Annotated in this window: 94 protein-coding genes, 1 tRNA gene and 2 pseudogenes (2 of these 97 only partly in view); 81 read left to right on the top strand and 16 right to left on the bottom strand. The window is 39.8% G+C overall.

The annotated features are described in order from the left end of the window. The 10 genes and pseudogenes from BVC89_RS18255 to BVC89_RS18220 form a co-directional block, all read left to right on the top strand. Nucleotides 1-699: the end of a sulfatase-like hydrolase/transferase gene (locus tag BVC89_RS18255; protein WP_086934667.1), read on the top strand. The gene continues 774 nt to the left of window position 1, outside the view; the window shows 699 of its 1,473 coding nt (coding positions 775-1,473); its start codon lies beyond the left edge, outside the window; its stop codon occupies nt 697-699. A gap of 28 nt (nt 700-727) precedes the next feature. Next, nucleotides 728-2,179: a sulfatase-like hydrolase/transferase gene (locus BVC89_RS18250; protein WP_086934666.1), complete on the top strand. Its 1,452-nt coding sequence runs from the start codon at nt 728-730 to the stop codon at nt 2,177-2,179. Nucleotides 2,180-2,720: 541 nt separating this feature from the next. Further along, on the top strand, nt 2,721-3,017 hold the full coding sequence (locus tag BVC89_RS18245; RefSeq protein ID WP_086932572.1) for a hypothetical protein: 297 nt from the start codon (nt 2,721-2,723) through the stop codon (nt 3,015-3,017). Between the two features lie 12 nt (nt 3,018-3,029). Further along, nucleotides 3,030-3,266, top strand: a pseudogene (locus tag BVC89_RS30750) (hypothetical protein); the annotation flags it as partial. A gap of 10 nt (nt 3,267-3,276) precedes the next feature. Next, the gene (locus BVC89_RS18235; RefSeq protein WP_086932571.1) at nt 3,277-3,480 is read left to right on the top strand and encodes a helix-turn-helix domain-containing protein; all 204 of its coding nucleotides are present in this window, start codon (nt 3,277-3,279) and stop codon (nt 3,478-3,480) included. A gap of 544 nt (nt 3,481-4,024) precedes the next feature. Then, complete coding sequence (locus BVC89_RS18230) at nt 4,025-4,303, top strand: hypothetical protein (protein WP_086932570.1); 279 nt, start codon at nt 4,025-4,027, stop codon at nt 4,301-4,303. Nucleotides 4,304-4,472: 169 nt separating this feature from the next. Continuing rightward, complete coding sequence (locus BVC89_RS30595; RefSeq protein WP_281260963.1) at nt 4,473-4,598, top strand: hypothetical protein; 126 nt, start codon at nt 4,473-4,475, stop codon at nt 4,596-4,598. 6 nt (nt 4,599-4,604) lie between these two features. Beyond that, nucleotides 4,605-4,724, top strand: a pseudogene (locus BVC89_RS30745) (S8 family serine peptidase); the annotation flags it as partial. A gap of 26 nt (nt 4,725-4,750) precedes the next feature. Further along, the gene (locus BVC89_RS30375) at nt 4,751-5,374 is read left to right on the top strand and encodes a S8/S53 family peptidase (RefSeq protein WP_086932569.1); all 624 of its coding nucleotides are present in this window, start codon (nt 4,751-4,753) and stop codon (nt 5,372-5,374) included. Continuing rightward, complete coding sequence (locus BVC89_RS18220) at nt 5,358-6,185, top strand: proprotein convertase P-domain-containing protein (RefSeq protein ID WP_086932568.1); 828 nt, start codon at nt 5,358-5,360, stop codon at nt 6,183-6,185. The genes BVC89_RS30375 and BVC89_RS18220 overlap by 17 nt, the downstream gene beginning before the upstream one ends. A 178-nt stretch (nt 6,186-6,363) precedes the next feature. Here BVC89_RS18220 and BVC89_RS18215 read toward each other — a convergent pair whose 3' ends face one another. From BVC89_RS18215 to BVC89_RS18185, 7 genes are all read right to left on the bottom strand, one after another. Continuing rightward, a complete protein-coding gene (locus tag BVC89_RS18215; RefSeq protein ID WP_086932567.1) occupies nt 6,364-7,293 on the bottom strand; it encodes an ABC transporter ATP-binding protein in 930 nt (309 codons plus the stop codon). Nucleotides 7,294-7,315: 22 nt separating this feature from the next. Then, a complete protein-coding gene (locus BVC89_RS18210) occupies nt 7,316-8,263 on the bottom strand; it encodes a hypothetical protein (RefSeq protein ID WP_086932566.1) in 948 nt (315 codons plus the stop codon). Then, nucleotides 8,260-9,360: a DUF4340 domain-containing protein gene (locus tag BVC89_RS18205; protein ID WP_086932565.1), complete on the bottom strand. Its 1,101-nt coding sequence runs from the start codon at nt 9,358-9,360 to the stop codon at nt 8,260-8,262. The genes BVC89_RS18210 and BVC89_RS18205 overlap by 4 nt, the downstream gene beginning before the upstream one ends. Then, nucleotides 9,353-11,872, bottom strand: a complete 2,520-nt coding sequence (locus BVC89_RS18200) for a Gldg family protein (protein WP_086932564.1) — start codon at nt 11,870-11,872, stop codon at nt 9,353-9,355. The genes BVC89_RS18205 and BVC89_RS18200 overlap by 8 nt, the downstream gene beginning before the upstream one ends. Before the next feature lie 105 nt (nt 11,873-11,977). Further along, nucleotides 11,978-12,682, bottom strand: a complete 705-nt coding sequence (locus tag BVC89_RS18195; RefSeq protein ID WP_086932563.1) for a hypothetical protein — start codon at nt 12,680-12,682, stop codon at nt 11,978-11,980. Between the two features lie 233 nt (nt 12,683-12,915). Then, the gene (locus BVC89_RS18190) at nt 12,916-14,295 is read right to left on the bottom strand and encodes a glycoside hydrolase family protein (protein WP_086932562.1); all 1,380 of its coding nucleotides are present in this window, start codon (nt 14,293-14,295) and stop codon (nt 12,916-12,918) included. Nucleotides 14,296-14,822: 527 nt separating this feature from the next. Further along, nucleotides 14,823-17,348, bottom strand: a complete 2,526-nt coding sequence (locus BVC89_RS18185; protein WP_086932561.1) for a TonB-dependent receptor — start codon at nt 17,346-17,348, stop codon at nt 14,823-14,825. A gap of 506 nt (nt 17,349-17,854) precedes the next feature. Here BVC89_RS18185 and BVC89_RS18180 point away from each other — a divergent pair. The 8 genes from BVC89_RS18180 to BVC89_RS18145 all read left to right on the top strand — a co-directional run bounded on the left by BVC89_RS18180 (nt 17,855) and on the right by BVC89_RS18145 (nt 29,173). Then, nucleotides 17,855-19,285 (top strand): NAD-dependent succinate-semialdehyde dehydrogenase, encoded by a 1,431-nt coding sequence (locus BVC89_RS18180; protein WP_086932560.1) that lies wholly within the window; start codon nt 17,855-17,857, stop codon nt 19,283-19,285. 14 nt (nt 19,286-19,299) lie between these two features. Then, complete coding sequence (locus BVC89_RS18175) at nt 19,300-20,457, top strand: mandelate racemase/muconate lactonizing enzyme family protein (protein WP_086932559.1); 1,158 nt, start codon at nt 19,300-19,302, stop codon at nt 20,455-20,457. 47 nt (nt 20,458-20,504) lie between these two features. Continuing rightward, nucleotides 20,505-21,494, top strand: coding sequence for a 2-dehydro-3-deoxygalactonokinase (locus BVC89_RS18170; RefSeq protein ID WP_158658015.1), 990 nt, complete (start codon nt 20,505-20,507; stop codon nt 21,492-21,494). Between the two features lie 8 nt (nt 21,495-21,502). Beyond that, nucleotides 21,503-22,147: a 2-dehydro-3-deoxy-6-phosphogalactonate aldolase gene (locus BVC89_RS18165; RefSeq protein WP_086932557.1), complete on the top strand. Its 645-nt coding sequence runs from the start codon at nt 21,503-21,505 to the stop codon at nt 22,145-22,147. Nucleotides 22,148-22,203: 56 nt separating this feature from the next. Next, nucleotides 22,204-23,760 (top strand): MFS transporter, encoded by a 1,557-nt coding sequence (locus BVC89_RS18160; RefSeq protein WP_086932556.1) that lies wholly within the window; start codon nt 22,204-22,206, stop codon nt 23,758-23,760. A 432-nt stretch (nt 23,761-24,192) separates the two neighbouring features. Then, the gene (locus BVC89_RS18155; protein WP_086932555.1) at nt 24,193-24,921 is read left to right on the top strand and encodes a FadR/GntR family transcriptional regulator; all 729 of its coding nucleotides are present in this window, start codon (nt 24,193-24,195) and stop codon (nt 24,919-24,921) included. A gap of 341 nt (nt 24,922-25,262) precedes the next feature. After that, nucleotides 25,263-27,242 carry a glycoside hydrolase family 127 protein gene (locus tag BVC89_RS18150; protein ID WP_086932554.1) on the top strand — a complete coding sequence of 660 codons (1,980 nt, stop codon included), beginning with the start codon at nt 25,263-25,265 and terminating at the stop codon, nt 27,240-27,242. Nucleotides 27,243-27,328: 86 nt separating this feature from the next. Beyond that, nucleotides 27,329-29,173, top strand: coding sequence for a CRTAC1 family protein (locus BVC89_RS18145; protein WP_158658014.1), 1,845 nt, complete (start codon nt 27,329-27,331; stop codon nt 29,171-29,173). A 226-nt stretch (nt 29,174-29,399) separates the two neighbouring features. On the opposite strand, the gene BVC89_RS18140 is transcribed toward BVC89_RS18145, so the two are convergent. After that, on the bottom strand, nt 29,400-30,341 hold the full coding sequence (locus BVC89_RS18140; RefSeq protein ID WP_086932552.1) for a 2OG-Fe(II) oxygenase family protein: 942 nt from the start codon (nt 30,339-30,341) through the stop codon (nt 29,400-29,402). Nucleotides 30,342-31,107: 766 nt separating this feature from the next. Between BVC89_RS18140 and BVC89_RS18135 the strand changes: the two genes are divergently transcribed. The 4 genes from BVC89_RS18135 to BVC89_RS18115 all read left to right on the top strand — a co-directional run bounded on the left by BVC89_RS18135 (nt 31,108) and on the right by BVC89_RS18115 (nt 38,476). Further along, entirely contained in the window at nt 31,108-32,085 is a 978-nt protein-coding gene (locus BVC89_RS18135; protein WP_086932551.1) for a DUF1852 domain-containing protein, read from the top strand. 26 nt (nt 32,086-32,111) lie between these two features. Beyond that, nucleotides 32,112-33,140 carry a methionine synthase gene (locus BVC89_RS18130; RefSeq protein ID WP_086932550.1) on the top strand — a complete coding sequence of 343 codons (1,029 nt, stop codon included), beginning with the start codon at nt 32,112-32,114 and terminating at the stop codon, nt 33,138-33,140. A 1,553-nt stretch (nt 33,141-34,693) separates the two neighbouring features. Then, nucleotides 34,694-35,359: a hypothetical protein gene (locus tag BVC89_RS18125; RefSeq protein WP_086932549.1), complete on the top strand. Its 666-nt coding sequence runs from the start codon at nt 34,694-34,696 to the stop codon at nt 35,357-35,359. Between the two features lie 645 nt (nt 35,360-36,004). Then, nucleotides 36,005-38,476 carry a DUF5050 domain-containing protein gene (locus BVC89_RS18115; protein WP_086932547.1) on the top strand — a complete coding sequence of 824 codons (2,472 nt, stop codon included), beginning with the start codon at nt 36,005-36,007 and terminating at the stop codon, nt 38,474-38,476. A 793-nt stretch (nt 38,477-39,269) separates the two neighbouring features. On the opposite strand, the gene BVC89_RS18110 is transcribed toward BVC89_RS18115, so the two are convergent. Next, nucleotides 39,270-39,345, bottom strand: a tRNA-Arg gene (locus tag BVC89_RS18110). Nucleotides 39,346-39,499: 154 nt separating this feature from the next. Here BVC89_RS18110 and BVC89_RS18105 point away from each other — a divergent pair. Next, nucleotides 39,500-40,177 carry a TIGR04283 family arsenosugar biosynthesis glycosyltransferase gene (locus BVC89_RS18105; protein WP_086932546.1) on the top strand — a complete coding sequence of 226 codons (678 nt, stop codon included), beginning with the start codon at nt 39,500-39,502 and terminating at the stop codon, nt 40,175-40,177. Beyond that, entirely contained in the window at nt 40,165-40,821 is a 657-nt protein-coding gene (locus BVC89_RS18100; RefSeq protein WP_086932545.1) for a TIGR04282 family arsenosugar biosynthesis glycosyltransferase, read from the top strand. The genes BVC89_RS18105 and BVC89_RS18100 overlap by 13 nt, the downstream gene beginning before the upstream one ends. A 15-nt stretch (nt 40,822-40,836) precedes the next feature. On the opposite strand, the gene BVC89_RS18095 is transcribed toward BVC89_RS18100, so the two are convergent. The 3 genes from BVC89_RS18095 to flgA all read right to left on the bottom strand — a co-directional run bounded on the left by BVC89_RS18095 (nt 40,837) and on the right by flgA (nt 42,856). Then, the gene (locus tag BVC89_RS18095) at nt 40,837-41,316 is read right to left on the bottom strand and encodes a flagella synthesis protein FlgN (protein WP_086932544.1); all 480 of its coding nucleotides are present in this window, start codon (nt 41,314-41,316) and stop codon (nt 40,837-40,839) included. 326 nt (nt 41,317-41,642) lie between these two features. After that, nucleotides 41,643-41,960, bottom strand: coding sequence for a flagellar biosynthesis anti-sigma factor FlgM (gene flgM, locus BVC89_RS18090; RefSeq protein ID WP_158658013.1), 318 nt, complete (start codon nt 41,958-41,960; stop codon nt 41,643-41,645). 182 nt (nt 41,961-42,142) lie between these two features. Beyond that, on the bottom strand, nt 42,143-42,856 hold the full coding sequence (flgA, locus tag BVC89_RS18085) for a flagellar basal body P-ring formation chaperone FlgA (RefSeq protein WP_086932542.1): 714 nt from the start codon (nt 42,854-42,856) through the stop codon (nt 42,143-42,145). Between the two features lie 157 nt (nt 42,857-43,013). Between flgA and BVC89_RS18080 the strand changes: the two genes are divergently transcribed. The 31 genes from BVC89_RS18080 to BVC89_RS17930 all read left to right on the top strand — a co-directional run bounded on the left by BVC89_RS18080 (nt 43,014) and on the right by BVC89_RS17930 (nt 81,144). Beyond that, entirely contained in the window at nt 43,014-43,949 is a 936-nt protein-coding gene (locus BVC89_RS18080) for a chemotaxis protein CheV (protein WP_086932541.1), read from the top strand. 55 nt (nt 43,950-44,004) lie between these two features. Further along, nucleotides 44,005-44,850, top strand: coding sequence for a CheR family methyltransferase (locus BVC89_RS18075; protein WP_086932540.1), 846 nt, complete (start codon nt 44,005-44,007; stop codon nt 44,848-44,850). 339 nt (nt 44,851-45,189) lie between these two features. Then, entirely contained in the window at nt 45,190-45,591 is a 402-nt protein-coding gene (gene flgB, locus BVC89_RS18070) for a flagellar basal body rod protein FlgB (RefSeq protein ID WP_086932539.1), read from the top strand. A gap of 2 nt (nt 45,592-45,593) precedes the next feature. Continuing rightward, nucleotides 45,594-46,031, top strand: coding sequence for a flagellar basal body rod protein FlgC (gene flgC, locus BVC89_RS18065; RefSeq protein ID WP_086932538.1), 438 nt, complete (start codon nt 45,594-45,596; stop codon nt 46,029-46,031). A gap of 27 nt (nt 46,032-46,058) precedes the next feature. Then, a complete protein-coding gene (locus BVC89_RS18060; protein WP_086932537.1) occupies nt 46,059-46,775 on the top strand; it encodes a flagellar hook assembly protein FlgD in 717 nt (238 codons plus the stop codon). Nucleotides 46,776-46,836: 61 nt separating this feature from the next. Beyond that, on the top strand, nt 46,837-49,260 hold the full coding sequence (locus BVC89_RS18055; protein WP_086932536.1) for a flagellar hook-basal body complex protein: 2,424 nt from the start codon (nt 46,837-46,839) through the stop codon (nt 49,258-49,260). Between the two features lie 244 nt (nt 49,261-49,504). Further along, on the top strand, nt 49,505-50,254 hold the full coding sequence (locus BVC89_RS18050) for a flagellar basal body rod protein FlgF (protein WP_086932535.1): 750 nt from the start codon (nt 49,505-49,507) through the stop codon (nt 50,252-50,254). 74 nt (nt 50,255-50,328) lie between these two features. Further along, the gene (flgG, locus tag BVC89_RS18045) at nt 50,329-51,114 is read left to right on the top strand and encodes a flagellar basal-body rod protein FlgG (protein ID WP_086932534.1); all 786 of its coding nucleotides are present in this window, start codon (nt 50,329-50,331) and stop codon (nt 51,112-51,114) included. 12 nt (nt 51,115-51,126) lie between these two features. Beyond that, nucleotides 51,127-51,843, top strand: coding sequence for a flagellar basal body L-ring protein FlgH (gene flgH / locus BVC89_RS18040; RefSeq protein ID WP_245929137.1), 717 nt, complete (start codon nt 51,127-51,129; stop codon nt 51,841-51,843). Nucleotides 51,844-51,854: 11 nt separating this feature from the next. Next, nucleotides 51,855-52,958, top strand: coding sequence for a flagellar basal body P-ring protein FlgI (locus BVC89_RS18035; RefSeq protein ID WP_245929136.1), 1,104 nt, complete (start codon nt 51,855-51,857; stop codon nt 52,956-52,958). Then, nucleotides 52,959-53,972 (top strand): flagellar assembly peptidoglycan hydrolase FlgJ, encoded by a 1,014-nt coding sequence (gene flgJ / locus BVC89_RS18030; RefSeq protein WP_086932532.1) that lies wholly within the window; start codon nt 52,959-52,961, stop codon nt 53,970-53,972. After that, a complete protein-coding gene (gene flgK / locus BVC89_RS18025) occupies nt 53,969-56,740 on the top strand; it encodes a flagellar hook-associated protein FlgK (protein ID WP_086932531.1) in 2,772 nt (923 codons plus the stop codon). Before flgJ ends, flgK begins: the two co-directional genes overlap by 4 nt. Nucleotides 56,741-56,769: 29 nt before the next feature. Beyond that, nucleotides 56,770-58,029 carry a flagellar hook-associated protein FlgL gene (gene flgL / locus BVC89_RS18020; protein ID WP_086932530.1) on the top strand — a complete coding sequence of 420 codons (1,260 nt, stop codon included), beginning with the start codon at nt 56,770-56,772 and terminating at the stop codon, nt 58,027-58,029. Between the two features lie 353 nt (nt 58,030-58,382). Further along, complete coding sequence (locus BVC89_RS18015) at nt 58,383-60,164, top strand: carbohydrate-binding protein (RefSeq protein ID WP_086932529.1); 1,782 nt, start codon at nt 58,383-58,385, stop codon at nt 60,162-60,164. Between the two features lie 256 nt (nt 60,165-60,420). Then, nucleotides 60,421-62,187 (top strand): flagellin N-terminal helical domain-containing protein, encoded by a 1,767-nt coding sequence (locus tag BVC89_RS18010; RefSeq protein ID WP_086932528.1) that lies wholly within the window; start codon nt 60,421-60,423, stop codon nt 62,185-62,187. Between the two features lie 495 nt (nt 62,188-62,682). Then, a complete protein-coding gene (locus BVC89_RS18005; protein ID WP_086932527.1) occupies nt 62,683-64,443 on the top strand; it encodes a flagellin N-terminal helical domain-containing protein in 1,761 nt (586 codons plus the stop codon). 77 nt (nt 64,444-64,520) lie between these two features. Beyond that, nucleotides 64,521-64,907 carry a flagellar protein FlaG gene (locus BVC89_RS18000; protein ID WP_086932526.1) on the top strand — a complete coding sequence of 129 codons (387 nt, stop codon included), beginning with the start codon at nt 64,521-64,523 and terminating at the stop codon, nt 64,905-64,907. A 439-nt stretch (nt 64,908-65,346) separates the two neighbouring features. Next, nucleotides 65,347-67,431: a flagellar filament capping protein FliD gene (gene fliD, locus BVC89_RS17995; protein WP_086932525.1), complete on the top strand. Its 2,085-nt coding sequence runs from the start codon at nt 65,347-65,349 to the stop codon at nt 67,429-67,431. Between the two features lie 99 nt (nt 67,432-67,530). Continuing rightward, nucleotides 67,531-67,908 carry a flagellar export chaperone FliS gene (gene fliS / locus BVC89_RS17990; protein ID WP_245929134.1) on the top strand — a complete coding sequence of 126 codons (378 nt, stop codon included), beginning with the start codon at nt 67,531-67,533 and terminating at the stop codon, nt 67,906-67,908. 335 nt (nt 67,909-68,243) lie between these two features. Beyond that, a complete protein-coding gene (locus BVC89_RS17985; RefSeq protein ID WP_086932524.1) occupies nt 68,244-69,443 on the top strand; it encodes a polysaccharide biosynthesis protein in 1,200 nt (399 codons plus the stop codon). A 36-nt stretch (nt 69,444-69,479) separates the two neighbouring features. Continuing rightward, entirely contained in the window at nt 69,480-70,628 is a 1,149-nt protein-coding gene (locus tag BVC89_RS17980) for a LegC family aminotransferase (protein ID WP_086932523.1), read from the top strand. A gap of 10 nt (nt 70,629-70,638) precedes the next feature. Further along, nucleotides 70,639-71,703, top strand: a complete 1,065-nt coding sequence (locus tag BVC89_RS17975) for a nucleotidyltransferase family protein (protein ID WP_158658012.1) — start codon at nt 70,639-70,641, stop codon at nt 71,701-71,703. Beyond that, nucleotides 71,700-73,052, top strand: a complete 1,353-nt coding sequence (locus BVC89_RS17970; RefSeq protein ID WP_086932521.1) for an NAD(P)-binding protein — start codon at nt 71,700-71,702, stop codon at nt 73,050-73,052. The genes BVC89_RS17975 and BVC89_RS17970 overlap by 4 nt, the downstream gene beginning before the upstream one ends. Then, nucleotides 73,033-74,154: a GNAT family N-acetyltransferase gene (locus tag BVC89_RS17965; protein WP_086932520.1), complete on the top strand. Its 1,122-nt coding sequence runs from the start codon at nt 73,033-73,035 to the stop codon at nt 74,152-74,154. Before BVC89_RS17970 ends, BVC89_RS17965 begins: the two co-directional genes overlap by 20 nt. A gap of 36 nt (nt 74,155-74,190) precedes the next feature. Next, nucleotides 74,191-75,246 (top strand): N-acetylneuraminate synthase, encoded by a 1,056-nt coding sequence (gene neuB / locus BVC89_RS17960; RefSeq protein WP_086932519.1) that lies wholly within the window; start codon nt 74,191-74,193, stop codon nt 75,244-75,246. Further along, a complete protein-coding gene (locus BVC89_RS17955; RefSeq protein ID WP_086932518.1) occupies nt 75,239-75,973 on the top strand; it encodes a methyltransferase in 735 nt (244 codons plus the stop codon). The genes neuB and BVC89_RS17955 overlap by 8 nt, the downstream gene beginning before the upstream one ends. A gap of 26 nt (nt 75,974-75,999) precedes the next feature. Further along, entirely contained in the window at nt 76,000-77,190 is a 1,191-nt protein-coding gene (gene neuC / locus BVC89_RS17950; protein WP_086932517.1) for a UDP-N-acetylglucosamine 2-epimerase, read from the top strand. Then, on the top strand, nt 77,183-77,857 hold the full coding sequence (locus BVC89_RS17945) for a class I SAM-dependent methyltransferase (RefSeq protein WP_158658011.1): 675 nt from the start codon (nt 77,183-77,185) through the stop codon (nt 77,855-77,857). The genes neuC and BVC89_RS17945 overlap by 8 nt, the downstream gene beginning before the upstream one ends. Next, nucleotides 77,854-78,183, top strand: a complete 330-nt coding sequence (locus tag BVC89_RS17940) for a hypothetical protein (protein WP_158658010.1) — start codon at nt 77,854-77,856, stop codon at nt 78,181-78,183. The genes BVC89_RS17945 and BVC89_RS17940 overlap by 4 nt, the downstream gene beginning before the upstream one ends. Then, nucleotides 78,176-78,877, top strand: coding sequence for an acylneuraminate cytidylyltransferase family protein (locus tag BVC89_RS17935; RefSeq protein WP_086932514.1), 702 nt, complete (start codon nt 78,176-78,178; stop codon nt 78,875-78,877). The genes BVC89_RS17940 and BVC89_RS17935 overlap by 8 nt, the downstream gene beginning before the upstream one ends. A gap of 125 nt (nt 78,878-79,002) precedes the next feature. After that, nucleotides 79,003-81,144, top strand: a complete 2,142-nt coding sequence (locus tag BVC89_RS17930) for a GSCFA domain-containing protein (RefSeq protein WP_086932513.1) — start codon at nt 79,003-79,005, stop codon at nt 81,142-81,144. A gap of 90 nt (nt 81,145-81,234) precedes the next feature. Here the strand turns inward: BVC89_RS17930 and BVC89_RS17925 are convergent, their stop codons facing one another. Further along, nucleotides 81,235-81,735, bottom strand: a complete 501-nt coding sequence (locus tag BVC89_RS17925; RefSeq protein ID WP_086932512.1) for a GNAT family N-acetyltransferase — start codon at nt 81,733-81,735, stop codon at nt 81,235-81,237. A 189-nt stretch (nt 81,736-81,924) separates the two neighbouring features. On the opposite strand from BVC89_RS17925, the gene BVC89_RS17920 reads away from it, so the two are divergent. Beyond that, the gene (locus BVC89_RS17920) at nt 81,925-82,953 is read left to right on the top strand and encodes a CAP domain-containing protein (protein WP_103654281.1); all 1,029 of its coding nucleotides are present in this window, start codon (nt 81,925-81,927) and stop codon (nt 82,951-82,953) included. A 56-nt stretch (nt 82,954-83,009) separates the two neighbouring features. On the opposite strand, the gene BVC89_RS17915 is transcribed toward BVC89_RS17920, so the two are convergent. Both BVC89_RS17915 and BVC89_RS17910 read right to left on the bottom strand, forming a co-directional pair. Continuing rightward, a complete protein-coding gene (locus BVC89_RS17915; RefSeq protein WP_086932509.1) occupies nt 83,010-84,470 on the bottom strand; it encodes a hypothetical protein in 1,461 nt (486 codons plus the stop codon). 7 nt (nt 84,471-84,477) lie between these two features. Then, a complete protein-coding gene (locus BVC89_RS17910) occupies nt 84,478-86,550 on the bottom strand; it encodes a motility associated factor glycosyltransferase family protein (protein WP_086932508.1) in 2,073 nt (690 codons plus the stop codon). Nucleotides 86,551-86,762: 212 nt separating this feature from the next. Between BVC89_RS17910 and fliS (BVC89_RS17905) the strand changes: the two genes are divergently transcribed. The 3 genes from fliS (BVC89_RS17905) to BVC89_RS17895 all read left to right on the top strand — a co-directional run bounded on the left by fliS (BVC89_RS17905) (nt 86,763) and on the right by BVC89_RS17895 (nt 89,599). Continuing rightward, a complete protein-coding gene (fliS, locus tag BVC89_RS17905) occupies nt 86,763-87,155 on the top strand; it encodes a flagellar export chaperone FliS (RefSeq protein WP_086932507.1) in 393 nt (130 codons plus the stop codon). Nucleotides 87,156-87,323: 168 nt separating this feature from the next. Continuing rightward, nucleotides 87,324-87,587 (top strand): hypothetical protein, encoded by a 264-nt coding sequence (locus BVC89_RS17900; protein WP_086932506.1) that lies wholly within the window; start codon nt 87,324-87,326, stop codon nt 87,585-87,587. A 560-nt stretch (nt 87,588-88,147) separates the two neighbouring features. Then, on the top strand, nt 88,148-89,599 hold the full coding sequence (locus tag BVC89_RS17895; protein WP_086932505.1) for a sigma-54 dependent transcriptional regulator: 1,452 nt from the start codon (nt 88,148-88,150) through the stop codon (nt 89,597-89,599). Nucleotides 89,600-89,672: 73 nt separating this feature from the next. Here the strand turns inward: BVC89_RS17895 and BVC89_RS17890 are convergent, their stop codons facing one another. Further along, nucleotides 89,673-90,104 carry a hypothetical protein gene (locus tag BVC89_RS17890; RefSeq protein WP_086932504.1) on the bottom strand — a complete coding sequence of 144 codons (432 nt, stop codon included), beginning with the start codon at nt 90,102-90,104 and terminating at the stop codon, nt 89,673-89,675. A 459-nt stretch (nt 90,105-90,563) separates the two neighbouring features. Here BVC89_RS17890 and BVC89_RS17885 point away from each other — a divergent pair, with 459 nt between their 5' ends. From BVC89_RS17885 to BVC89_RS17785, 22 genes are all read left to right on the top strand, one after another. After that, complete coding sequence (locus BVC89_RS17885; protein ID WP_086932503.1) at nt 90,564-91,757, top strand: sensor histidine kinase; 1,194 nt, start codon at nt 90,564-90,566, stop codon at nt 91,755-91,757. A gap of 11 nt (nt 91,758-91,768) precedes the next feature. Beyond that, nucleotides 91,769-93,244, top strand: a complete 1,476-nt coding sequence (locus BVC89_RS17880) for a sigma-54-dependent transcriptional regulator (RefSeq protein WP_086932502.1) — start codon at nt 91,769-91,771, stop codon at nt 93,242-93,244. Between the two features lie 487 nt (nt 93,245-93,731). Beyond that, nucleotides 93,732-93,905, top strand: a complete 174-nt coding sequence (locus BVC89_RS30075) for a PA3496 family putative envelope integrity protein (RefSeq protein ID WP_173780735.1) — start codon at nt 93,732-93,734, stop codon at nt 93,903-93,905. An 806-nt stretch (nt 93,906-94,711) separates the two neighbouring features. Then, nucleotides 94,712-95,059, top strand: coding sequence for a flagellar hook-basal body complex protein FliE (gene fliE, locus BVC89_RS17875; RefSeq protein WP_086932501.1), 348 nt, complete (start codon nt 94,712-94,714; stop codon nt 95,057-95,059). Nucleotides 95,060-95,108: 49 nt separating this feature from the next. Next, nucleotides 95,109-96,785, top strand: coding sequence for a flagellar basal-body MS-ring/collar protein FliF (fliF, locus tag BVC89_RS17870; RefSeq protein WP_086932500.1), 1,677 nt, complete (start codon nt 95,109-95,111; stop codon nt 96,783-96,785). Next, entirely contained in the window at nt 96,782-97,810 is a 1,029-nt protein-coding gene (gene fliG, locus BVC89_RS17865) for a flagellar motor switch protein FliG (RefSeq protein ID WP_086932499.1), read from the top strand. Before fliF ends, fliG begins: the two co-directional genes overlap by 4 nt. A 145-nt stretch (nt 97,811-97,955) precedes the next feature. After that, entirely contained in the window at nt 97,956-98,942 is a 987-nt protein-coding gene (locus BVC89_RS17860) for a flagellar assembly protein FliH (protein ID WP_086932498.1), read from the top strand. Nucleotides 98,943-98,961: 19 nt separating this feature from the next. Continuing rightward, nucleotides 98,962-100,359 (top strand): flagellar protein export ATPase FliI, encoded by a 1,398-nt coding sequence (fliI, locus tag BVC89_RS17855; protein ID WP_086932497.1) that lies wholly within the window; start codon nt 98,962-98,964, stop codon nt 100,357-100,359. Beyond that, a complete protein-coding gene (fliJ, locus tag BVC89_RS17850; RefSeq protein ID WP_086932496.1) occupies nt 100,356-100,790 on the top strand; it encodes a flagellar export protein FliJ in 435 nt (144 codons plus the stop codon). The genes fliI and fliJ overlap by 4 nt, the downstream gene beginning before the upstream one ends. Before the next feature lie 290 nt (nt 100,791-101,080). Beyond that, nucleotides 101,081-101,365, top strand: coding sequence for an STAS domain-containing protein (locus tag BVC89_RS17845; protein ID WP_086932495.1), 285 nt, complete (start codon nt 101,081-101,083; stop codon nt 101,363-101,365). Between the two features lie 43 nt (nt 101,366-101,408). Beyond that, a complete protein-coding gene (locus BVC89_RS17840) occupies nt 101,409-101,771 on the top strand; it encodes a response regulator (protein ID WP_086932494.1) in 363 nt (120 codons plus the stop codon). 33 nt (nt 101,772-101,804) lie between these two features. Further along, nucleotides 101,805-104,279, top strand: a complete 2,475-nt coding sequence (locus BVC89_RS17835) for a chemotaxis protein CheA (RefSeq protein ID WP_086932493.1) — start codon at nt 101,805-101,807, stop codon at nt 104,277-104,279. A 20-nt stretch (nt 104,280-104,299) separates the two neighbouring features. Further along, the gene (locus tag BVC89_RS17830) at nt 104,300-104,869 is read left to right on the top strand and encodes a chemotaxis protein CheW (RefSeq protein WP_086932492.1); all 570 of its coding nucleotides are present in this window, start codon (nt 104,300-104,302) and stop codon (nt 104,867-104,869) included. A gap of 18 nt (nt 104,870-104,887) precedes the next feature. Beyond that, entirely contained in the window at nt 104,888-107,629 is a 2,742-nt protein-coding gene (locus BVC89_RS17825) for a methyl-accepting chemotaxis protein (RefSeq protein ID WP_245929132.1), read from the top strand. 411 nt (nt 107,630-108,040) lie between these two features. Continuing rightward, nucleotides 108,041-108,895, top strand: a complete 855-nt coding sequence (locus tag BVC89_RS17820) for a CheR family methyltransferase (RefSeq protein WP_086932491.1) — start codon at nt 108,041-108,043, stop codon at nt 108,893-108,895. Further along, complete coding sequence (cheD, locus tag BVC89_RS17815) at nt 108,895-109,530, top strand: chemoreceptor glutamine deamidase CheD (protein ID WP_086932490.1); 636 nt, start codon at nt 108,895-108,897, stop codon at nt 109,528-109,530. The genes BVC89_RS17820 and cheD overlap by 1 nt, the downstream gene beginning before the upstream one ends. Before the next feature lie 33 nt (nt 109,531-109,563). Continuing rightward, nucleotides 109,564-110,628: a protein-glutamate methylesterase/protein-glutamine glutaminase gene (locus BVC89_RS17810; RefSeq protein WP_086932489.1), complete on the top strand. Its 1,065-nt coding sequence runs from the start codon at nt 109,564-109,566 to the stop codon at nt 110,626-110,628. 59 nt (nt 110,629-110,687) lie between these two features. Then, a complete protein-coding gene (locus tag BVC89_RS17805) occupies nt 110,688-110,996 on the top strand; it encodes an STAS domain-containing protein (protein WP_086932488.1) in 309 nt (102 codons plus the stop codon). 28 nt (nt 110,997-111,024) lie between these two features. Then, nucleotides 111,025-112,734 carry a SpoIIE family protein phosphatase gene (locus BVC89_RS17800; RefSeq protein WP_086932487.1) on the top strand — a complete coding sequence of 570 codons (1,710 nt, stop codon included), beginning with the start codon at nt 111,025-111,027 and terminating at the stop codon, nt 112,732-112,734. A gap of 151 nt (nt 112,735-112,885) precedes the next feature. Further along, entirely contained in the window at nt 112,886-113,224 is a 339-nt protein-coding gene (locus BVC89_RS17795; RefSeq protein WP_086932486.1) for an Hpt domain-containing protein, read from the top strand. Between the two features lie 163 nt (nt 113,225-113,387). After that, nucleotides 113,388-114,833 carry a flagellar hook-length control protein FliK gene (locus BVC89_RS17790; protein WP_086932485.1) on the top strand — a complete coding sequence of 482 codons (1,446 nt, stop codon included), beginning with the start codon at nt 113,388-113,390 and terminating at the stop codon, nt 114,831-114,833. 441 nt (nt 114,834-115,274) lie between these two features. After that, nucleotides 115,275-115,343, top strand: the beginning of a protein-coding gene (locus tag BVC89_RS17785; protein WP_086932484.1) for a flagellar basal body-associated FliL family protein. Its footprint extends 456 nt past the window's final position; only the first 69 of its 525 coding nucleotides appear in the window; the start codon lies at nt 115,275-115,277; the stop codon falls past the right edge of the window.

The raw sequence follows: 115,343 nt of genomic DNA, 5'->3' as shown, positions 1-115,343 counted from the left end.
GATATTGAAGATACCAAACGCAAAACATATGCGGGTATGGTTTATGCTGTGGATCGCGGTGTTGGCGATATTATCAATACACTCAAAGCAGTTAAAAAGCTCGATAATACACTGATTATTTTTCTCAGTGACAATGGCGGTAAGTTATCTGAGGGAGGTGATAACTCCCCCTTAAAAGAAGGTAAGGGTAGTGTACATGAGGGCGGTTTTCGTACACCGATGTTGATGCACTGGCCTGAGTACCTTGAAAAACCTCAGCGCTTTGAGCATCCGGTGTTAGCATTAGATCTCTATCCTACATTAGTAGGTCTTGCCGGAGCGGAGCTATCAAAAGATAAAAAGTTAGATGGAAAAGATATTTGGTCGGATCTTATAAATGGGGTGAATCCTCATAAAGATGAGTTAATTTATACTTTAAGACACCGTAAAGGTTTAAGCGATGCAGCTGTTCGGCGCAATGAATGGAAAGCCGTTAAGACAGGCACTAAGCCTTGGCAACTGTACAATATTAACGAGGATATCGGTGAAACCATCGACTTAAGTAGAAAACACAAAGTGCGCTTAAAAGACATGATCTTAGAAATGGAAAAATGGACGTGGAACAACGCACAGCCGCTGTGGTTTCACAAATCGGAGGAGGGAGCTGATTGGCGAAAGGATGGCATGCCTCGTTTTGATGAAACATTTCGTATTAAATAATGTTTGTTGCTTAAATAGTGTGAATGCTATGTTTTTATTTAATAAATTTTACGTTAAAAATATAAACACTCTTATTCGTTTTACCACATTTCTATATATAGCACTGGGGAGCTCGTTTAGTGTTGCCGGTAGTTCTCAATTGCCTAATATTGTTGTATTGTTTTCTGATGATGCAGGCTACGCTGATTTCGGCTTCCAAGGTAGTAAGGTTATGCAAACCCCGAACTTAGATAAACTTGCCAGTCAAGGCATTAAGTTTAACCAAGCATATGTTTCTGATCCTACTTGCGGCCCTTCGAGAGCTGGAATGATGACAGGACGTTATCAACAGCGATTTGGTTATGAAGAAAATAATGTCCCTGGTTATATGAGTGAGGTCTCTGCGTTAAGGGGGGCGCAGATGGGCTTGCCTCTTTCCGAATCCACTATGGGGGATTATATGAAAGTGATAGGGTATAAAACGGGATTTATTGGTAAGTGGCACCTAGGAGGCACGGATGAACTGCACCCAATGAATAGAGGCTTTGATCGCTTCTATGGTTTTCGTGGTGGTGATCGAAGCTATTTCGCATATGAAGAGAATGACCCTGAGCGTAGTTTACAAACATTCTTTGATAAAAAATTAGAAGATGGTCTAGGTAATTTTAAGGAACATGATGGATACTTAACTGATGTGTTCGCAGATAAGGCGATCGATTTTATAAAAAATAATAAAAGTACGCCATTCTTTTTATTTGTATCCTTTAATGCTGTGCATACACCTATAGAAGCTAAAGTAGAAGACTTAAAGCGTTTTCCCAGTCTGTCTGGAGTGCGTAAAAATGTCGCTGCCATGACTTTAGCTTTGGATCGGGCAAGCGGTAGAATTATTGATAAGCTTACAGAATTGAACTTAGAAAGTAATACGATTGTCGTATTCACCAATGATAATGGCGGCCCAACCGATAAAAATGCGTCAAATAATTATCCACTGAGTGGAACTAAGTCTAATCATTTGGAGGGTGGCATTCGAGTTCCATTTATAATGAAGTGGCCAGCCAAAATTAAAAGTAATACACAATACAACTATCCTATTAGCACCCTTGACTTATTGCCTACATTTTACGCTGCTGCCAAAGGGAAGGGGAAACTTTCGGGTATCGATGGTGTCGATTTACTGCCATATATCTCTAGCTCTAACTCCGGTAGGCCTCATGAAACATTATTTTGGAAAAAAGAAAACCGTGCAGCCATCCGTGATAAAGACTGGAAACTTATTCGTTTTCCCGATCGACCAGCAGAATTATACAATTTAGCCAAAGATATTGCTGAACAAGAGAATCTTGCTGCTCAATATCCCGATAAAGTGAAAAAACTGTTTAAAAAGTTATTCAAGTGGGAACTAACATTAGAACGGCCTCGTTGGATGCTCAAAAGACAGTTTGAAAAATCGGATTTGGATCGAATGGACAAATATAGAAAACCTCCTTTACAGGATTAACCTGATATGGGAATTGGAAATTTATTAGGGTTTTTATAACCTTGATTAGGTTTGATGTAACATTTACTTACTTGGTTTGTGTTACTTAATTTCAATTCTCAAAACTATAGAACAAAGTGCTATACGCCCACAATCTATTTAAATAAATTAAAGTCATATTATAAAGTAGCTCATGACGCGTTAGTGTGTTCCGATCGATCGTAATATATAGTGAATAAAAGAGCTAGCTTGAGAAAAGCCAATAGATGAATGTCTGCATAGGGTGAAGGTATAATCTACTGTAAACCATATTGGAGTTTAACTACTTCTCCAATATTGACATCAGAACCCCAGTGTTTTCTCCGGTCTAAATGATGAGTTTTTTGAACTCTTGACTATCAAAAACATTAATGTTTTAACGATTATCATGATGTTTGCTTTTGATATACTCTATATGGAGAATGTCTGTTTTCTTTATAAAGTGTAGTGTAAATCATCTGATAAAATTTTAACTCATTTAATTTGTATTTGAGAAATAAAGATGAGCAAAGAAATTATACTTATGTGTAGAATTGTTCGGTGTGTTTGTTGGTGTCTAGCAATATTTATATTAATTACGCCGTTTCTTGAAAGTCTAGAAAAAGATCCTGTTACATTTATTAATCATGGCGCAGAATTTTCTTTCGTTACTCAACCCTCTTTTGATACTGACAATGTCGATGTGGTTGACGTGAAATTCGATATTAATTCCACACAACAATTGTTATTGTTTCTTATATTTTTGTTTTCTCCTGTTTTGTTTTTGTTTATTTTATTTCATGTTGAAAGACTCTTTTCTAACTTACAGGTTGGTGAGTAATTTAGTGTTAAGAATAATTCTCGGCTTAGATTGATAGCGCTGGCGACGGTATCACTCGTTATCATTGAGCCCATATTGACGTGGGTTGAATTCAGTTTATTAAGTGTTAATATGCCGATACCGAAACCACCTTTTGTAAATATAGAAGTTAATTTTCCTATGTTACTACTCGGGCTAGTATTTTACGTGGTGACATTTATGATGGATAAAGCTTTCAAAATTGAACAAGAGAACCAGCTAACAATATAAGTTTTTTCTTATGAGCGAAATTATTGTGGATCTTGATGTAATGATGGCCAAGCGGAAATTAAGGCTCAATGAGCTTTCTGATATAGTTGGTATAAGTATCCAAAACCTCTCAATTTTGAAAAATGGCAAAGCTAAGGCTATTAGGTTTTCAACCCTTATCGCTATTTGTGAAGCTCTTGAATGTCAGCCGGGTGACATTCTAAGACTTGAGTAGTAGGCCGAATTTTTAAAAATTATTGTATCTGTTTTTTATCAAAACACACCCTAATATTTTTTAAATACTTACTTTAATATAGTGAAGTATGTTTCTTTATTGTTTTTTCATTTTGGTTCAACTTCAAAATAAAGCTCTTCATACAAAGCCCAGAGCTTTTAAGTGACAACCCTCTCAATTATCCCGATCCTAGCGTATATAAATATACATCCTATTTCTTAAATAACAAAAGATTTATTCTATTCAATTAGGGGGCATCCTTTTCATCTTTGTGGTTCTATCCATAGTCTTCTAAGTTTTTTTATCAGGAATGTTAAAAAGGGTTGAGTTTGTTTTTTTAATTTTATTTAAAGGGTTAAATTGTGATGAATGATATGTTTTTTGGCAAGATACGCTTTTTAATAAGCGGCGTTTTGCTATGTATTTTGTATGGCTGCGGTGGAGATGACTATAATCCTGCTCCGGATAGTAGTCGTAAAAAAAATCTATTTCCGAGTTTCAAATAAAAGTTCAATCGAGCCGGGGTGTATTAGAAGCTACTTTAGTGTATCTTGATATCAATACTGACTTTAAATGCGATGCTAATGAGCCTTCTGGCCAGTCCAATAGTAAAGGACAAGCGAAAGTTAAAGTTCCAAATGGACAAAAGTTAGATGGGCTTTATATTGTTGTACATGCCAACGCAGATAAAACTAAGGTTATTGCTTCTAATGACAGTAATGATAATACCAATAAGATAATTGAGCGTGCAGCATATACCATGATCGCACCGGTATTTCCCACTAAATCTAAGGTAAATGTAACACCAATCTCAGTCTGGTAATCACGCTGGTGTCGACATAGCAAACATTGACAATGATCCGCTTCATAAATATCAATGGCATATTCATTCGAACATTGAGTGGATCGCTCCAGATTTAATCGAAAAAATTAACGACACTTCAAATATTCATGCAGATGACACGTATATGAGTGGTTATACCGGAGCCTGTATGAAAGTAGCGGTAGTCGATTCGCCAATTTCAATTGAACATCCAGATCTTATTGCTAATGTAATCCCTTTAGGTTCTATCAATACCGAGGCTTTAGCACGTCAAGCGTTGGGAGGTAAGTTCTAGGATGCTGTGCTTTTTGACCCAAGGCCAGAAAAATGGGGAGCAAATAATGTTGCTGGCCATGGGACTTCAGTTGCAGGGATCATTGGTGCTACAGCCAATAATAACAAAGGTTCTCGTGGCGTTGCTCCAGGGGCGTTGCTCCAGGGGCGTTGTTGCGTTCATTTTCTGCTCCATTTCAAGGGGGGGATCTGGAATCAGGTTTACCCACCGGGAATTCTTCTGGATCCAATTCCGATGGGTCTGATAAAGATGCAGATCCTAACGATTCTATTATTGATAAGGCTAAACAAGATACTAAAAATTTAGGTAATATTATTTTCGAACCCAGCTATCGGCAGTTATCAGATGTCGATATATTTAACTATAGTGGTAGCTTATATTCGGAGTTTTCTCGTTACCCTAAAACCATGCCGGTAGTTTATCGTGAAGCCCTTCGCAAGGGTACCAGTCAGCTCAGGGATGGGCTTGGGGCAGTATATGTAGCGTCTTCCGGCAATGGTTATTTGCCTGGTGATGAGTACTGTTCTAAATATTCACTTGCCACGCAAAACGGAAATGAAGTTTTGTTGCCTTGCCAAATTATAGCCCACCTGCAAGGCCAGTTGTCACCTTATACGATTAGTGTTGGAGCCCATAACTCTGAGGGCATTATTACCTATTACTCCACACCAGGAAGCTCAACATGCTTAACGGCGCCATCAAACAACAGACTTGGCAGTCGTGAAAATCCTGTTGAAATGTTTCCTGGTATCCTAGCAAGTGATATTCAAGGGTGAATATTATGAGGCTATACCTGGCTGGGTGACCAATGCTGCTGGTTTTAATTATCAATATAGATATGGATTTGGGGGACTAAATGTTGATGGGGCAATGTTAATTGCAGACGACATCCAATCTGGACGAGATGCTTTCGGTATTGCCTTGAGTCAATCACAATTTCAAGAAACCCAATGGGTGACTGCTACAATTGATTCGAGTTCTGAAAATATTCCGGATAACTCCATCGAAGGTGCTTCTAGTCATCTCACGATATTACAATCCCAAAATCTAATTATCGAAGGGGTACAAGTATCTCTTAATGCGACGGGCACTAGATTATCGGATCTGTCTGTCGAATTATACTCGCCTTCCGGTACCAAAAGTATATTATGGAGTGCACGAAGCCAGGCACCTGCTAATACATTCGATCCTCTCCCCAAATTTGTTACCTCTCCATCAGCTGATTTGACTATCCTTGATAGAGATAAACGTACTATTTTCCTAGGAGACCTCGGCGAGATTGAACGACCTGAGTTTAGCAGCTCCTCCTGGCATTCAATAGATGGTGAGCAATCTTTACCGGGGTTTGTGTTGTTGACTAATCAATTCTATGGTGAGGATAGTGCTGGTACATGGACTCTTCGTATTGTTGATACAGCAACGGGCGAGCAATCTTATGAAACGATAGAATTCGATGATAATTTTATGCCTAAGTTCGACGATAATGGAAATCCAATTGTAAAAACCATTACAGTTTCGAATCCTGAAAATCGTATTTTGCAAGGGTGGGCATTAAAGATTTTTGGACATAAACCTGTAAATGAGTAATGTTCAAAACTAGGTTGATAAATTTAGAATATTCGTAATTATAACCTAAGTTGCAGAATAATTCTTTGTCCTGCAACTTACTAAGTGAAATTTTAGCGAGGCTTCCATTAGTTGAACCCAGGGTTAGCATTGTTTATAAAGTTGCAAAAAAGTATAGCTTTGATAAGTATGGGTAGTATTAATACTCATGAAATATGTTCTCTAATTTTGGTTTTTCTCGGTATAATTCAATAATTCTCAAATTATAAGCTTGTAAGGCTAGAGATATTTCATTTGAAATATCTCTATTAATATCGCTTTTAGAGAGTCTTATTTTTATGTGTGTATCATTTTCGCTGTTATTATGCTCTAACGACACTAGTCCTGGTAGGTCTCTCAAAACTGATTCAAAATACTTGGTCTCACATTTCTCTAGTCGCAAATGAATAAGATCTTCAGCTGTCGTGGTCTTTATAACCTCGTCAGTGCTACCTTGATATACAATTTTTCCTTGACGAATTGCAACAACTCTACTACATAGCATGTCCACTTCTTCCAGTAAATGTGTTGTTAGCAGTATCACTTTTGATTGTGCTAATTTCAAAATCATTTGGCGTGCTGCTATTTTTTGGATAGGGTCTAATCCATCGGTAGGCTCATCGAGTATTATGACAGGTGGATCACCTAAAAGGCACTGTGCCAAAGATACTCGATGACGGTACCCTTTAGACAATGTTCCGATGAGTTGGCTTAGCACTTTTTCCAATGAAAAAGCGTCTATGGCACGTTCTAATTCGCTTTTTTTATCTACCTTCGAAAGGCCACGTATATTTGCAATAAACGATAAGTATTCATGTACCGTGTGCTCTCGATAAGAAGGTGCATTTTCAGGTGCGTATCCCACCATACTTTTAGTTTCAACAGCATTTATGTGCATTTTCTTTCCATTGATAACAACAGAACCCGAATCTGAGTCTTCGAATCCCGCTATTATACGTATGGCAGTAGATTTTCCGGCGCCGTTTTGCCCGACTAAACCGGTGACATGTCCTTTTGGTGCTGTAAAATTTATACCTTTAAGAACATGATGGTTACTGTATCTTTTGTGAATGTCATTTACTTCTATCATAGGGAAAGTTTAATACTCAATGTCAATTACGAATTTTTACGTTTTTGAAGTGGCTTAAAATTTCATGATGAAATTTTTCTTTTGTGAACTTATAATCTTTCAATATTTTGGAAAAATGATGTATGTTCGTGGGTTTTTCTACCGAAAAACTGTATTCCCTAATTGATAGATCTCGTGTTATAGGGTCGCGTATTTTTAAAGCCCAAATTAATGATTTTTCGTAATTATCAAGGTTGCTATAATGATAACCTATCAGCTGTAGCGATTGATCGAAAGCTACATCCGTATTTTTATCCTGATTTGCAATAGTATTTTCAATATGGTTTATCGCTGATATCGAATCATATTTAAGCCAGCTTTCAGTAATTTGAGCTATGAACTTGCCCTTTCGAATATCATCTTTCTGTAAGGAAAAGAATAATTGGAATAAACTAGAATGGTTCTTATTGTCGATAAGAACGCGATGTAAAAATTCTTCGATATAGAGCGTTTCAAAAAATCCAGGTGTTCTTTTAATCCAGTCTGACATTTCCTGAGAGGATTTAAACCACCATTCACTCATAGTGAGAAAACCTACTTGACTCACGCTGGTATTTTTTAAGCCTAAGTTAGCAAGCATGTGAATTCTCTTTTCTCCATCGAATTTATCTAAGTATTTAGCAAATATTGAGGCGTAATCATAACCAGAAAAGTAAAAGTGAAATTGTTGGAAGTTTGGTAAAGATAGAATTGCTGTATCGAAGTCGCGCATCAGCCAAGAGTCTAGATGATTATTGGCACCTGTATAATTTCCAGATTCAAGCATTAGTGCTAAAGATTTAATCTCAGTTCTCCAGTCTTTATCAGGAATGTCTAATATCCATTGTAACTCATTCTCTAAATCTTCTGCGGATTCTTCGCTTTTGGCGGTCGCCGTTACGAGTGTTATAATAAACAGGACGATAATTGCTGAAATAGATATATTTATCATCCCGCTATTCCTTTGTTTATAAATTTTGATAAGCACACATAATTTTCATGGTTTAAATAAATCAAACGATTAGTGATTTTTTTTGAAATCTCTATATTGTATTCTCTAAGTGTTCTCGCAGTAGAGTCTAATTTGGGTTTTTCATTTTTTATCTTTAAATGCATTGTAAATGGAACTTTTTTATTCGCTAAACCATCATGAATAAAGTTGGCTTGCATCGCTTGCCGACTTCTTTCACTATCAGTAGGCAGTATTGGTATACCAAACTGAAATGCGTATTCTAAACCGAGAAAATCGTAGATATATAAGTGATAACGGTGGTGTGTATCTCCAGGTGAAAGTGCCTCGTTGTGCTGCGCTAGCCCCATGAATTGACCACCTTTAAGAAAATCTTCAAAACAGGAAAAAGTATTGGCTGCCAATTTTTCATTTTTATTGTTGTATAATAATGGGCCATACATATAGTCTCTGCTAATATCGTAGATTTCTTTGTCATTATCTTTGATTATTACTCTTTTAAATGAGGGGATACGAATAAAATTGTCGTTCGCCCAAAGAGAAGGTGACGAAGATAGATCAATAAGAGAAATAGGCGCAAGGTAAACGCTGTCTGTTTTGTCGATGATTCGTATGTATCGGCGAGCAATCATCGCGACGCCTGCTATAGTATTTTGATCACTATTTCTAGGGATATCTATTCTTCCGAATACAAGTTTAATACTTTTGTTTTTATCGTAATTGATTTTGACCTTCAGGCCGCTAGAATCATCTACGTTAATGATCTTATAGTCTGCTGCGTTTATGTCTAGTTTTTTTCCTAATTCTGCATCTTTTAAGTTTTGCAGAAACGCTCCAATGACACTGGAATCTGCTGGAAAATTTGTAGGGTCTGATAACCACCATTGGTTTTTTTTTCTTACCAAAAGAGAATGCCCTTCTTTTGCTTTAAGTTCGATTGAATGTATATCTTTACCATGTAATTGTGGAAGTAAATATATCGTTTTTTCTATGGGGCCTTCTTTTAGCTGGTCGCAGCCTATTAAAAAAAACGCAAATATTAAACTGAATATGATAATTTTAAAGGAGCTATTACTCATGGTCTCCACTCCTAGTATCTTTATATCTTATTGCTAAAATTGTCATTGCTATGAAAAATATTATAAGCGGCACTGTAATGATATTTATCCATTTTATTATGGTAAGTTGCTTCCTTATGTCTTGCTCTCGTTCACTTCTTAGTGTTATAAGTTCAATATTAAGTAGGCGAATTTCTCTTCTGTATTTTTCGATTTTTTTTTCAACTTTTGAATTGCGATTTATCTGGTCAGAGTTTGGCTTTCTAGCTTGTATTATTCGTCCTAACTCCTTTTCTAACTTAATAATTTTGCCCGAAATTTTTGCTATTGGCCGTAAGTATAACTTTGAGATTGCCTGTCGCATTTCACCCCATTTATGCAAAGGACGTTGACTTAGACTCATTACTCGTAAATCCTTTAGTGACGGGTCGCCATATAAATAATCTATAATGTTTCGCATTAAGCCAATATTGGCGTTCTGTGAGTTAAGTCTACCATCCTCTTTTTTGATGCCCGCTATTATGTTATAGAGCCAATCGATGTCAGATACAACAACTAGCCGACCACTGTCTTGAGTATCTTCACTTTCCTGCAGCACTATAAGAGGATACCCAGCTTCTATATTAAAAGCTTCGCCCATGGCTTGCTCTACAATAATGCTTTGAGGCTGCAGCGCATAATCTATGTCCAAAGTTTGGGCTTGTTTTGAGCTACTTGCTAGCACTGTAGTTTTTAAGCCTGCAGTTGGCTTTAGTTTAAGCGCACCTGCATATAGTAGTTGAATCAAATCGAAGCCTGCGGTGATGGGGTGCCCTGAATGCAATTGTGAAGCACCTACACTTAGAAAACTAAAATCGGAAGCACTACCTGAATCACTCGCTCTTTTAGTTTTAAGTAGATCATCATAGATAGTTTGGTCTTTTACAAGTTCTATACCTCTTTTTTTTACAAAATCTGGAATTGAAGACGACTGAATCGACTCAGATCCTGCTCCTGCAAATGATGAGACCATATATGAATATGGGTCTGTTAATACAATGATATTGCCGCCAAATAATAAATATTGCTCTAAATACTTGTTAGTGGAAGAATCTAATTCATTATTATGAAAGAGTATTACTATATTTGATGCATTAAAAGGATCATTAATATCAAATTCTCTAAGTTTATAACTTGGGTCTAATCCTGTTAAACCAGACCATTTTGAAAATCCTGCTGCATCTGATCTACTAGTAAGTGGTGACAATATACTAATGTTTTTTTCATGGGGATTATCCAAATCTATTATTGCTTGTATTAAGTCAGATAAAAAATATTTTTCCCTTTGAGGGCTGATTGAATTAAAAACTCTTCTTTTATCCAAACTTTCTACAACGACAGAAAATATAAAGGGTTTGCTATTTTCATCGCTATAACTTTGTACATCATCGATAGCAGCAATGCGCGCAGCCTCTTGGTCCTGGTTTGGGTCTAATATTTCAAAATCAATTTTTCCTTGTGATTTTTTCTTGAGCTGTATAAGTGTTTCTCTTATTCGCTTCTCATAACGAGCAAAATTGAAACCAAACTTAGGATGGTTTTTCGTGGAGAATAGTCTTATTGTTACTGGTCTTCTAAGCTTTTCGATTTTTTTACTAACTTCCCTTGGTAAAGTGAATTTTTTATCTTCCGTAAGATCGATATAACCGGGGATAAAGTTGAAACCTGTGGATAAAAGTATATAACTGATCAATAAGATATATATAGGAACACCATATCTACGGGACTTCTTTATAAATGAATTTTTTTTATTACAGCTACGCTGGACTAAAAGAGCTCTTAGGGTAATACCCATTGATATAATTATAATAATGAAAAAACCAAAGAGGGCTGCTGGCTCAAGGCGGCCTTGAGAGAATGGTAAGTATTTTGTAAGAATAGATAAGCCCGATAACATCTCGGTTACCCAAACAAAATTTGGAAATGTTTTGAGAATGATATTAGCAACATCATCGATGCCACATATTACTAAAATAAGACAGACCGCAATCGAGCAGATGAAAGTCCCAATGGAAACACGCATGTATGCGCATATTGCTTGACTAATAGCAACGAAGGAGCAACCGCAAAGAATACTTCCAATATAGCCGGAAACTATAATGCCGGTGTCTGGACTGCCCAGTATTAATACCGTGATAACTGCTGGGAATGTAAAAACAAGTGATAAAATTATAACTATAAAAGCACTTAATGTCTTTGCAATGACAACATGACTGATTCTAATGGGTTGTGTTCCTAATACTTCAAATATTCCACACTGACTTTCTTCAGACCAACTACGCATTCCGATAACAGGTGCAAGCATGGCAAATATCCATGGATGCCACCCGAAAAAAGAATCGGTTAACTCAGCTTCGTTGCGTTCTAAAAAACCGCTAAGTAAAAACATAGCTGCTAAAGAAAAAAAAGAAAACAGTATGATATATGTATAAAAAACAGAACTATATAGCCAGCTGTGTATTTCTCTTCGTATCAGAGGAACTAAAGGGTGCATTATTATATTACCAACTATTTACCCGCATTTGCCAATATTGATTGACATCAGAGAATTTAAAGAGGGATAACTTTTAGTTATCCCTTATTACTAAGCATAATCAGCTTAGTTTCGCACCCAATCACATTCCAGTGCTGCAACAGGCCCTAAGGAAAGATTTGACTGATTTATTCTCCAAGGTTTATTGTGTAAAACAACTGTATTTCCTACTGTACTACCTCTAAGTTTTGTCCAGTCTTTTCTATCTTTATTATTACGCCAACATGAAAAATTATTTCTGTTCCTGGTAGAACATTTAAAATTAGACCATTCTCGCGCTCCTTCTACAGTCGTCCATCTATGCGTCTCGCTTCCTTCTTCTATAAGTCTAACACGCACACCATTTTTCCATGATAAGAAGTTGATAAAATTACCACCTGGTTTCATTTCAAAAACATCGAGTTCAACGGAGTTTGGTCCTGATACGTCTTGCCAAAATGAAGCTTGAGAACGCCTAATTTGTTCATTGTTTTCACCTTGCATACGACATCTGGCCTCCATCTTATTGGTGTTAAATGTATTCGCTCTCTCAATACCTCCACCTTGCATTAAGCCATTAATTCTATTTCCTGAGCGAATTACTAAGACTCGATCTTTACTGCCATCAATCCTAGTCGAAACATACTCAGGGCTGTTTTCAAATGTGATACCGCCTATTTGGCCAGGGAAATTTCCCGGAACTGTTTTATCCCATACCCAACCACCTTCGAGAGGGCCGTTTTTAAATTCCCATGTTCTAGCTTCGATACCAACGCTGGTTATAAATGCCATACATACTATACATCTTAAAAAATGCCTTAATTTGTATTTTTTCATTGCTTGTTACCTTTTTGGTTATGAAATAAATATTTATATTGCTTTTATAAATCAGGTACCTTTTATCTCGTCGAAATTAATGCAGTAGGGAAAAAATATAATGAAACCTTTCTTCGCTGGTTGGTAATTACATTTTAAATATAAACTTAAAAAAGGCAGGAGGGCTCACAAACCTCCCACCACAAAAACTATCGTTCTATCCACTGCGTAGCTTCGCTGCCATTTAGTCGAATTGCATTTTCTCGATATAGAATTTTTGTATTGCTTTCTAGGTTACCTCGTGTTGTTGGTACTCCATTTATCGTGATGTTGAAACGGCCTTTTTCTCTTGGTCCTGCATCGTTAGCATTTAATGAAGAGGCTAACAACACTGGGGCTATTGGTTTTGTATGCCATCTTCTTCCTGATGGATCTCGCGGAAAGTCTGCGATTCTAGTGCGACCAATGCGCTCACTTGGTACCACAAAGTATTGTGACGAAGCACCGATATCTGCTAGTGCTAAATCATTTGTTTGTGTCAATCTAATAGGAGAAGAGAAGGCTGTCTGTTCAAATGTTCCACGAGTGAAACTATTGGAATCACTGGAATTTGTAAGTATGGCGAAGGCACTATCAGTTGCTGTTATGTTTCTACCGAAAATACCGGTACATATTTTCTCATGAGGTTTTAAGAAGATGGCAGCCATGCCTTCTCGGTTATGAATATTTTCCATGCGGATATCTTCAATATTTCCTACTCTAGGGCCTGCTTGATTGAGGAAATCACTTGGTCGACCACTGCCTGGTTCTAGCCGAATGGTAAGCCCTCCTGTAGCATCCAAATCTCTGAGTAACATTCTTTTACCGCTAAACAATTGAATTAGTGCATAACCTGTTGCTACGTTTGTTGCAGTAATATTTTGTACAACTCCTTTTTCGGGAACTCTTGAGTAGGTTAAATTATTAGGCACTCGTCTATCGTCGCTATCTGCCACCATAAATATAGAGGGAAAAATAGTGTAGTTGTCATCGATATTAAAATTAGATAAAGCGAAATTTCTTACATATCCGACTCTTACGGGAATGGCATTTTGAAATATTTGGCTTTTATTTACATCGATGGTGAAACGCCCTTGGCCTGTCGATGTGATTTCAACGTTGCGAAGTCGAGGATTGCGCGGCCCTAGGCCATTACGACCTAAATTAAATAGAACTCTACTTGCCATTTTTAATGTCGCGCCAGATTGTATTTCTAAACGCACATTTGATTTCATTTCGATTTGGCCAAGTGTTATGTCATCACCTCGTAATATTACGACTCCGCCTCCTTGTTTTTGAGATGCACGATCGATGGCTTGTTGGAGTAATACTGTGGCGTTTCCGGTAGCTCTAACAACTTCGCTAGAACCGCTTATGTTATTGCTAAAAAACCCGCCTTGGTTACCTATGCTATCGGCGTGGGAGATAAAACTGGCACCTAAAAGTGCTAAGCCGGTAATAGCTTTACGTATATATTTAATATTGGGAAAGGAAGATTGGCTTGATATTTTTTTATGAGTATTCACACGAGAAAAAATTTTTATTTTCATTTTTATTTATCCGTTGAGGGTTTAAGTTTTTGCGTAGATTGTTTGGATAAAAGATAAAACGCGTGTTTATTCTACATAAACATATGATGTTTAAAAATATAATATGTTTATAGTGTGATGTTTTTAGCATTTGTCCTGGTCGGGTTCGTGTTAATCCGATACAACCGTTTTTTTTTAAATAATTTGTGTCGTCTCTTTTTTTGTTGCTAAGAAGTAACTTAAATTACGGTATTAAAAAAAATGAATGCTAATGAGTTTGATAGGGTTTATTGTGCCGAATTTATTTAAAATAAAATTTGTAGGAAAAATAAAAATGGTAATTAAATATAAATTAATTTGTTGATTAAATAGCGCTGCTTTCGATATTTTTAAATTTTTATAATCATTAATATCTAACGCGTTTTTTGTATAGGAAAATGAAATTGCTAGGAACTTAAGTATTATTTTGAAAAGAGTTTCTATCCTTGAATACTCTTTTTTGAATATACAAGATGAGATGCTTTTATCTACACCTGATTTTCTTGTATTTAGAAGGAATATTGGACACTGCCGCCGACAAAGCGTGTCCAGTCACGAGGGAAGAAACCTGACCCGAAGCCTAGAGTGTTGGTGTTCCTCCGAGTAGTGTACTCTTTATCGAAAACATTTTTTATAAATAGACTAAAACCCAGGTTATTTTCGTTGATATTAAAATATAAATCCCATATGCTGTTCGATGGATTCGATGCCTGTTGAAAAGCAATTTCATTCACTGTTTGCGTCGCTTCACTATTGTAGCGCCATAGAGCGGTCATATCAGCTTGCCAATTACCGTTAATATCAAAGTGCTGCTTGATACTACCTAAGAATTGTTCCTCCGCGTTATTGGGAAATGGTAAGCCTGTTTGATCTAAACGATTAGCGCCAGCGATAATAGAGCATCGGTCTGCAAGCGTGCCGCCTGATCTATCGTCGCCTAAACGAGGGCAGTTAACCGGTGCATTAGCGAAATCCTCAAATCTCGCATCAAAATTTGTATAGCTTGCAGTTAGGATTGTGTTATTGGTAATTTTCCATAGTAAATCGAGTTCGACACCAGTTGATCTTGCTTCTTCCGCGTTGACAAAGCCAGCAAATACATTGCCGTTATCTTCGTCAAGAATACGCACAGCTCTAACTTGATAGTCTTCTACAGACATATCGAAGTAAGTGAAGTTAAATAAAAATTGATTGTCGAAAAAACCGCTTCGCAAGCCGACTTCAAAGTTGGTCGATTGCTCTGGAGCGGTAGGGAAATTGTCAGCTTCAGCAGGGTCTGTATTTGTTGTAACGAAATAAGATGACCCTTTGTATCCAGTGGAATAATTAATATAACCTCGAATATCATCACTAAAGTCATAACCGAGAACGGCTTTGTAAATAAAGTGCTCGTCGGAATCTGAAAAAACTGTTGGCGCAGTTTGATTAACTATTAACGATGAGTCAGTTTGCGCCAATGCTAATACTTCTTGGAAGCTATCTAGGCCAACACCTGTTGATGGTGTATTAAGAACAGTTCGAGAAAAACTTGCCGAGCCATTTTCTTTTAAAAACCTAAAACCAAAAGTGGCATCAAACTTAGAAGTTAATTGATATTCTAACTGTCCAAAAATAGCGAAATTTTCGAAGTTAGTCGTAAAGTCTCCACCATTCAATAAGCGTCCTGGAACCAGTAGGGAACGGTCGTCAATACCAGTATCTCGCAAGTTTGCCAAAAATGTATCGGTAGACGCGCCGGTGTAGCAGCCTGCCAGCTCGCCATTTTCGATCAAGCCACGTCTTCCTGCTATACAGCCGTCTCGCGTTTCTGAACGCTGTCCATCGGTATCGTGGTAAAATAATCCCACTATCCAATCGAGTTTTTCATTTCCAAAGGAGCTTAGCCTAAGCTCTTGCTGAATAACTTCTACCGTTTCGTTACCACCGAAGGCAGAACGTTCAACAGGAAAGTTAACAGTAAAAAAACCTGAACTGTTAACTAATTCGAAATCACGGTAACTACCGTTGTATGAAAGTGTTAAAGCGTCACTAATTTGATAGTTGGATGCGATAGATGTGCCGAAGTTTTCTGTGGTGCCAAAGTTAGCTTCCGCATTTCGTGCAGTAACCGGACGGCCAGCATCTTCAAAAGATAATTCGGGATTAATACGGTTGTAACTCGTACCTTGTATAGAGCCATCGTCGTTAACAAGAATAATTGGATTTGGACCAAAGTCGGGGTTGATGCCTCCAATACGAGTAAATGCACAACAGTTTGTATCCCTTTCTGAGTACTCTATGCGCATCAATATGTCCAAATCTTCGCTATTATCGAACAGGAGCTGACCTCGAACGCCGAACCGTTCTTCTTCACCAATATCATTATCCTCCTCGCCGGGCATGGTATTGCGAATCCAGCCATCCACTTGACCGTGTTGCAGATTTATCCTTGCCGCCAACTGATCTGTAATGGGCAAGTTCACATGGGCTCTAACATCTCGACCACTATATTCTGTTGCCTCAAAACGTATACGACCAGTTAGCTCCTCCAAGACAGGTTTTTTAGTGACGTAATGAATGAGGCCCGTGGAAGTATTTTGCCCAAATAATGTCCCCTGTGGACCACGTAAAGCTTCGACACGTTCAATATCCGTAACCGTTAAATTGAGCATGGATTGTCGCGGTAATACTTCACCATCTATCACCACTAAATTAGATGATTGCAGACCAATAGAATTAGTAAAAGTCCCAATTCCACGGGTTTTGAGAGTTGTTGTACGTATTTCTGTGCTGTCGTCAATACCAAAGCCTGGAAGGTATTTCACCAAGTCAAAACCGTTTTCTACAGCAAACTGTTCGATAATATCTCCTTTTAATACCTGTACCGAGGCGGGCACTTCTTTAAGGGCCTGATCTCGTTTTTGCGTATTTACAATGATGATTTCTTCGGTTTCTATCGTATTCCTGTCCTCTTGAGCCTTTGATGTGACGGTAATGACTGATAGAAATGATCCGGCTAGAGCCAAGATTTTTTGTCGATTATTATAATTTGGCATGCATTTACCCCGTTAGATCTTTCTCTACTTTTATATTGCGAATTGTTTTGGACGTGAACGCTCCCGTTCATTCTGCGGACTAAACAAGCTATAGGTTATCTAGGCAGTTGGAAAAGCTACGATTGGATACTTCTCATTTATAATTATCGTATTGAGCAGTTCATATTATTTATTTAAACATATGATGTTTTGATGGGCAATAGCATATTAAATCGCTCTCGTAGATTAAAAAATAAGCGCTTGGGGAATATGATCAGCTTTCTATATAACCATATTGTGATAAAAAGCTCTTTCAAGGCGTATTGATCTGGTAAATATTGAGGTTTCGTCGATACTTTTTCCTTCTTATGTCGACATGGTTGCCACTCTTAAGTCGATTATATGTATAGATACTCATGTAAAACATATTGTCTTTTGAAACATCATATGTTTATATTGGTCTTAGTAAAAATAAAAATATCGCTTTATACCTTGTAAAGAATCGAGATAAATAAGAGCAAATAGATATGAATTTTGATAAGCAGCTCTACATTAATGGTGAGTTAGTTCAATGTGAATCAAGTACTGAGATTATCAATCCTGCAACACAAAAAGCCATTGGAACGGTTCAGAGCGGTGGAATCAAAGAAGCAAAAGCTGCTCTTGATGCGGCAAATTCAGCCTTTCCCTTTTGGTCTAATTCTTCTATTGAATATCGTGTAGAGTGGATGCAAAGGCTTCGTAACGCAATTGCGGATAGAGAAGAGCACCTCAGAGATTGTATTCATATGGAGATGGGCAAAAGTTGGGCGAGCACTTTAGATGATTTTTCTATGTTACTTCATTGCTTGGACTTTTATGCAACAGAGATTCAACGCAAGCTGCCTCAGAAAATTGCTGATCCGGATGGGGCCTATAACCATAGTATAAAGTCTGTGCCTATTGGTGTTACGGCCGCTTTTTTAGCCTGGAATTTCCCACTACTTAATCTTGCTTATAAACTTGGGCCAGCTATGGCTGCCGGTTGTCCAATTGTCGTTAAGCCTTCTTTAAAAACACCGTTGTCGGCATGTGCGGTTGGTCAAATATGTTCCGAAATTGATCTACCTCCCGGTGTTGTCAATATTGTTTGTGGTGATGATAAAGTGCTTGGGGATGAGATTTCTAGTTCAACCATTCCTGCGCTAGTGACACTAATCGGATCGACAGCGACGGGGCGTCATGTTATGAAAACTGGTGCAACTTCGATAAAGCGTTATTCAATGGAGCTTGGAGGGAATGCTCCAGTACTGATTTTTGAAGATGCAGATCTGGATCTTGCAGCAGATATTATTTGCAGTCTCAAATTTAGTAATGCAGGTCAGATCTGTGTTGCCCCCAATCGTATTTACGTCGACGCAAAAGTAGAAAATACCCTTATTGATAAAATTGTTGAACGTACCAAATTAATCAAAGTAGGCTTCGATAAAACAGCTGATATAGACATGGGCCCGGTCATTGATGAAGCTGCATGGAATAGAATCGATGAACTTGTTAAAGATGCGATAAGTAATGGTGCTGAAATGCTTCTGGGTGGAGGGCGCCCAGAAAATATGAGTAGCGGATATTTTTATGCTCCTACAATTTTAACCGGCGTTAATGCCGCGATGAAAATTTATCGAGAGGAGGTCTTTGGGCCTGTTGTTAGTATTTCCAGGTTTCGAGATGAGGAAGAAGTTATCGCCAAAGCAAATGCAACTGATGCTGGACTTTCATCTTTTATATTCAGTCATGATCCAGAAAGAATTGAACGCTGCGCAAATCAGTTAAATTTTGGTGAGGTACATGTTAACGGCGTTAAATATGCTGTTGATCTACCCCACTGTGGTTTAAAGCAATCAGGTGTTGGTGTCGACTGCTCTTATCTTGCTCTTGATGATTACTTCGCTGTAAAGCGTATATCTCAGGCACTTATTTAAGGAAATTCCCGGTAATGAAGATAATAGAAATTGTAAGCCACGTTCTGCAATACGATTTAGATGAAGAGCTTGGGTACTCTCAGCAATACTATAGTAAACGCACAGCTCATCTTGTAGAGGTCAGAACAGACGTCGGTATAACAGGGTGGGGTGAATGTTTTGGTGGTGGCAACATTGCTTTTGCGAACAAGACAATTGTCGAAAAAGTTATTAGTCCAATGATAGTGGGAATGGATCCTCTAGATAGAGAAGTTATCTGGCATAAAGTGTATAACTTAGTGCGAGATCATGGTCAAAAGGGGATGCCGATCCAATCAATGTCAGGTATTGATATTGCGTTATGGGATATCGCAGGTAAAGTTTATGATAAACCACTTTATCAATTACTCGGCGGCGCGTTTCGTGACCAAATACAAGTATATGGTTACGGCATGATGCTACAGCGTGTGCCGGATTTAGCTGAGCGTTTTGAACGTGAAAGCCGGTCCATTGTCGAGCAAGGCTTCAAGGCTATGAAAATGAAGATAGGTCTTGGCGTGGACAAGGATATTAAGCTGGTTGAATCTGTGCGCAGTAGTATCGGTAATGACGTAAAATTAATGGTCGATGCTAACCATGCGTATACCACTAGGGAGGCTATTCCTTTGGGACGGGAGTTAGAGCAACTCGGTGTTAGTTGGTTCGAAGAACCCGTGGCGCCAGAAGATTATCAAGGTTATCGAGAACTATGCGAAGCACTTGATATTAATATTGCCGGTGGCGAGGCTGAGTTTACGATATGGGGATTTAGAGACTTTATTAAAAATCGATGCGTTGATGTTTTACAGCCAGAGGTTTGTGGCTTAGGGGGTATTACACAATATCAAAAAGTTCTAGCGATGGCGCAGGCATACTTTATCCCAATTATTAATCACGTTTGGGGGTCTGCTATTGCAGTTGCAACCAATTTACACTTAGTCGCTTCTTTACCTGATTTTCCTGGTGCCGCTCACCCCACCCAGCCGATGTTAGAGTACGATACGACGCCTAACCATTTTCGTGAGGATTTGCTTGCGACACCACTTAATATTTTACCGCAAGTAAAAGCTCAAGATGGATTTGTTGCATTACCCCAAGGTCCCGGACTGGGTATTGAACCTGATATGAAATTCATTGAAAGGTTTTCAGTATGACATATAGCTGATTAAGCAAAATATTTAATAGAGAGATTATTAATCTAGTGAATAGTGAAATAAGTGATTTACCTGCCTTGATTTGTGTTGATTGGGGAGGAAGTAATTTCCGTGCATTTTTGCTTAATAGCGATAGTGAGGTACTAGATACCGTCAGCGCAAATACTGGTGTGTTATCATTGCATCCGAATGAAATGGAAGAAGTTTTGTATCACCACATTAACCCATGGTTAAAATTTAACAAGCTAGCCATTATCATGTGCGGTATGATTGGTAGCCAAAAAGGTTGGTGCGAAACTTCTTATATCGATTGCCCTGTGAAAGCTTCCCAATTAGCTCAGTCCATCGTTAAAGTTGAAAATAAAAAAAATCTGGATATCTACATCACTCCAGGTGTTAAAGGTCGTTCTGTTTTCGGGCAAGTAGACCTCATGAGAGGTGAGGAGATTCAAGCCTTTGGCGGGCTGAATTTAATGCAGAAAAGTGGCGATAGAAGTGGTAATTCAGTTCCTCAACTTATTTGCTTACCCGGCACTCATTCTAAGTGGGTTCAAGTCGATACTTCTAATGGCTCCAATCCATGCATTTTGAACTGTAGCACCTTCATGACAGGGGAGCTATTTGATGTACTTGATCGCCACAGTATTTTGCGTAGTGCCACTTCACTTGACGAACCTCGAGTTATAAACCCTGAAGTATTCAAAAAAGGTCTTATTCAAGCGCGATCTAGTGGTGGAGGCATGCTACATCAATTATTTAGTGTGCGAACAACAATGTTAATAAACGAAATTCAAGAAGCTGATGCCAGTAGTTTTTTATCGGGCTTACTAATTGGTATTGAAGTAATGGAAACACTATATGAATCAGATGCTTTATCGACAGTATGTCTAATAGGAAGTAAACAGCTTAACGACTTGTATCGAGAGGTGATCGAGATGTTATCTGTATCTACTAAAGTTGTCTGTATTGAAGGCTATCAAGCATCATATTTAGGGATGTTTGCGTTAGCTGAACAAGAAGGTTTGATTAAGTATTAGGTATTCATATGAAAGACTTATCATTTTGTGATGCAATCGAAGAATTGCCTTTAATTGCGATTTTAAGGGGGGTAACTCCCGAACGTGTATTAGACGTTGCTACTGTTATAAAAGATGCGGGCTTTACTATTATAGAAGTGCCGTTAAATTCACCCAAACCATATGAAAGCATAAGTTTGTTAAATAAATATATGGGGGAAGAAATATTAATAGGAGCCGGTACGGTTCTGACTTATGAAGAAGTTGATAAAGTGCACTTATCCGGTGGTAAGATCGTTATTTCTCCCAATACTAATGAACAAGTGATTCGTTATACAAAAAAACTATCACTTTATTCTTTGCCGGGCTTTTATACTCCTACAGAAGCTTTCAAGGCTATTTACGCAGGTGCAGATAGCTTAAAGATGTTTCCTGCCGATATTCTGGGGCCCAAAGCTATTAAGGCGGTTAAAGCTATATTACCTCCTACTATGCCTATCTTTCCTGTTGGTGGTGTTGCTCCCGCTCAGATGGGTGAATTTATTGCGGCTGGAGCCAATGGGTTTGGATTGGGTTCAGGATTATTTTCTCCTGAAATGAATCTGGAACAAGTTAAGTTAAATGCAAGTACTTATATTGCTGCTTACCGAGACTTTGTAAGAAACTCTTTGTAAGAAATTATTAGAATATACAATTGTCGCTTGCTAAATATACTCATCGGAAAAATACAATGATAAAAAAACATGCCGATATTAATGTCACTAAGTATTCTTTTATTGCAGCATTTGGTGGCTTTGTGTTCGGCTTAGACGCCGCTAATATCTCAGGCGCGATTCGCTATGTCAGTTCTCAGTTTTCTCTTAGCAGCCTGCAAGTGGGCACAGTCGTTGGTGTTGCAATTTTAGGTGTTATTTTGGCACTGCTCTTTACTGGGGCGCTGTGTGACAGGTACGGGCGTCGAAAAGTGCTAATCGTGATATCTTTAACATATTCACTTTCCACTTTACTATCTGCTACCGCAATAAACTATCCAATGCTTGTTGTCGGCCGTTTCATCGGTGGTGTCGCTTTTGCGTCTATCACCGTTTCTGCAATGTACATTGGTGAGATTGCCCCTTCAGATCGCAGGGGTAAGTTTGTTTCAGTGAGTCAGTTACTAATAACCCTTGGGAGTTTATTAGCATTTCTGGCTAATTATATTCTAGTACTAACCATTGACTCTATGGCGTGGATAAACGAAGAAAATGTATGGCGTTTTATGTTGGGTTTCGAGTTTATTCCTAATATTATTTGGTTTGTATTGCTGTTGAAAATTCCGGAGTCGCCAAGATGGCTTGTAATGAAGGGGCGTTTAGAGGAATCGCACCAGGTATTTAGTAAGGTTGCGCCCAGCGATCATATTGAACAGCTTGTGTCCGCAGTTCGCAAAAGTATTGATGATGATACACGCTATAGCCCGTTAGAGCAGCTGCAAATACTCTTTAGCCGACCAATGAAAATGATGGTGCTTATCGCTTTGGCCTATGCCTTTGTTCAAGGTGCTAGTGGTATGAACGCCGTTTTATTTTATGCTCCCACGGTATTTGAGCAATTGGGTATGAGCGTTCAAGATACTTTTATGCAGACGGTAATACTTGGAGTTGTCTCTGTAATCTTTACCGTGGTGGCAATAAGCTTCGTAGAAAAATGGGGGCGGCGTGTTTTAACCATTATTGGTCTTGCTCTTATTGTAAGTGCGCATTTCTCCACATGGTATGGTTTTAAAAGCGCCTATTACACCATGAATGAAAATGCCGTAGTTAAAATTGCCGAGCAAAATATTGATACTTCAAAATTAAATGAACTTATTGGCAATGTTTACAACAGTGATGTCTCCTTAAAGAAAGATTTAGCTGCGGTTTTCTCCAAAAAAGAGCTACCGTTGGTGAGTGGTCCTATCATCAATGCTACAATTAATATTCAGGCGATTTATGTGTTGTTTGGTATTTTTACTTTCTTAGCTGCATTTAATATGTCGATTGGGCCGGTAATGTGGGTGCTATTCTCAGAGATTTTCCCTAATAAGATTCGCAGTGTAGCCCTACCTTTTGCCGCTTTTGTTCAAAGTGTGTCCAGCTATCTGATACAGCAGTTTTTTCCGTGGCAATTAGAAAATTTGGGCGCAGCAACAACTTTTTTGAGCTATGGCCTTATCGCTTTACTGGGGCTTATCGTGATGATATTTATCCTTCCAGAAACAAAGGGTAAGTCTATTGAGCAAATAGAGCTCAGTTTAAAACTGGCATAAATCATTAAAGTGTAAAATAGTTGTAGGCGCTTGATACTACATAGATGTAAAAATATAGAATGACACATTAAAACTGAAACTGGATAGTCCAGTTTGCCACTATAGTGTCGATGTATATTGTTACTCGATAATATTGCTATACCGTGATATTACCGAGGAAAAACGTGTTCCAAAGTTAATATCGGAATTTATGCAAATAGGGTAGGGATGAGTGAGTATTATTTACTCTTATATTTTGCTATTTTGTGTGCCGAATGCAGGCTAAATAAGATAAGATATACATAATGGGAAGCGGAGCTAAATTTAATAAAAGAGCTTCACTAAAGAAAGCAAAGGTAGGTATGCTAGAGTCGTTACAAGCAAGATATGATTGCTTAAATAAAACTTTCGCTATGCCGTGGCTTTATTCATGTTATACGTAAGAGAAGTTTTATGAGCGAGTTAGTATATTACGATTTAAAAAGATCTGCGGCCATGACGCCGAGCATGCCATTGCAGGTGGCTCGTGAATTAGGGCGGCGTATCGTTTCCGGGTCATACAAGCCGGGTACCTTAATCGATGACGAAAATACACTGGCTGCAAGATATCAAGTAAGCCGTATTGTTGTTCGAGAAGCGGTAAAGATACTTGCTGGTAAACGTTTATTGGATGTGCGCCGTGGTAGTGGCACTCGCGTCAAGCCTCGCAGCGACTGGGCTATGCTGGATGATGATGTCCTTGCTTGGCACTTATCTGCTCCGCCTGATCGTGATTTTTTAAATCAGCTTATGGATATTAGACTGGCCTTTGAGCCTAAAGCTGCCCGTTGGGCTGCGGAACGGGCTACAGATGACGATATTGATAGGATCGAATCAGCTTGTGAAGCGATGGAGTCAGAGGAAGGCACTGTTGAAAACTTTGCTATCGCTGATGCTCTTTTTCATCGTTCAGTATTGCGTGCAGCTCATAATGAATTTCTCGAGGCGATGGAGGGGGTCATATATTCTGCATTGCTGGTGAGTATCCAGCTCACCAATAAAGACCCAAGGGATAATCAGGCATCTATTTCATTTCATCGGGAAGTATTTAAGGCAATTGCGAGCCGTGATGCTGATCTTGCGGAAAAGCTCACGGAAGACTTACTAAGCGATGCTAAAGCTAGGTTGAAAGCTGAAATATAGTCTGACCTTTTTCAAAACCTAAGAGCTCATTTAGGTAACTAATACGCATTACAGCTATAGTTGTTAGGTAATTATATATCTCGCTATACTTATCAGGCTGTCATCGACGCAAAGCCAGTCTAGTATAGCGATGCCACTTTCTTTTTCTCTCCAAATTGCAGGATTCCTCATCTTATTCAAACTGAGAAAAAATACATTGATATGCAAAACATCATATGTTTATATAGATATGATAATAAGCTTGGGTGAGATATCAAGCCTTTGTGTGCAGGCTTTTGCATGCAGGTTTTGTGTTCTGAGGTAAGCCCGATTCCAATAAATGATTTACTGGTTGTAGCCAAATGAAAATACGCCATGCGCATCAAAATGCAGTTAATGCAAATAGTCAAAGTCCTCATGTTACCTTTCGTAGTATTAACATTGGTGACTGCCAATGGACTGAAGGTTTTTGGGCTGAAAAGTTTGAACTTGCGGAAAAAATTATGGTGCCGCATATGGGAGAATTATTAAAGGGTGATATTGGACATGCATATAACAATTTTAAAATTGCAGCAGGACTGATAGAAGGTGAGGCCAAAGGCATGCTATGGCACGATGGAGATTTTTACAAATGGATGGAAGCAGCAACTTATATTTATGCAATTAATCATGATGCAAGTATTCTTAACGAATTAGACGAAATTATTGAAGTAATCAACAAAGCGCAGCAAGACGATGGCTATCTGCATACCCATATTCAAATCCTGGGCCTAGATCGTTGGTCGAGTGTGACTCACCACGAACTTTATAACAGCGGACACTTGATTACCGGCGCCTGCATTTATCACCGTATTACAGGACGCACAAACTGGTTAGATATTGCCAAAAAACATGCGGATTATCTCTACGGCGTATTTGCATCCAAGCCCGAAAGCTTAGCACGATTTGGTTTCAACCCCTCACAAATTATGGCGCTTGTGGAGCTTTATAGGACAACGAGAAATGATAAGTACCTGGAACTTGCCGATATTTTTGTGACAATGCGTGGCTCGGTACCTATGGAGCTGCACTCAAGTGTGCCTTATTGGTTTACGGGTGATCAGTGCCAAATGAAGACCCCATTGAGAGAAGAAACCGAAGCGGTAGGCCATGCTGTTACGGCCATGTACTTATATGCAGGCGCCGCCGATGTTTATTCAGAGACCGGTGATAAAACCTTACTAGATGCTCTTAATCGGTTATGGCAAAGTGCAACGCAAAAGAAGATGTATTTAACAGGTGCTTTAGGGCAGGTTCATCACGGCGCATATGATGACCAGAATATGATTCATGAGGGATTTATTGATGATTATCTTATGCCAAACTCAACAGCCTACAACGAAACTTGTGCAAGTATTGCTAATGCGATGTTTAACTGGAGAATGTTGGGTATTACAGGTGAAGCAAAATATGCCGATATTATCGAACTAGTATTGTACAATGGGGCAATGGTAGGTATTAGCAGCGATGGTAAAAAATATTTTTATGCTAATCCACTGCGCATGAATCATGGCCAGCGCGAGTATAGCGATCATTGTGATTGCACGGAGTCTGCTGATCGAGAATCCTATATTGAATGTTTTTGTTGTCCTCCCAACCTTGTAAGAACCATCGCTCAAGTATCAAGCTGGGCATATAATTTATGTGATAACGGCGTTGTTGTTAATATCTTTGGTAGTAATAAACTCAACACAAAGATGCTTGATGGGTCAAGCTTGTCCTTAACTCAAAAAACTCAGTATCCATGGAATGGTAAGGTCGACGTTTTCATTGATGAATGTAAAGATGAGGCCTTCGAAATTTTACTTAGAATTCCTGAGTGGGCTGATGGGGCCAAGATTTTTGTTAACGGCTCTGAGGTTGCAGTAGAAACAAAGCCCGGCAGCTACGCTAGAATAGAACGCCGCTGGCAAAAAGGGGATTGTATTAGCCTTGATATGCCTATGGAAATTAACTTGGTGGAAGGACATCCTAGAATCGAAGAAGTGCGTAATCAAGTCGCGATTAAACGTGGTCCCCTTGTTTATTGTATTGAATCACCTGACCTTCCTGAAAACACAAAAATACTCGATGTATATCTGTCAGTAAAATCACAGCTAAGCGCTGAGTATCGACCTGAATTTTTAGGCGGTGTGTCAGTAATAACAGGTCGGGTTCTTCTGCGCTCTGATGATCGTGTAGGTATGTATAGAAAATTTGACGGATTTGAGCTGAATACTCACGAGACAATTTTTGTTCCTTACTATGCATGGAGTAATCGAGGTACATCCGAAATGACCGTGTTTATGCCCGCAGTATTATGATAGAGCGGTTCAGTGTGTATCTTTTCTTAAATCTTTTTAAGATCAAGGTTCTTGTTATAAGGTCATGTACTTTAGCCTTGGCTTGTGTGATTTTCTTACAAGGATGTATCTCCTCGGTTGTTAACAAGAAAATAAAGAAGGAACCATTGTTTACCGAGGTTAACGATATAATTCCTTTTGAAAACCGTTCACGTAGAAAGTGGGATAATGCTGTTGTTGCAGATCTAGATAAGGACGGTTTTCAAGATATACTCTTAACAGAGCACGGACATCGTGTTCTTCTTTTTTGGAATAATCAAGGGTTTTTTTCAGGGCCTATTGATATAGCAAAGGGTGATACCCATGGCGTAACAGTGGGTGATTACAATAGAGACGGCCGTATTAATATTATTATTTCACTTGGAGGTGGTGGTGGAAATAAGCCTCGCTCTCCGGTAGCGTTTGAGGTAACTACGAATAGGGAAATTGAAGCGCTGGGAATGTTTGACTATTTCGAGAAGGGGCGAGGACGATCGGCAAAGCTTATTGATGCTGATAATAATGGGTCTTTAGACCTGCTGCTATCTGCTTACCCTCTAGATAGTCAAAAGAAACAAGGAGCGAATCATCTTTATAAAAATGAAGGTGGTGATAGCTTTGATTTTATATCGCATCTTCCTTTTGCTAAATGGTTGGGGTATCGAGTTGTAGTTACAGACTTTGATAGCGATGGAGTGGGCGATCTAATTTTTTATGGCGGTGCCAATATGGTGGCGCTACGCGGAAGTGAGGGTTTATCCTACCAAAATGTAAGCGAAAATATTTTTGGGAATTTAGTTGATACTAGTAACGTAAGTTCAATTACTGAAATCGACTATGACAATGACGGTGATTTCGATTTGTTTTTCACCCGTAAATCGCCACCATTTTATAGAGAATTATTTTTTGACCAAGAAGGCTCTCGTTTTGCATTTTTTGTTAGAAATGAAGAGTTTCAGTTTGAAGATATGGAAATTCATGGAGATTTTCGCTTAGAAAATTTACAAATGGCATATCCACATTACGATGTGTTTATCGGCGCTAATAAAAGAAAATTTAAGCGCGTAGTAGATCGCCATGGAGGTACAAATATCACTCTATCTCAAGAAGATGCATTAGGGTGGCCAAAACAAATGAAAGACAAAGGACTGTATATAGGGTATTTAGGAAATAATTTGTGGCGAGTAGCTGGTGCTACTCAATCTCCTACTGCTGGCGTTATTCACAATGTAGTAACTAAGCTTAAGCCACCAAAGATAGATCATAAACCAGCATTGCTATTTGAAAACCGAGAGGGCGTTTTTGTCGATGTTACCAAGAGTTTAGGCATCAGCGTATCGGAGCAAACTACCAGTGCGGTATCAGCAGATTTTAACAATGATGGATGGTCTGATTTGTTTGTTTTAATGCATGGGAATCCCGCTAAAATGAATGAGCAAATAATCTTGATTAATGACAAAGGCAAATCTTTCAAAAAGTTAGATAATCATGGTGTTATCTCAAAAGAGTTAGGAGCGACAGGTGGCAGTGCGGAGACAGTAGACTATGATAACGATGGTGATGTAGATCTTATTTATTCAAATGAAAGGGGACGTTGGCATCTTTTTAAAAATAATAGCACTACCATAAGCAATAACAACTATATATTATTCGAAATCTTATCTTCTCCATCGGGCAAGGCTACTGCTCTGGGTGCCAGCTTAAATTTTAAAGCATGTAATCAAGTTTATCGGCGCGTAGTCGGTTCGACTTCTGCACCTTATTCTCAAGGCTATAATAATCACCTTCATGTTGGTCTCGGTCAATGTAAACAACTGGACGATATAAGTGTTCGTTGGACAAATGGCGAAACCGTCAATGTTAGTGTCGAAGCTGTTAATAAAAGAGTTGTAGTAGGCAATAAAAAACTGTAAATACTAGCTACATAAAAAATTTTACTGCTTCCACTCATGAATAATCACGTGGAGATCAAAGGATTAATAAAGGCGTAAACTATGTGAGATAATAATTCAGACCATAGTTAACAATCAAATACTAGACTACCGATAAAGCCTATATACAGTTTTGTATATAGGCTTTATGGAATAAATGTCGATTTTTCTTATTTAATTGGGAGTTATCTAATTAGGTTAGGTCAACTTAGAATGGGGCCGCAAGGTCGTACTCATCAGTTGGTACAGTCCAACGTTGATGTGCGTCAATATTCTTATGTTGAGCTTCTTGTAATGGTGTTTGCCCTCCATTTCCATACAACCACAGTACAATATTAGTGCGCTCGCCACTTGTTATTGGCTGCGCAGCATGGGGCACATTACCCCGATGAATCATTGCAACGCCGGGCCTGAAAACTACTCTGTTCACCTTACCTGTAGCCTGATCATAAAAATCGACTTCAGAACCAGTAAACCCTTCGTCAGGTAGGTTTAGATTAATATTGAGTGTTACAGCTGACGCATCAGTGTGCGGGCGAAGAGATGTATCCATACCCGTTTGGTACTGAATTGAGAAGCCAAAAGTCTGTGTATCATAACCCATTGCCTCTGGAAACAAGAGGCGAGCGATAGGCCGCATATATTTATCGAGTAGTTGGCGATAAAACAGTTGAAACCCTGGAGCGGCAAGAAATCCCTCAGAACGTTGATCGAGCATTGCACCACGGCGATTAAGTGCTATTCCGTAAGGTGGGCGCAATGGAATTTGAGCATCTGCTACTTCTTCTAAATAGTTTCGCAAGTGTACAAGTTGTTCAGGATCAAAAAATTGACTCTGAAAAACACCGGTTGATACTTCCTGCCACAAATCTTGTACTTTTTGCTCTTTCGCTGGATCATCCCATGCTTGATTAACCGCTTCTCGTAGGCTCGCGTCAATTAGTGAGTCATTAGGTTTAAAAAGATTGTTTTTTTTACTTTCTTCCCATTCGCTCCACGCATTGCGGAGTAAATCCTTATTGTTATCCCAAAACTGCTGTACTGAGGGCGCGCGATGAAGCATTTCTTCTCGTGAAGGAAACGTTAAGGCGCGTGCGCGCTGCAGCTGACTAGATAGGGTATGATCATTAATAGTGTCAGTATTGTTCATCTCGCTTTCTCCTTATATGTGACTGACTTTAAGGGCGAAACAACTTATTACATCTGTATCTTCAAATAAACAGCGCTTTTTAAAAAACACAATTCAGGATATCCATATAATGAAATAGTAGGGGGTACTACTTTTTTGGAATATTCATTTTATCTTATTGCCTAGAACTCTCTGATAAAAATATTCTAGTCTTTGCGGTTATGTATATATTTGTAATTTAGTAAATCTATAAGAATGCTTCATGCATCGGTAATATCATTCCTACTTTCTTATTAATTCCACTTAGTTAAAATAGGTTGTATAGGATTCCCACTTGCGTGTCACTATTTTAAATAAAGACCTTAAATATATCCGAAGCAAAAGAAGAGAATAAATTTCTACACGTTGATTTTTCTTGTGCATTTATAACTATACGCTCCAGTGTCTAAATGTTAAATATCTAGTATCCAATAGTCACTTTGCTTGTTTGGTGTTCGCTTTGTTTGCAATGTCAGCATTTTTTTCCTAATTATGGTCACGCTTAGTAAAACAATAACTATTACTAGGAGAGAAGGGTAGCGGTATGAGTTGCTCTGCTCGGGATTATTTTACCTTTATAAAGTAAAGGATCAGGTAAAGTTATGAGTAAAATTCATGGTTCCATGAAATAAAATCAATTTTACTCACCTAATAATCCAAGTATAAAGCTAACCTTGTTCTTACTGCCCAGTAGTAATAACAGTGAAAAACACATGTTTTATCTCAAGAAACAAGGTGCCAGATCACAATGAGTAAAGACTTTACATACACTATTAATAGCATTTTTTTCGACGAAAACTATCGCCCTTCAGATGGCACTCGGATTACGACCAACTTTGCCAATTTGGCAAGAGGTGAGAGTCGCCGAGAGAACTTACGCAACGCCTTAAGGATGATTGACAGTCGCTTTAACGCTTTGGCTAATTGGGATAACATCAAAAGAGACCGTTATTCTGTCGAGCTAGAAATTATTTCTGTCGATATAGATATTGAAGGTAATGGGCAACACTTCCCGTCTATTGAAATGCTTAAAACTAATATTATTGATCACAAAGCTCATAAACGTATTGAAGGTATTGTGGGAAATAATTTTTCTTCTTATGTACGAGATTATGATTTTAGCGTGCTATTGCTTGATCACAACAAAGACCTGGGGGCGTTTAGTGTTCCAGATGGTTTTGGTGATTTGCATGGGAAACTTTTTAAAGACTTTATCGCATCAGATAGTTACCAAGAGAAATTTAATAAGTCACCAGTTATATGCCTTAGTGTTTCAGATAATAAAACCTATTATCGTAGTGAAAATTATCATCCTGTACTAGGTGTCGAATACCTACCAAATGAATCGTCTTTAACTGAGCAGTATTTCAAAAAAATGGGCTTTGAAGTGCGCTATTTTATGCCGCCAAACAGTGTTGCCCCTTTGGCTTTCTACTTTTTTGGTGATTTGCTTAGTGATTATACCAATATTGAACTTATTGGCACGATTAGCACAATGGAAACTTTTCAAAAAATTTATCGGCCTGAGATTTATAATGCAAATGCTGTGGCAGGAAATCATTACAGGCCAGACTTAAAGCATCCAGATTATTCGCTAACTCAAATTGTTTACGATCGAGAAGAACGTAGCCAGCTGGCGATTAAGCAAGGAAAATTTGCTGAGGAATACTTCATTAAACCATATCGATCTGTGCTCGAACATTGGTCTGAAAATTCCGCGTTATAATTAACCTAAGTATATAAAAAGATGTTATGAAAATATTATTACCTACCTCAACTGCTGGCAGCTTACCTAAACCTTCCTGGCTTGCTGAACCTGAGAAACTCTGGTCACCTTGGAAATTAAAAGATCAAGAATTAATTGACGGCAAACACGATGCACTACTTGTTTCTTTACAAGAACAAAGACACGCAGGGATTGATATTGTCAGTGACGGCGAGCAAACCCGCCAACACTTTGTTACCACATTTATTGAGCATCTTAGCGGTGTTGACTTTGCAAAACGTGAAACTGTTAAAATTCGTAATCGTTATGATGCCAGCGTACCGACAGTCGTTGATGCTGTGAGTCGATCCATTCCAGTATTTGTTGAAGATGCCAAATTTTTACGACAGCAAACCAACCAACCTATTAAGTGGGCTTTACCTGGCCCTATGACAATGGTGGATACACTCTATGATAACTATTATAAAGACCGTAAGACTCTTGCTTGGGAATTTGCCAAAATTCTTAATCAAGAAGCTAAAGAGTTAGAAGCTGCCGGTGTTGATATTATCCAATTTGATGAGCCTGCATTTAATGTGTTTTTTGATGAAGTCAAGGACTGGGGAATCGCTTGTTTGGAAAAAGCGATTGAAGGGCTAAAATGTGAAACGGTGGTACATATTTGTTATGGCTACGGTATTAAAGCTAATACAGACTGGAAGCTTACACTGGGTTCACAATGGCGTCAGTATGAAGAGGTGTTTCCCCAACTACGACAATCTAACGTAGATATCATTTCATTGGAGTGCCACAACTCGCGTGTGCCGATAGAATTGCTTGAGCTTATTCAAGGTAAAAAAGTGATGGTTGGAGCCATTGATGTGGCAACAGACGAGATTGAAAGCCCTGAAGATGTTGCTACCACTCTGCGGCAAGCGCTTGAGTATGTTGATGCTGATAAGCTTTACCCATGCACCAACTGCGGTATGGCACCGCTGACTCGTGAAGTGGCAAGAGGAAAACTAAATGCTTTACGTGCTGGTGCAGAAATAGTTAGAGAGGAGTTATCGGTCTAGTATTACTATTTGTTAATGCGTTGATGATCATTTTTGGAGTCGGCAGTCTTAATGAGGTCATCAAGCATGTTTACCTTCTTATCTGAATTTTTCTTTTCATTAGAAGATTTTTCAAGCTCTTTATTATTTTCGGAGCTAATATGGGAATTATTACGGGAGTTATTATGAGCCATGAATCTGAACTTTCTTGTTAGTTGTCGTTATATAAATTAGTATAAGCTTTTTTTCTTAAGAGAGCAAAACAAACGGAGTAAACACCTCGCTATTTAAATATTGAAGTAATTTTTTATATGTGACAAAGAAATGGTGTTCTCAGTAGGTGCCAAAAAATATTTAAAATCAATATGTTACAGTGAGGGCTTGTAAGTAGGTATACCTTATGCCTGCGTTTTTTAGATATATGAATGGCTATTGATCTTTTGATGTTAATTCATAGTCAATTTGAATAAAAATAAAGTGTAACAAAAGTGAGGGTCGGACGTTTATATAATACAACGTGGAAAAACTATACCATTTGATATCGATTCAGTGCAGTATCAATACGCTTTAACACAAAGCTTATTCACCTTGGATGAAGTGATAAGAAAAAATGAGGAAAAAATATAGCCTTTTAAAAATGCTCAGGTAGAAAGCTATCAATCTAACCGTGAAGGTGGTTCTTATATGGCACAAGATGATCTCGAATACCCCAAAAGCACATCATTTTAATTCTCAGAATTAAAATTCACCGCCTTTCTATTCTTCGCACTCTAGTTCAAAACATTCCAGCCTTCAATATCTGGGATATCAACACTCCATATCGCCATATTTCACATCACATTCGCGCAGTTATTATTGTGGTTATGGCGTTCACTAGAGAAGAGAGCCCCAGAGTTATTACAATCACTTTTCAGAAAATATAAGCCAATCACTAGAAAATAATCAACAGTGATACAGTTTTTATCAAGGGTATTAAGAGCATGCTGAATAACATCAAAAGCAAAACCCGCAGTAAATTATTCTACCTCACTCTCGGTGGAAGGTATGAAAGCGACACCATCGCCCACGAGACCTAGCATATTGTACAGCAGGCACAAAGACAAGTAACTTCAACAACGCGATTTGCGGGTCAATCGATTAATGATAATGCGCAACTTGAAAGGGAAGCGGATGTGATGGGGCGAGAGCGGAGAGTTTGGTTAGCGGGGTAGGCGGCAGAAAAATTTAATGCGCCGACTAAAACACTGTAATGATAGTTTGCTGTGCTCTATTAGCGGACTGTTGAGATGTTAAAAGGTCAATACTAAAAGCCTGATAGTTAAATGAAAATTTACTCGTTATTGTAGCGTTTTTGTTATAGGTGAAAATTTCACGGGTTGTTCAGGCTTTAATATATGTGTATCGGTATAGTGAGGCAGTAGGTGGTGCTTTAATGTCTAATATGGTCGTTAAAGAGATAGTGGGGAAATAGGTATAGTTAAAATAAAGTTTATTGAATACTTTAAAGTCATGTTATAGGAAAGGAAGACAACCCTATAACAATCAATAAAAGCAATTTTAAAAAGGTTTGAGATATGTATGCACAAGTAGAGAAATCGAAAGAGAGCAAAGGTAGAGCGGTTAGAAATCTAACTATTCAGAATAAAGTCAAGAGTCAATCTACACTTCAATTCCTAGATAACACACCTAATATTGGTATTTCAGTTAAGATGAATAGCGCGAAACCAACAACACAACTTGCGCAGCTAAAATGTAAGGTATGTGAAGAGGAAGAAGAGGTTCAACTTAAAAAACAGGCGAGAGTGATACAAAGAGCTCCATGTACTGTAAGTAATCATTACCCTGGGGATGCAGATCATAAAAGGGTTCAAGATTTCATTATTTCTCGAAATGCAGGATTTGATAAAGAGTATGAAGTTGCAGCAGGAGCGACATGTAATGGAGGTGTTCAGTATGTTGATTTAGTTAATAAAGCCCGTGATCGAGTATATGAAGTGAAGCCCAGAGGTCAAAGTGTTGCAGCAGCAGCAGAGGCAGCCTATTATGCAGGGCAAATGCAGCACTGTGGATGCAATTCTGCAGCAGCACCTGGAGGACTATCACATAATTACACGAGAGATTTAGGTGTTGATGGTAACGGTAATGCTGAAAAGCTATGCATAAAAATGTTAGGTGCCGGTGGGGCTGTAACATATGAAGTGCAACAAGCAGCCGCTTGTAACTTTACGGGGGTATGGTAAATACTTAGTTTATCAGTGGTTCATTCTGAATTGTGTATTCATTATAAGAATTACAATAGAAAACAACGTTGGAAAGTCAAAGTAAGACAGGCAATGTATGAAACAAGCAGCACACACACTCAACTATTGTTTGAAATTAACCACTTAAACCCAATTAAAAAGTGCTGTAGGCGACAATTGTAAGTTGATAAGTGATCCAATTTTATTTATTACTGCCAATACTGAAGAGGCTATATCCTCCACACAAAATAAAAAGGTAATCGCCAAAGTGCCCCAGACCAAGGTCACCAGACGAGAAATCCACATCTCTTACATATCCGCCCAACATTTACGGTGAAAGCGTCGCACAAAATCTTCCATAGTAGAAGCACTGAGAAAGTTGATCACAGAGTCCTGTGACGAATTTGACAAATTATAAAAGCTGTAAAAAATATTTTCTATTTTATAGGCTACAAACAAAAAATACATATTATAAACAAGCAGAAAGGGGTAATTTTTTGATGCTGCCTGACGGTAAGCTGTCGCAATATATAACGAGATAAATTGAACTGTCACCAAATACCGACATTTATTTTTTTTAATAATCTTATTAGTAATACACCCTTTCTTTAATATTATTTGCATGCAACCCAAGAGTGCACAACTATGCCTGACAGTACTAAAAAGCAGACACTGAAAAATAATTTTGAACCTGGAGATATTCCCACATCGCAAAATTTCAATGATTTAATTGACATGGCAACTAACGCATCAGATATTGATGCTGGGATACTCAGCCAAGAACGTATACCCAGCGACTTAGCACTATCTAGTGTAAGTGGTGACGGTAGTGCTTTAACTAATCTTAATGCCGGTGAGATAATGTTAGGTACGATTAGTTCTGAACGCCTACAAAATGCCACTGATGAGGTCACGGGAGCGGTACGTTTTGCTACTGAGGCGGAGTTGGCTGCTGGAAATATTGGTGTGGTGGTAAGCGCAAGCAGTTTGCGAAGGTCGATAGATGATGTGAAGATGCGTACGGATAATCAGTTGGCTTCAGTTGAAAGTTATTTACCTGAGCATTTTGTGCGTACAAGTTTTAGCGGTGATGGTAGCCGGTTGAGTGCGTTAAACGCGGATAATATTGACAGTGGGGAACTCAATGCCATGCGTTTGCCTCCAGCCACCGAGCAAACGGCCGGCGCTATACGTATTGCAACTCAAGAGGAAATACAGGCACAAGCGGCAAATAACCTGGCCATTACACCGGCAGCTTTGGCTCAAACAGTAGATCAAGCAAATTCCCGTCAACAGGAAGATATAAATACGATGCTTGCGCAAAAAGCTGACATCACCTATGTAGATGCCCAGCTAACTCAACTTGAAGCTGGGCTTAAATTTAAAAAAGATGTTGATCTTGTTGCTGATGTCGCTGTTATCACCGGTACAAATGCCAGCCTAATAGAACTTGACGGTGTTATGGTCGGCGATGGCGATAGGGTGCTGTTGACGGCACAGCCTAATGCCCAAGATAATCGTGTGTGGATCGCAAGACGGGATGCTCCATGGGATATTGCTGAAGATTTTAATGAAATTCCCGAAGGCGAAATATTTGTTGGGACTTCTGTGGAGGTACAACAGGGCGATAGTTTTGCAAACAGTATATGGAGTGTAGCGCAAATAAACCCTGTTAACGGTCAGCGCTTAGAATTGAGCTGGCGTAAGCGCAACGATGTTCCCCAATACCAAGCCGGTGAGGGTGTGATTATTGACGGTTTGCAAATTCGTGCTGATAGAACCTGGATTGAAGGAAATTATTCAAGTAGTGAACCGGTAAATTATCAAGCTGGAGCCGGTATTAGCATTGACAATAATAGTATTTCTGTGGATCAAAGTTGGTTGCAAAGTAATACGCTTAATCAGAGCAGCCTTAGCACACAAATAACGCAACTTCGCACAGAGTTGAACTCGCAATTGCGCCGTATCGACACAGGAACCTATGAACAAGTTAGCGCAGGTGTAGAATACTATTCTCCCGATCAACACGGAGGATACTACGGCGTGGTGATCCGAAAATATCTGAATGCATTGCAAAGCCGTAGTGGAACCCTTGCACAAATTCCCGAATCAGAATTAATTGACTATAAATTAATACTAATGCACGATCAAGGTTGGCAAACTGTGATGAATAGTATTAATTTTTCCGAAACAGAAAGTGTCGGTCTTCGCTTAATGCCCTCAGGTGCATTGACTTTGCAGCTATCGCCAGGGTTTGAATTGCGCAGCGCTTGGGTTGATTATGTTAAAAAGGCCTTAAAAATACTTTCGGCTGATAGGCGTTGGCTGAAAAGTTACGACTTTGCACAAAGCGCTAGCACTAATTTAGTTTCCCTTAGTAATAGTTCTATACATGGTATCGAAGTTGATACTCGAGGTAAAAAATTGTATTGGAAAGAGTACAATGAGAGCAGCGGTGTAGGATGGATAAAGCGCGCAAACTTCGATGGGTCACATGTAGAAAATGTATTAGAAGTGGGTATGACACAAGGCTTGGTTATCGATCCGTTGCAACAAAAAATATATTGGTGTGACTGGAGCTTTTGGTTTACCCGAACAGGTAAGGGCATACTATATCGCGCTAATTTAGATGGTACTGATAAGGAAAGCATCTATTCAAATGAAGCCCATCTCGGTAACACCCGCCACCTTAGCCTAGACCTCTCCGCTGGAAAAATCTACTGGTTTGATATGGGGGATAGAAATATTTTGTACCGGGCCAATCTGGATGGAAGTAATTTTGAAAGCATGGGAGAATTTACTACTGGACATTCTCCCAATGGCATTGCGATTGATAGCACCAACAATCACATTTATTGGACTAGCTATTATGGAGAAACAGGGGGAACGGACGATGGTTGTGTCAAACGCGCGAATTTAGATGGCACGGCAGAAGAGACACTTATTGCCGCGCCAAATGCACGTATGCCAAGGCACTTGGAACTTGATATTGCGAATGATCATTTGTATTTCATTGATAATAATAGTTCTGGTTTAAAACGTGCAAATTTAAATGGTTCAAATATTGAGACTATACCCGGAATCTCTGGAAATTACTTTAGTTTGTATCGTGAGTAATCTATGGAATTATGAATGCATAAAATTACTTGGGTACGGGGCAGTGCACTGCGCATGAATCTGCTGTGTGTTCGACGGATTTTCTCTTCACGGCCTTCAAAAGTTTAATTTTGCGAGTCTCCTACATTAATAATGTAGAACCATTTTTTACACTAAAGCCGCTATCCGGAAGGGGTTGCGGCTTTTTTTCGCTTAAAATAAAGCCCGCTTTCGTGAATTTAAGTTCAATATTGGTCAGTAATTTGTTGGTCATGTAGTGCTCAAATCTGGAAAATATTTTTTTGCCAAATCAACACCATTAAAATAGTACTGTTTATTATTTCAAACCTTAAACAGTTATTTGTACTATTAATATAATATTTGGTGGAGTACGTTTAAGCTTCTACTTCTAATGCCATTTTTGGCAGAAATGTACAACTTGATGGCAGTCACGAGATCGTGCCTGGAGAAGTACAAAAGTACATCGCTCTTGAAACCGGTCACCTCAATTGCGCAGGCACCACCGTTGTGAAAAATTACATGTAACTATGTTGGGACGAAGGCTATGTTGGGACGAAGGGCGTTGTTAGGACGAGGAGCGTTTATCGAAGTCGTGGAACAGACACTTCGAATAGCAATGGAATTCCTCACAAACCCCTATAATTTATAGCTTTCTGATGCATTAGAAGATAAAAGAGCGCTGCTAAAACTAGCTTCACAGGCAAACCTAGCTACCGCCAAAATGGAGGCCTTCGAGCACCTGTACCAACTTGCTATTTAAATATTGAAGTAATTTTTGGATGTGATAAAGAAATGGCGCCCTCGGCAGGATTCGAACCTACAATCTTTCCCTTAGGAGGGGACTGCATTATCCGTTATGCTACGAGGGCATTTTAAGTAGAATATTATATAACAAGGTTGGGATAAACGAAATGCATGGAAGCTCATGAAGCAGCTCTTGTTTGAATGCGCTTATTTGTTAGCCAGTGCGCTTTTTTGCCTTTGGGGGTCGTAAACATGTTGCACAGTGTTTAGTATTGGCTGATGTCTGAGATTATTCTGTCAATTATCATCCCTGTGTTGAATGAGGCGCCCATGCTCGCCAATAGGATGCCGCGCTTTAAGGCTTTGAGCGATGATGAGGCTACGGAAGTGATTTTTGTCGATGGGGGAAGCTCTGACGGTACCGTCGAGCTTCTGAGTGATAATGGTTTATATGTTGTACATAGCGCCTGCGGTCGAGCCAGGCAAATGAATTTAGCGGCCAGGGTAGCGAAGGGGGCTCATATGTTATTCTTACATGTAGATACAGCCTTACCTGATAATTTTCATCTGCTAAAGAATATAATTACCCATTATAACTGGGGGTTTTTTCGGCTACGACTTAGTCATACTTCCTGGCGTTATCAATCTATTGCTTTAGGAATCAATTGGCGATCACGTCTATTTAAAGTGGCGACAGGAGATCAGGCGATTTTTGTTAAGTCATCACTTTTTTGGCAGCACGGTGGCTATGGCGATTTAGAGTTAATGGAAGACATTGATTTGACGCGCCGTCTAAAAAAATATTCGCTACCTTACATTTTCGACGATTGTGTGGTGGCGTCATCTCGTCGTTGGGAGTCTCGAGGTATTATTAAAACAGCTATTTTGATGTGGTTTTTACAACTAGCATTTAAAACGGGTATTTCTTCAAAAAGGATTAAAGCGTGGTATCAATAAATCGGTCGATATCGAAATCATCGACTATTCTGCAGTTTGCTAAAACCCCTCAGCCAGGCAAAGTTAAAACACGGTTATTGCCTGTACTCACACCTGATCAAGCGGCGATTTTGCACCAAAACCTATTAACCCATGTGGCCAATGTCGCGGCGCAAGTGGAGGGTGTTTCTCATCAGCTATGGTCTACCGCAGGAGGAGAGTTTATTGAATCTCTGGCTAATCAGAACTCATCAGCACACTATCTTCAAGTGGGCGAGGATTTAGGGAAACGACTTGCCTATGCGGTGGAGCAAACTATAGATCACACAGATGCAGTAATTTTGATCGGTAGTGACTGTCCATATTTGGATACCGCTTATTATCTGCGAGTGACGGAGGCTATTTGTGAAGGCGACAATGACTTGGTAATTGGTCCTGCTCATGATGGAGGTTATGTTTTGTTGGCTTTGGGTAAATATTATCCAGAATTGTTTGAGGGAATAGCTTGGGGGACTGAGAAGGTATTCGAACAAACTATAGCGAAAGCTAAGCAACTTAGCTTAAAGGTTAAGTGCGATACTATCTTGGATGATATTGATCGACCAGAAGACTTGGCGGCCTTACGAAGTAATCTAATGTACCAGCATTTACTGGCGGGCCTTTAATGGCGGATAAAAGCTTTAGGCTTCGTCCACTTTAATTGATGACCTACTTGCTGTCGCCGTACCAGCCGCACTGTATAAATTTGGCGCAGAGGTTTGACCACGTAACAATCCCACCAAACGACCATAAATCTGTTGTTGGCGGCTAAGAATTTTGCCATTTATTTCATTCTTTTGCTGGCATTGTTGTGTGAGTCGCTTCAACTCTTGCCAGTGTTCTTTGAGTTGCTGCTGATTAAAGCTATTAACAAACTCTTCCCATTTACCTGAAGATTGTTTTTCTTGAGTGATATTTGCCCAGCTCGCTCTGCGCTTGGCACTTTCTTCAAGATGGGAGAGGGCTGGCATTTTGTTTTTAACAACTTGTTCAAGTAAATCTGCATCCCTTGCCTTAAGAGCTTCTTGCTCCTGATCCAGTAGGTCGAGCAATGTGTGACATGCATCGATGTCAGATGCAATTTGTCTTTCTATATCTTGAGCTGCAATATCTGTATTCATGTCGTTCTACTTCACATTGAAAAGTTGTAATACTTATGTGTTGTCATGCATATAATTTTGAGGCAGTAATTAAATTGGCAGTAAAACCATAACTTTGCATATTCTGTGCCTTAACACCGTAGAAGGCTGATCAAAGTATCAACTAATTTGCAATTGCTGAATTTTGCGTCGCTACTTGGCCAAAGGGTAATTAGAACGGGTGATGTTTAATGTTCTATGTCTAGCGCCGAGTGGAAATCGAGTCGGTGTACTGCCGTGTTATTTGCGAGTAAGTTTTTAGTCAGTGCCGCTATTAAAAACTTATCTAGATAGTGATAGGGGATAAATTAACCTAGTTGCTGTTCTTCCTGCAGCAGGGTATTGGCGATTGCGCCGCTATCGATTTGATAGTTACCAGAATCTACCGAAGTCTTGATGCGGTCAACCTTTGCCGTATCTATGTCACTCGTTTCAGCAATTTTACTTTCGATTTTAGCGATGCTTAAGCTGGCTGAGCTCAATGACACGCTGTCTGACTCAGCAGGTTGTTGCTTCGTTGAAGGCGATGCAAGGCCCTGCTCGTCTGACTTTGTCGCATTCTGTTGGCGAGCTTTGCCAGCAGAGGTACCGTGAGAATTAACATTACTTCCAGGATCGATAACCATAATCATTGCCGCTTAAGTTGGTTGGACGATGCTTACATAGTTTCTTTGATTCTCTTATCGGCCACTGAACTAAGAACATTAGTGTTTTTTTTAAATTTTCTAAAAAAAATTGAATCATGATAGATCTGTGCTAAGGCCGAATCCACTATGTACTCACTTTCTTAGCGTGAAAGCCTTTAATGCTAACGGGTCGCGACAATACCTGGCGCAACTATTCGTGCTTGTACAATTTTATTTGACCGTTGGTTTTTAACTCTTATATCTTGGCCTAGTTGGCCACTGATTAAGGCAATGCCTTCTGTTTCCACAGATAAGAAACGCGATTTGGAAGTCACGATAACGGTTTGTCCTTTACGTACAATATTTGGTTTTTTCAGTAATGCTAAATGTACGATATCCCCGGAGCTTATAGGTCTTTTTAGTTCCATACCTATAACGCGCGACATATCCTCAAGATAACCATATCCCGACGATGCAGTGTTAAGCTGCCGATAATCTAGATCATGCTCGGTAAATAAGTGCCCTCGTGATAAAGAGCGTTTTGCTACCAGTACATTAGCGTAGACATCAATTTTAACTGGAACATAGATTGTCCAGCGATGCTTACCAACACAACTTGTTTTAACGGTAATGTTACTTATATTTTGCGGAGGTTGGCTGATCTTGAATGTCAAATTGTCGTCACATCTATTGAGTCTGAGACGCGAGTCGAGATTACCAATCCGAATTTTGACATTATTTTTGAAATTCTCTTCACCAAAAACATTTCTATAATGTGACGTTGTATGAGCTAGAACGTGATTCCTAAGCGCTTCTATATTCTGCTTTTCGGCCGATATAGCGTTATATGAGAGTAATACTAACGATAGTGATGCAAAAAAACTGCGTAGTTCCATGATTCTTGTCCTATGCTGTAAGCGAGAACGACAATTTATATCATTATTTGGGATGTATAAAAACGTCCATATAAGTACATGTTAGCAAAGCTTGTGCCTCTTGCTAAGTTTATTTTCAAATATACTAATACTATTAAAACGCAGAAGAGGAAACAATATGGCTGGTGTTCTTGATAGTGTCAATCAGCGCACTCAGTTGGTGGGGCAGAATCGCCTTGAACTATTGCTATTCAATCTTGGCGGCTCACAGTTATATGGAATTAACGTGTTTAAAGTGAAAGAAGTATTACAGTGTCCAGCACTGAGTGAAATCCCCAAGCGTCATCCTGTTATTCGAGGTCTTGCACATATACGTGGCGGCACGATACCTATTATGGATATGAAGTTAGCGACAGGTCATCCGCCTTTAACAGATATTGAGAACTGTTTTGTTATTATCGCCGAATATAATAGGTCGACTCAGGGTTTTCTTGTGAAGGGGGTTGAACGAATAGTTAACATGAATTGGGCGGATATACACCCGCCACCCAAGGGAGCGGGTAAAGACAATTACCTTACCGCTGTATCTGAGGTAGATGGCAAGTTGATTGAAATCATAGACGTGGAAAAAATCTTAGCTGAAGTTTCGCCAATGGCGGAGGATGTCAGTGCCGAGATTATTGAAGCTGCGCAAGAAGACATTCAAGTTCAAAAACATATCCTTATTGTTGATGATTCTTCTATTGCTCGTAAGCAAATACAAAAGGTTGTAGAAAGCCTGGGTGTTAAAACAACCTTGCGTAAAGACGGCAAAGAAGCCCTTGACTATTTGCTTGAGCTCATAGAATCAGGCAAAGATCCTTATAATGAGCTATTGCTTGTGGTGTCCGACATCGAAATGCCAGAAATGGACGGCTATACATTTACTGCGGAGATAAGGGCCAATCCTCAATTAAAAGATATGCATATTGTGCTCCATACCTCGTTAAGTGGTGTCTTTAATGAAGCTATGGTGAAAAAAGTTGGCGCTAATGATTTTCTTGCTAAGTTTCATCCCGATGAGTTGGCGAAACGTGTAAATTCTCGCATTGCTGAGTTAATAGGTGACGAGTAAGCTCTCTGCGATTATTCGTTTTCCGGACTAACAGGCAAATAATAATGGCTTGCGAATGGTAAATAATACGATTGCTCAGCTTTCGATCTCTGAGTTTCACGAGTTTCGGGAGTATTTAAGACAAATTGCTGGTATTGATTTAGGTGATAATAAAAAGTACTTAGTAGAAACACGCTTAAAGAAGATATTGTCTGAACATAAGTGTAGTTCTACTGCACAATTAGTTAGCCTCATAAAGCAACCAACTAATGGCAAAGTGCGTCAGCAAGTGATTGATGTCATGACGACCAATGAAACTTTTTGGTTCCGGGATGTTTATCCCTATGATTATCTGAAACACACACTTCTTCCTCAACTCAGTCAAGATCAGCCTGGTGGCCGCTTTCGTATTTGGTCTGCTGCTTGCTCTTCAGGCCAGGAACCATATTCTATGAGTATGATTATTGAGGAGTGCTTGAAGGAAAATAACTCGGTTCGAAACCTCAATGTTGAAATTATCGCTACTGATTTATCCAGTGAAATTTTGCAGCAAGCTAAACAAGGTATCTATGATAGGTTATCTATTAATCGTGGTTTGTCTAACGACCGTTTGAATAGTTTTTTTGAGCCACAAGGTGATGAGCAGTGGCAAATGAAAAGAAACTTACGTCAACGTATTAACTTTCGCCCGTTAAACTTACAGGAAAGTTATGCATCACTAGGTAGGTTTGATATTGTTTTTTGTCGTAATGTTCTCATTTATTTCTCTGCAGAATTGAAAAAGGATATTTTGACTCGAATTCATGGTACTTTAAAACCAGGTGGCTACCTATTTTTAGGTGCATCCGAAACGCTTGCAGCCGCCTCCGATCTGTTTGATATGGTGCACTGTAATCCTGGGGTTGTTTACAAAGCAAAGTAGATAACACGTTATATTATTTTCTTATACCCTTATTTCTTTCTGCTATTTGGTAGGCACTATGCTAATGGTGCTTGCCAGGGCTTTCTCTAGGCTTTGGCTGTTGCCTTTTCCACAGTATGAAGATTACCGCATTGGCGGATAAGTTTTGCCGCTTTCTTCCTGGTTTTAATTTTTAGTTTTCTCTCATTTAAAAAAACCTTATAAATCATTGTGTTACATCCTCTCTATTGTTGGCATATCAGTTGCTTTTAGAATTCCATAAGTAAGTACACGGCAATCTCGTAGTTTGAGAGTAACAATGTGATTGCAAAATAGAATGACCCTGGAAAACTCAAAGCGATGACGACAATTTCTTTCCAAAAAGCCGTAGGCCTCGCAGAAAACGCTCTGCGTTTGCGTGCCGAACGCGCCGGTGTTATTTCGAGCAACCTCGCAAACGTAGATACTCCGAACTATAAAGCCCGCGATTTTGATTTTCACAAAGCGCTTAAAAGTCAAATGGGAAACAGCGATAGTCGTATGGATAAAACTCATGAAGGACACATGGAGGTCTCGCGTGGCGCTAGGGGAGATGATGACTACAGCTATCGTATACCGCAACAACCTTCAGTTGATGGTAATACAGTGGAAGAAAATATTGAACACGCTGAGTTCACTCGTAACAATCTTGAGTTTCAAGCTGCGTTCACTTTCTTGAATGGCAATTTTAAAGGTCTGCAAAAAGCTATCCGTGGAGAATAACTATGGCAATTACAAATATTTTTGATATTGCTGGCTCAGGCATGAATGCTCAGAGTATTCGTTTGAATACTACTGCAAGTAATATTGCTAATGCAGAAACAGCAAGTTCCAGTAGCGATCAAGTGTATCGCGGGAGGCATCCTTTATTCTCTGCAGTTTATCAGGATATGTCAGGAAACAATTTTGGTGATAGTTTTGGTAACTCCGATAACGCAAGAGTTCGAGTCGATGGTATTGTTGAAAGTGATGCTCCATTGCAACCACGCTATGAACCTGGACATCCAAAAGCTAATGAAGATGGTTATGTTTATTATCCGAATGTCAATATTGTAGAAGAGATGACGAATATGATTTCAGCATCCCGTTCGTTTCAGGTGAATGTGGAGATGATGAGTTCAGCCAAACAGATGATGCAACGAGTGTTAAGTCTCGGACAATAGAGTGTTTATCGGATAAGAGGGTAGATTATGTCGGAACTTAACGCCACAAATAACAGTGTTTTTAATAATTTATCTATTAGAGATAAAAAAGAAAGCACACCACAAGACAATGAGCTTGGGCAAAGTGCTTTTTTAGAATTAATGATTACTCAACTGGAAAATCAAGATCCTCTTAGTCCACAAGATAATACGGAGTTTGTAGCACAGTTGGCGCAATTTAGTTCTGTAGAAAGTCTCGATAAGCTCAATAATAACTTTGACAGTTTTACTAATAATTTTGTTGCTAATCAAGCGCTACAAGCATCGAGCCTGGTTGGGCGTTCGGTTACGGTGCCCACAGATACAGCCATTTTAGAGTCAGGTAATGTTGTCAGTGCCAGTATAGATGTTCCTTCTAGCACAGGGGATTTATCGGTCAGTATATATAACGAAGCTGGTGAATTGGTTGATCAAATTAGCTTAGGTGAACAACCTGCAGGTGAAATGGTTATGCGTTGGGATGGCTTGAATTTTGAAGTTAATGGTGATCTTACCGATTGGCAAAGCAGCCACGAAAATGGCTTGCCTGCAGGCACTTACAAATTTGAAGTGACATCAAGTATTGATGGTGTCGATACTGTTCTAGAAACAGCGTTAAGCGCTAATGTTAATAGTGTTACCGTTGCTAGTAACGGTTCGCTTATTCTTAACTTAGCTGGAATTGGTGCCGTGAGTTTGGCGGATGTTAAACAATTTAATGAATAGTATTTGATTAACATATTAAATTGATGTTTTTGAGAAGTAATAAATTCAGGAGAAAGTTGTCATGCCTTTTGATACAGCATTGAGCGGAATTCGTGCCGCGTCGACAGAACTTAACGTTACCGGCAATAATATTGCTAATGCCTCGACAACTGGATTTAAATCCTCTCGTGTTGAATTTGGAGATGTTTATGCACAGGGTTCGGGCAGTGTAGCCATTGGTAGCGGTGTACAGATTCAAGATGTTGCACAAAACTTTGAACAGGGAAATGTTGCCTTTACAGAAAAAGATTTAGACCTTGCTATTAATGGTAATGGCTTTTTTGTATTAAACCAACAAGGTGAAACTCGCTACACTCGCGCAGGAGCTTTTGGTTTAGACGATAGAGGATTTGTGGTTAATACTACAGGCGCATTTTTGCAGGGCTTCCCTGCGGATGCCCAAGGCAATATTGGTGGTATAGCCGGGGATATTCAAATTCAAACAAGCAATCTTGCTCCCCGTCGAACAACCCTAGTTGAATCGGTATTAAATTTAGATGCAGCAGAGCCAGTATTACAAAGAGAAGGGCGCTCATTAACCACAGAAGGTGTGGGTATTGGTGTTACTCAGGTCGGCAGGCAAAATGCCACAACTACTGTATTAACAGGTGCGCCTTTTACACTGCCATTAGCCAATGATTTTCTAACAACGCCAATGGATTTTACCGTTGAATTAACTGCACCGGCGACAAATTTTGGAGCGGTAGATGTTAATCTACAAACAACAACGGGTGTGCCGCGTAACGTTACCACGTTTAATGATTTAAATATTTTGGCTAGTGTTATCAACTCACAAATCTTTACTCCAACGCCCCCGCAAACAGCTATCGATGTGGTGGCTCGTGCGCAAGACCTCGGCGGTGGTAACTTTGCAATTGTTATAACAGCAGCTGAAGAAGGTCTAAGTTCTGATATCTCAATTAGTGGTAATACCGCTAACTCTGCATTAATTGGTCTCACGCCAGCGTTGGCAGCAGTTTCTGGAGAAGCACAAGTCACTAATGGTTACCCTGCACAACCTATTCAAGTTACTAACCCCGATGGTGATACAGTTACTTATAATACAGTTGCTGGAGATAGTGCAGCGACAACAGCTTCTGGTCTCAATGCTTTACAAGGTGTGTCAGCAACAGCAAGAACGGAAGCGACAATATCTAATTATACCAGTGCCGCTGGTAACCTTGCTTTAACAGTTAACAGCGTAACATTAACAGGGGATAGCTTAGCTGCACTTGAAACAGAAATTAATGGCCTTAGTAATTCTACCTTACCTGGAATCTCAGCGGTGCATAATGCAGCGGCAGGTACTTTGGTATTAACTTCTGCCGGTGGTGGTGATATTGCAATTAGTATCGATAGCTTAGATGATGGTGATGCTATAACAGTGCTCGGTGATCCAGATGCATTACCGCAGACGTTAGAAGTTGATGCTGCAGCTGATGGTATTGCTGCCGGTAGCAGTGACGCCTCTATTAATTCATTAGTAGTGGGTGGGGTTATTGATATTGTTTTTGATGAAGGTTTTGATTTGGTGACGCCTCCTAACACCTTAATTTTTCAACCCATTAGCCCAACTGAATTCACTAATGTTACACTTAATGAATTTGATCCCACCGATCAAGCGACGTATAACAGCGCTACATCTATGACGGTTTTTGATAGCTTGGGGATTGCTCATGTGATGACACAGTATTTTGTCAAGCAAGAATATGATCCCAATAACCCTACGACAACCCCTAACCATTGGCAAGTACACATACAAATTGATGGCGAGGATATAGGTGACCCTAATACTTTGCTGCCACCGCCACAGAATACCGTAGCAACAGATGCCGTTTATAATATATTTTTTAATGATGACGGTTCTCTAGATACAACTAGAAGTGAGCCCATATTAATTTCCAACTGGGTTCCTTTGGATGAGGAAGGACAGCCTAACTCTGCTGCCGGGCCACAAAACGTACTAGCGGGTGGCTCCATCCCAATTCCAGAGCCACCTACAAGTTCGAATTTTATTATTGACTACACAGGAACGACACAAACAGGATCGGCGTTCTCCGTTAATGATGCGGATCAAAATGGTTTTGCAACCGGGCGCCTCTCTGGCCTCAATATCGATGCTAGTGGTATTGTTTTCGCGCGCTTTACCAATGGGGAATCTCAGATTTTAGGGCAGGTAGCTCTTGCAGACTTTCCCAATGAAGAAGGCTTAGAGCCTTCAAGTAATAGCACATGGGTAGAAAACTTTCGCTCGGGGGAACCGCGCGTCGCCGCTGCTAACACAGGTGCATTGGGCACAGTGCAAGCTGGCGCTTTAGAAGAGTCGAATGTAGATATATCCGCGGAGCTTGTTAATCTTATTATTGCACAACGTAACTTCCAAGCAAGCGCTAAAACTATCGAAACCGCAGACACTGTAACCCAAACAATTATCAATTTAAGATAATTTTTTATTAACCCGGCAGATATTTATGCCGGGTTAATAGAGGCCTTATCAATTGCTATTGCCAAAAATATGACTGTTGCATTGGCGATCTTAATTTCTTCTTTCTATTATTTTCACACTCGTATTGCAGTCTTTATAAAATCTATCCTTCTATCAGTTAGTTCTCTCTTGGCATTTATATTGCTCAACTTCTATTACTCAATAGCATTATGTCTATACATACATTTTTTTGACGGAATTTATTATGGATAAAGCATTGTACATTGCCATGACAGGGGCCAAAAACAATATGATGGCGCAGGTCAGCCACACCAATAACTTGGCCAATGTCAATACCACCGGTTTTCGAGCAGACTTTGCCCAAGCTCGTAGTATGCCCATTTATTATGGAGATGGCTTTCCCACTCGTGCCTATGCGTTAACCGAACGCCCTGCGACAGATTTTTCTCATGGTGCCTTGATAGAAACAGGAAGAGATTTAGATATCGCCATTGAGCAGCAAGGGTTTATTGCTGTGCAAGCAGTTGATGGGCAAGAGGCATATACTCGAGCAGGTTCTCTACATCTCGACAGTGTGGGTATATTACGCACCGGAAATGGTTTGCCGGTTATCGGTAATGGAGGGCCTATCGCTATTCCTCCGTCTGAAAAAATAGAAATTGGTCTAGATGGAACAATTACTATTATTCCTTTAGGTCAAGGGGTAGAAGAAATTGCCCAGATCGAAAGAATAAAATTAGTTAATCCTCCAATTGATAGTTTAGAAAAATCTGAAGATGGACTCATTCGTCCTCGTGATCCCAATCAAGATATACCGGCTGATGGGGCTGTCAGAATAGTTTCGGGTTTTTTAGAGGGTAGCAACGTTAATGCAGTAAATGAATTGACAAGTATTTTAAGTTTATCGCGACAATTCGAAATGCAAATAAAAATAATGCAAGTTGCCCAAGAAAACTCAGAGGCTTCGGCACGGCTGTTGCAGTCTCAAGGTTAGCGATGCGAGGATGTATCGCCGTTGCCAAAAATTAATAGTAATAATTACCGTAAGTATTGAAGTAGAGGTAGAATATGCACGCTGCATTGTATGTAAGTAAAACAGGATTGGCGGCACAAGATACGCAGTTAACAACAATATCCAATAATTTAGCCAACGCCTCCACTGTTGGATTTAAGCGCGATCGCGCGGTATTTGAAGATTTACTCTACCAAATACAGCGTCAGCCCGGTGGCTTAAATACGGAAGAAACACAACTACCTTCAGGTTTACAGCTAGGCACAGGTGTGCGTGTTGTTGGTACCCAAAAAGAGTTTACTTCTGGTAGTTTACAAATCACCGGTCAAATCTTAGATGTGGCGATTGATGGACGTGGATTTTTTCAAATACAACAACCCGATGGCAATATTGCCTATACCCGCAATGGACAGTTCCATTTAAATGGTGAAGGGCAGGTAGTCAACGCCAGTGGGCTTTTACTCGATCCTAATATTACAGTTCCTGACAACGTTGAAAATATTACCATCGGTACCGATGGCTTGGTAAGTGCCTTTATTGCAGGTCAACCCGCCGCCGCTGTACTTGGAAATATCCAGGTAACAGATTTTGTCAATCCTGCGGGTCTTCAGGCAATAGGTGGAAATTTATTTTTAGAGACAGCCGCTAGTGGAGACCCTCTTACCGGCACACCTGGTGAAAATGGTTTGGGGGAAACTAAGCAGGGAATGTTAGAAAACTCCAATGTCGATATCGTTGAAGAAATGGTGAACATGATAACGACTCAACGGGCATATGAAATGAACTCTAAGGTTGTTTCAACGGCTGATCAGATGCTGCAATTTTTATCTCAAAATTTATAGCGTGAAGAAATAATGATAACTTTAAGAGACAAACCTTTTTCCAACGCTAGTAATTTCTTGGTGATGTTGACAATGTGTTGTGTACTAAGCGCTTGTGTCATACAAGCGCCTCCGCGTCCCAACGATCCCTACTATGCGCCTGTTTTAAAAACTATGCCAGAGCGCAATACCCCACACAATGGCTCTTTATTTAGTGATAATTCCGGTCTGATATTATTTAGTGACGGCAAGGCGAAAGATATTGGCGATATTATTACTGTCGTTTTGCAGGAGCAAACCTCCTCTAGTAAGAGTAGTAATGTCGAAATCACTAAGGAGAATGACGTAGAACTCGCACCTACAGGAGAGGGCACAATTTTAGGTGGCCAGCTAAGTATTGGAGAATATAATTTGGGTACAGCACTTAGCGGGACACGGGAATTTACTGGCGAGGCCGGTGCTGATCAAAGTAATCGTTTAACAGGTAATATTAGTGTGACTGTAGTAGATAAATTTCCCAATGGAACTCTAGTTATAAGAGGCGAGAAGTGGATAACACTAAATCGAGGTGATGAATTTATTCGTATCAGTGGTCTTATTCGCCCTGGAGATGTTACGCCTGAGAATACTATACAGTCGAATCGAATAGCAAATGCCAGAATCACATATTCTGGTACGGGTGAATTGGCAGATTCCCAAGAGATGGGGTGGCTAAGTCGTTTTTTTAATAGTGCAATATGGCCCTTTTAAGGCAGAGTATCATGCGACGGTATTTATTATTTATAGCATTGTACGGCTTTTGTTTTTCTCCGTATGTGATTTCAGAAAGGATAAAAGATATTGCATCGGTTGACGGTGTTCGAGTAAACCAATTACTAGGCTATGGATTAGTGGTTGGTTTAGACGGTACTGGAGACAAGACTAATCAAGCCCCTTTCACTGGCCAGTCTTTTGCGGCAATGCTACGGCAGTTTGGTGTTACTATTCCTGATGGCGCGAATTTTCAGGTGAGTAATGTTGCTGCGGTTGTGGTTCATGCCGAGTTACCGCCATTTGCTAAGCCTGGACAAAAAGTGGATGTTACTATTTCTTCTATTGCGAATGCTTCAAGCCTTAGGGGCGGTACCTTATTATTGACACCACTAAAAGGTTTGGACGGAAAAACTTATGCCGTTGCCCAGGGCAGTCTTATTGTCGGCGGTTTTGGTGCCGAAGGTGCTGATGGTTCTCGTGTAACAGTTAACGTACCAAGTGTTGGCCGTATTCCTGATGGTGCTATGGTGGAACGTGCTATCGACACCACTTTTGGTGGCACGGAGCGTATTACATTTAATTTACATACTCCTGATTTTACAACAGCCAAACGTGTAGCCGATAGTATCAATGATCTTATTGGTCCAGATGTGGCAATTCCCGTGGATGCTACATCAATTAGTGTACAGGCCCCGAAAAACCCAGCGCAAAGAGTCGACTATCTGTCTTTATTAGAAAACGTTGAAGTGGTGCCGGGGAAAGCTTCGGCTAAAATAGTCATTAATTCTCGAACTGGAACGATTGTTGTCGGCCAACACGTGCGCGTAGAGCCTGTTGCAGTGACACATGGATCATTGACGGTAACCGTACGCGAGGATGTTGCCGTCAGCCAACCCAATGCCCTTGCTGATGGCACCACTGTTGTGGTGCCCGATAGTGATGTGGAAATAACAGAAGAAAGCGGCCCCATGTTTTTATTATCTCCAGGGCCAACATTGAGCGATATTGTTAAGGCTGTGAATGAGGTTGGGGCTGCGCCAGGCGATTTAATGGCAATTTTAGAAGCACTTAAACAAGCGGGTGCTCTTAAAGCTGAGATCTTGGTGATATAAATGAAATCGCCTGAATTATCACTATCACCTACGTCTTTACTTCAATCGCAAGCTTCTCCTCTGACTTCCTCGGAAGTTTATACAGATTTTCACGGTTTGCAAAAAATTAAAAATGAAGAGAATCAAGAACAAGCTTTAAAAAAAGTAGCGCAACAATTCGAGTCATTATTTATGTCGATGATGATCAAGAGTATGCGTTCGGCGAATGAAGTTTTCGAGAGTGGTAATATCTTTAATAGTAATGAATCGAAGTTTTATCGCGATCTTCTCGATCAGCAAATGTCACTTTCACTTTCCCATGGCAAAGGCCTTGGTATCGCCGATGTTCTATATCGCCAATTAAGTAAAAGTTACGGCGATACTGACAGCCGTATAGGTGAAAGCGACGCTAATAATTTATTGCATAATAAAAGATTGGAGCAACCTCCTTATCAGAGCGACGCTGATGGGGGACTGCATGAGCTAGAGCAAACAGAGAAAATAGACGCGAAGAAAAATAGCAGTTTCAATTCTCCAGAAGAATTTATTCGAGGCATATACCATTATGCTAAAAGTGCTGCACAAAAGCTCGGAGTCGATACGGAAACGCTTATTGCCCAATCAGCCCTGGAAACTGGATGGGGACAACACATCGTTAGTGATAGTGAAGGGGATATTAGCCATAATTTATTTAATATTAAGACTGGCTCACAATGGTCTGGGGGCTCTGTAGGTAAAACTGTGCTGGAATTCAGTGGTGGCACTGCAGTTAAAGAGCAAGCTCAGTTTAGAAAATATGAAAATTTTCAGCAGAGCTTTGATGATTACATCACTTTCATACGAGACAATCCACGTTACCAAGATGCTTTGAATGCTAAAGACGGGGATAGTTATATTCAATCTCTGAAAGATTTTGGCTTTGCTACCGATCCAAATTATGTCGAAAAAGTAAGAAATGTACGAAGCAAAGTAATACAAGTGTTAAGTGATTTTGCTCGCGAATTTTTTGCTCAGCAGGTAAAAGGTGACTTATGACATCTCAGCTTTTAGGCGTAAGTGTTACTGGTCTACGTGTTGCCCAGAGTAATTTAAGTATTACCGGGCATAATATTGCTAGTGCAGATGTCGAAGGATACAGCCGGCAAATTGTTAATTCTGAAACTAACAACGCAACGCCTATCGGGAATAGTTTTATTGGTAACGGTGTTAATGTTGCGTCAATTGAACGTGTGGCTAATCAGTTTATTATTGAACAAATGCGTGTAGATACTAGTTTATTTAAGGACTTAGATATTTACAATGAAAATATTAGTCAATTAGACCGTTTACTCTCAGATCCGGCGACGGGCTTGTCTGGAGGTTTGGAAACATTTTTCGCCGCTTTACAGAATGGCGCTGACGATCCAACTTCAATTCCAGCACGACAACTTATTTTAAGTGAGTCAGAAAATCTTGCCGATCGTTTTAACACTATATACGACCGTTTAGAAGTGATTAATGATAGTGTTGATGACTTTATAAATTCTGCTGTATCTCAAATTAATTCTTTAGTTGATAATATTGTGCAACTTAATCTTCGTATAGCTGACGCGCAAGGGGTCGATGATGCGCAGCCGAATGACCTTCTCGATCAGCGGGACGAAGCCATACGACAATTATCAGAGCTAGTTGCTGTACAAACGTATGATCAAGGTGCGGGTCAGGTGAATGTGGTGCTCAACAGCGGTCAAAACCTTGTTATTGGTACTGAGGCTCGGCATATTAATGTTGTCGCAAGTGCATCTAACAGTCAGCGACTGGATGTGGCTTTTGAAAATGGTGCCAATGACATTATTATTACCGATCTTATTTCAGGTGGAGAGCTAGGTGGCCTGTTGCGCTTTCAAAATACTGTTATGGATCAAGCCTATAATGAGTTAGGGCGCATTGCTATCGTGATGGCTGATACATTTAATGAACTTCATCAACAGGGAATCAACTTAAACAATGAGTTTGGTGGTAATTTTTTCTACGATGTTAATGAAACGACCATTGCTCGTAATAGGGTTATTGGTAACTCTAACAACAATCTACCTAATGACCGTGTTCTTTCATTAAATATTGCTGATAGCAGTCGTATTACTGCAGACGATTATGAAGTTACAATTGAGGCAGGAGGTCTGTTTCGCGTTACTAATCTTGGCACTGGCGAAGAGGTTATTTCTAATGTGTTAACTGGTGCAACACCGCAAACAGTCGAGTTTGATGGCTTCGAATTAGTTTTTGAACGTGGTTCTTTTCAGGTTGGTGACTCTTATACCCTATTGCCATCTAGGTCAGCATCACGAGATTTTAGCGCCAAGTTATTAGATGCAAGTAGTATTGCTTTCGGCAGTCCTTTAGTTACTGATGCCTCTATTGGTAATGTTGGTAACGGTGATATTAACTTTGGCGAAGTGCTTTCCCTAGATGATGTTAATGGCAATTCTTTGCCGCTTTTTGCCACACCAGGCGAAATGAATCCGCCACTTATGGTACGTTTTACCACAGCCAATACGTATGAAATTTTAGATAATAGTAATCCCGGTAATCCCGTTGATTTAAATCCTCCTATTCGCAATCAACGTTATATACCAGGAATATCTAACAACCTTTTTCCAAGCGATCCAGGTGAAACTGCAGTACAAACCAATGGCAGCTCGATAGGTTTGCCTTTGGGGCGACTGCCTGTGGTAGGCGGCGGAGCATTAACCAATGGTTACCCTGCAGAAGCTATTACTATTACACAAGCATCCTCACAGCCGGGAGTTCCAGATACATCGCTTAATGTTTTTACTTCAATTAATGCCAGTGCAAGAGAAACTGCAAGCCTTTTGAATAATGTCGAAGGCGTATCGGCCACAGCATCAAATTATATGGAAATTACTGATGTACAAAACCTCAGTTTAACTTCGCCATTACAAATCAATTTAAATGGTGAGGATTTAATAGAATATGAATTTGATGCAGGTTCAGGTACATTTATTCTCGACCCGGATGTACCGGATCCGACACTCAGCGCGGATCAGTTTAATGATTACTTAGAAGATAGAATCAATAATAATGCTAATTTAAGTGCGCGAGGAATTTATGCTGTCGCTGGTATTGATGCTACTACTGGCGTATCAGAACTACGAATTTATTCCACTGAAGGTGACGACTTTCAAATTTCATTAGAAGCCGATGCTGGTGGACCCGATTCATTAAGTGTTGGTGATGGTAGTAATCCTACCGTGGCGTTGGATGGTAACGGCGCCGGTGTAACTTCAGCTATTGCAATTGGTGGCTCTCTCGATGTGCGTTTATCTGATGGTATATCGCTGGAAACCTTTCCTCCCAATAGTTTGCTTTTTGGTGACACTCAATTGCCTGGCTTTGCCACTTCTACTTACTTAGGTATTCAAGCATCGATTCAAGGAACGCCGCAAGCAGGTGACACTTTTACCTTAGATTTTAATAGTAATGCCGCCTCTGATAATCGCAATGCTTTAGCGTTAGCCGGGTTACAAAATCAAGGAAACTTTGATAACGGTACCGCCAGTTATAGTGATGCATATAGCTCTCTGGTTGAAGCTATTGGCATTGATACTGCATCATCAAGGGTAAACCGTGATGCAAGTGAACAAGTATTACAGGAAACAACGCGTTTGCGTGATTCTGTTTCTGCCGTTAATCTCGATGAGGAAGCGGCTAACTTAATTAAGTATGAACAAATGTTTTCTGCCAATGCCCAAGTAATTTCTGTTGCACGCGAATTGTTTGACCAGTTACTCAACTCGTTATAAGTGGAGCCCTTATAACAGGAGTTTGCACTATGCGTATCTCATCGAATCAAATTTTTAATATTGCCAACGACAGCATTGGATTAGCCAACCAGGCGGTTGTTAAAACACAGCAACAGCTATCCACTGGTCGCCGTGTTCTTAATCCCTCGGATGATCCGGTAGCATCGACCAAGATACTTGCAATTAACAAAGAGCTAGCTGACGTTACGCAATTTGAAAGAAATATCAATACAGCCAAAAATAATATGGTGTTAGAAGAATCCATACTCACGGGTGTTAATAATATTATTGTTCGCATGCAAGAGCTTGCTGTGCAGGCAGCGAACACTGCGACACTATCTGAAAATGAATATATTGCCTTATCTAATGAAGTGGACTCGCGCTTAGAGGAATTAACTAACTTACTCAATTCACAGAATTCAAATGGTGACTATATTTTTGCCGGTTATAAAAGCACTACGGCTCCGTTTGTAGGAGGCGCTAACTCAGGTTTTAATTACTTAGGGGATGAAGGTCAACAGTTTATTAAAATCGCTAATAACACTACCGTTGCAGCCAGTGACTCAGGGAAGGAAATCTTTGTTGATATCGAAAGTGCACGTAATACAATTTTTACCGTGGCCAATTCCTCTAATCGTTCGGAGCCTGCGGCGGAAATATCTATAGGTCAAGTGATTGATCAGGATGTCTATGATGATTTTTACCCTGAAGATATCGTTATTACATTTAACCAAGATAATACCATAGCGCCTCCGGGTAAGAATTTTACCGCGCGGGAACGCTCAACCGATAGAATTATTGTTGCTAATCAGCCTTATGTCCAGGGCAATGAAATTCAAATACAAGGTGTGAGCTTTAGGATTAGTGGCAATCCTGCATCGGCAACACCTACAGAACGAGGCGATCAATTTTTTATCGAATCTACACAAAAACAAGATATTTTGACAACAGTCGCACGTTTTAGTGAAGCAATGAAAATTTATGATGGTACTGATGAAGGACGTGAGACGCTTTCTGACGCTGTGGCAAACACTATCGATAATCTTTCTAATGCACAAACCAGTGTATTAGAGACTGTTGCCGAACTTGGAGCAAGGTTTAATACACTTGATAGCACAGAGCAATTGCATTTAGATTCGAAATTAATATCTCAAGAATTACTGTCATCCTTGCGAGATATTGATTATGCCGAAGCAGCCGCACGCCTTTCTTCACAGACACTTATTCTTGAGGCTGCACAAGCATCTTTTGTTCGTGTTACTCGCTTAACCTTATTTAGTCAACTCTAAAATATAGTCAAATTTAATTTTTAATAAAATTTAACTAATCATCCTATATTATGTAAAATAGGGCTCGCTCACTATGACTTCTAGTTCTAGTTCTAGTTCTAGTTCTAGTTCAATTTAACAATATCCCTATTTTTAATACTTCTTTTTATTTTTTGATTTTCGACTTTATCGATAAATATGTTAAATTTGTATGGAATGCTTATCGCTTTCTTTATTAAGATAATTTGAAAAACAAAAAAATATAGAGCGTCTAGTGTTTTAGCTGAGTATTGTCGCTTTTAATAAGATAAAAAAAATAGTTTTGTAGTAGTATCAGTCAACTCCAAAACTAAAAAAAATAATGAGGTATTGTTATGCAGCAATTATTGCTAAAGATAAGACCTTTATCTACTCTTCTTTCTTCTGTATTTTTTTCTTCTTTAGTATTTGCACAAAATCCTTTGGTTAGCCATTTATATACTGCTGACCCTACGGCAAGGGTATTTGATGGCAGACTCTATATTTATCCATCTCATGACGTTGACACATGTACGGCTAATCAAGGTTCGAATGGATTCTGTATGCCGGACTATCATGTGTTTTCGACAGATGATCTTGTGAATTGGACAGACCATGGTGTTATCATTGATCAAAACGATGTGCCTTGGGGCGAGAAAAACTCTTATGGTATGTGGGCTCCAGATGCTATTGAGCGAGATGGTAAATATTATTTCTATTTCCCTGGTATTCCCAGTGATGGTAGCGCTTTTCGTCGTATTGGTGTTGCGGTGTCAGATAGTCCAACCGGGCCATTTATCTTGGAAAATAACTACATTCAAGGAGTCAGTGGGATTGACCCGGGCGTTTTTATTGATGATGACGGGCAGGCATACTTGTTTCACGGTGGTGGTGAAACTTTAAGAGTCGTTAAATTAAAAAATAACATGAAGGAAACACAAGGTAGTACACAATTTATTAATGATTTGCCCACCGGTTACAAAGAGGGGGCCTTTATGTTTAAGCGCAACGGCATCTATTATTTAACCTTTCCCCGAGTTGGCTCGAATGGCTATGCAATTGAATATGCTACCGCGCAAAGCCCTATGGGGCCCTATAATTATAGGGGTGAAATAATGCCGAATATAGCCAACGGCACCAACCATCATTCTATTGTTCAGTATAAAAATCAGTGGTATATCTTTTATCACTTTTGGTCATTAAGTGGTAACAACCGCCTTCGTTCTATGCGTGCCGACACAATATCATTTAACAGTGATGGTAGCATCCAAAAGAAAGTAGCAACCATTCGTGGTATAGGCACACCTAAAGCGGGAGACATTATTCAAGTAGATCGTCATAACGGTATTAATAATGCGCAAATTCACTTAGTCCAGGGCAACGAACCAAGAGGGTTTCAGGTCGACTATATAAAAAATGGTGGCTGGGTAAGGTTTAATCGTGTGGATTTTGGTAGCGGTAATCTTGATAAATTTACCGCACGAGTCGCCAGTGGTAGTCAGGGAGGAACGTTAGAGTTGCGTATAAATTCTCCTACTGGCCCCTTACTTTCAAGCATTAATATTACCAATACCGGTGATTGGGGTAATTACCAAACTTTGAGTGCAGACTTTATTAATACAACTTCGGGTGTAAAAGATATTTTCGCTGTATTTAAAGGTGCAAATGGTTTTTTATTTAATGTTAACTGGTTAAGTTTTAGTGCTTCCGCCACATCAATTCCCGGTCGAGTACAAGCGGAAGATTACGTTGGTTTTTTCGATAATACCGTAGGTAATAGTGGTACTAGTTATCGTAATGACGATGTGGATATACAAGTGACAACGGATGCTGGCGGTGGTCATAACATTGGTTGGATGGCCACTAACGAATGGTTAGAGTATCCGATAAACGTTACTAGTGGTGGCAATTACAAAGCGAATATTCGTGTTGCTTCACCTAATTCAAGTGCTAAGTTCACACTTGAAATTGATGGTGTGTCTCGTGCAAACATTAATATAAGTAGCACAGGAGGATGGCAAAACTGGACAACTCTGAATCAGCAGATAGGTAATTTGTCTGCAGGTAGGCATACACTGAGGCTGCGAGTGTTAGCTGGTGGCTTTAATGTTAATTGGATTGAATTAACACAAAACTAACTGATAATAATCTTAAAAATAAAGCGGCAAGTTTTTTCTTGTACCCCGACAGACCTTGCCGCTTTTTCTCATTAGCTCTTATGTAAAAACTCTTTTCTTCTATATCTCTTTGAAAAATAAAGCATTTCTAATATTGGCACAGGCGTTGCTCAATAACCTGTAGTGAAACCTAATTGCCGATTTAAGCATTATCTATATAGGCAATATGTTTCAAGCATTTATAACAGTGGCTCAAAGAGGTTACAGGAGAAAAGCTATGCCTTTAGTCATTAACACTAATGTTGCTTCGCTCAATGCTCAACGGCAACTCGTTCAGTCCGGCAATGATATGGCTCAGGCTATGGAACGTTTAGCTTCCGGTAGACGAATCAATACCGCCAGAGATGACGCGGCAGGCTTGGCGATTTCGAATCGACAAACGTCACAAATACGTGGTTTGGATCAGGCTATTCGAAACGCAAATGACGGCGTGTCACTGATTCAGACTGCTGAAGGTGCGTTGGATGAGGTAACGAATATTTTACAACGTATGCGTGAACTTGCCATTCAATCCGCCAACGGAATCTACTCTGATACAGATAGAGCGACATTAGATGCTGAAGCGCAGCAGCTAAAAGCTGAAATAGATCGTATTGCCGATTCCACCTCTTTTAATGGTCAGGCACTACTCGATGGCAGCTTGGGTAATGTAACCTTGCAGGTGGGTTCTGAGTCGAATCAAACTATTGACCTTGAGATCCCAGGCTTTGCTTCTGCCTCACTAGGGTCGAGTTCTGGCGATATTGTTGGCGATGAAGTCGCAAATGGTTTAGCTGATCTTACTGCGTTAACCGGCGGTGATGAGTTGCAAATTAATGATGTGGTTATCAGTGCAATTACTACTGCCAATGCGACCACAATCAACGAAGCCATTGCAATTATCAACTCCGATTTGGACGGTAAAGGTGCTGAAGTTTCAACATTAATTTCTTATGAATCTAATGCGGCTGGAAATGGTGTATTAATTCCGGGCACCTCAAATTTAGTGCTCACTTTGACAGATGGTGATGGTCAAGCTCAAACGTATACTATTACCGGCACCAACAGTATGAATGAGTTAGTGGCAAAAATTAATTCGGATACTATCATCGGGGCTCAAGTCAATGAAATTGGGCGTCTTATATTAAGCGCGCCAGATGGCACCAGTATTCGAGTGCAAGATGGTTCTACAGGGCAAGCCGCTACAGGTGCAGCGAGTAATGATGAAACTGAGAACTTTCGCTTAGTCATTACCGACACCAGTACCGATAATAATGGTGTAAAAATAGAGGCTACCACCGCTATTACTGCAGGGGAGTTGGATAATCTTGGGGTCAACGCCAATGATGACGATGGTAATTTATTAAGTGCCACCGTAACCGCTGGTACGGCAACAACACTGAACAATCTTAATCCCGGTGACTTAATTATTAATGGCATTGAAATAGGCGCTATTCAAGCATCTACTTCGGCAACGGCAGCGGTAGATAATGTTATTGAAGCGATTAATATCTTGTCCACTCAAACAGGGGTGGTTGCGTTTGAAGCTGAAGGTGGTTCGGGCGCTATTATCGGCCTACGTTCAACCAATGAGGATGCTATCTCGATTCGTTACGGTGATGGTGCAACTGCAGCCGATGTGCAAAATATCACGGGTTTTCAAGAACAAAACTCCGCTGCTGGTAGTGGCTCAGTCTCAGGTATCAAAATTGATACGGCCGCAGGAGCGCAAAACGCGATTGATATCATTGATGTCGCACTGGAGCAAATTAATTCAACACGCTCTGATTTGGGTGCTGTTAATAACCGCTTAGATTTTACTGTTTCCAACCTCGCCAACGTATCAGAAAGAACTTCAGCAGCACGTTCGCGAATTGTTGATGCAGACTTTGCAGCAGAAACCTCGATGCTAAGTCGTGCGCAAGTGCTACAGCAAGCATCTCAAGCAATGCTGGCTCAGGCCAATGCACAACCGCAGCAGGTCTTACAGCTATTGCAAGGTTAAGACTTCAGTTATTGAGTAGTTATCGCAATATATGGGTATCTTCATGGCGAGGCACTAATATCGTCATGAAGATAATTTTTGTCAAAATCTTTACCTTACCTTTATTAAAAAGAATAAAAATATATTCTTAATAAGTATTAGTATTAGCTAATAACTTTCCGTCATGTTAATTTTTAATTAAATCAAAAATGATCTATTTAAAAATTCCTTTCTAAAACTTAGTCGTCGCAAAAAATATTATTTTTTCTCATGTCAATTACAAGAATGATTTTGTTAACTTGTTGATTTTAAAGGTATTAACTAGTTTTGAAAAAATCGATGTCAGGTTTTATATACAAAGAAACCTGATAATTAATGAGTGTTAAAGTTCGGCAATTTCTTGCCGAGAACCTTTTACAGGAAGTAAGAGCGGCAAACTTTGTAGCTTTAAATTGTCTTCACGATAAATGGGTCGAAGTTCGCTGGCATTAAATATCAAACATTTAGGAGAGCCTTATGACTCTAGTAGTTAATACAAATGTTTCTTCACTGAATGCCCAACGTCAGTTGCTTCAGTCTGGTGCAGATCTAGACAGAGCAAGCGAACGATTGGCCTCAGGTCGTAGAATCAATTCCGCAGCCGACGACGCTGCGGGTCTAGCCATTTCTAACCGCCAAACATCTCAAATTCGCGGTTTGGATCAAGCTGTACGAAATGCTAATGATGGTATTTCTTTGATTCAAACAGCAGAAGGTGCCTTGGATGAGGTTACCAACATTTTACAGCGTAGCAGGGAGCTGGCGATTCAATCTGCAAACGGTATTTTCTCTGATGCTGACCGAGCGACATTGGATGCAGAGGTGCAACAGCTGAAAGCTGAAATTGACCGTATTGCCGAAACGACAGCATTTAATGGGCAAAATATTCTCGATGGCAGTTTGGGTAATATTGCATTGCAAGTGGGATCAGAATCCAATCAAACTATTGATTTTACAGTTTCTGGTTTTAGTACTTCCTCACTAGGAGGTTCTGGTGGTGACGTTATCGGTGAGGGTACAGCTGCTGGTATTGCTGACCTGCGCGCAGTAAGTGGAACTGCAGGACTCACCATTAATGATGTAGCAATTTCTGCACTTACTACTGCCAATGCCACCAACATTAATGAGGCATTAGCACTTATTAATGCTGACTTAGACGGTAAAGGCGCCGAAGTTGCATCTCTGGTGACACTTGAAGCAGATACTGCAGGTGATGGTGTACTAGTTGCAGCTAATAATGAATCTTTCGATATCACGCTAACTGACGGCGATGGTGAGCAGACAATTTACCGTATCACCGACACTAATAATATCGATGAATTAGTAAATAAAATTAATACTGAAACCACAGTGTCTGCATCCTTGGATGACAATGGAAAACTGATACTAAGTGCGGCAGGAGCGCAGACTCTTTTAGTTGCGGATGACTCTGCATCTGATGGCGCATCTGGTTTTACAACGACCACGACAGCTAACTTCGCTTTAGTATTTAACGATACCAGCATAGAGAACTCCGGCGTTAAAATTGAAGCGGGCACAGGTGCTAGTGCAGCTGAATTAGATGCAGTGGGTATTAATGTTCAGGATGATGATGGCAACCTACAAGGTGCTACTGTTGTCGCAGGCACGGCAGCTACATTGACTGATATCAATGCGGGTGATCTGGTAATTAATGGTGTTGACATCGGTGCGATTTCTGCATCCAGTGCGGCGGCTACTGCGGTAGATAATGTTATTGAAGAGATTAATAAGTTATCTGAACAGACAGGTGTCGTCGCGTTTGAGGCTGCGGGTAATACCGCTAGAGTCGCATTGCGTTCGACTACTGGATCATCCATACAAATTAAATATGGTGATAATGCTACAGCGGCTAACGTGGAGTCATTAACGGGCTTTCAAGAGCAGAATGCAGTGTCTGGCGCGGGCTCAATCGCGGGCATTAATGTCTCTACAGCTGCCAGTGCACAATCGGCGGTAGATGTTATCGATGCGGCGCTGGAGACAGTGAATGCGCAACGTTCGGAGCTTGGTGCGGTCAATAACCGGCTGGATTTTACCGTATCTAACCTGTCGAACATTTCCGAGAAAACCTCTGCTGCGAGATCGCGGATTGTCGATGCGGACTTTGCGTCAGAGACGGCACAATTGAGTCGGGCACAGGTACTACAGCAAGCGTCACAGGCGATATTAGCCCAGGCGAATGCAAGACCACAGCAGGTGCTTTCGCTCCTACAGTAATAGGTTAGAGTCACTCAGTTGATATTAGACTTTAGCCGGTTTTTACTGGCTAAAGTCGTTAGTGAGAGGATAATCCCATGAATGAAGTAAGAAGTTCTCAGATAGCCAGTACTATATTGGTTAATTCTGCTTCATCGAAAGGGGCTAAAGAAACTCCTTCATCCATAAATAGTAATAGCTTACCTGAAGAAGCTGGAAATGCAGAAAAAACAGAAAAGCCACAAGCTGAACCTGTATCTGCACCGGAATTACAAACAGCGATTGTCAATGTCAATGACTACGTACAATCACTGCAACGTGATTTGCAATTTTCAGTAGATAACGACTTGGATCAAACAGTGATTAAAGTCGTTGACAGTGATTCAGGCGAGCTGATTCGCCAAATCCCAGAAGATATCTTTTTGGAGTTGGCGCGCAGGCTTAAAGATGATGGTGAGTTTCGTTTGCTTAATGCGTTAGGATAGTCTACACGCACCTAAAGATAGGCGCTCGAGTAGCTCGGGCGTCTTTTTCCTGTTGTGTGCGATTACCAAAGCATAAAGCCCCATAACTTTCAAACTTTTTATTCCTATAGTTATCATTATTTTTGACGATAATAATTATGTGGAAGTAATTTATATTTTTATTTGAAAAATTCTTGTTAAATAAAAATATAAATTACTATTTTGATGACAGGAGTAGTTCGTTATATATTTCTATTAACTTAGTAGATTATTGCAAGGTCATTGAGAGGTTAATAGGCGCAAAACTTGCTTCTAAAGCCTTACTGTTACTCTATGAGTATTTCATAAGTTCAAGTAAATCTTTATTGCACTATACATCGCGTTATTTTCACATTGAGTTATGCTCACCCGCGAGACAAACGCGGTGATAAAGGCGATATAGTAGGACGGAGCGATAACTATGATAGACAACAATATTATTCAAAGCATTGGTGCAGGCTCCGGGATAGATACTAATTCTCTGGTGAAGCAACTTACTGCAATTGAAAAAGCGGCACCTCAAGAACGTATCGATAGTAAACGGGAGCTCACACAGACTCAAATCTCAGATTTTGGGCTACTTAGCAGTGCTTTATCTACTTTAAAAGATGCTGCCAAAGCCCTTACCGATCCAGAAGCGCTGTTTAGCAAAAGTGCGTCTTTTACACAAAGTGATGCTATCGTCCCAACCAGCCTAGATACGGATGTGCAAACGGGTACCTATGCTTTTACCGCCACACAAACCGCGCAATCACAGTCGTTTGCCTTTACCGGTTTTGCCAACGTCACTGATGCTGTGGGAGAGGGCACTTTAACATTTAATTTCGGTGCTTGGGCTAGAGACGGCGCAGGTGCGATAAATGGTGCTTTTACTCAAGATAGCACTCATGATTCTGCTACTGTCACCATAGACAGTTCCAATAACTCCTTAGAAGGACTGCGGGATGCCATCAATGCTGGTAATTTTGGGGTAAGCGCCTCTATTGTTTTTGATGGTACCGATCACCACTTAACACTATTAGCTGAATCTGGCGAGCAAAACCAATTAGAAATTGTCGCATCGGAGGCAGGTGCTTCCCCTACCAATACAGATGGTAGTGGATTATCTGTGTTTGCGTTTAATACTGGAGTTACAGGCTTTGAAGCACTAGAAACGCAGCGTGGTCAAGATGCTCAACTAACCGTAAATGGTCTGTCAGTAAGTCGTTCATCCAATACGATTAGCGACGTGGTCGATGGTTTAACATTAGATTTATTGAAAGTGACCAGTGTCGGTGAAACGGTAAGTGTGACCGTCAGTGATGATAAAAACTTTGCAGAGGAAAACATCAGAAACTTTGTTACCGCCTACAATACTTTTCTAGATGCGGTAGATTCAATTTTTGGTGTTAACGAAGTGACGAATGATGAGGGGGTTACCAGCACAGTAGTTGGATCATTGGCCAATGATGGACTAGCTAAGTCTGCTTTATCTCGCGTTAGAGCACTGATTGCAGGTGCGATTCCGGGTTTGTCCGATTCGAATCTAACTTCACTGACTAATATTGGTATTCGTACCGAACTGGACGGTAAGCTGACTATCGAAGAAGAAGAATTCAGTAAAGCATTTAACGATAGTTTTCTCGATATCCAAAAACTGTTTGCACCTTTTACTTCTTCTTCTGCCGATGGCATTACCATTAATAGTTTTAACGACAATACCACCGCTGGACAGTATGATGTTGTTATAACCCAAACACCTGCACGCGGCTTGTATGATGGAGGTGCCATTGCCGGTGGTATCTCCTTTCCCTTAGATACAACAGGTAAGACCTATACTTTCAGCCTCGATGTTAATGGCACCACTTCAGGCACCATCACAATACCTACGGCTACTTATAATAACGAAACCGAACTTGCCGGTGCGATTCAAAGTGCGATCAATGCCGACACTGTTCTAAGTGCTGCTAATGCAGCGGTCACCGTTGGTTTTAATAGTACTAGTGGCGGTTTTGACATCAGTTCCACTCAGTACGGAAGTTCGTCTGTTGTTTCTGTTTTAAGTGCCAGTACTGATAGTTCGAGTGATTTAGGATTGACTGTGAAAACGGGTAGCAACGGCCGTGCAGTGGCCGGTACTGTGGACGGAGTCACCGCCTTTGGCTCGGCCAACGTGTTATTGCCTGCTTTAGGGCAGCCTGGTGAGGGATTGGCCATGCTTATTGGTGAGAATGCCACATCGGCTACCGTTAATTTTTCACGAGGATTCGCCGGCGAACTGGAAAGGTTAATTGATGATTTCCTCTCTAATTCAGGCCCCATTGTTCAGCGTGAAACTACTTTACAAAATCGATTAGAGAGTCTCGATAGTGAACAAGAACAACTTGATAGACGGATCGAAGCCTTTGAAGAACGATTAATTCAGCAATATATTGCCATGGAACGTATTATTTCATCATTAAATTCTTCTGGATCATTTTTAGATAATTTAGTGGATACGCTACCTTTCACATCAGGTAATAATTAAAAGGCACTCGCAAAACAAAATGCTGATATTTCTAAAGTTCACCATGATAAGGTCGATAAGGAAAATATGGTTAAAATGTAATGGTCTGCGAGGTTATGTGTGAACTATCAAAGTGCTGCTGCTTCATATAACGTAGTTAGAAATCATTCAGGTGTAGAAAATGCTACACCTCATCAGTTGATTGAAATGTTGTTCGAAGGCCTGCTAGAAAGAATCTCGCAAGCTAAAGGCGCAATGCAATACAAAAATATTGAGCTAAAAGGGCGTAAGATTAATAGTGCAATAGGTATTGTTAATGGCCTGAGAGAAAACCTAAACAAGGAAGATGGTGGTGAAATATCGGAAAACCTAGATGCGCTATACGTGTATATTTTAGGTATTTTAGCTAAAGCTCATACTCATAATGATCAAGCGTTACTCGATGAAGCATCTGTGCTTATTGGCAATATTCATTCAGCGTGGAAACAAATAGGGTAAGTGAGGTAAGAATAGTTATTTATACTATTTTTGTATTAGAGATTCTAAGTATAGACTATTCTCGTGAGGTATTCACAGGGGTAAATCGAGCCTAAGAAGAATCTCTACCACATTATTGAAAAAATTACCCTGTTAATAATCTACCTTCTGGTGGCGCTATTTATTACCTGCCAACTCGGAGTTAGTTCAAACCATTCCTTTCGGTCTATTTCTTGCAATTTTAAAAATCACAACTAGATTATTTTTAATAGTGTCAAATATTTGGCAATTACCTCGATTTTATACCAAAAAGTTGTTTTGTTGTCAGATTGTGAGATAGAGAGCATGAAAATATCATGACAGATTTTTGCCGCACCATTGAGCGAAGTCCCTTACTTTTCCATCAGGATTTATCCTGTTGCAACTCGGATTTAACTGAGATCATTCAGGGCTCTCGATTTTTGATTGTCGGTGGCGCTGGATCAATTGGGCAAGCAGTGGTCAAACAGCTACTACAACGCAAGCCTTTAGCTCTGCATGTGATAGATCTAAGCGAAAACAACTTAGCAGAACTTGTCAGGGATATTCGCTCTTCTAATGTTAAAACTGTACATGAATCTAAAGAATTTCGTACTTTTGCGCTTGATGTTAATTCAGATGAATTTGATTATTTCATCGAAGTACACAACAACTATGACTACATCTTTAACTTGGCAGCCCTAAAGCATGTTAGAAGTGAGAAAGACCCATATACACTCATGCGAATGTTACAAGTAAATGTGTTATTGGCGGGTAAGCTTGCGAAGATTGCCGCTGCAATGGGGGTGAGAAAATATTTTTCAGTTTCTAGTGATAAAGCTTCTAACCCCGTAAACATTATGGGAGCCAGTAAACGTATTATGGAAATGATGCTCTATAAGCAAAAGGATAGGGTATCGGTTGTTAGTGCTCGTTTTGCTAATGTTGCGTTTTCAGACGGTTCACTGCTTCATAGCTTCAAAATGCGTATAGAGAAGTGCCAACCTATTGTTGCTCCTACGGATATAAAACGTTATTTCATCTCCGATGAAGAAGCCGGGCAATTATGTGTGATCGCTGCGCTCCTGGGCGAAAATGGTGATATCTTTTTTCCTAAATTAGATAGTTCTACTAAGCTTGTGGCATTGTCAAAGATTGCTTGCAACTACGTGCAAAGTCAAGGTTATATCCCGATGATGTGTGATTCTGAAGAAGAAGCACGGAGTCGAGTAAAAGAACTATCAGACGTAGGCAAATGGCCTTGCTTTTTCTCCAAAACCGATACCACCGGTGAGAAACCCTTTGAAGAGTTCTACGATATTGAAGAACAGATTGACCAGGAGCGGTTTTCAGCCATTGGTATTGTCAAAAATTTTCCTAATTTCGACGCGTCTAGAATAGATAAGTTTGAATCTAGCATATTAGAACTTATTAATCACAGAACCTGGACAAAAGAGCAATTAGTAAATCTCGTATCCGCCACAGTTCCACAATTTAGACATATGGAACTGGGCAAGTCTTTAGATGAGAAAATGTAAGCGATGTGTGGAGTATAAGTATATTGTAGGTAAAATATGGACAGACAAATAGTTGAGTTTATTCAGGATTTATTTTCTACAAATGGCGATATTAATTTGCATCAGCCCTGTATCGGTCGCCTGGAGAAAGACTATCTTAACCAAGCGATAGATAGTACATTCATCTCCAGTGTTGGCGCTTTTGTCGATGGTTTTGCTACTTCTTTAGAAAACTTTTGTGGTGTTGAAAAATCTGTACCACTGGTTAATGGTACCTCAGCATTACACGCCGCGCTTTTTCTAAAAGGTGTTCAGGCAGATGATATTGTTATCACACAATCTTTTACTTTCGTCGCTACATGTAATGCTATTTCTTATCTAGGTGCTGAGCCTACATTTGTTGATATATCTACAAGAACTCTGGGCCTATGTCCCATATCTTTGGCCAATTACTTACAAGAAAATGCGGTATTAGACGATCATGGCAACTGTATAAATAAAACAAGTCGTAAAAGAATAAGTGCTTGTGTTGCAGTGCATACCTTCGGTCATGCACCTCAACTGCAGGAGATAAGGAGTATATGCCGTGATTGGCATATTGCTCTTATCGAAGATGCATCCCAAGCCTTAGGTTCGACTTATATGGGAGAGGGGGTGGGTGCTAACAGTGACTGCGCCACTTTAAGCTTTAATGGCAATAAAATTATATCTACTGGTGGCGGTGGGGCGTTACTAACTAAGGATAAAGAATTCGGTGAGCGTAGCCGACATATCACTAGTACTAGTCGTATAAAAGGAAAAGAAATTGATCACGATGGTATCGGTTTTAACTATCGAATGCCAAATATTAACGCGGCCTTAGGTTGTGCACAGATGAGTCGTTTACCCAGTTTGTTGCGAGCGAAACGTGAGCTTGCAATAAAGTATCAGGATTTCTTTCGAGGTAGTGAATATCAGTGTGTACAGGAGCCTGAAAGCTGTCAGTCAAATTATTGGTTAAATACAGTGGTATGCCAAGACCGTAATCAACGAGATCACCTTTTATCCGTTCTGCAGAAAAATAAAATACAGGCTAGGCCCGCTTGGAAATTAATGGACGATTTGCCAATGTATAAAACATGTAGCTCCAGCGAAATGCATAATGCGCGATACTTTTATCAGAGAATTGTGTGTTTGCCCAGTTCTCCGCAGTTACTGGAAAAATAGAGGTAGTATTATGAGTAATAACTGGGAAAATTTTTTACTCAATGAAAATAAAACTATAAAAGATGCTCTGAGTATTATAAATAAAGAAACAGTGAGGATGGCTTTCATAGTTAACCGTAAAAGTGAACTAGTAGGCTCTGTTACAGATGGTGATATTAGGAGAGGTTTACTTAAAGGTCTAGATGTTTCTTGTAAAATAAGCGCAATAATGAATAAGTCGCCAAAATTTGTTAGCGATAAAATTTCGAGAAAAACAGTTTCCTCTATTATGCAAAGAGAGCATATCAACTGTATTCCAGTTATTAAAAATAAGCGAATTGTTTCGGTTTTTGTCAAAAATCAGTTCTGTGAAAATAAATTAGATAATCCTGTTTTTTTAATGGCTGGAGGTTTTGGAAAAAGGCTACACCCATTAACATTTGATTGCCCGAAACCTATGCTAAAAATAGGCGATACACCCATTTTGCAAATCATTATAGAGCGTTTTATAGATGATGGATTCAATAAATTCTACATATCTACACACTATATGTCAGAAGTTTTTGAAAAATACTTTGGTAATGGAGAGAAATGGGGAATAGATATACAGTTTATAGAAGAAACAGAACCGCTAGGTACTGCAGGCGCTCTGGGGCTTTTGAAAAAAGATGACGTTAAGTTACCTATTGTTGTCATGAATGGGGATATTCTTACAGGTATAGATTTTCGAAAACTTTTAAACTTTCATTTGCAGGAAAGTGGCAGCGCTACTATGTGTACTAGTGAATATGAGTACGAAATACCTTATGGCGTAGTCAATAGTATGGATATGCATGTTGAGTCGATTATTGAAAAGCCAAAGCACAAGGTTAATATCAATTCTGGTATCTATGTGTTGGATCCTGAGGTTGTTAAAAAAGTCAGGAAAAACACGCCGTTGGATATGCCCACTTTATTGAGAAAAGAATTAGCGTCTGGAAACAGTATAAATACTTTCCCTATATTAGATTACTGGATAGATATTGGACGTAAAGAAGATTACGAAAAAGCGCAAACCAAAAGTAGATCACAAGTGATACCTATGGTGAGAAGATGAATAGTTATCGAGGAAAATCCTGTGTAGTTGTGGGGGGAGGATTCAAGGGAATGATGGCCGCATTTTTACTACGACAAAAAGGTATGTCTGTCTCGCTGGTAGAGAAAGCGCCCTTTTTAGGTGGTATTATGTACTCTTCGGAGTGGGACGGTTTTTATACGGATAATGGTGTACACCTCTTTGATTCAATACCTAAGCATCTTGCGGCAATTGTTGAAGATGTTATGGATGGTGATGTGTTAGCTATAGACTTTAGTTACGCCAGTGTTTATAACGATGTAACGACACCAGGGCTCGCCATTCCTGATTTGGTTAACGTTCCTTCGGAGGTGCAAAATAAAATACTCTTTGAAGTTATTGAGTGTTTAAATCATGAGCCGTCCTTGAAACCTGTGAGCGCTGCCCAAAAAATGACGGAAATGTATGGCATAACCGCAGCCAAGCTTATGAGTGATTCAATGCGTCATATCTATGGTATTTCCGCCCACGATGTTGAAGCAGATGCATTGAGACAGACAGCATATCATCGTTTGAAATTCTTGCCCGATGACATGGCGCTGGAATTAAAAAAACACCCTGTACTAGACCGCCGGCTTGCAGCAAGGAGAGCTAAAGTAGGAAAGGTTGACGATTTTGTATCAATGTATCCTGGTAGGAGAGGAATGAGGGGTTTTTGTGAGGCCATGTATGAAAGATTGTGTGCCATGGGTGTTAAATGTGTGCTAGGACGAGGTGTGAATCACCTACAAATAGAGAATGAACGTCGTACGAAAATAATACTAGATGACGGCTGTCATCTGCAGGCCGATCGTGTTTTTTGGGGTAATGATTACAACTTTTTAGCCAAAGCTTGGAAGGGTGATGGACGATTAGACGATAAAGTTCATGCTACTCCCATGGTCGTTTTTTACTTTAAAGTTAAGGAAAATAAGGTAAATAATTACACTTACTTTCATCAATTCACACCTGATCGTTATGTTTTCCGTAGCGCCGCTGCAGGCCTTTATAGCAATCAGGTAGACAGCGATGGTAATAGTTTTATTAGTGTCGAATGTCCAGCCACGATTGGTAGTGATTTCTGGCAAAACCCAGAAAACTTTCAGCTTTATGTTTGGCAAGAGTGCATGAATATGGGCTTACTTAAAAGCGATGCTAAAATTATTGATACCCCAAAAATTAAAAAAGCACCTGTTACACATAAATACCCCAAAAAAGGTTATTTTTCACTGTGTGAAGAGTTAGAGGAAAGCGTTGCCAAAACCAAAAACATTTTGATTCTACCTCGTAAAGAGGCATTTACTCGACGCGAGGTTATGTGGGCGGTAGAAGATGCAATTGAGAAAATGTGAAGAACCTGAGATATATTTATTGGGTAATAATAAGGTTGACAGAAAAACTTGGCAATCTTTTTTTGATGGTTTGCCTGATATATACAAGGATCTGCATTTCTCTATAGAGTACCTCGACATCTATCGTCAAACCTATAATGCCGAAATTTTTGGTTTATATTATGTAAAATCAGGCATTAAAATATTGCAGCCTGTTGTTATTAAACGGATGCAAAATTTAGAGTTTCTATCTCAAAATATAGCGGCAGATGTCGTAGACATTGAAAGTCCTTATGGCTTTGGTGGTGTTATAGCTAATAAAAAATTATCTGAAAGTGAATTTGATGAGTTTCAATTAATAAAACATAAGTTTTTAATAAGCATAGGAGCTATTACTGAGTTTTGTTCATACCATCCATTCTTTTCACAAATGCAGTTGCGTACAAAAAGTAAATGTTTTGATGTGTATGCACGCAAGCGCTGTGCATATATAGATTTAACAAAATCATATTCTGAGTTATGGCTAAACATTGAAGAAAGGCAGCGAAAAGCTATATTAAGTGCTCGGCGACGAGGCGTTAAAGTTCGGCGGATGTCATTAAACGATGGCGAAATAAGTAATTTTTACTATTCGTATATAGCGACAATGAAAAGAGTTAATGCTAGTGATGAATGGAAATTTCCTAAAAATTATTTTTTGAATTGTAGAGACTGTTTAGGTCGTAAAGCATGTTCATTATTTAATGCATATATAGACGATACTGTTATTGCTTCTTTCTTTCTAATTCATGCTCATGATGCTTGTTACTACCATTTTTCATGTTCCGATCCAGAGTTTACATCATTAAATGCCAATCATTTATTGATGTTTGACACTGCAATTTGGGCAAAGAATCGAGGTTGCAAGCTTTATTTTTTAGGAGGTGGCTACTCTTCTTGTGGCGATGACAATTTGTATCGCTTTAAACAGTCTTTTACTTCCTCCTATAAAGTGCTTTATCAATCAAAAGAAGTTTTTGATAAGGAAAAATATAATGAGTTGACAAAAATGAAAATGGCATTTGAATCGGCAAAAGGAAATTCTGTGCTAAATTCGCAGTTTTTTCCACCTTACAGAAGTTAGTACGTCAGTGAAAATTTTAAACTGAAAAGGTAATATATGAATTTTGAATCGCGTACTATAGACTTTACTACTACTGATCGGCCAATTGTGATAGCTGAAGTAGGCGTTAATCATAATTGCGATATAGTCTTGGCAAAAAGAATGGTCGATCAGGCAAAAGCTTGCGGCGCTGACGTTGTTAAATTTCAAGCCTTCGTCGCTGAAGAAGAAATTAGTCGTTATGCTGACAAAGCAATATACCAGAAAGAAACTACAGGAGAAGGTGGCGGTCAGTTAGAAATGGCAAAGTTACTTGAGCTGAGTCATCAGCAACTTAGAGAAATAAAAGAATATTGCTCAACAGTGGATATGCCATTTCTTTGTACAGCATTTGATGAGCCTAGTCTATATTTCTTGGTTAATGAGTTAAAGGTTAAAGCTGTTAAAGTTGCTTCAAGTGAAATTACCAACCACCCATTTTTAAAGAGTATCGCTCGCACTGGTGTTGGGATTATACTATCAACAGGTGCAAGTAACCTGCATGAGGTTGAAGCCGCACTTAAGGTGATAAAAAATGAGGGGGCTAGGGAATTGGTTCTACTTCATTGTGTATCTAATTACCCAGCAGAAAAAGAACAGCTAAATTTAAATGCAATAATCACCATGCGCGAAAAATTTTCTGTGCCGGTAGGTTATTCTGATCATTCGTCAGGGACACTAGCACCTACTGTCGCGGCGGCTTTAGGTGCAGTTCTTATAGAGAAGCATTTTACTTTAGATCGTAATATGGACGGTCCAGACCATCGCGCCTCAATAGAGCCTGAAGAACTAAAAGAGATTGTTGCTAATGTGGCTAGCACCTGCTTGATGTTGGGGGATGGTGTTAAACGCTGTGTTCCTTGCGAACAAGACAATCAAGCACTTATACGAAAATCCCTTGTAGCATCACGAGCACTTAACAAAGGTCAGATTCTATCCATCGAAGATATTAAGATTAAACGTCCAGCAAGAGGTATTGCACCAAATATGTTAAATGAGTTGGAAGGACGACGTTTAAGTATGGATATAAAACAGGATCAGCCGATTGAGTGGGGTATGCTTTGTCATGAGTGATTGTCACTATGTTGATATTAACTCACAAAAGGCATCTTACGATGCTTTTGCTAACCATTACAGGAAATACAGCATCAATAAAAAAAAATATATTGATGCTATTAATATGGCTATCATTGATGAAGTGAGTTCTGTTGAAGCGATACTAGACTTTGGCGCTGGAGATGGTGTTCGAGGCGCATATTTGAAAAGAGAACTCAGAGCCAAACGACTTGTACAAGCCGATATTAGCCAACAGATGTTGAATCTATGCCGAGGGCATCAGCAGGCGGATCTGGTGATCGATAATAGTAAAGATGGTTGGGAAGAAAATATCGGAAAGTTTGACTTGATCCTATCTTTATGGAATGTCATTGGCCATATTCCCAGTCATCAGGATCGGGTAAGTATAATAAAAAAAATTAAAAATATGCTATCTGCTAATGCTTATTTTATTTTCGATGTGAATAATCGCCACAATGAATGCTACGGAAAACTTGTCTCTCTTTATCGAAGGGTGCTAGATAATATTGTGCCTGACAATTCTCGTGGTGATGCTCATTTTCAATGGCGAATCGATGATAAGTATTATCCTGCTTATGGCCATTTATTTACTTGTAAAGAAGTCATGCAATTATTATCAGATGCAGGTTTTCATTCTTATCGTTGGCTAACTGTGGACTATTCTAATGGCAGTATAAGCCATAGTGTTAACAAAGGTCAGCTGCTATTTATTTGTAGAAGATAGAGACGGGTCTATATAGAAACTATTTTATGAGTATGACATTAGCGCTAGTTACGACAGCTCGTTCTGATTACAGTACTATGTACCCAGTAATGCGGGCTGCTATTGATGATTCTGACATCAATGCTAAAGTTTTTTGTGGTGGTATGCATCTGTTGAGCGAATTTGGCAGTACATATCAGCAATTGCTAGAAGACGATATTGAGATATCAGAGAAAATAGATTTCTTTATTTTGGATCAAGGTCGAGAGTCTTTAGCTAAGTCTTTATCTATTGGTGTTGATAAGTTTTCGCAAGCTATCGTTAAACATAATATTGATATGATTTTAGTATCAGGAGATAGAATTGAAAATCTAGCACTGTATTGTGCTGCAACCTGCCTGAGAATTCCTATTTGCCATCTATGTGGTGGAGACATTACCGAGGGAGCTTTTGACAATCAAGTACGCCATACTATGACAAAATTATCTCATCTACATATGGTATCCATGAGAGAACATTACGACAGAGTCATTCAAATGGGAGAGGAGCCGTGGCGTGTCACAATTACTGGTGATGCTGCTTTGGATACAGTAAATAATATCCAGCTATTAACTCGTGAGCAGTTATTTGAGTGTGAAGGTATTCCTAAAGATAATGATTTGTTACTCTGTACCTTTCACCCGCTGACAATTGGGAGCGAGAATTTCCGCCTTCAGTTTGACAACCTTTTGTATTTTTTATCACAGCAACCTGAAATACCTATTATTACCTATCCTAATATTGATCCCGGTTTTGAAGAGTTAGTATCTAAACTTCATATATTTTCCAATGAACGTCCAGACCTCATTATAAAGAAGAGCTTTACACGTCAGGGTTATTATTCGATGATGCATCATGCTAAATACATGATAGGGAACTCTTCAAGCGGGATATGGGAAGCACCGAGTTTTCACTTACCTTGTATTAATATTGGTGGACGTCAATCTGGTAGAAAGCGAAGCTGCAACGTTGTGGATATTTCGGGAAATAGTATAAATGAATTTCGCTCTGCATTAGAAAAAATCTATGGCTCTTCGTTTCAAAAAAATCTGAAAAATTGCCATAATCCGTATGGCGAGGGTAGAGCGTCAGATAAAATTATTGATGTTATTAAAAATACACAAATAAATGACAAGCTGTTAATTAAGAAGTTTTTCCAAATCGAAAATCCTATAGAACATGGAGTTGTTTATGGATAGTATCTGGGAGAAACATCATTCTCAACGCTCATGGGGAAAATATCCTGAGATTGATCTTGTTAAAACGGTTATGAGAGAGTTTAAGAATAAGGATAGGTCAGCAGTGAGTGTTTTAGAGTTAGGTTGTGGTGCAGGAGCTAACTTAAGCTTTTTTTTGTGCGAAGGGTTTCAGACTTATGGTATCGATGGCTCGCCCAGTGCTATTAATAACGCAGATAAAAATTTATCTTTAATAAAAAGTAGTCAACAAAAAAAAGGTACACCGTTTTATTTTCTATCTGTTGGTGATTTTAAATCTTTACCCTATGAGAGTGAGATGTTCACGATTGTGGTAGATAATTTGTCCATCTATGCAAATAATAGTGAGACAATTGATGATGCTTATAAAGAAGCCTTCCGAGTGCTAAAACCTAATGGTTTTATGTATTCTAGAGTGTGGGGTAACAATACCACCGGCAGTAAAACAGGTGAGATGATCGATATACATACATCAAAGGCACCCTTACTTGGGCCTTGTCAAGGTATGGGAACTTCTCACTTTTTCAGCAGGGATGAATTATTGGAACATTTTTCTCAATTTAGTTCAAAGACTATAAAGAGAATTACTGAAGAAAATACAAGCGATGATATATATACCGAAGAGTGGATTGTATGGGCAAAAAAATGAAAATAGATCGCTTACCTGAAGACAAAAAACACCTCATTGAACAACTTGTTAAAAACTACTACAGACTTCACAAGCAAGAAAATAAGGATGGTTGGGTTGTTACTGAAAATATTACGCCTAAACCTGCATATGATAATCAGCAGGTTTTCAATATTAACCAAGAATTTGAGGAATGTAGAGCAAGAGAGCTTATCGTTATGGTAGATTTTATGGCGGTAGCGAACCCCGATAACATTAATACTTTGTGGTGTAATGATGTGGCGAACATAGCCAGTTATTTACGTAAGCATTTCTATAAAGCTTTTGGAAAATCAGTTTATGCTTGAGTTTACCATGGATAATAACCTAACAATCATACCAGCTAGGGCGGGTTCAAAGCGAGTTCCGGGAAAAAATATCAAACCTTTAGAAGGTAAGCCCTTAATTGCCTGGAGCATTGATGCGGCAAAAAATACCAAACAACTTAAAAATATTTGTGTCGCCACGGAGAATCAGGAAATAGCAGATATTGCGTTGCTTTATGGTGCCGATATACCCGGTCTGCGGACGGTGGAGTCCGCCACTGACGATGCGCCAACAAGAGACGCTATAAGTGAAACGATTGCAATGTATGAACAGCATACAGGAAAGCACATCGCGTGGGTGACATTATTACAACCCACATCTCCATTTCGCAAATCGGCAACGATAAATTTAGCGATTGACTCTTTTATAAAGTCATCAGGAAAAACCTTGGTTTCAGTATGTAAACATGGTATTCCTCTTCATTGGCTAAATACTATCGATTCCAAGGGCTATATACAAAATGCCAATGTTAGTTCTAGAGAGAAGCACTTATATCACTACAACGGTGCTATTTATATTTTTTCTAGAGAAACATTTGATACCTACGGTGATATTTATAGTCCTGATATTATTCCGTTTATCATGGATGATCATATTGAAAGCCTAGATATCGATACTTATGAAGATTGGCAACTGGCGTCACTTATCGCATACAATTTTAGCGCTATGGATTAAAAGAGTCCTGGTGTAAACGGTTCGAGACTTGAAGTTGATTCGAAGTCGACTTGAAGTTGGTTCGTGTTTTGCTTCGGCCTTTATCTAATGATAAGAGGACAAAAGTTTGACGCTAAGAGGCATCCATGATGAATAATATAGAAATGGAACTGCAAGAAAAATATAAGTTAAGGCCAAATGTTTATAAAAACTCAGACGATTTCCACGATAAGCAATGTGCTTACGATACTCTTTTAAACCATTCCCGAGAATCCTGCCATTACCATTTTGAACACAGTAGCGTTTTCAATAACCATTTCGCGATGTTCCCAAGTATTATCAACGCTAGTGATATTGACGAATTCTTCACTCATTACGCGGATGGTTCCGGTGCTAGAACCTCTTTAGAAAAAGCAATAGATCTTATAGAAAAAATTGTTACTCCCGAAATAGATAATGCCATTAAATCTTATTTCGGTAGTGACTATGCCGTATTATGGTATAATTGGTCCGTGGTTGAAGCCGCTGATTCACCGAAGTTTACAGCGAATAAATGGCATTGCGATGCAGGTCCGACAACACACCTCAAAACTATCACTTACTTCGATAGTACTAGTGACCACGGTTCTACTACGCGCCTCGGCGATGTCAAATCGACTCAACGCTTGAAGGAAGTAGGTTACTTGCTTAACGATATTCGCTACAGGCAAGTGGATATATCGGACTTAACGGATTTTTATGATATTAACTTTCAAGTGGAGGAGCCCAACTTAAATGCTGGTGATACGATAATGTTTAATCCGACAAAGCGCATTCACCAAATTAAGCGTCCGAAAGAAGGTTGTAACAGGCATTGCTTTACACTATGTTATATCCCAAGCCCATTACACTGGAAAAAATTAATTCAATATGGCTTCTCACCCTTACAAGGGGGACGCTCTTTTGAATATGCTGCTAGAGAAATATTAGCGGCTTACGATAAGTATAATACAAAAAGCGAACAGAAGGAGTGTGTGGAAACTTCGCCTGAACACAATGCTGTCGATACTGAAAAAATAATAGAGCTCGACATTTATGGAAAAATAAATAGCCATTACTCATTACTACACCATCTGGAGAATATTTTTGAAGATAAGGAATATTGTTTGCGTTTATATACCAATATCGTTGGTAATGGAAATGCTTGTATCAATTTTACTGTAGATGAGTTGCTGGTTAAGCTTAAACAGTCTTTCCGCAATGACCTAAATTGGAATGGTATCTTTAACCCCAAGGATATTAAAAATCTACAAGACCTTATCTCTTTTGAAAAAAATTTTTATCACTCTGCGAATCGTTACCATAAAAAAGAAAAGCCGGATCCTAATGCCATTATGTGGCCTGACCCCAAGCACAAGAAACATCCTCGATCTCGTTTTGATATATTACCTTATGTTAAAAATCATAAGATCATGGATATGTCGACACCAGTTGCCTCTGCTGGTTCTTGCTTTGCTTTCGAAATTGCACGAGCGCTACAGGAGCAAAAATTTAATTATCTAGTTGAAGAGCGTGCAGATGATCCCAGAGATGGCATTATTGTTGATGGCTATCAAGCCGGCGATAAATACGCAAAGTTCAGTGCAAATTATGGTATTTTATTTAATACGCCAAGCCTGTTACAACTAGCACAAAGAGCATTCAATTTGCGACACTTTGAGCAGTATTGTAATAAATTGGAAAATGGTATGTATATGAATCCTTATCGTGAGAACGTGTTCTTTGTTAATAAACAGTCTTATATTAATGATTATCCGAAACATATTGCAGCGGTGAGGCGTGTTCTAACAAAAGTAAAAGTTATGATATTTACCGCTGGCTTGAATGAGTGCTGGCAACTACGAGACGGTACAGTATTATCAAGAAATCCGAAATCCGGATTTTATCATCTCTTAAAGCATAGAGTATTAAGTGTGCAAGAGAATATCGAATGTATGAGTCGTTTTGTCGAAATTGTTCGTCGCTATAATCCTGATTTTAAACTGGTCATATCTTTATCTCCCATACCATTACTCGCTACAGGTCGATCCGAAACTCATCATATTATCGATGCAAACGTTCACTCTAAATCAGTATTGAAGGTAGCAATCGATGAATTGATACAAAACTACGAGAATATATATTACCTTCCTAGCTACGAGCTTATAAAAGAATGCTCGCAAGATCCTTGGGAGGGCGATCATCGACATGTTACCCGAGAAACGGTGAATCGTGTGGTGGCTATGTTTAAGGAAATCTTTGTTGTTTGATTGTAGATAATCCGTAATAGTATTTACTCGTGCACACTTTGTGTGTTGCCATCTGGTTTAAGCTTAATTAAGAGTGTAATAGCCTTTTAGTTAGTGCAGATCTATTGTTAACAGAGGTAGAAATCTGCCACTAATACTCCCTGATTCGCGCTGGCCAATATTGATCGCTCCGGCGTTTTTATAAAAAGTTTCGGCATTCGGGTCGCTTTGAATGTGAATGGATAGGGCACCTTGTTGTAAAGCTGTTTTCTTAGCATCTTCTATCAGCGCGGTACCTACTTTTATTCCCATATGATCTGGGTCGACAAAGAGGGCTTCTAATTCAAAACGGCTAGTATCGATTTTTTGCAAAGCATAAAACCCCAATATCTTTTGGCTGTCTTCGGCGGCCTTAAAAATATATTCTGCACTTTCAATTTGAGCTGCTGAAAATGTCAATTCATCAGTACACTCTTCCATAAATTCCGGTGAATATCCCCAGTAAGCTTTTGAACGCAAAGCTAATTCAGATAGATCACTCGCTTCTGATTTAACAACGTCTCGAATTTTTATTTCCGTGTGAAGTGCGTCACGCTTTTTTTGGTTGGTCATATATTAGCCATAAATTTAGCAATATGAATAACTTTCTTAAAAGAAAATGTATAGATTATGGTAACAGTTATCGGGATCTTATCACATTTATTAAATATGTTATTTTTCAAATCGATATATGGCTAAACCTTACTATTGGTATTTGTTAACCTCCCAAACTGTAAATTAATCTTTACTCCGGTGTTATCTATGTTTAAGAGTGAAAATCGTATCAATGTAATTATGGCAGCCAGTTTGACTGTCCTGTTGAGTGCCTGTGGAGGTAGCTCTGACTCCGATGGGGGGAGTTTAACCGGTGGAGGCAGCACAGGTTCTCCTACGCCAACACCTGCGCCGGCAAGTCCGACCCCGACCCCGACGGCGACGCCAGACCCATCAGCGCCCAATCCAGTGCCAACGCCTTCAGCCACACCAGCCCCTAGCGCGACGCCGACGCCTACTGCTACACCAGCGCCTCAAGGTAGCTTCAATATTGTCAGTAGTTCGCCCGATTCAAATGCGGTAAATCGTTCACTGGTAAGCACTGTAACCCTTACGTTCAATAAGGCTTTAGTCCCGTCAACTGTCGATGAACAAGCTGTCTATGTGCTAGATGAAAACGACCAGCGAACAGCCATGTCGATTAACTATAGTGATGGAGAAACTTCCTTAGATATCAATTTCGATGCTCGCCTCAAGCCAAGCGAGACCTACACTATTGTTGTATCTTCTCGTTTAATGGCTGCTGATGGCGATACCTTTACGGAACAGCGACGCAGCTTTGACACAGTAGCTAACATTGGTGGCACTACCCAAGCGGTAATAGATCAGTGTATGAGCGAAGCTAATATCAATATGTTGGCCGCAGTTAATGAGGCTAGGGCACAGAGCAGAAGTTGCGGCACTGATAATATGCCTGCGGTGCCTGCACTTGCTTGGCACTGTTTATTAAAAGACGCGGCGCAAGCCCATAGTCAAGACATGGTAGACAATGGTTTCTTCTCTCACACCAGTAGCGACGGTTCGCAATTGAGAGATCGTATAACTCGTACTGGATATCTGTGGAATTCAATTGGGGAAAACATTGCAAGGGGGCAGCGCTCTATACCAGAAGTAATGGAAGACTGGATTGATAGTCCTGGTCATTGTCGCAATATTATGGGCAATTCATTTACTGAGTTTGGTTCATCAGAAATTAATTTTACTTGGACTCAAAACTTTGGTCGTTCTCGTAACTAATGAGCATTAATATTTAGTTAGAGCCTGTTAGCAGGTTCTAACTAAACAAGCCCTAACTAAAATGTATGCTCAAATGTCATACTACCTGTATTATTTTCAATAGTCGTAAAGCAGGAAAAGCCTGGGTAACTGCTGGTTAAGTAAATGTAACCAAAATCCCCACCTAAAAAGCTATCGCATTGTGGAAATAAATGGTCTAGGTACAGTCCCTCTCGCAACGCTTGTATATCGTGATAATTGAGTGTTTTTTGTAAAGTATTATGCATATGAGCAGAATGAAGGTGGATGAGAACCGTTTCACTGTTGCCTATTTCACCAAATAGTTCGGTTTGCAACTGAACTATCACTTGGCTGCGACATTTCTCTGACCATGCCACCAAGCCCCAATGACTGTGTTTCGCAGGATAATTATCGTGGTGAATACCTAAGGAGCACTCAAATGGTAGTGTAATGTCTTTTGATTGTTTGCCACTGTAAGCTGTTACTATACGCATTGGAAGTGGCCCGTCATGGCGTTTAAATTTCACTAATGCATTTTTTTCGATGTCTATTTGCAAACGTTTGCTGCCATCAAAATCGTAAACTTTTTCGTCAATCAACATACTATATTGACCCTTGTGGCAATCGGGATAGACAATCACTTGAGTGTCATTAAAATCGGTATTGACGATATTCATATAAGCATAAGTACCGTCTTCTACACAGTCTGTTTGGTGTATGGCATAATTAAAGTTACTATGAGTTACCTGCATTTCATTTGCACTTTCATTGCCCACAAGCAAACGTGTAAACGCATTCGAAAGAATATAGGAGAGGGAAGCATTCCCGGCTTGATTATTTAAAAATGCAATAATTTCGGGATAATGGTCTGCAGGATAGAGTTTGTAGGTTTGAAACGGTGCAAGCTGTGGCAGCACCAGGGTAATTTGCTTTTTTTCTCCTGTGCTATTTGTAAGTTCCATTATTACAGTTTGTTGTTCACATATACTATAGCCATTGTGGAAAACACAAAATGATTTGACCTCTTGTGAGTCTCGAATTGTCCAACAAGACTCGTGTCCAATACTAATCGTGCGCGCTTCTTCCACTTCGTGAGGCGAGTAAGTTCTACTGTAGCTGTGTACCATGCTAATACTATTTGTCATAGTGTATACAGCCATAATGGCAGCATAAGGTATGACCATATTTGTATTGGAAAAAACTTCTATTTCAACAGATCCTTCAAAGTAATCGGTATTTTCTTTATTACGAATTTGCGGCTCATAATTAATAACATTACCCTGATCAAAATTAACCGCTTCGCGTAGCACAAGCTTTCCCTTCATATCTCTTGTTGAAGCAATTATCATTACATTTAGATCGCGTTTAATGTACCAGTAGTTCATAAAACTGATAGTACTTTTAAAATTATGTGAATACTTATAATAAAAAATTGCCGAGCTTCTTATCACCAAGCCATGATTACCTGCAAAGTTTTCTTTTTGACTAATAAATATTGCGTGTTCTTTACTCTTCATAGTATTACTACTCTGCCTGTTGAATATCTTGAGATTCTCGATTAAGCCGATGTATAGTATCATTATGAGTGTCGTCGATACGCAGAGGCTCATTTTTCATGTTGATATAAACTTTTTCCATGAATATATTAAACTTCTTTATGCCTTTTTTTACCTGTGATTTATACTTTTCTTTGTCAAGGCAGTAAGCAGAATTTTCCATAATCAAACCTAGAAAAAGGTTGATGCTGCCGCTTAGTAACATATGTGTAATGGCGTCATTTTTCTTGTTAATTAATTTATAAATACGTTCAGCCTCCTGGTGGAATTCTTGGGCGTTGGATATAGATGTTTTGAGTTGTACTTGTTTTTCTATTGAGAAAAAATAATCTAGGTAACCTGTATCTTTTAGATTTACAGTACTTTTTTTATCCTGATAAAAGAATGTGTTATCCTTTATCTGTTCTATTACATGCCTTTTATTTATGTCGTTAAAGTTTTTTATTTGATCAATGCTAATAGGTGTGGTGCCTTGTATGTAGGCACCATTATTCGAATTAAAACAGCAGAAGTCGGGTATTGCTATTTTTGTGTAATGTAGTAATCGCTCGATAGATATCCGTGCTCTATCGAGAGTAGCGTGAGTTGTTACTTTTCCACCAAAATTACCCTTTGTCTTAAAATTTCTATCATTGTATGTGTAGATAACTTCTTTGATATCTTTAATATGCTTATTAAGTTTATAGTGCGGGCTGTTTTTTGAGTGATGCTGTCCTTTGTCCGCTAATCCGAGGTCCACCCCGATAAGATAAATTTCCTTAAAACCCATTGAAATTGCAAATGATAAAGCAGAGTTAGACACGGTAGGATTAGAAAAGGGGAGTTTGATTATTTTTTTTTGGTCGTAGTGTCTTTGTATAATAACCTCACCGATATCATTAGGTTTTAATGCTAAGCAGACGTCGTCAAATGATGATATCAATTTGGGAGAAACCGGGTTTAGACATAATAGAGTAACATTTTCTCTGTCTTCTTCTGTGGTTCCAAAATCAAGTAGATCTTTCATTGAAATTGTTCTTTCCATTTCCACATGGAAGTCAGGCTTTACTTTTATCTTTGATAAAGAGCCGAAAGACGTCCCACAAGAGAATATGATAGCATTATCACATTTCTCCTTAAGAAAATCTTCATGCATATCCAAAGATGGGCCGTTACCAATAATAAATGCAGGTGGCAGTTGTGCATTTCGACGCTTCGGCCTTGTAAATATTGGATGTTGAAATGCTAAATTATGAATTGTATGTGCAAAGCCTATCTGTTCGTCGTCGTAATATCCAAGGCCACTAGATGCATTATTTATTTCTTTTATATAGTGTTTAAAGAAATCTTGTTCATCTTGTCTTTTAGTGTGTTTATATAAAAAGGTAAATACATGGTTGTGTAAACCTATTCGACTTATAGATTGCTCAATTTCAATAAGAGCTCTATCTGGTTCAAAGCCTAAGCAAAAAGTTATTGAACGATTATTTTCTTTGAAGTGATCGAGAATGGGTTGCCAATCGATAACATGTAGGCAAGCATAAAATATATCCAGTGATCTTTCGTAAAGAAAGAGGTTATAAATGTCTAATTCTTTTATTAAAATAGGAAGATGATAACCAATGCCTATACTAGTCATTACCAGATTAGTAATAATACCGTTACTGGAAAGCGAACATGTTGCTTTATCTGTATCATATTCTTTTACCAGCTCATTAAGATATCGAATATGTAGGTGTCTATCATTATATGATTTTGACTCGCCTATACGTAGTCGGTTTATATAGGGCGATTGTTTGAATAACTCCACCTGTTTTTCGCAGTAAATATGCGCTGGATCAGAGTAGAGAAAGGTATTGCTTGCTCTATTAAGAAGGTTAAGCTGTTGTTGTCCATCAAGCTTTAATTCTATTTTTTCGGGGAGAAAGCTTTTGAATTTGTCATGTATTGCCGGAAACCTTTGCTCAAACAAAGCCATATTTTTAGCAAACTGGTGACTTACCTGTAATTGTAACTTCTTCAATTCAGCTTGCATTAATAGAGATTCAAGAGCTTCGGTCATTTTCTTTCTCGTTTAAATATAAAATTTTTAGGTGTAGTGTCTGCGACGTCAATCGTACGTATCTATATACGCTAAAAAAATACGCAAATTTAATGCCTGATTAGTGTTGAAAATATGGCACTAAACCTGCAAATACTAAGCTATAAACGATGAGTGTCAGAAATCAGACATATTCATATCTCTTTGTATTAAGATTAGTAGAGGAAGTTATAATGGCAATACAAGCGACTACAGCAGCTAAGGCTCTTGAAAATAGTCAAGATGAAATTTCATCCCATCAATTAATATCTCTGTTAATGGATGGTGGCTTAGAACGAATTTCTCAGGCCAAGACATCCATATCTCATGGTAATCAAGAAGATGCTGACGTGCTGCTGCAAAAAATCGTAGGTATTATCAACGGTTTAAGAAGTAGCTTGAATTTTGAAGATGGTGGTGAAATTGCTACTAATTTGGATTCATTGTATGACTATATGTTAGATCGCATTGATAGTGCACCATTAGATGATAAATTGAAAGCAGTCAGTGAAGTAGGAGAGCTATTGACCGAAGTGAAGGTTGGCTGGGATCAAATGGATACGGATAGTGCTTTAATAGAAAAATAACATTTTTTACTATTGCCTTAGACAAAATAGAAGTAAGCACCTTAGCTTTGCATTTAGTGCCCTGCAGTATTAGAGGCTCAAAACCTTAGAAAAGTAAAGGTATTGCTAAAGCTTGACAAGTTATTGCCGTTATCCTGAGTATACCTCAATTGTTCTTGGAGTTTGGCAATGGCTATTATCAGTGCGACACAATTTAAGCTGACACGAGCTCGTCGCTCTCTAGAACGGGCTTATCATAATAAGGACTGGAATGAGTTACGACAGTGGGATACGAAGCTGGCAGAATGCTTAAACCTTGTATTCGAAGACCCAGGCCGAGATACAAAGTCCTTGCTTAATGAACTTGAGTATATTTTGAAAATGTACTCAAGGATACTCGCTGAATTACCGGAAGATAGTAGTTCCCCCCATCAATACAACCCATTTAAGTAAAAATTTCTAAAAAATATTAAGTTATATTTTTAAAGAAGTTTATTCATTAGCTGTATACCGCAGTAATAGGCTTGTCGCTTTTTTCTTCTTTGCGGTGGTTTTATATGCAATATTTTAAGTCGTTGCCTCTTTTTTATTCTTCTTTTGCTAATGACGTGACTCGAACACTTTTTCTTACTTTTACTGTTGGCGATCCTGTTGTGTCGAAAATTTGACTATCGACGTAGTATTGACTATTAATTAGCTATTACCTCGTTTAATGGATTTTTGACGTTTGGCGCCTGCTTTTGTCCGTATTGTTACATGGTTTTACACGAGATTTGAAAGCTGTAATCAATACTAAATGACTCTACTTTTGTTGAAAAAGAGAAAATTCATTTCTGTAATATATCATTAACTCGGTAAATATTTATGCCCAGTTAATGTTCGTAAAAGGATGTAAAGATGCTGTATTTTAAAAGTGATGAGCAAATACCTTAGGAAGATATATTTGTCTGTTGGGTTAATCGGTCAATTGATTAATAGTTGTAATAGTTATAAAGTCGCGGGTTATATACGACATGCTAAACGATACATATATTCTTATCTTGGACGATAATGAGGAAAGTCAAAAGTCTTCTGAAGTTATTCTAAATTTTATCGGTGAGCACTCGATCAGCTATGGTCTGAGTCAATGGCTAAGTGCTGAACAGTCGAGAGACATGGATAAAACCATCGGAATGATTATATTATCCCTCGTCAATACCGATAAGAATCTCGAGAAAGTTCTAAAGAAAATTCACGAAACTTATGGTTTTACTCCTATTTTGTTACTGAGTAACTGTGATTCTGTCGAAATAACTGAAGATTTTGATCCTCATGTCAAACATATGATCGTTGCCAGAATGTGTAATGAATTGAATTATAGTGATTTAAACGATGCCATTCATCGGGCGCAACGCTACAACGAATCCCGAGAACAAATGAATCAGCAGTCCAATCGGCGTCCAGCACATTTATTTCGCAGCCTGGTTGGTACCAGTCGCCTAATAAAAAGCGTACGTACGATGATGTCACAGGTTGCAGATAAGGATGTTACCGTACTTATCGCTGGTGAGTCTGGTACAGGTAAAGAAGTTGTTGCCCGTAATTTACACTATCATTCTGCCCGCAGAGAATATCCTTTTGTGCCGGTAAATTGTGGTGCTATCCCAAGCGAGTTATTAGAAAGCGAGCTGTTTGGTCATGAGAAGGGAGCTTTTACCGGGGCCGTTAATGCTCGTGCTGGGCGTTTTGAGCTGGCGGAGGGAGGAACGTTATTTCTCGACGAAATCGGCGATATGCCTCTACATATGCAAGTCAAAATTCTACGTGTGTTACAAGAGAAATCATACGAGCGTGTGGGCGGCAACAAGTTTTTTAAAACCAATGTGCGAATTATCGCAGCAACTCATAGGAACTTGGAAGAGATGATTGAACAGGGGAAATTTCGCGAAGATCTTTATTACCGTTTAAATGTCTTCCCTATTGAAATGCCTTCTTTAAGAGAGCGCTCGGAAGATATTCCCCTACTTATTAATGAGCTAGTGGCTAAATTAGAACATGAAAAGCGAGGATCTATACGTTTTAACTCAGTAGCTATTCTGTCTCTTTGCCGCCACCCTTGGCATGGAAATGTACGTGAACTGGCTAACCTGGTAGAGCGCATGGCTATCATGCATCCATTCGGCGTAGTAGGAGTGCAAGATTTGCCCGCCAAGTATCGTCATGTGGAAGTTATGGAAGAAGACATAGTGCCAGCTCCGGCTGAAGAAAGCTCGTGCGAGCCGACTGTCGTTTCTGTTAGCGACGTTGCCTTATTGCCAGAAAATGGTATTGATTTAAAAGAATATATTTCTGGTCTTGAACTTAGTTTGATCCAACAAGCCCTTGATAATACCGGCGGCGTAGTGGCAAGAGCAGCTGAGCAACTAATGATCCGTCGTACCACATTAGTAGAAAAAATGAAAAAGTATGGTTTGCAGAGAGGGTAAAATATATAGTGTTACCCGGCTCTGGCTTAACATGATAGATTCATAGTAATTAAAAACTAAATATCAGATTAAGCTAAGACGACTTCAAATCATCTTTGAGATTAACTCTTTTATTAATTATTTCGGCTAACTTTGTCGACATATAGTCCAACTTCGCCTGTTTACTTCTATTTGAAAGTGTACCCTTATTTAGCTTCCAAGCTTGTTTGGCTTGATTAAGCTCATCACTTGATACATTGTGAACATATCTACCTTGTTCGTCCCATTTATCTTCCATAAGATTCGTCAACATAGGGTCTTGAGGTGAGAGGTTATTTGGTGCGTAGCGAAAAGCCTTTGTTTTATTATTGCCAGCATCATCTTTTAAATTACCAATCAAAGATTTACCTGCGGGAAACAAGTTTTCTGTTGAACGACTTGATTTAAATACAAGGTTTTTAATTGCTTTAAAAGCACTTGTAGCTGAAGCAATAACGCCACTCGTAATTTTTCCTATTGTTGCCATTCTCTGTTCCTACGATTCTCTTCACTACTTTAGTGTTGTAAGGTTTGATTATGTTCAAAAATGATCGGCTTGATTAGGCTGTGGTATTATAAAAAGAGTTAAGTCATTCAGAGTTTTTCCATTTTTATGTTTTAAGACTAATTTAATTAAACTTTCTTTATTAAAGTAAGCTTCTTGTTATAATAAGTTGTCTCCATCATTAAAATAACCTTTAGCACCTTTTCAGCTATTCTCTCTGTCAAAAGACTGACATATCCTTTTCTATTTAAGCTTTATTTCTTGTAAGTTATTGAGTTTAAGTAAAAAAATAATCTGGCATCTCCTTTGCAGTGTACTGTGTGACTATCACAACAGTGACGCTTCTACAATTTGTTATGCCGATGCATATATCGTTGCAATAACTTATGTAGACAATTTAATTACTCAGTAATACGGGAGTGGCAGAGTTTGCGTAGGCATATGAATACTCTATTAGCGGATGATATAAACACGCAACAACAGGAAACGTTGACCGCTGCCTTTGAATTTTTCAATGAGACATCTGAGCAGCTCTCAAGCTCATATCGGGTATTGGAAAAGCGTGTTGAGCAGCTAACTCTTGAATTAGATAAAGTTGCACAGGAGAAAGAAAAAGAGCATGAGAAGAAGCAAAAAATTGCGGAACAAATGCGCGCCTTACTCAATTTTTTGCCCGGTGGTGTTATCGTGCTCGATGCTAAGGGTTACATATTAGAAGCAAATCCAGCAGCTAGAGAACTCCTCACAAACGCTTTAGAAGGAAAACTGTGGCGAGAAGTTATTCAACTGTGTTTTGCCCCTAAAAATGATGATGGACTGGAAGTGTCGACACGCAATGGACGTAGAATTAGTATCGCTACCAGCTCGCTTGGCAACGATGGCCAGATTATTTTATTAACGGATCAAACTGATACTCGCAAATTACAAGAAAGTTTGAGCCATCATGAAAAACTTTCGGCGATGGGAAAAATGGTATCGACTTTGGCTCATCAGATTAGAACTCCTCTATCAGCCGCTATGCTCTACGCTGGACATCTATGTAATGACACGATTTGCAATGAAAAACGTGATCAGTTTTCTCATAAGCTCTATGGTCGATTACAACATATGGAAAAACAAGTAAGAGACATGATGTTGTTTGTCAAAAGTGAGCTACCACTGAATGATGTTGTCAGCCTTGCGGATTTAGAACTGGGATTAAGGGAAGCTGCTGAAGTGGCATTATCCACTTCTAATTCAAGATGCCAATGGCATAATCAGTATCCTACTAAGCAAGTAAAGTGTCATCGTGAAGCTTTGATTAGTGCATTAATGAATCTAGTCAATAACAGTATTCAAGCCAGCGGCCAATCGCCGAAAATTCTCATTGAAATGAGCTGTATTAGTAACGGTAAAAATGAAACAGCGGTGATAAAAGTAGTCGATTGGGGGCAGGGGATGGCAGCAGATATTCTTGATAATGCCCAAGAAATTTTTGTTACAACCAAAGCCCAGGGCACAGGCCTAGGGCTTTCTGTGGTGCAATCGGTTATGCGCGCCCACGGCGGAACCTTTCGCTTATTATCCCAAGCCGGGCAAGGCACAGAAGCATTAATAGAAATTCCTGTTTTAACAAATACGCCACTGACAATGTAGAGGATAAAGCTATGGGAAACACTGTAGAAATGCGTAGATTACCTAATATTTTAGTGGTTGAAGATGACTCGGCACTGCGTGAAGCTTTGGTCGATACATTGTCTCTTCATGATATGGAGGTAGCAAGTAAACATTGTGCGGAAGATGCTCTTTTATATCTGAGCAAAAACTCAGATATCGACCTAATTATTTCTGACGTTAATATGGGGCAAATGAGTGGCTATGATTTACTTGTAAAAGTGAAACGAGACTATTCCCATATTCCTGTATTATTAATTACCGCTTACGCCAGTATTAGCGAGTCTGTCAGAGCAATGAAAGAAGGTGCGATAGACTATTTAGTGAAGCCTTTTGAATCTGAGTTATTGGTTGATACAGTGAAAAAGGTTATTGGACAGTCCGTAACGATTTCGGATGAGCCTATTGCTCAGGCGGATAGCAGCCGACAGTTATTGCAGTTGGCAGCTCGAGTCGCTCAGTCCGAATCCACCGTACTTTTGTTAGGGGAATCTGGCACAGGTAAAGAGGTATTAGCGAAATACGTACATGATAAGTCTCCCCGTGCTTGTAAACCTTTTGTCGCAATAAATTGTGCAGCAATACCTGAGAACATGCTTGAAGCGATGTTATTCGGGCATGAAAAAGGAGCTTATACTGGTGCACATGCAGCAGCCCCAGGAAAGTTTGAGCAAGCCAACGGTGGCACGCTTCTGCTCGATGAAATTAGTGAAATGGATCTTGGCTTACAAGCTAAATTATTGCGTGTGTTGCAGGAACGAGAAGTAGAGCGTCTGGGAGGACGTAAGAGTATAAAATTAGATGTGCGCGTCATTGCGACTTCAAATAGGGATATGAGACAGGAGGTGGCTGCCGGGAAGTTTCGCGAAGACCTTTACTTTAGGTTGAGCGTTTTACCACTGCAATGGGCACCTTTGCGTGATCGCAAAGAAGATATCGTTCCTTTGGCGCGAGCATTACTAACTAAACATGCAATCAAGCAAAAGCGCAGCAATGTGCAATTGTGTGAGCAAGCTATAACAACACTATGGAGCTACCCCTGGCCTGGCAATGTTCGGGAGTTAGATAACGTTATGCAGCGTGCCCTTATATTGCAACCTGGAGATATTATTTCCAGCGATGATTTAGGGCTACAGATTGCTGATAACTATAGTGAAAAGCCTTCACTTATCGATGCCGTTGTATCGGAAACTGCGAATATCAGCAAACAAAATATTCACACACTTGCCGCGCAAACAATGCAATCCTCGGATAACCCGATCACTGATGTTCAACTCGGTGCAGATGCTCAACTTGGTGCAGATATGAAACGCCACGAGTTCGAGATTATTGTGAAAACCCTACGGCAAGAAAACGGCAGCAAAAAGAATACGGCAGAGCGTTTAGGGATTAGTCCACGAACATTGCGTTATAAGTTGGCACGTTTACGTGAGCAGGGATATACCCTTGAATCAGCGATTCACTATTAGAAAGCTCTAGACTATCAATGGATGAGTTAATAGGTGAGTGCTTTTGGGGCAATTTTGCCTTGATTTAAAGTGTGATGAATCACTTAAATTCAAAGCAAGGAGTCAAAGTAAAGACTCAACGTAAGAATGTGAAATAGTTATAACCCATGATTACTTACGTATTTTTAAGTATGTGTTTTCTTTAAGTATGTGTGTCCACAGCTAACCCATCAAATGAGATAACTGCGCTATAAGGCTTTTGTTGAGGTCAAAAAGTGCTCACATTAGACATTCCTTGTTATTAGAGTTCAAAAATAATAATAATTTACTCTAAAAAATAAAAAAACATCGTTAAAAGTAAAAAAGCCATTGCTTTTAATCAATTTGTCATATTACTCTTAGAGACTGGCAACACGCAATAAGGCCTTATTGTTTTGTACTTTTATACAGGGCTTATTAAATTTTTGGTAGGCCCAAGACTCATGACAAATTGATCGGGAGATTATTTATGGGTGTTGAAGTATTAGAACCTACTATTATTTTAAATTCAGGGCTTATGGATGATTCGGCTGTGTTACAAGACGAGCCTCTTAATGGCACTGATGCAAGACGACGTTTAGAAGATAAAATTGAAGAGCTGCGTTTACAAAGGGAACTACAAGAGTTCGATTTCGATTTGTGATACAGCTTGGAAAACGAATAATAGAGAAAAGTATACGAGGCTATGGGTAATTTAATAGCATTGTGTTACCACGCTAGCCGTTACTAGATTACCCATCGATTCATTTCGATTGTCCTAAAGTTGTGATTTTTATAGCAGTCAATCTCTGCCTATAGCAGTGAATCTGTATTCTTTACTAACGTGCTGCTCCCTAGCGAGTATGTATCTTTGGTATGTTATCCTAGTGCTCCTTCCCTTCTATACAAACCCTCTTAGTGATGAAGTTTTCTCTACTATTGGAATCGCTACAAAAGACATTTGTTACGAAAAGTACGATAACGCAGTGACAACCATATAGTTAAATTTTATAGTTATATCGTTAATAGTACAAAGAAGTGCATTGGTTTAAGTTAACATGTTAGAGCACTGACCGATTTATATTTATGAACTATTAAATAATATTTTTAAATCTTATTGTTCATTTAAAATAGTCAGGATTCATACAAATCCTCATTGCCCATCAACCAGATACATTATCTAAATAGTGCTAGTGCTGCTAGTGCAAGGCTTCGATACACCTACACCTACACCGTCATCCTATTTATGGCAAATGCCTTATCCTTCCCAAATTACATCTGACCGTTCGCTTATCTCTGACCCCGGATATCAGCTTTTGATGCCAAAAGTCCGCGTCGCTCATAAATGTGGCAAGAAACTTCCCACGGCAATGTTTGGCCTGGATTGTGCACAATACCTGTCATTCTGATAATTATCTTATTTTGTGACGTAAATCCGTCACTATAACGAGAAATATAAAAGGCGTTGCTATGACTGAACGGATGGATATCAATCGCTTACTTTTGGAAATGCGAGCAATGAAAGCGCAAGCTTTCAATGGTGTCGGAGCCACTGCCGCTACCGATATCGCCAAAAAAAATGAAGCGATTAACGGCCCAAAATTCTCCGAGCTTATGTCCCAAGCGATCGATAAAGTAAATGAAGTGCAACAAGCATCAGGTGCTTTACAGAAAGCCTATATCAAAGGCGACCCTAATGTCGATATTACTGAGGTAATGATCGCTTCACAAAAATCGGGGGTTGCCTTTGATGCCATGGTGCAGGTGCGTAATCGTTTAGTGGAAGCTTATCGCGATGTTATGAATATGCCGATTTAATAGTTAATCATGAACTATTTGATTGTCTGGCTAAATAGTTGAGGTTTACATGGCGGACTCAGGTGCCAACACTGGAAACAGCGATGATGTTCTCGAAGGTTTCAATAGCTTAAATATATTCCGGCAAGCAGGCCTGATGATAGGTTTAGCTGCTAGTGTTGCTTGTGGTATTGCTGTCGCATTTTGGAGTCTGGGTGAAGATTACAAACCTTTGTACGGTAGTCTTGAACGTTTGGATTCGTCAGAGGTTGGCCGAGTTTTAGATTTTAATGACATTCCATATAAAATAGATGGCGCCACCGGTGCCATGCTTGTGCCTGTCGATAGTGTTCACAAAGCTCGTATTTTGTTAGCAGAAAATGGTATCCAAGGAGATACCAGCTTCGGTTTGGAGATGCTCGATCAAGAGCAACAACTTGGTACCAGCCAATTTATTGAGTCTATGCGCTACCGCCGTGGTTTAGAAGGGGAACTGGCGCGCACTATCAGCAGTATAAACTCTGTGCGCAGCGCCCGGGTGCATCTGGCAGTTCCTAAACGCAGTGTCTTTGTGCGCGACGGCCGTAAGCCTAGCGCGTCCGTATTTCTCGATTTATATCCTGGAAGGCCAATAAAACCTAAGCAGGTTAGGGGGATTGCCAACTTGGTGGCTTCGAGCATCCCCGAATTAGAAATAGAAAATGTTACCGTGGTCGATCAAAAAGGTAATCTAATGTCAGTAGCTGCGGAGGATGAACGCCTTGCTATTGCCGCACAGCATTTGGATTACACTCGCAAAATTGAGGACGATATCATTTTGCGTATTCGCCGTTTATTGACCCCTATACTGGGTGACGGCAACTTTAAAACAGAAGTGGCGGCAGATATTGATTTCACTGAAATTGAGCAAACAGAGGAAAGTTTTAATCCGGATTTACCTGCAGTTCGAAGCGAGAATAAAGTCGATGAGCAACAAGTGGGAGCAGCCGGAGTAGGAGGTGTGCCTGGAGCTTTAGCTAATCAACCACCAGCCGATGGCAACGCCCCAGAAGTTGCCGGTGGCGGTGACGGTGCTGGCGAGGGTGGTCAGCCAAGTCGCACTCGCTCACAGTCGACAACGAACTACGAGTTAGACCGTACAGTAAGTTACACACGTTTCGAAAAGGGACGAATCCGTCGTATGACGGTTGCGGTAGTGGTTGATGATAAAGCGATTATCAATGCCGAGTCGGGCGAAGCAGAAAAAATTCGATGGACTGAGGATGAATTGGAGCGTTTAGCTATACTTGTACGTGACGCAGTGGGTTTTTCGGCGGTGCGAGGTGACAGCGTGAACGTATTAAACGAGTCTTTCTTTGATTTGCCAGATCTCAGCGATCTGGATGCGAATGTACCCATATGGGAGTCCGAAGCTTTCCGAGCTGCCCTTAAGCCCTTAGCTGGAGCACTAGTTATTATCGCCTTGCTGATGGGGCTTGTACGACCAGTATTGAAAACGCTGGCAGGCTCAGGTGCGCAATCTAAAGAAGAACAAGAACGAAAAGAAATGGAAGCTTTGCAAGCTTCCGGTATTGATTCTTTCGACTCCCTATCTGATGAAACCGTGACCCTTTCAGGGGGTGATGCGCTGGGCCTACCTAGCCCTGAAGAAAGCTATGAACAACAATTAAATGCAGTCAAAGGCCTTGTCGCCGAGGATGCTGGCCGTGTCGCGCAAGTACTTAAACGTTGGATTAGCGAAGAATGAGCGAGGCAAATGACGGTGCTGGCGCGCCACAAAAAAGCATGAGCAAAATTCAGCAAGCGGCTATCCTGTTGATGTCTTTAGGAGAGTCCGCTGCAGCCGAGGTGCTCAAGCATATGGGGCCTAAAGAAGTGCAAAGAATCGGGACAGAAATGGCGGCCCTTAGCAATGTGCAGCAGGATCAAGTTGAGGTTGTTATTTCTAATTTTATGGAAGAAGTTAGTACGCAAACAGGGCTCGGGATGGGATCTGATGCGTATATTCGTAATATGTTGGTATCGGCTTTAGGCCAAGATAAAGCGGATAGTTTAGTAGATCGAATTTTGCTTGGAGGTAATACTACAGGTCTTGATACGCTTAAATGGATGGACGCTCGTTCAGTAGCAGACATTATTCGCAATGAGCATCCACAAATTCAAGCCATTGTGATGGCTTACCTCGATGCTGATCAAGCTGCAGAAGTTCTGACTTTTTTTCCAGAAAAAGTGCGTTTAGACATTATGTTAAGGGTAGCTTCTTTAGATACTGTTCAGCCCAGTGCATTACAAGAACTCAATGATATTTTAGAAAAACAATTTGCTGGTAATGCAGGTTCACAAACCAAAGATATGGGTGGCTACAAAGTGGCTGCTGAGATTGTTAATAACTTGGATAGCTCAGTCAGTGGCGAATTACTAGATTCAATAAAAGAAGTCGACGAAGACTTGGGCACACAAATTCAAGATCTTATGTTTGTCTTTGAAAATCTTAAAGAAGTTGACGACCGTGGCATTCAGGCACTGCTTAGAGAAGTCTCCTCTGATATTCTTATTCTTGCACTTAAAGGTTCTGACGATATCCTTAAAGAAAAAATATTTTCCAATATGTCTAAACGGGCAGCAGAATTGCTTGCCGATGATCTTGAAGCGAAAGGTCCTGTTAAAGTTTCAGAAGTTGAAGCTGCGCAAAAAGAGATTCTTACCATTGCCAGGCGAATGGCCGATGCCGGAGAAATCAACCTCGGTGGCGGTGGTGAAGATATGTTATAGCGTTTCATATTTCTAAATAAAAATTTATTAAAAATAATATAGGGGCTGAATATAAGTTTTATAAAATTAAGAGTATATTCGCAGTGCGTTTGATAATGATGTGTACTCTTTTTATTTTTCCGGTTAGTAAGGAGTAGGCAAAAAAATGACGGATAGTGTGAAACAAGTTAATCGTATTCCATTCGAAAATATAGAGAGTGAAGAATCCATATCTACCTGGTCCTTACCCAGTATCGATGATGGTTCGGGTGTGATACTAAGCGCAAAAAAAGAAAAAGAAAAAAGAAAAAAAGACTCAGATGTAGAAGCAATTGAGGATTGTGAAAACCCAGAAGAAAGTGAATTTCCTACAGCAGAGAGCTTACAGAAAATTACAGAAGAAGCAAGGCAAGAAGGCTTTTCTCAAGGCTATACCGAAGGTTTTGAAAAAGGACGGCAGAAAGGTGAAAAAGAAGCCCACAATCGAGTGTATAAGGAAACAAAGAGCCTTATTGAGCAGGAAGTAAGAAGTCTACGTAAGTTCACCAGCCATTTGTTCGAACCGTTGCAGTCTCAAAAAAACGCCTTGGAAGATATCTTAGTAAGTATGGCAGTGCACTTTGCACAACATATTATCGATCAGGAAATTAAAAACTCTCCACAATCTATTCTTGCCATTATTAAAAAAGCATTGGCTGCACTGCCTGTGGGAGCTCATAATATCAATGTGTTTGCTAACCAAACTGATGTGGATTTAGTTGATAAATACCTACCAGCAAAAGATCGTGATTGGGGATTGAAGATAGATAACAATATTCCAAGCGGCGGTTGTCGGGTAGAAACCAATGAGAGCTTAGTGGATTATACAACGGCTGCACGTTTAACTGAATTTATTCAACAGGTACAAGAAACCGGTAATATTGACGATAAGGAATTACAAGCTATTGAAGACTATTCCTGCAGTATTGATTCAAATAATCTCCCCGGTGAGACTTCTGAGAACCTGGAAGTTAATACTACGTATGAACCAGAAAATAATGATAGTTTAGAGTCTGAGAGTATTTCTGAGAATCAGACATCTGATATAAATACAGACCAAAAACCTTTGACTAATACTCATGAACACAGTGCCCCCCAAGGCCCAACGCTATGATAAGTCGACTGTAAAACATATGATTAATAGCGAGATTGACGACTTTGCATTAGAGCAATGTCTAAACAAATACCGCCAGTACCAGTTTCTAGATGCTCCTATTCAGGCATCTGGACGACTAACACGTTTGGTTGGGCTAACTTTGGAGGCAGTAGGTCTGAATGTTTCTGTGGGACAACAGTGCCATGTGCATTTGAGCAACGGAAATAAACTCGAAGCTGAAGTTGTTGGGTTTCATAACTCAATTACCTATTTAATGCCGGTACAAAAAATCGAAGGCTTACAACCAGGTGCTAAAGTTGTTCCACTCGGTGATCACAAAAAAGTCTCACTTGGCAATCATCTGATTGGTCGTGTATTAAATGGACTCGGTCAAGCACTTGATAATCTTGGGCCAATCAGTAACAGTCGCCAAATAGAATTAAACACCAACGTTATTAATCCCCTTAGTCGTCATCCTATTTGCGAGCCCCTCGATGTGGGTATCCGTGCTATTAACAGTCTATTAACTATCGGTAAGGGACAACGCATCGGCTTGTTCGCTGGTAGTGGTGTAGGTAAAAGTGTTTTGCTTGGTATGATGACCCGCTTTACTCAAGCAGATGTCGTGGTAGTAGGGCTAATTGGTGAACGAGGTAGAGAAGTTCGTGAGTTTATTGAACATATACTCGGTGAAGACGGTTTGCAGAGGGCTGCTGTGGTCGCAGCTCCTGCCGATGAAGCACCGCTTATGCGTTTGCGTGCGGCCCAACTGGCAACACGTATTGCCGAACATTATCGGGATCAGGGGAAGAGTGTTCTTCTGTTAATGGATTCCCTCACACGTTTTGCTCAGGCCCAACGCGAAATCTCATTGGCTATAGGTGAGCCTCCTGCAACTAAAGGTTATCCGCCTTCGGTGTTTTCAAAAATACCAGAGTTGGTTGAACGTGCTGGTAATGCCAGTCAAGGCGGTGGCTCTATTACCGCATTTTATACGGTACTTACCGAAGGTGACGATTTGCAAGATCCTATAGCAGACTCTGCAAGAGCCATTCTAGATGGTCATATTGTGCTATCACGAGCATTGGCTGAACAAGGTATTTACCCTGCTATCGATGTTGAGGCTTCGGTTAGTCGGGTTATGCCCAATATTGTTGAGCAAGGAAATATTACTATGGCGCAAAAGTTTAAACAAAGTCTTGCTCTATATAGGGCAAACCAAGATTTAATTACGATTGGCGCCTACAAAGCGGGCAGTAATCCTGAGATAGATTTTGCTATAGAGCGTTTTCCCCATTTACAAAAGTTTATTGCTCAAAAAATTGGCGAGGTATGTTCCTTGTCAGACAGTCGAACTATGCTATCTGGAGTGCTAGAACCCATTCGTACATCGAGTAATAGCAAGAAGACAACTTCTGGCGCTAGTCTGAAATGACACGCTCAGCTCGACTTGCGGTGGTTATCGATATGGCTCGCAAAAACGAGGAGCAAGCAGCAAAAAAATTGGAGCAATGTCGACAATCTTATCAAGCACATCACCAGCGCTTAGAAGAATTAAATAATTACTACCATGACTATGACATGCGTTTTAAGCAGAATATTCAGGGTGTTCGTGCAAATGATTTTGCTGCCAAGCGTTTTTTTTTAGGACAGTTATCTACACTAATTGACCAGCAAAAAAATACCCTTAATCAAGTAGAAATAACTTTAGAAAAGGCCCGCCAGGAATGGCAGCAGTGCCACTTAAAGTCTGAAAACTTGCAGCGTTTTGTTGCAGATCTTAAACGCTGTGAAGTGCAAATCGCCGATAAAATAGAGCAGTACAAAATTGATGAGTGGGTAACACAAAACTATAAGCCAAGATGAACCACTTAGCTGTAGAGTTAATCATACAGGAGTGATGAAACTAAATTGCAGTTTTCTCTTGACACCTGAATCTTTGTGTTTGCGCGTAAAACTCTATGATTTGTAGGGTTTTTTTAATGCTCTTTGGTTATTTTCGACGATTCCTTCCACTCAATAAAATCTAATGTTTTTTTTTATTTGTGCTCACTTGCAATTTCCACATTTAAATAAAGCCTTTTCGTAGCAAGTTTTCAAACTAAGTCTAGACTTAGGTGAGAAGTATCCAGATTCAAAGTATTGAGGAGAACTAAGTGGCTTCAGAAGTTAACTTTCAATTACCTGAAAATTTAACCATCGCCAGTGTGCAGGGTTTACATGAACAATTAGAGGCGCTTGTCGATCAGCAAGATCATGACAAAATAATCGTTCAAGCTAACAATGTGCAACGAGCGGATACTGCTGGTTTACAATTACTTTTGGCCTTCGTCAATTCGACAAAAGATCGCCAAATTAAATTGGATTGGAACCAGCCTTCTGAAAAATTCGTCAGTGCTGCACATCTGCTTGGACTGGAAGGTGCTTTGGGCATTCACTAATTATACCTTTGTAAACATCACATAATTTATCGGAGACATATTCATGGCAAAGATTCTAGCCGTTGACGACTCAGCATCAATGCGCCAAATGGTAGGGTTTACCCTTAAAAGTGCTGGCCACGATGTTCATGAGGCAGGGGACGGGGTTGAGGCATTGAAGGTTGCTAAAAATCAAACGGGTTTTGATTTGGTAATCTCAGATATCAATATGCCGAATATGGATGGTATTTCTCTTATTAAGGAGCTGCGCAAGTTACCACCATTTAAGTTCACTCCAATTTTAATGTTAACAACCGAATCGAGCGCCGACAAAAAGAGTGAAGGTAAATCCGCAGGTGCTACCGGATGGATAGTGAAGCCATTCAACCCTGACCAGTTGATTGCGACTATAAATAAAGTCTTGTAGTAACAACTTTTTCATTTATTTTTAGAGAACCTTATGGCTATCGATTTATCCCAATTCCATCAAGTATTCTTCGAAGAAAGCTTTGAGAATGTCGATATCATGGAAACCTCACTGATGGAGTTGGATCTGGATGAGGTGGACAGTGAGACAATTAACGCAATATTCCGTGCGGCCCATTCAATAAAGGGTGGCAGTGCTACCTTCGGTTTTAGTGCCATTGCCAGTTTTACTCATATCTTAGAAACGTTGCTTGATCAGATTCGAGGTGGCGAGAGAGAGTTGACGGGTGATGATGTCGACTTATTTCTGAAGTCGGTAGATTGTCTACGGGAAATGCTGGATTTGTTGAAAACTGGTGAGGACTCTGAAACAGAACTATCGCGTGAAGTTTCAGCGAAATTCTCAGCAAAGCTCGAGGGTAATGTCGTCGAAGCTGAGGCTCCAGCGACTGATTCCGGCGATGCAGAATCAGCCGCTGAGAGCGCACCGGCTGAAATACCTTGCTGGCATATTTTGTTTCGTCCTGGTAGAGATGTGCTTAAAACGGGTAATGATTCCCTACGCTTAATTAATGAGTTAAATGAGCTAGGTGAGATGAAATGCTCTGCTAAAACAGATGAGCTTCCTTTGCTCGATAAGTTAGAACCTGAAGCAAGCTATTTATACTGGGAAATAGAGTTATCAACAGACGCTGAACTTAGCCAGATAGAAGAAATATTTGCCTGGGTAATCGATGAATCAGAAGTTGTTATAAAAGCCTCTTCGCCTGGTGCTATGGAAGAAAGTACAGAGGTGCAAGCAGTTAGCGAAAATGCAACTAAAGAGCCTGAGCAAAATAGTAATGACGATGATATTGAAACTTTCTGGTCAATTGATTTTGTTCCTGGAGTTGAAATTTTAAGAACAGGTAATGATCCCTTAAAGATTTTTCAGGCACTAACAGAAATCGGTAAAATAAAATCCATTACCGCAAGCTCCCAATTTCCCGAGTTTAGTTCCATTGATCCCGAGTTGTGTTATCTAAGGTGGATAGTTCTACTCGATGCTAAAGATGATGATAAAGAGAAAATAGAAAAAGCATTTGAGTGGGTCAAAGATGATTCAGAGTTAGAAGTAAAATCTGTTTCAGGTCTATTTACTGAGGAATTGCAAAAAACCTCGGAACAGGAAACGACCACTGAAGCGGCTGCAAATACAGCGACCACAAAAGCTGCCGCAGCCAAGCCTAAAACTGCGCAAAAACCGAAGGCTCCTGCTAAAAAAGCTAATGCGGAATCATCCTCGATTAGAGTGGGTATCGATAAGGTAGATAATCTAATTAATATGGTTGGTGAGCTGGTTATTACCCAGTCTATGTTAGGTCAGTTAGGTTCTGACTTTGATCTTGAACGCTTACCTAAATTGTTGGAAGGTCTTGGCCAGCTAGAGCAAAATACTAGAGAATTGCAAGAAAGTGTTATGCGCATAAGGATGTTGCCCATTAGCTTTGTCTTTAGTCGCTTTCCGAGAATGGTGAGAGATTTGAGCCAATCTCTAAATAAAGATTTGAACCTAGAGATTTTAGGTGATCAAACAGAGCTGGATAAAACAGTACTAGAAAAAATTGGTGATCCTCTGGTTCACTTAGTGCGAAACGCAGTTGATCATGGTGTCGAAACGCCAGAGGAAAGACGGCAAAAAGGCAAACCTGAACAAGGTAATGTCACACTAAATGCGTATCACCAAGGTGGCAACGTAGTGATTGAAGTTGTCGATGATGGTAAAGGTTTAGATCCAGAATCTCTGAAACAAAAAGCGATTGAAAAAGAAGTTATCACGGCATCAGAGGCAGAATCCTTAACTAATGAGCAGGCTTTTGACTTAATTTTTCAGCCTGGATTTTCCACCGCCAAGCAAATTAGTGATGTCTCTGGACGCGGCGTCGGCATGGATGTGGTAAAAAGAAATATTCAAGCACTAAATGGCGCCATTGATATTACCTCTGAAGTGAATCAAGGCTCTACCATTACTATTCGTTTACCTCTAACTTTGGCTATATTGGATGGCCAGCTAGTGAGAGTCGGTAAAGAAACATATATTTTCCCCATTGTGTCCATTGTCGAATCTCTCCAATGTAAATCAGAATATATCAACAAAGTTGCTGGTGGCAGTGATGTATTCAGGTTACGTGATGAATATGTTCCTATTTTACAACTCGCTAAAGTATTTAATATTGAAGTCGATAATTACGATTTAGAAGGCTCCCTAATGGTTGTGGTCGAATCAGAGGGGGATAAGGTTGGTATTATCGTAGATGAATTACTAGCGCAACAGCAAGTGGTCATTAAAAGCCTTGAACATAATTATCAACGAGTGGAAGGTATTTCAGGAGCAACAATTCTTGGCGATGGTACGGTCGCACTTATTGTAGATATTCCCGGTATTGCCCGCTTAGCTGAAGAGAGTAGTTTATTAATTAACGCCGCCACACAGGCCAATGTTTCTAACCAAAACCATCTTATACAGTAAGTGGGTTTGTAGAGGTTTTTATGCAGATACAAAATGACAACTCATCCGCCAGCGATTCTGTACGCAGTATAAACTCACATACGGGTATGGAATTTGAGTCAGATGAAACAGATCAGTTTTTAACTTTCATCGTTGCTGGTGAAGAGTATGGAGTCGATATTTTATGTGTTCAAGAGATTAGAGGCTGGGAGTCCGCAACCCCAATTCCTAATGCACCTGCTCATATAAAAGGCGTAATTAATCTGCGTGGTACGATTGTTCCTATTATTGATCTACGACAATGCTTTGGTATGGAAAGTATTGAGTACACGCCGATTACAGTGGTAATTGTGCTGAAAGTTTCTACTGATCAAGGTGAGCGAGTGATGGGTATCGTCGTTGACGCCGTTTCCGATGTATATTCGCTTGCAGAAAAAGATATGAGGACAGCACCGGATATTGGTAATTCACTAAATACGGAATTTATTAAAGGGTTAGTCAATGTGGATGAGAAAATGGTGATTTTGCTGGATATAGATCGACTGCTTTCCATGGACGAAATTCCTAATATGACAGCTATTAGTCAACAAATTGAAAATGCTGAACAATAATTTGATGGTGCCATAAGTATGTTTAACAAACTAAAAGAATCAATGAGTGGAAACTCTCAAGAGTGCAAAGAACTTGCAGCTAAAATGGAGGCGGTCAACAATACACAGGCTGTTATTGAATTCGATACTTCCGGCAATATCTTGCACGCCAACAACAATTTTTTAAACACCATGGGATATCGTTTAGATGAAGTGCAAGGTAAACATCACAGCATATTTATCGACGATAAAACACGTAATAGCCCGGAATATCAAAATTTTTGGCAGCGTTTGGCGAGCGGTGAATGCTTCGTTTCCGAATTTCGACGCCTTGGTAAAAACAACAAAGAAGTTTGGATTAAGGCATCCTATAATCCTTTGCGGGACGAAACAGGCCGGCCTTATAAAGTTGTTAAATTTGCTACTGATATTACTGATGCTAAACGCTTGGCGGATAAAGCTAAGGCATTAGAACTATGCCAGGCGAATGTTATGCTGGCAGATAACGATTGCAACATTGTCTATATGAATGAGACAGTGACAGAAATGTTGAAGAAAAATGAATCTTCTTTGCGCAAGGAATTGCCGAATTTTAATGTTAAATCATTGATAGGTACTTGTGTTGATGATTTTCATCAACGGCCCGAGCACCAACGCGGAATGTTACGAAATTTGCGAGAGCCGTATAAAACAGACCTTGAATTAGGAAGTCTAACTTTTGGTCTTATTGCCACTCCCTGGACAGACGCAAATGGTGAGCGTATTGGTACCTTAGTTGAATGGGAAGATAAAACCGAACGGGTCAACCGTGAGAAGAAAGAACGAGAAGTCGCGCAGGAGAATTTACGTATTCGCCAGGCCTTAGATGTTTGCGATACCTCAGTCATGCTTGCTAACGAAGACATGACAATTACTTATATGAATAGTGCGGTTAGAGAAATGATGCGTAACCGTGAGAATGAAATTCGGGAGCAATTGCCTAATTTCAACAGTAGCCAACTACTGGGGACTAATGTAGATATTTTCCATAAAAACCCTTCTCACCAACGTAACCTTCTTAAAAGCTTAACCAAGAGTTATCGCGCTGACTTACCACTGTCAGGACTAACTTTTGGTTTAATCGCAACGCCACTGCATGACGAGGACGGTAAATTTATTGGCACTGTTGTTGAATGGAACGATAAGACGGAAGCGTTAGCACAGCAAAAAGAAGAACGACGTTTGGCTGCTGAAAATGAGCGTGTCAAACAAGCGCTCGATAATGTAACCGCTAACGTTATGATTGCCGATGAAGATGCGCATATTATTTATATGAATAAAGCTGTCCAAGGTATGATGCAAAGGGCAGAGTCTGATATCAAAAAAGACCTACCTTCATTTGATGTTAGTAAACTTATGGGCGTGAACATTGATGTCTTCCATAAAGATCCCAGCCATCAACGTAACCTATTACGTGATATGCGCGGTGTATTTAACGGTAAAGCTGAAGTAGGTGGACGCACTTTTACCGTGATTGCCAACCCTGTTTATCAAGATAATGAACGTGTGGGAACGGTGGTTGAATGGAATGATAGAACTGCAGAAATGGCGATGGAGAGAGAGATTGATAGTGTTATAGCCGCTGCCAGTGAAGGTAGTTTTTCGCAACATATTTCAATGGATGGTAAAGAAGGCTTTTTCCATAATCTTAGTAAAGGCATTAATAATCTTGTGAGTACAATGGAAATTGCCCTCAATGATATTGTTAGGATGCTTGGATCCATAGCTAAGGGTAACCTTAATGAGCGTATTACCCGTGACTATCAGGGCTCATTTGGGCAACTGAAAAATGATGCCAATGCTACGGCAGAAAAACTAACAGAGGTTATTGCCAATATTCGCATGTCAGCCGACTCTATAGGCTTATCCGCCGATGAAATCGCACAAGGTAATGCTGATTTAAGTCATAGGACAGAGTCACAAGCTTCGTCATTAGAAGAGACAGCAGCGAGTATGGAAGAAATGACCGCTGCTGTTAAACAAAGTGCCGAAAATGCTGAGAAAGCTAACGCCATGACGGTGGATGCACAAATGTTAGCGAGAGACGGAGGCGGTGTTGTAGAAAATGCAGTGTCGGCAATGGAAGAGATAAATAAATCGAGTAAGAAAATTAGCGACATCATTAGTGTGATTGATGAAATTGCTTTCCAAACGAATCTATTAGCACTTAACGCCGCAGTGGAAGCAGCAAGAGCTGGTGAGCAGGGTCGAGGATTCGCAGTTGTGGCCGGAGAGGTACGGAACCTAGCGCAACGTTCGGCCGGTGCAGCAAAAGAAATTAAAGACTTGATTCGAGATAGTGTTTCCAAAGTAGAAGATGGTACTTCCTTGGTCAACCATTCAGGGGAAGTACTTGCAAAAATTGTTACTTCTGTTGATGAAGTGACTGTGATGATGCAAGAAATCGCCGGCGCAGCAAAAGAACAATCCGCAGGTATCGAACAGGTGAATACGGCAATAACCCAGATGGACGAAATGACACAGCAAAATGCGGCCCTGGTTGAGGAGGCATCTGCAGCCGGTCAGGCAATGTCGGATCAAGCACGCTCTATGAAGAGTGTTGTTGAGTTTTTCAGTCACGGTGATTCGCTCGGCGGAGGTGGTGGTGCTCCTGCGGCAGCTCCAGTGGCCTCTGCTCCAGCTTCGTTCTCTAAAACGCCGTCGCGGCCTGCAGCAAGCAGTTCATCAACCAGTCATTCTAGTGGTTCTTCCGGTTCTCATGATGAGTGGGAAGAGTTTTAATTCCTAAATGTGTTAAGTGCTTTTTGTAAGATCTTAAATTAAAAGGTTGCAGCAAGCGCTTAACACTTTCTAAAGAGATACTATAAAGTGATAAACATATAATACTAATAGAATATTTCGGGCTTTTACTTTGTCTATATGTATGCTGGAATATTTAGTTTTCAAGGAAAATAATATTACAGTCACTAGTGCGTAGTAGTTTTTAGTTGTACTTTTGATTAAATATTTTAAACGTATCAAAATTAGTGTCTTAAATGGATAGAGGCGTAGTAGATTAATATTGGCTATTTAGTATTAATAAGAATGAAAGATGTAATTAGCCAAATATTATAAAACTCTAGATTGATCAAGCTTAGCCCAACGTCCTGTTCTTTAAGATATAAAAATAGTATCAGGACGTTGGTTAAAATTATGAATTCTGCCCCCGCTAAAAATACTGATAGCCCTCCGTCACGCGAATACAATATGATGGACAAGGACTTTCGTCGTATTCAAAAGATCGCGTTTAATCTTACTGGTATTACCCTTAGTGATCAAAAGAAAAATATGGTTTATAGCCGCATCGTTAGACGTTTGCGAGCCCTTAAACTTAATAGTTTTTCAAGCTATTGCGATCTTATCGAGAGTGAAGGCAATACAGAACTTACTGATTTCATTAACGCTATTACTACTAATCTAACTTCATTCTTTCGAGAAAATCATCACTTTGAATATCTCAACGAAACTGTTATTCCAGACCTTATAAAAAAGAATGCTGGCACACGTAGAATTCGTATCTGGTCTGCTGGTTGTTCTACGGGTGAGGAGCCTTATTCCATTTCGATGGTGTTAGATCATTTCACTCACATTAGAAAATGGGATGTAAAAATTCTGGCGACCGACCTCGACTCCAATGTTGTGGCTACCGCTAGGGCTGGCCATTATGCAGAGGATAGGGTTGATGGTATCCCCAGCCAATATAAAAAATACATTAACTTTAATAAGGCTGATGGTAGTGGCCAAGTGAAGCCTGAAATACAAAGCCGAATTCAGTTTAATCAATTAAATCTCTTGCATGACTGGCCGATGAAAGGACAGTTCGATGTAATCTTTTGTCGTAACGTGGTTATTTACTTCAATATTGATACTCAAAAGAAACTGTTCGATCGTTATGCCAATATTCTCACAACGAATGGCAAACTATTTATTGGCCACTCTGAGAGCCTTCATAATGTTACCGATCGTTTTACATCACTAGGACGAACGATTTATGAGAGAAATAGATAATGTCACTAAAACAAAAAATAACAACGCCCACACTTCCCGGCTTTGAGCATATTAATCGTTATTGGGATCCGCGGATGAAAATGCCGACGGCAAAAATAAAACCGGGGGAGTGCTATGTTAGTAAGACGGGTGAAATTATCGTAACCGTGTTGGGTTCTTGTATTTCAGCATGTATTCGAGATAAGAGAATAGGCGTTGGTGGTATGAATCATTTTATGCTGCCGATACAAGATGGGCAGGCTGCATCTGCAGCCATTTCAGCCGAGTTGGCCTATGGCAACTGGGCGATGGAATACCTGGTCAATGAAATACTGAAGCAAGGTGGTAACAAAAGTAACTTTGAGATAAAGATATTTGGTGGCGGTAAGGTGATGGCTAATTTTTCCTCTATTGATGTGGGAGCCCGCAATATCGATTTTGTGACCAATTTTCTTCACCAAGAAGGGCTTTCTATAGACGCGCAAGATGTGGGTAGTACTTGCCCACGTAAAGTAATGTATTTCCCTGATACCGGGTCAGTCAAGTTAAAACGTTTGCAAACGCAAAATAACGACACCATTCAGCGTCGTGAGAAAGAATACTATGACTCCATGAACAAAAAACCCGATACCAGTGGCGATGTGGAATTATTTTAATCAATTTTTTTTAGACAAGAGAAGATATTTAACATGTGTGCTGTGAAGGTATTAATCATCGATGACTCTGCCCTTATTCGTGCATTGCTGACGGAAATTTTCGAGTCTGATTCACGCTTTAAGGTTGTTGCCGCTGCTGAGGATGCCTATCAGGCTCGTGATCTCATCAAGAAGCACAACCCTGATGTTCTCACTCTCGATATCGAAATGCCTAAAATGAACGGCATTATGTTTTTACAAAACCTGATGCGTTTAAGGCCTATGCCAGTGGTTATGATTTCCACACTGACGCAGCAGGGAGCACCGGTCACTTTAGAGGCCCTTGAGCATGGCGCGGTGGATTTTGTTCCTAAGCCCAAAAGCGATGGCTCTGGAGGATTGGAGAGTTGTCGTCAAACCATTCTTGAGAAAGTCTGGCATGCATCACGTGCCAATGTTCGACCTAAAGCTACTAAAAGGGAAAAAGAAAAGCTGGTCGAGGAGGCAAAAAGAAATAATTCTTTGATCGGGCGCAAGTGTTTGCGTACCGATTTTCTTTGTGCAATAGGAGCGTCTACTGGTGGTACTGAAGCGATTAAAGAAGTGATAACATGTTTACCTGAAAATTCACCGGCAATCGTAATCGCCCAGCATATTCCCGGGACCTTCAGTGCGTCTTTTGCTCGCAGAGTAGATAATGCATCGAAGATCAATGTTTACCAAGCAGAGGATGGTCAGCCGATTAAATCTGGTTGTGCTTATATTGCTCCGGGAGATGCACATTTAAAAGTTGTCTTGGCGGCTGGATCTTATATCTGTAAACTCGACAATAGCGGACCAGTTAATCGACATATGCCATCTGTGGAAGTGTTATATGATTCCGTACTGGAAGCGTCTGGTGGCAGAAATACCATGGGGGTGCTGCTAACAGGCATGGGAGCTGATGGGTCAGAGGCATTGCTGCGTATGAAACAGGCAAATTGCGTGACCGTTGCTCAAGATGAGGCTTCTAGTGTGGTTTGGGGAATGCCTGGGCATGCTGTTAAAATTGGGGGAGCAGAAAAAATATTGCCACTTAATCGAGTGGCTTCGGAAATATTATCTGTAGCCTTTAGATAAAATTGAGCTATGCTTTTAGTAAGCGTAATAATTGAATTCTAACTTAGGATACGTTTTATATGTCGATAACATCATGTCTTTCTGATAATGGTGAAGCGTTAACAATATCTATTGAAGGACGATTCGATGCCTCTTCTCTAGAACAGTTTAGACGTAGCTTCGAAAATGTTGATTCCGATAATATTCAGCGCTACGTAGTTGATTTGGCAGAAACCGTTCATTTGGATAGTTCGGCCTTAGGTATGTTGCTCGTATTACGTGATCACGCAGGTGGAGATAAAGCCAATATTGTTATTGATAATTGTTCGCCAGAAGTAAAGAAAATATTTGCCATTTCCAGCTTTGAGCAACTGTTTGTCATCGAGTAATAGGCCGCAGGAAAGCAGGGGATAGACGTTGAATAACGAGCCTCAAGATTCTCTTAAAATTCTTATTGCAGAGGATTCTGCATCTGATCGATTTATTCTTGAAACCATTGTCGCCAAAGCTGGCCATATCCCTATTGGTGTAGCCGACGGCGAACAGGCACTTACTGCTTTTCAGGAGAAGTCCCCTGACGTGGTGCTGCTGGATGTTCTGATGCCAAATATGGGAGGCATTGAAGCTGCCAGGAAAATACGGGACATGGGCAATGAGGATATGGTGCCCATTATCTTTCTGACATCGTTAAAAGATCAGGCCGACTTGGTCGAATGTCTAGAAGCCGGTGGCGATGATTTTATTCCTAAACCATATAATCCAGTGGTATTGCAATCGAAGATTAAGTCGTTTGGTCGTCTTCGAAGAATGCACACCACTTTGTTAAATCAAAAAGCGCAGATTGAAGAGCACAACCGCCATCTAATTCAAGAACAAACCGTCGCTAAACAAGTATTCGATAAAATTGCACCGACAGGTTGCCTGGATATGGGCAACATTCGTCATTACATGTCGCCCTTGGCTGTGTTTAACGGCGATGTCCTGGTTTCTGAATTCAGTCCCAATGGTAACATGGTCGTCATGTTAGGCGACTTTACAGGGCACGGCCTACCAGCGGCCATTGGCTCTATGCCGTTGGCGTCAACTTTCTACGGTATGGTGCGCAAGGGTTTCAGTATGTCTGATATCTTGCGAGAAATTAATCAAAAGTTAAACGACATTTTGCCAATAGGTTTTTTCTGTTGCGCCATTTGTGTCGATATCAATTTCAAGGAGCGGCGCATCAAAGTATGGAATGGCGGCTTGCCCGAGGCCTTTCTGTATTTGAAAAGCACAGGAAAATATGAACTTTTGGCATCTAAAAACTTACCATTAGGCGTGCTGCCGAGTAAGAGTTTTAATGGCGAAAGTCAAACCTTCCAGCTGGATTATGGTGATCGTTTGTATATGTGGTCAGACGGTGCCTTTGAAGCGAGAAATCAAGCGGGCGAAATGTTCGGCGAAGAGAATTTACACCAAATTTTTTACGATAATATCGGAGATAAGGATTTATTCGATAAGGTGTTAAATAATGTGCAAGCACACATTGGCTCAACGGAGAAAGATGATGATATGTCACTGGTCGAAATTGAGATGCAAGATGTGGATGTTGTCGCGAAAGTCGACCAATTTATGGAAAAAAATCAAGGCTGTCTCTCCGACTGGTATATGAATTTTGATTTGCCTGAAAATAGCCTCAAAGAGTTCGATCCACTGCCACTATTAATGAATATTATTTCTGAGGTGCCAGGTCTAAGGCAACATCGAACCCCCCTATACACGGTGCTTGCTGAACTATATTCCAATGCCCTTGAGCATGGTGTTCTCGGTCTAAAATCCGAACTGAAGTCCTCCCCAGGAGGCTTTGCTTCTTACTACAACGAGCGCACAAAACGATTGCAGGAACTGGTTGCAGGGAAGGTCAGTTTTCAGCTTTCTCATACTGCCAATGGCAATGGTGGCTATCTTAATATTCGAGTGAAAGATTCAGGTGAGGGCTTTACTGTTAAAAAAACCGAGAATAAAGGTGTTAGCCAGAACCTTTATGGACGTGGGCTCAGCCTGATACAATCGCTCACCAAAAGTATAGAAATCCATGAACCGGGTAACGATATCGAAGTGGTGTATTACTGGGAGCGTGAAGACTAGTCGTTTTATATATGGCACTATTTCTACTTGAGTCGGTTTGCTAGTACGTATGCACATAGCACATAGATAGGATAAGACAGCAGGCACGCCGAGAAAATGTAGAGTTGATCCAACAATAAATCCTCATATAAAAATTTAAACCGCAAATATCATGTCACACAACAGGATTGATCGCGACAATCTCGCTATGTTACAAGAGTTACTCGGCGAGAAATTTAGCGAACTTATTTCTACCTACCTCAATGACTCTCAGCCGCGCTTGGCTGCTCTAGCCGTTGCCTTTGAGAAAAACGATATGACAGAGCTGTGTCATCAAGCTCACGGCCTTAAAGGAAGCAGTCGCAATCTTGGCATAAACCCTCTGGCGGATCTTTGTGAAGAGATGGAGAGACAGGCGCGCCAAGGCAAGGTTGAAAATGCTATGCAACAAATCGCCGCAATTGAGCAAGAGTTTGCCGCTGTCGAGTTGATTTTGAAAGACCTTGTTTGAGCATTATCACCTAAGGCCTATTTATGGGCTTATTCATAGCCTCTTCCACAATATGAATATGGCACAAGCTTTGCTCCCTTAATAATGTGAGCAACGAGCTGTGCATCATGTGAAGCAGTGAAATTATACTTTCGTATTATTATTTATATTGTGAGGGATAAAAATGAATCCGCTATTGCCTTTGGTGAATCTCAATGAGCAAGAACAAATTATTATTCAATCCCAACGCGCAGAACCCAATTTAAATCAGAGTTCTAATGATGGTTTCAAACAGGCGATGGACTCTCAAACCAAAAAAAATAAGGTAGAACGCTCTGACAATAATACAGCAGACAAAAAACCCGCTGAGACAGATCGAAAAGATAATTCTGTGGAGCAAAGCGAGAGCGATAATACTACAAAAGAAGTTGCTGCCGATAGTAAAAGTAATGATACATCTGATAAGGATTCTGATGAGTCTGCAGGTGCCCAAACTGACGCTGCAAAAGATAAACGAGCTACTTCCTTGGATGAGAATTCTGCTGACACTAATGTTGACGAGGCTGAAGAGGTGGCTTTGACTGCTGTCGATGTGACAGATGACATCACATTAAATATTAACACCCAAGTCGAAACCACTAGATCGCCTCTAAGTACTGGTATCAATGCCAGTGAACTTGAGCTTAACTCGAATGCGTTAACGGCCAGTGCTCCTACTGTCGATAGAGTGTTATCGCAGGAGGCACAGACTTCGCAAATTATTGATCCCCAGAAACAAACATTGACTCACTCAAATAATGTGCAAATAGCCTCACAACAGAGTACGCTAGACTTACAATCTAAGGCGTTAACACCAAGTCAATTTCCACTTACCCAGAGTAATACCAGTGTAAAACAAAACCTTCCTGGTATTGGTTCTCAACCTTTGGTTGAAAAAAACGTTGTTATTCTCGAACCTAGTGATAAACCACAATTAAAAGCAGATACTAGTACTAGCGTTGGTGTCTCCAATATGGAGAAGAACCTTTTATTGCAAAAAGATGTTGTGACGGTAAACAATGAATTAACAACATCTCTTAAAGATGGTCGAGTAGAATCGTCACTAAATAAAAATGCCAATATTCATGCATTTGTTAATCATACCATCACAGGGTCAGGCACAGATACATCCAACCTCTTATCGTCAAAAACTGGACGTGTGCAATTGCCTGTAAATATTACTTTTGGCCAAAGTGGTTGGAGCAATATGGTAGCTGAGCGATCTGCAATGATGGCTTCGCAAAATATTAAATTTGCAGAGTTGCAGTTAGATCCACCTGAGCTAGGCCCGTTACAAGTCAAAGTCAGTGTTAGCCAAGATCAAGCAAGTGTGAGTTTCGTAGCGACAAATGCCCAAGTACGCGATTCTTTAGACCAAGCACAAGCTAGGCTCCGCGAATTACTTGACGAGCAAGGACTAAATCTCGTGAATGTTGATATCTCTGGTGATTCATCGGATCAATTTGGTAGTCAACAAGAGGGCGAAGGTGGTCATGCAAAAGGACAATTGGCTAGTAGCATCCAAGATGAGGATACTGATGTGCCAAGTATACAAATACACCATGAATACGGTGTTGATCATTATGTTTAAGTTGCTTAGAAAAATTCTTACTAACACTTAATTTTAGATGTACCCGTTCTAAAAACGCCTCAAGAGCGCTTCTAAATAAATATACTACCTACTATCTTTCGTAATATTCATTGCGTTAGTACTTGAAAAAAGTGCTAACGTTAGTGTCATTGTAATTTTCTTTACCATACGATTAGTCTGGTGGCTAAATATATTGTCCTGATATATTTATCTGTCGTATCTTAAAATACAGCGCTATTGTGTTAAACGGCTTGATTTCAAGGAGCTAGCGCGAATCTATCGACACGCGGCAGTGCATCCATCCATCGCTATTAACCGGACATATATTGCCGCCGGAATAATAATGTCTGAGTTAAAACATAATGAGCAAAAAGTATAGTCAGACCTCTGGCATATCTCTTGCTTTTTTGGTTAATAAAAACGTTATGACGAATATTTGACATGGCAGAAGAGCAAGAAAAAGACGGCGAAGGCGAAGCTGATGCTGGATCAGGTAAAAAGAAAATAATT

Origin of the sequence: Agarilytica rhodophyticola, assembly GCF_002157225.2 — a bacterium.
GTDB lineage: Bacteria > Pseudomonadota > Gammaproteobacteria > Pseudomonadales > Cellvibrionaceae > Agarilytica > Agarilytica rhodophyticola.
Note: the sequence above shows the minus strand (reverse complement) of the source record. Positions and strands in the feature narration are given on the sequence as shown.

Coding starts and splice junctions, on each gene's coding strand:
- BVC89_RS18075 (WP_086932540.1), top strand. CDS start 44,005: ATGGTAAATAATACGATTGCTCAGCTTTCGATCTCTGAGTTTCACGAG.
- BVC89_RS18060 (WP_086932537.1), top strand. CDS start 46,059: ATGTCGGAACTTAACGCCACAAATAACAGTGTTTTTAATAATTTATCT.
- flgM (WP_158658013.1), bottom strand. CDS start 41,960: ATGGTTATCGATCCTGGAAGTAATGTTAATTCTCACGGTACCTCTGCT.
- flgJ (WP_086932532.1), top strand. CDS start 52,959: ATGAAATCGCCTGAATTATCACTATCACCTACGTCTTTACTTCAATCG.
- BVC89_RS17825 (WP_245929132.1), top strand. CDS start 104,888: ATGTTTAACAAACTAAAAGAATCAATGAGTGGAAACTCTCAAGAGTGC.
- BVC89_RS18155 (WP_086932555.1), top strand. CDS start 24,193: ATGAGCGAGTTAGTATATTACGATTTAAAAAGATCTGCGGCCATGACG.
- BVC89_RS17985 (WP_086932524.1), top strand. CDS start 68,244: ATGACAGATTTTTGCCGCACCATTGAGCGAAGTCCCTTACTTTTCCAT.
- BVC89_RS18015 (WP_086932529.1), top strand. CDS start 58,383: ATGCAGCAATTATTGCTAAAGATAAGACCTTTATCTACTCTTCTTTCT.
- BVC89_RS18055 (WP_086932536.1), top strand. CDS start 46,837: ATGCCTTTTGATACAGCATTGAGCGGAATTCGTGCCGCGTCGACAGAA.
- BVC89_RS17940 (WP_158658010.1), top strand. CDS start 77,854: ATGAAAATAGATCGCTTACCTGAAGACAAAAAACACCTCATTGAACAA.
- BVC89_RS17895 (WP_086932505.1), top strand. CDS start 88,148: ATGCTAAACGATACATATATTCTTATCTTGGACGATAATGAGGAAAGT.
- BVC89_RS17795 (WP_086932486.1), top strand. CDS start 112,886: ATGTCACACAACAGGATTGATCGCGACAATCTCGCTATGTTACAAGAG.
- BVC89_RS18165 (WP_086932557.1), top strand. CDS start 21,503: ATGAAAGACTTATCATTTTGTGATGCAATCGAAGAATTGCCTTTAATT.
- BVC89_RS17935 (WP_086932514.1), top strand. CDS start 78,176: ATGCTTGAGTTTACCATGGATAATAACCTAACAATCATACCAGCTAGG.
- BVC89_RS18005 (WP_086932527.1), top strand. CDS start 62,683: ATGACTCTAGTAGTTAATACAAATGTTTCTTCACTGAATGCCCAACGT.
- BVC89_RS17915 (WP_086932509.1), bottom strand. CDS start 84,470: ATGAAGAGTAAAGAACACGCAATATTTATTAGTCAAAAAGAAAACTTT.
- flgG (WP_086932534.1), top strand. CDS start 50,329: ATGCACGCTGCATTGTATGTAAGTAAAACAGGATTGGCGGCACAAGAT.
- BVC89_RS17885 (WP_086932503.1), top strand. CDS start 90,564: ATGAATACTCTATTAGCGGATGATATAAACACGCAACAACAGGAAACG.
- BVC89_RS18050 (WP_086932535.1), top strand. CDS start 49,505: ATGGATAAAGCATTGTACATTGCCATGACAGGGGCCAAAAACAATATG.
- BVC89_RS17880 (WP_086932502.1), top strand. CDS start 91,769: ATGGGAAACACTGTAGAAATGCGTAGATTACCTAATATTTTAGTGGTT.
- BVC89_RS17805 (WP_086932488.1), top strand. CDS start 110,688: ATGTCGATAACATCATGTCTTTCTGATAATGGTGAAGCGTTAACAATA.
- BVC89_RS17900 (WP_086932506.1), top strand. CDS start 87,324: ATGGCTATTATCAGTGCGACACAATTTAAGCTGACACGAGCTCGTCGC.
- BVC89_RS18205 (WP_086932565.1), bottom strand. CDS start 9,360: ATGAGTAATAGCTCCTTTAAAATTATCATATTCAGTTTAATATTTGCG.
- flgK (WP_086932531.1), top strand. CDS start 53,969: ATGACATCTCAGCTTTTAGGCGTAAGTGTTACTGGTCTACGTGTTGCC.
- BVC89_RS18125 (WP_086932549.1), top strand. CDS start 34,694: ATGTATGCACAAGTAGAGAAATCGAAAGAGAGCAAAGGTAGAGCGGTT.
- fliE (WP_086932501.1), top strand. CDS start 94,712: ATGACTGAACGGATGGATATCAATCGCTTACTTTTGGAAATGCGAGCA.
- BVC89_RS18195 (WP_086932563.1), bottom strand. CDS start 12,682: ATGGCATTTATAACCAGCGTTGGTATCGAAGCTAGAACATGGGAATTT.
- BVC89_RS17910 (WP_086932508.1), bottom strand. CDS start 86,550: ATGACCGAAGCTCTTGAATCTCTATTAATGCAAGCTGAATTGAAGAAG.
- BVC89_RS17975 (WP_158658012.1), top strand. CDS start 70,639: ATGAGTAATAACTGGGAAAATTTTTTACTCAATGAAAATAAAACTATA.
- BVC89_RS17830 (WP_086932492.1), top strand. CDS start 104,300: ATGCAGATACAAAATGACAACTCATCCGCCAGCGATTCTGTACGCAGT.
- neuC (WP_086932517.1), top strand. CDS start 76,000: ATGAGTATGACATTAGCGCTAGTTACGACAGCTCGTTCTGATTACAGT.
- BVC89_RS17945 (WP_158658011.1), top strand. CDS start 77,183: ATGGATAGTATCTGGGAGAAACATCATTCTCAACGCTCATGGGGAAAA.
- BVC89_RS18235 (WP_086932571.1), top strand. CDS start 3,277: ATGAGCGAAATTATTGTGGATCTTGATGTAATGATGGCCAAGCGGAAA.
- BVC89_RS18035 (WP_245929136.1), top strand. CDS start 51,855: ATGCGACGGTATTTATTATTTATAGCATTGTACGGCTTTTGTTTTTCT.
- BVC89_RS18190 (WP_086932562.1), bottom strand. CDS start 14,295: ATGAAAATAAAAATTTTTTCTCGTGTGAATACTCATAAAAAAATATCA.
- BVC89_RS17920 (WP_103654281.1), top strand. CDS start 81,925: ATGTTTAAGAGTGAAAATCGTATCAATGTAATTATGGCAGCCAGTTTG.
- BVC89_RS30075 (WP_173780735.1), top strand. CDS start 93,732: ATGGGTGTTGAAGTATTAGAACCTACTATTATTTTAAATTCAGGGCTT.
- BVC89_RS17980 (WP_086932523.1), top strand. CDS start 69,480: ATGGACAGACAAATAGTTGAGTTTATTCAGGATTTATTTTCTACAAAT.
- BVC89_RS18130 (WP_086932550.1), top strand. CDS start 32,112: ATGAAAATATTATTACCTACCTCAACTGCTGGCAGCTTACCTAAACCT.
- BVC89_RS18095 (WP_086932544.1), bottom strand. CDS start 41,316: ATGAATACAGATATTGCAGCTCAAGATATAGAAAGACAAATTGCATCT.
- fliI (WP_086932497.1), top strand. CDS start 98,962: ATGATTAATAGCGAGATTGACGACTTTGCATTAGAGCAATGTCTAAAC.
- BVC89_RS17930 (WP_086932513.1), top strand. CDS start 79,003: ATGATGAATAATATAGAAATGGAACTGCAAGAAAAATATAAGTTAAGG.
- BVC89_RS17925 (WP_086932512.1), bottom strand. CDS start 81,735: ATGACCAACCAAAAAAAGCGTGACGCACTTCACACGGAAATAAAAATT.
- BVC89_RS18140 (WP_086932552.1), bottom strand. CDS start 30,341: ATGAACAATACTGACACTATTAATGATCATACCCTATCTAGTCAGCTG.
- flgL (WP_086932530.1), top strand. CDS start 56,770: ATGCGTATCTCATCGAATCAAATTTTTAATATTGCCAACGACAGCATT.
- BVC89_RS18185 (WP_086932561.1), bottom strand. CDS start 17,348: ATGCCAAATTATAATAATCGACAAAAAATCTTGGCTCTAGCCGGATCA.
- flgB (WP_086932539.1), top strand. CDS start 45,190: ATGACGACAATTTCTTTCCAAAAAGCCGTAGGCCTCGCAGAAAACGCT.
- BVC89_RS18175 (WP_086932559.1), top strand. CDS start 19,300: ATGAAGATAATAGAAATTGTAAGCCACGTTCTGCAATACGATTTAGAT.
- BVC89_RS18080 (WP_086932541.1), top strand. CDS start 43,014: ATGGCTGGTGTTCTTGATAGTGTCAATCAGCGCACTCAGTTGGTGGGG.
- BVC89_RS17835 (WP_086932493.1), top strand. CDS start 101,805: ATGGCTATCGATTTATCCCAATTCCATCAAGTATTCTTCGAAGAAAGC.
- cheD (WP_086932490.1), top strand. CDS start 108,895: ATGTCACTAAAACAAAAAATAACAACGCCCACACTTCCCGGCTTTGAG.
- BVC89_RS18115 (WP_086932547.1), top strand. CDS start 36,005: ATGCCTGACAGTACTAAAAAGCAGACACTGAAAAATAATTTTGAACCT.
- BVC89_RS17840 (WP_086932494.1), top strand. CDS start 101,409: ATGGCAAAGATTCTAGCCGTTGACGACTCAGCATCAATGCGCCAAATG.
- BVC89_RS18150 (WP_086932554.1), top strand. CDS start 25,263: ATGAAAATACGCCATGCGCATCAAAATGCAGTTAATGCAAATAGTCAA.
- BVC89_RS18250 (WP_086934666.1), top strand. CDS start 728: ATGTTTTTATTTAATAAATTTTACGTTAAAAATATAAACACTCTTATT.
- fliF (WP_086932500.1), top strand. CDS start 95,109: ATGGCGGACTCAGGTGCCAACACTGGAAACAGCGATGATGTTCTCGAA.
- BVC89_RS17810 (WP_086932489.1), top strand. CDS start 109,564: ATGTGTGCTGTGAAGGTATTAATCATCGATGACTCTGCCCTTATTCGT.
- flgC (WP_086932538.1), top strand. CDS start 45,594: ATGGCAATTACAAATATTTTTGATATTGCTGGCTCAGGCATGAATGCT.
- BVC89_RS18180 (WP_086932560.1), top strand. CDS start 17,855: ATGAATTTTGATAAGCAGCTCTACATTAATGGTGAGTTAGTTCAATGT.
- BVC89_RS18160 (WP_086932556.1), top strand. CDS start 22,204: ATGATAAAAAAACATGCCGATATTAATGTCACTAAGTATTCTTTTATT.
- BVC89_RS18135 (WP_086932551.1), top strand. CDS start 31,108: ATGAGTAAAGACTTTACATACACTATTAATAGCATTTTTTTCGACGAA.
- BVC89_RS17820 (WP_086932491.1), top strand. CDS start 108,041: ATGAATTCTGCCCCCGCTAAAAATACTGATAGCCCTCCGTCACGCGAA.
- BVC89_RS18200 (WP_086932564.1), bottom strand. CDS start 11,872: ATGCACCCTTTAGTTCCTCTGATACGAAGAGAAATACACAGCTGGCTA.
- BVC89_RS18010 (WP_086932528.1), top strand. CDS start 60,421: ATGCCTTTAGTCATTAACACTAATGTTGCTTCGCTCAATGCTCAACGG.
- fliS (WP_086932507.1), top strand. CDS start 86,763: ATGGCAATACAAGCGACTACAGCAGCTAAGGCTCTTGAAAATAGTCAA.
- BVC89_RS18210 (WP_086932566.1), bottom strand. CDS start 8,263: ATGATAAATATATCTATTTCAGCAATTATCGTCCTGTTTATTATAACA.
- BVC89_RS18000 (WP_086932526.1), top strand. CDS start 64,521: ATGAATGAAGTAAGAAGTTCTCAGATAGCCAGTACTATATTGGTTAAT.
- fliD (WP_086932525.1), top strand. CDS start 65,347: ATGATAGACAACAATATTATTCAAAGCATTGGTGCAGGCTCCGGGATA.
- flgH (WP_245929137.1), top strand. CDS start 51,127: ATGATAACTTTAAGAGACAAACCTTTTTCCAACGCTAGTAATTTCTTG.
- BVC89_RS18245 (WP_086932572.1), top strand. CDS start 2,721: ATGTGTAGAATTGTTCGGTGTGTTTGTTGGTGTCTAGCAATATTTATA.
- BVC89_RS17790 (WP_086932485.1), top strand. CDS start 113,388: ATGAATCCGCTATTGCCTTTGGTGAATCTCAATGAGCAAGAACAAATT.
- BVC89_RS17955 (WP_086932518.1), top strand. CDS start 75,239: ATGAGTGATTGTCACTATGTTGATATTAACTCACAAAAGGCATCTTAC.
- BVC89_RS17890 (WP_086932504.1), bottom strand. CDS start 90,104: ATGGCAACAATAGGAAAAATTACGAGTGGCGTTATTGCTTCAGCTACA.
- BVC89_RS30595 (WP_281260963.1), top strand. CDS start 4,473: ATGAAAGTAGCGGTAGTCGATTCGCCAATTTCAATTGAACATCCAGAT.
- fliJ (WP_086932496.1), top strand. CDS start 100,356: ATGACACGCTCAGCTCGACTTGCGGTGGTTATCGATATGGCTCGCAAA.
- flgA (WP_086932542.1), bottom strand. CDS start 42,856: ATGGAACTACGCAGTTTTTTTGCATCACTATCGTTAGTATTACTCTCA.
- BVC89_RS18215 (WP_086932567.1), bottom strand. CDS start 7,293: ATGATAGAAGTAAATGACATTCACAAAAGATACAGTAACCATCATGTT.
- BVC89_RS17970 (WP_086932521.1), top strand. CDS start 71,700: ATGAATAGTTATCGAGGAAAATCCTGTGTAGTTGTGGGGGGAGGATTC.
- BVC89_RS17965 (WP_086932520.1), top strand. CDS start 73,033: ATGCAATTGAGAAAATGTGAAGAACCTGAGATATATTTATTGGGTAAT.
- BVC89_RS17860 (WP_086932498.1), top strand. CDS start 97,956: ATGACGGATAGTGTGAAACAAGTTAATCGTATTCCATTCGAAAATATA.
- neuB (WP_086932519.1), top strand. CDS start 74,191: ATGAATTTTGAATCGCGTACTATAGACTTTACTACTACTGATCGGCCA.
- fliG (WP_086932499.1), top strand. CDS start 96,782: ATGAGCGAGGCAAATGACGGTGCTGGCGCGCCACAAAAAAGCATGAGC.
- BVC89_RS18105 (WP_086932546.1), top strand. CDS start 39,500: ATGTCTGAGATTATTCTGTCAATTATCATCCCTGTGTTGAATGAGGCG.